Below are 115,343 nucleotides of genomic sequence, written 5' to 3' on the forward strand. Positions count from 1 at the left end.
CGATTCATCAGTCATGCTTCATTTAGAAAATATCAAAGTGCAGATCTGGGAGCAAGAGCATTAAAAGGAATATTTTGTCCTATCTTATCTGGTGCGTCAGGACAAATGGGGATTCGATGCTTGATGTGGGAGGGTTAAATAAGGTGAATGTTGCTGCGTCACTGCTGGGATTTTGCAGTGAAGCAGAACAAAAAATCATTTTAGCTTATAATTTAAACCGTAGACTACACTATGGATAAAACGCTATGAGTTCTACAACTTAAGCCAAAATTTATATCAAAGAGAAAGAATGAAAAAATAATAATTATGGAGTGTTTTTCTTAGTGATGGTTTGGTACTAGTATGTTAATTATTGATGAGGTTAGAGAGTATTGTAAATAAAGTAATCTGTAGTGCTGTCCGATTGTTCTGTTCAAAAAAATTACCAAAGCTTTATTTTTCTATTAAACAGCGCCTCTTTCTGCAAGCGTTAACATAATCCATTCTATATGTTTAATTGATTAAAAAAAGACCTTCTGATAATATTTTGACTGGTTGTTTAATTAATCTATATTTTGGATAGGAAGAAATTAAAAAATGGGTAAAAGTTAATGAGCGAGATGAATCAGACTGGTACCCTTGAGGCAAATGAAGACCGCGCGAAATTGATCGCTGATCGTATTAATACATTACGGCCAAAATTACTTGATTTAACAAGAAGAAACCCTCTAATTTCTACGAAATTTTCTGAACGTTCAAACTCATTGATAAGAATAGTAGATGAAGTTCCCGAGTTATTACTTAAATCTATTATATCTTGTGAAATGCGAATTGTGCCATTACCTGATTTAGGCACTGATCCTAGTGATGAACAGACTTCAATATTTCAGAGTTCTCTAGCAGATGCTAGGCTCAATGATGAAATTTACTTAAGTAAATTAGATGAAATAGATTCTGAAAGTGATGAGGCGCCAAATCTTTTAGCTCAAGCAGAACGTCAATTAAAAGATAGAATTAGAGAGCAATTAAACTTACCAACGAGACAAACAAAAAATAATCTATCTTTACAACAGCATGCAAAAAATCATGGAATTTCTCCTAATTACGAATTGTTTTTAGAGGGGCACCAAGCTGAGGATGGACGGCACGGTGATCAAGATATTCAGACTCTTCTGTTACCTGAGATATTAGAAAGACGGTTAAATGCACTGTGTTCAAAAGAAAAAACTTGGAAAGAAGAGACAGGAATTAGTGTATTACATGTTGCATTTGGGTTTCTTGAATGGGAGGACGGAAATAATAGCTCTACGCAGTTTTCTCCATTAGTGTTAATTCCTGTTTATATCGATAAAAAACGAACTAGGAATGGCCAAGAGTTTTGGGTTATCGGTGATGAGACAGAGGTGCATGAGAATAAAATTCTTGCAGAGAAATTGCGCCTAGAGTTCAATATTATACTACCAGAATATACAAATCAGGGTTTAGAAAAATACTTTCAAGAGGTTGCCGAGCAACGTCCAAAAAATATGACATGGCGAATTAGGCGATGGGCTACGATAGGTGTTTTCCCTTCAGCTAGATTAGCGATGTATCACGATCTTGATCCTGAGGGGTGGGATTTCGCGTCTAATGAAGTTGTTTCTCTTTTATTTGGCGGTACAGACACGGGACATGATGCGTTGCCTTTTGGAGAGGAGTATCATGTAGATGAGCCTGAAATTGAAAGCAAAGTGCCTTTCATTATTGCTGATGTAGATTCTTCGCAATTTAGTACTATAGTTGATATAGCTAGTGGAAAAAATTTAGCAGTTGAGGGACCACCAGGAACAGGAAAATCGCAAACAATTGTAAATACTATTGCAGCTTCGCTTTCCTTGGGATTGAAAGTTCTTTTTGTAGCTGAAAAGTCAGCGGCACTCGAAGTTGTTGGATCAAGATTAGAAGCATATGGAATTGGTAAATTTTTATTACCATTACAAGCAAACCGTTCCGGAAAAGAACAAGTAATATCCTCAATTAGGAATAGGCTTGAAATGAAGACATGTGCCAATCCTTCAGAGTTAGAACATGCAGTTAGACAATTTAAAGATACAAGACAAAAATTAAAATTATATGTAGATATTTTATCCTCCACCTATGGAAAAACAGATCTTACTATTTATGAAGTTCTAGGGAGAAGTATTAAATTTTCAGATTTAATTAACAATCTACCCGAAAAAATAAAAAAACTAACCATTCCTGAAACAAAAATTATCACATCAGATAAATTAAATGATATTTTATCTCGTTGTAAGCAGGTTGAAGAAGCATGGGAAGCTACATTACTGTATCCAGATTCTTGGAATATTATTCAAATAGCTAACATTGATCCTTTTCTTGCTGATGAGTTAGTTGATTTGGCTTTTGATATCTCTGCTTTTTTTGTTGAGGCAGATAAACAACGACAATCATTAATAGAATTTCGACTTTCACCTCTAATTGAGAGTGAAAGGCTCAGCAAAATTAGTACCACTATTAAAAATACTCCAGAGATCTCAAATCAAGATCTTGATATAGTCACTAAGCTAACTTCTAACGAAATTATAGGGATTATAAAAAATTATCTAAATGAAGCGCGTTTGTGGAGAGATAAAAGAGACAGCATTATTGATCTATTCAAGACTGATCTAGATTCGGTTGTCATAGAAGAATTATATCTTCTCAAAGAACTATGTTTAAAATACCGAATAGAGTCATTCAAAGAACTGGTCTTAGATTCGATTATCCCAAAATATAAAAAATCTCTTGAATACAACATACAATCAGTGGAAATTTGTAATAAGGTAATTAATATCTCAGAAAGTCTTGGCAAGATAACAGTTCATGATTTTATTAAAATGCTTGAGATTATCTCTGGCATATCAAAGCAGGTATTATCAGTTAGAAAGAGCGACTTTGATGATCCGATAACTCATGTATTGATAGAGAAACAGGCATCACATGCTCAGGCTTTAAAGAAAACTCGATCTTTACTTGATGAAGAGTTTATTTTATCGATGCTTCAGGAAGGTGATATTACAAATCATCATGCTGAAACATTACGTCACTCAGGCTTTTTTTCTTTTCTCTCAAAGAAATATAGGCAAGCAAAGAAATATTATAAGTTAGTGTCTAAAAATAAAAAATTTAATAAATTATATGCTACTCAAAAACTTAGCCAATTAGGGCAATGGCAAATAGACGTAAAAGTTTTTTGTGAAAATGTAGTCATGAAAAGTATTCTTGGCTCGCATTTTTTTGGTATAGAGACAGATTTTTCTCCTTTTGAGGAAGTAATATCATTATTTAATAATATTGATCATGAATTTTCAGGATCTGATTATGTTGACTTGAGGACTTTTCTAAAATTTGCGGATAGTGAAAAAATTCAATCAATTCCCATAATCGAAAAAAATCATCCTCTCTATGAAATAGAAGATACTACTTTGGCGAATGTAGCCGAACGAATTACCGTTTTGCAAGATCAAGTTAAGGATTGTGAGAGTGATCTCATACAGCTTAAAAAAATTATCAAGGTATTTAAAGAACCTGAAAAAATATCAAAAGAGCAAATTATTGAGCTTCCATTAATATTTGAGCAATTATTAAAAACAAGGGAACACTTAAGACATAATGATGATATCAAAGGTATTCTTGGAGTAGCTTATAAAGCTGAACTCACTGATGAACATGAGTTAGAGAGATGCTTTATATTGGCTATGAATCTCATAGAGTTAAATGAGAATGAGCGACAGGCACTTTTGTATAGTGCAAAGCAAGGTTTTATAAAAAAATTGGAAACACAAGTATCGTGTGTTATGGATTGTGATGCTCAGGCCTTAACTAGTTTAGAAAAAATTGCTGCCATGACAAATACATTGCCAGAAAGATGGTTAGATAATATGACCTATTTGGCTTTTTCAAAATGGATGGAACAGGCATCTAAAAATAAAGATGGTTTGGTTGCATATTCGCGATTTATTTCAGCTAAAAATAATGTAAAGCAAGATGGATACATGGAGCATATTGAAATTATCTTGTCTGAAAAATATGGTAATTTATGCGAAATAATTGAGGCATTAATAATACGTGAAATGGCTCGTGAGATCTATAAATCTCATGGTGAAATATTAGCATCATATAATGGTAGTAATTTGAATACATTAAGAAAGCGTTTGCAGGAAGCTGATAGAGCAGTAATAAAGCTTTCTCGCAAACATTTGCAAGCTGAACTTTTTAATAAGGCTTGTCCACCACTTGGAATAGGTTTTGGGCGAAAAAGTGAATTTACAGAACTTGCATTACTTAAAAATGAAATATCTAAAAAACAACGCCATATCCCAATTCGCAATCTTACAAAAAGAGCAGCGAGAGCACTGTTAGAGATTAAACCTTGCTGGATGATGTCTCCTTTAGCTGTAGCTCAATATTTACCTCGAGGAGGAGTTGAATTTGATCTTGTAATTATTGATGAAGCATCCCAAATGACTCCAGAGGATTCAGTTGGTGCATTGATACGAGCCAAACAGGCGATGATCGTTGGTGATACTAATCAATTACCTCCTACGGGATTTTTCCGCAAGATGCTAGAAGATGAAAGTGCAGATGAAGATGAAAAAGTAACTGAGGAATCTATTTTAGAAATGGCCAATGCTTCTTTTACACCTGCAAGACGGCTTCGTTGGCATTATAGGTCTAGACATTCGGGATTAATATCATTTTCTAATAAACATGTTTATAACAATGATCTAGTGGTGTTCCCTTCTGCGCAGGAAGATCATCCACATATGGGAATATCTTATATCAAAGTTAATGGAACATATTCCTCGGGTACTAATCCTAAAGAAGCTATGATCATGATAGACGCGATTATCGATTTTATGAGAGTACATACCGATAAATCTTTAGGTGTAGTTCTTATGAATCAGAAGCAGCGAGATCTATTACTCGATGAAATGAACTATGCTTTGGAGCAACATCCGCAAGCAAGAGAGTATATAGAGAGGTGGGATGTAGCTAATGATGGATTGGAATCATTTTTCATAAAAAACCTAGAGAATGTCCAGGGCGATGAGCGGGATGTTATTTTCATTGGTACTGTTTATGGAGCAGAAAAAGAAGGAGCTCCCGTAATGCAACGTTTTGGACCGATAAATGGAATAGCTGGAAAACGAAGGTTAAATGTTCTTTTTTCTAGAGCTAAAGAGCGAATCGTTACGTTTTCCTCTATGACTTCGGCAGATATTCGTGCGGAAGAGGAGTCCAACCCTGGTGTGTATATGCTTAAATGTTGGTTGGAATACTCTAGCTCTGGGATTCTGGAGACTGGACAATACACTGAAAAAGAACCTGATTCTGATTTTGAAGAGCATGTTATTAAGCAAATAATATCAATTGGTTGTGTAGCAATCCCGCAAGTTGGCGTTAAAGGATACTCTATTGATATAGGTATTAAGCATCCAGATTGGCCTCATGGCTTTATTATGGGAGTAGAGTGCGATGGCGCATCTTATCACTCTTCTCGCTCCGCCCGAGATCGTGATCGTTTAAGACAAGAGGTTTTGGAGGGGCTCGGGTGGAATCTTTATCGTATCTGGTCAACAGATTGGTTTGAGGATCCGCGACGTGAAACAGAAAAACTAAGAAGAGCAATTCATGCGAGATTGTCACAGTTGTTGAACTATCCGGAATTTCCAGATGATTGAGTTTTGTATAAAATCGTTTTCAAGAAGGATATTTTGAAAGTCCCTCGTGTTCCCCATCTTCAGTTGAATGCCTGGGTCAAGTCTTGCTTTTTGCCTAGAGCCTAGAAATTAGCAAAAAGCAAGACTTGACCTAAATTATTTTGGGAGTTTTACTACAGCAAATATTAGTTGTAAAAAATTAGACTATTATTTTAGATAAAGATAATGGAATAATCTAAATGAAATTATCTAAATCTAAATGGATTTTGTTTTTTTTATTTTCTTGGATAAGTATTTGTCATGCAGAAGTGTATAAATGGACTGATCCGAATGGAGTGATACATTTTAGCGATCAACCAAATGACTCTTCCAACACAGAAAAGATTAAAATTATTAATAATCATTCAAGTTATGATAGTAACTCTGTACCTATAACTGATGACACCATAGTTGGATATATGGACGATTTGATGGAAAAAGCGAAGGAAATAAAAAATGAAGCTGATGAATGTTATTATATTGCGGACAATAAAAAAGAACTAGATATTAGTTGCAAAAACTACAGCACTTTGCTTAATAGAGATTTTAATCCTTTAATAAAAAAGATAAAAGATTATCTCAGTGATAATCCTAAAATAAAAATTTCTCAAAAAGAATTAGATGAAATACACGATATAGTTAAAGATGCCAACGAGAAATATCTCCAAGCTATTAATTACATGTTGTATGTACTACAAGAAAAGGCAAATGAAACGAAACGCCAGGCATACTCTTGCTATTCCTATGCAATTGAAAATAATGCGTTAGACACAAGTTGTCAAATTTATCAACGCATCTTAAATCAAGAGTTCAATCCATTGTTAGAAAAAGTAAAAGATTATGTTCTAGAAAACCCAGAAATAGATATTTCGAAGAAAGAAAAAGCACTTGATGAATTGAACAATATAATTTTTGAAGCTGATGATTATTACAAGCGGGCAATGACTTATATAGCTGCACACCAAGGAAAGATCTGACCCTATTGGTTCTATCTTTGTTAATAACAGTATCTTGAACTTTGAATTATTTTCTTTTGATTAACATAATCATATTTTATTAATCATTAATATGCTATATTTTGATTAATAAAATGCGAGGTTATTAATCATGAAATGGAATTGGCAGCTTGAAAATTGGCCTAATTTTACTTGGGACTCCGATAAATTAGTTGTGTTTGAACAGTCTTTTACTGAGGGTGCGGGTATTATTATTGGTTCTTCGCAACACATTTCTCAAGAAGGTAAGCAAAATTTATTTATTGATTTAATGTGTACGGATGCTTTGGATAGCTCTGAAATTGAAGGGGAGCATTTAAACAGGGATAGTGTTCAATCATCTATTCAAAAAGAGTTAGGTTTGTCTACTGTAGCTCCAAGAGCTAGTATGGCAGAGCGTGGGATCGCTAAAATGATGGTTAATTTATATCAAACGATTTCTAGTCCGCTAACACATCAGGTTTTATTTGAATGGCATCAATTTTTAATGGGTAATAGCCATCATTTAGAACATATTGGTCAATATCGTAAGCATGAAGAAGCAATGCAGATTGTTTCTGGGCCTGATTATGATCGAAAAATCCATTTTGAAGCGCCTCCTTCAAAATGTGTTCGGGCTGAAATGGATCAATTTATTAATTGGTTTGAACGGAGTTCTCTCACCGGTTCAGCTCCTTTACCCACATTAACCCGAGCGGGAATAGCCCATTTATGGTTTGAGAGTATCCATCCTTTTGAAGATGGGAATGGAAGAATAGGGCGGGCTATCGCAGAAAAAGCTTTATCGCAAGGATTTTCAAAACCAGTAATGACAGTATTGGCAAAAATATTATTAAAAAAGAGAAAGGAATATTATCAACAGTTAGGTTTAGCAAGCAAAACCTTGGATCTCACCTCTTGGTTGATATGGTTCGCTAACATCGCTCTAGAAGCGCAACAAAGCACTTATTTGTATATAGATTTTATTATTAAGAAATCTGTTATTTTAAGGGAAGCGGAAGGGAAAATTAATCCAAGGCAAGAAAAGGTTTTATTAAAATTATTTCATGCTGGACCAGATGGATTTGTAGGTGGTTTGAGCGCTAAAAATTATATGAGCATAACAGGCGCACCGATCGCTACAACAACTAGAGATTTGAATGACTTGGTGAAAAAAAATATTCTCAAACGAACTGGCGAACTTAAAGCGACTCGTTATTTTTTAAATCTTGATAAGGCTTAAATGTAATTTTTTAGATTTGGTACGCAGTGAGTACCAAATTAAAGTGTCTAGCAGTGAGTTCCAAAATGGAACTTACTGAAGTGTATCATTTGGCCGACATTGTCCGCCAAATTGAACATAAGGAATACAAATTTATTTTCTATGTCTAATTTGGATCTCAATGCGATCCAAATTGAAGAGGTTGGATACCAATAATATCAGCAGATCTAATAACGCCCATACACTTTAAAAAATAATCGGTAATCAATTGCATTGGTTTTCTCAACCGCTCCACATCTGTAATAATATACCCAGCGGTCACATCATTACTCATTTTATGATTCATTAGCCGTTTAAGCGCATAAACAGAAATATCCAAGCTTTCAGCAATAGTGATAAAGGTACGTCTTAAATCATGAACGGTAAAGTGGACACCAGATGCTTTGGTTACATTAGCCATTTGTTTACGTGGCTCAATAATATGACCAGCAGCACCAGTTCCTGGGAATACATAATCGTTTATCTTCTTCTCATGACGAGCTACCAATAAATCATAGAGAAAATCAGAAAGGGGTAGGGTGTGGGATTCATTGTTTTTCGTTTTAACCACTATAAAGGTTTTTGCTGCCAGATCGACATTTTCCCATTTTAAGGTTGCAGCTTCTTCTCTACGTAAGCCTGTTAGTAAAACGAATAATAAGTAATCGCGTAGGGTTTCATTTTCAATATTTTTAAGAGCAGTATACCAAAATGTTTATCATCAAGTGAGTATTGAGTAAAACAAGCGTAGATTGAGTCTTTCTACGCTTGTTTGCAAATCACACTGAGGGTGGTGCAGCAATCCCTATAAATACCACCATCCCATCACCACCAGGATTAAAGTAATTATCACTAAAAGGAAGTGGTTTCCAATTATTTGCAGCCCAAACATTTCCTGCTCGATCTGAAATAGCATGAGTTAGACGCATTAAAGGACTAAAACTGGGAGGTCCGCCTGCACCATTAAGCGGTGTACCATCAGCAAGCAACACTTGGCTTCCGGCACTGGGTAAAGTATATCCAGTCGAAGGAGATATTGCATCACCTGTAGATAGCCCTGTCGGACACTTAGCTGTGTTAATGCCACAGAGTTTAGAAATTGAAAATTGAGGTGGTAAGCCATTGCCCTCAAAATTAGCTACCCAGATATTATCATCACCATCAACAGTAACCCCCCAGGGTCCAGATACTCCGCCTTGGCCGCTATATGCAACAAAAGTTCCATTGGGAGCAATTTTATAGATTGTGGAGTCATTTACCGATGCTACCCAAGCATTACCTTGCGAATCTAAAGAAACCTCTCTTGTTGAACTACCGGCTGGTAATTGAACGTCTAAAGTTTTGATGAGTTGGGTTCCGGAAATCACATATTTATTAATTACCGAACCTGGGTTGCCAGCAGAAGTTTTGCTATTACTCACCCATGCAGAACCATCTTGAGCAATAGCTATATCAAAAGGCCCACTATTTGTAGGCTCTTGATAATAAATTGCAGAATTAGGATCTCCATTTAAATAAACAACAACCCTGTCGTTACCATAACTGGCCATCCAAATATTGTTATTTTTATCTGAAACGGTACCTTGAACCCGATATAAAGCGGATATATAGCCTAGAGGACCTGAAATTGGAATACCCGTTGCAGAAAACTGAGAAACGCTCCCCTCTCCTCCCGGAGGCAAACAGGTATCGCAACTACCCCATCCAAAATTGCCGGTCCATATAGATCCTTGCGTATCAATAGTTATTCCAAAAGCATTCCCTAAAAGACCACCACCAAATAAGGGCGATGTAGGGGTACCATTCACTCCATCCGCAGGCTGGCCGTTTGGCTTTAAAACAATAAGCCAGTTCGATGAATTGGGAGTGCCTTGAATCACATTATTCGTTATCCAAGCATAACCATTCTTATCAAAAACTGTTTTGGCGGGTCCACCAAATGGAGCTGACAAACTGCCTGAGTTATTAAATTTTACCGCTAAAGTCCACGCATCGGGTTTAATTTGTAAAGAAGGTTGATAAGCAGAAAATTGATTCGATAGGACATAAATACCTAATACATTATTCGCTGGATTATGCGCTATATTTAACAACGCATCTAAGGTATTAGTCGGTGCAAAACCATTGATTGTTGTTAATCCAAAAAGAGAAGTACAAGCACCTGGCGAATTCCGTACGCAAGTTGCAATTAAATTAGATAAATTATTGAGGGATCGCATCGTATTCGTTTGATCCGCATTCGGTGATGTTGTAATCACTTGCGATAAAGTACCTTGGACAGGAGAAACTAAATTATCATTCATCCCTGCTGCAATTTTTAATCCTAGTGACGCACCATTAATTTGTCCATTATTAAAAAATTGCGCCATTGCAAAAGCTGCACCTACCGTCGTCAATTCGTTAATCGTAATCACCGGAAGAAGACTTTCGCCTATTATTGTCACCAGTTTGGTGTTATTTCCCTGACGCGCGACAGCATAAAATGAGGATGTTTTGGGTATTTGTTCAGGCGGAATGTAAATAAAAAATTGTCCCGAACTATTGGTTGTCGCATTACCAATCGGTATTGCTGAGGTTGAACCGGCGCTGTAAATTGTAACATTTGCATTCGCAAGTGGGATTGCAGAAGCATTCCCAGATTGCACCACGCCTTTTACTGTAGGTTCGAATGCTCTCACATTCAAGGGATCATTCGTTCCTGCACATGCTGGAACATTAGGACTACAAACAAAAAGATGATTATGGGGATTAGGATCATGTGGATTAACAGCCCCCGAAACGGTAAGTTCCAATGTGCAACTGGCACCAGGCGATAAGGTAAAATTTGCACCACATAAATCAGGATAATTTGGATCAGCGAGTACCTGGATTACGTTGGGTGGTAAATATTTAACAAATCCGCCGGGTAGAGTACGACGAGTAGCATTAGTTACGGTGTAGAATGCTGTTGCAGTGTTTCCTAAAACAAGTTGACTGGGTAACACTGTACCTGCTTTGGGGACGACATTGTAGGCAACCCCATAGCTCATCGTGCTTAATGAGGTTGCGCCAATAAACAGAAATAAAGAGGACATCCTTTTATTCTTTTTCATTTTTCTATTCCTAAATTAAATAGCTTATTTGTACTATACCTTCCTGCATATAAAGATGTGGCAGTGTCAAAGTACTTGTGAAAGGTATCACATCAAGCATTCCTTCATCCAAATTCGCTTCACCTAAGCCTACATAACGATACCCTACCCCTAAGCGCCAGTTTTTACATAGATCCATATCGATGCCTACACCAAGACTGTAAGCAAAGTTCGTTGTTTTATGATCCTCAAATTCTGGAGTAAAGGTTAGAAAAGGTGGAACACTCGTTTGATAATTTGAAGCCTTATTGAACGCTGCTCCAAGACCTAAAGATACATAGGGATGAAAAATATTTTTAAAAGAATGTAATAACTTGCCTTCAAAAAAAAGTTGGCTGCTTTTTATTTTATAGTTGTAGGTGAACTCGTCAGCTGATTGCTCATCAACCCCTTGGATTAAAATACCACTGCTAGAAAAATTATTAGGCCTATAATAGCTAATACCAAGCTGCAAAGCCCATTGTGAATTGACAGGGACTTCAGTTCCAATAGTCCCTCCCCATAACATCCGATTTGAATGGGTATGCTGGGGCGTATATTGGTACGTTGTGAAATCACCGTCCATATTTAAAGTTTGTGCATGTCCTGTTTTGGCGACAGCTACACCACCTGAGAAGGTAAAAAAGGGATGGAACCAACTTAAGTTTCTTGGATTGGATTGGGGAGTTATTGCAGCAGGATCAGCATACCCTACGTTTGCAGTCATCATCACTGAACTACAAATTATAAAAAAAGAACGTATGGAAAAAGATGGTAAAAAACAATCCGTTTTTGTTCGTTTATGCATAAAATATTCTTCCTTTTCTCCCCTCAATAAAAGGGTATTTAAAATCCTTTCTGACTAAGTCGATTAAGTAATCATTTTAGTTTGCCACAAGATAGCTGATTTCGTTCTTTTTCTCAATGACAAAGAACCTGAATCAAGCTATTCTGGCTCAGGATCTGCTTTGACGATCAAAATAAGATAGAGAGAGTAGAGAGAGCATTTATTATTTTTCGTAGAAAAAAATAGCTATCGTTCAAACATTAAGTATCATGACCTAGATCCCTGCTTTAAGAAAAAGAGGACTCTGTTAACTTTAGTAAATCACGCATTGATCTCATTATGGGATCTTTTGATGTGAATTTTTCCACGTCGCCTTGAGTAACTTTATGTACATAAAAACCATAATTGTAAAAACTAACACAATGACTAAAATCGATGGGGAGGATACTATTTGAGTTTTTTTGACTAAAATCAATGACAGTTCCATGTCCATAACTATCCGTTTCTTTTTCAATGCGTTTTGAGATGATTTAATAGATTCTAGTTTCTTTTGAAGCAACCTATGAGTGAGTAATTTTTACACCTTTTACTATACTGTAAATTATACATAGAGCATATAGTATAGTAGGTAATTATGAGACAACGTACAGAGCCTCAAGAAAAAGAAAAGAAGCGTCAAAAGGTAATAATTGAATCTCACAAAGAAATGACTCATGTTTTAGGGCTACAAAAAAATCCTTTCTTGAGCAACATTGAAAATACAGGTTGGTACATCGAGGACACAGCGCCTAGTACAAAAAAAAGATACGATCATTTTAAAGAAAATCCAAATTCTAATTTAAATTTCGATCTATTGCCCGCTTCATTTTCTGCAGACGCTCTCCAAAAAATTACGAATCTTCCACCTAATGGTTATGTTGGATTTTCTTGTCGATGGCCACGTCATGCCTTTACCCTTAATGCAGTCAAAGAAGGAAATCAAACTCATTTTATTTATGTAAATCGAGGAAAACGCCATTTTGATTTAGAAACAGGACAGGATAAAAATGATGCGCCAACAGTGATGGTTTTTTCTGTTGAAAATCAACACGCGAGGAGCTTTGCTAAGCTCATGTTGGGCGCTGCTATGACTCCAGATCCTCGCAAAGGAATGTCTCAATTTTTAGAAAGGCATAAAAAGCAATTCAACCAAGAGCTGTCCGAACTCATGGAAAAGAAGAATCAAAAAACAGGAAATTGTAGCATTGCAAATTCGAACATCGCCTGGCATTTTCAATTAGCAGCCGAAGAAATGCAAAAGAGCAATAAAAGTTTTGCGCAGGCTTATGAAGATACAGAGCAAAAATATAGAGAAATGAGGATTAAAGATAGAGTTCAAGCGTTCAAATACCTTTTAAATGATCGAGGCTGTTATATTTCTGACAATGCATTTCTTTATAATTATTTTCAAGCAATTGAAAAGTTTGCAAGAAAAGACATTAAAGTGCAAGGACAGCACACAATAGAGCATATTAAAACGTTACTTGAGGAACTTGATCCTAAGGGACTATCCAAATTAGTAGAACCATTAATTAATGATAATTTTACCATCAAAGTAGATGAATATATCGATGCTAGGATACAACAACTCAAAGAGGAGCATCCAAATTTATCAGAGCAGTACTGTAAAGATTTTGCAGCCATGACACGAGATGGCTTACAGTCAGCAAAAACTAGAGTGTTAATGCATGCTTTCAATAGATTATCCCCAGGCGAACAAATGAAATTAATAGCTAAAGATATTTCATTATTATGTTATGCGGATCAGCAATTGCAATTGAACTTACTTAAACAAGATTACAACAAGTATGCTTTGTATGCAGATAAAGAATTAAACAAAAGATTCCCTGAGCATCCTTTAAATCGATTTCGTAAGGAGCATGCAAAAGAACTTGATTCAGTAGGTGATAGTATGAAAGAAATGATTGAGACAGTCATGGAGGGTAAAGAGGAGGAATATCTTAGAAAAAGTAAAATAATTACTACAGAAAGAAAAACCAAAGATGCTGGTTTCTTCTCACAAGATGCAGCACAAAAAGAAGTGGTGATTAATAATACATTGAAGACTTTATATTCATCTCTCTGGACCGAAGACAAGAAGCATACCGCTAAAACATTTGAAGAGCTTTGTCGAGTTTGCTGTGAACGTAGATTTTATCTAGGCGGAGATAAATATTCAGTACATACTGAATCTGCAAAATGGTTAATTAATCGAATCTGTGCAAATGATGAAATAGGAGAAGACTTTAGGAAATTTTTAAAAGTCCAAGATGTTAAGGCCGAGAAGCTAACCTCAACAGTAACCAATATGATTCAAAATACGCTCTCTGGAAAAAACATAACGTTCAACAGCTATAAAGAACGGTATACTCAGCAAATCGAAACACCAACACCACTTGAACCCACTCAAAAATCCCTATCGTGCCAGTAGTTTAAGCCTTTCATGTTGAGTTTAAGCCCTCCTACCAAAGTGGGACACTATTTTCTCCCCAAAGACCTAGATACTTTAAATTGAATTTTTGTTATGGTTAATCGGACAATTACAGTAAATTCCTTTTCAAATAGGAGCATAAAAATACTTGGAATAGTTAAAATCCTATTTAGCATTTCTGAGTTGATTACTCATCCAATTTGAACTTCATCTTGCTGCACATTTTGCGTATGCTCCTTAAGACGTACTTCAGAAAATACTTTTAAAATAATCCATTGAGAATTCAAATAAATTATTCATTATTGGTTTAAATTAAATCAACAAGGAAAATTACTGGACTTATTAATGAAAAGAAAATTAGAAATTCCTTTTGAAGAACCACCTTCGAAACGTTTTGAAGAAGCTACGAATTCCTTAGTCAAAAAGGGTGAACAGCTTTATAAAAAAAATCAACTTAATGAAGCGTTACCTTTTTTAAATCAGGCCATTGCGCAGCAACCTAATGAGCCTTTGGCTTTGGCAATTCGTGGAGATATTCACAGTCAGTTGGATAATATGCAACTTGCCTTTGCGGATTTCAATACCTTGTTAACACTCCAACCCAATCATGTGTTTGCCTTATCACGACGTGGCGCATTATGGCATAGATTCGGTAGCATCAATGAAGCCTTCAACGATTTAAATGCTGCACTTGCTATTGAACCTACCCATTCGCATGCCTTAGCAAATCGAGGCGCAGTTTATTGTACACAAAGTCAATATAATCTCGCGTTAAAAGATTTCAATGCAGCTCTAGAAAGCGATAACAAGAATATTTTTGCTTTAAAAGAACGAAGCTGGGTTTATAGTATATTAAATTTTCCTGAAGCAGCTGAGCATGATCTTAATTCTGTACGCTCTATTCCCGCTGTCACTATGATTGACTTAGTGTACCAAGCAGATATTTATATACAAAAAAAGCTATATGAGAGCGCTTTAGATATTATAAATCCTTTACTTGCCAACGCGCCAAATTGTTCACGCCTTTTAGCAATTCGTGGAGATATCTATCATAAAATGGGCAAGACTGACGAAGCGTTAAATGATTTTAATAACATTTTGCTGATACAGCCTTACTCATTGGCTGTTCGAGGCCTTCGCTTCAATATTTATTATCAACAACAAAAGTTCGATCTTGCATTAAATGAATTAAATCAGATGCTTGCCATTAACCCCAATTATGACTATGTTTTGATGGTTCGTAGCATCATTTATAGTCAACAAGGAAATCATGTTCAGTCTTTAAATGACGTTAATGCTGCGCTTGCTATAAATCCCCATAATCTACAAGCTTTAGCGATGCGTGGTGCGGCATATTATCAGCAAGGCAATTTCGCACAAGCCTTAAGTGATTTTAATGGTATCCTTGCTATTACCCCTACTAACGTAAATGCGTTGCTATCTCGTGGAGACATTTATCGACAGCAAGGAAACCTTACCCAAGCCTTAAGCGATTACAATGCCGTTCTTGCTCTAGACCCCACTCATGCGTTTGCGTTAGGGGGGCGTGGAAAGGTTTATCAGTTACAAGGGAATTATGAAAAGGCTTTATGCGATTTTAATGCAGCACTAGCTATAAACCCTAGTTACTGGTTTGGTTTAATGTCACGCGGTGAAATTAATTGGAAACTAGGTAATTTCGACTTGGCTTTAAATGACTTGAACCAAGCTCTTACTTTGAATACCAATAATTCGAATATCTGGTATTTATTAAGAGTACGCGGAGATATTTATCGTCAGCAAGGTGAGCTTAGTCTTGCATTAAACGACTTGAATCAAGCAATTAAAGAACAACCAAATGATCTTTTAATATTGGCCATGCGTGGCGATGTGTATTGCAAACAAAAGAAATTTAAGCGCGCTTTGGCTGATTTAAATCAAGTATTAAACACCCTACCACGACACCACATGGCCTTAGAAGCGCGAGGAGATCTTTACCGCAAACAAGAAAAATTTGCTGAAGCACTCACTGACTATGAAAAAATTAAAGATCCTAGTCCTTCAGTCTTATTCAAAAAGGCTAAAATTTATCGTATGCAAGAACATTTTGATGAAGCTATTCTACTCGAATATCAAGCCCATCAATTGCAATTAAAGAAAGGAAAACGGAGCGACGTTCCTTCCTTACGTGCATTCTGCAAATGGGCCTTTTTTGCAAATGAAGCAACTCTATATGCTAATAAAAAAGTATTGAAACGAGATGATCCCCATCAAGTTGATCATGTTTTACAAGCAAATCATATTAACCGTCAGACCTTAACTACGATGCGTCGCACACTACATACTGCACCACCAGAGTTCCCAACGGTTTTCGACCAATTAGATTTGCTTACAAATCAATTAAAACCCTAAGAACAAGTCATTGCTTCAGTATGTTCAAAATGAATTTGAGGCCTATCTGAAATGCGGGCGACTAGAGCATGGAATTTACGTGTTCAATGCGAATCTTGTCATAATGAGCGGCTGGTTAATCAAAATTAATTTGAGTGAATGAATTATTCGTTTTTAATTGGTGAAGTCTATAAAGGTTAATACTGCTCGTCTTTTTTATAGTATGATGGAACAGCAATTGAATGGTATGATTTTTATCTTTTTGGTGCCGCCTCACCAGCATTAGTAGAGGGAACTCACAAAGTCATTGCTAGAGGGGGTTGTAAATCATTTAAGCGGTTTATCACGTTACTAATCGAGTTTTCATCAGTAGGGACAATATCTGCTAAGATATCGTATAGTTCATTTGTAAAATCATCCCTTCCTCTCAGTTTGGAAATAAAAACATCGAAATTGGAATGGGCATGTGTCGCACTACATATTTTTTGTATGCGCTCTAATTTTTGACAGGATGTCATCTCTGCATTAAGAACTTCTTCAATTTCTATGATGCTTTTGGGCTTACTTCCTAATAGTGTAAGGGAACCCCAATCTTTATTTTGAATAATTCTATCAATCACAATCAACAATTCATCCGCTTTTGATGCTGAATCAATCTCTCTGAGCTCCACTAATGTACTTTTAAAGTGTTTCGTTTTATGAGAATGATCGTGTTCCATTTTATTTTGTAATACGGGATCATTTAAACATTTTAAATAATCTTGAAAAGCATAAAAAACTTTTTTATTTATGGGACTTGAAGCTTTTCCATTAAAAAAATCCATATTATTTTCTTTTTCACAAACAGATTTAAAATTTTGATGTGCTTTTATTAATGCATTGGGAATTTGATATTCTCCTGATGAGGAAAGTTTCATCGCTTTTTTAAAAAGGTTATGCGCTTCATTGACCAGCTCTGGAAATACATCTTTATATATTTGCATTTGTCGTTTCATTTGCTCGTCAGGGACATCACCATAACCATCTGCACGGTAAATATCTGCGCCTGCAGAAATGAGAGTTTTTACAATTTCTATTTTCCTATCATTTAACGCTGCGGATAACGGGGTTTCCTTAGTAGAACTTTTCCCAAAAGAATTAGCATCTAAATAATTTAATAGAACTCTAACAACCTCAATGGAGTCGCTATTTCTTTGGGTGATCGCCTGAAATAGTAAATTTTCGGGAGCGTTAATATGATTAGCTAATAAAAAATTTAATACCTTAGCATCATTCAGAGAAACATAATTGACAAATGAGCTATTCTGATACTTTTCTAACACCTGTGTTGTCATTGTAAAATCGAATAACTTTGCTTTTGTTGAAGTGCCTAATTGTTGGAGGTAGGTAGAAAAATTAGAATAGAAACTCCGTAGTTCTTTTACGAAAGAAGGTGCTTTTCCTCCTAAAACCAATTGATTGATAAAATCATGAAACAAATTATGTTGGTATTCACAAAGCTTTCTGGCGTCACGATATAATAATCTATCTGTTCTGCGTATCGTATGTGTTTCTACTGGGCTAGGGCGACCATTATCCTGATCTTCAGGTTGGTGGGCAAACACCATTGTGAGAGGAGCTGTTGTGATTGCATCTTTTACTACATCAACCAGAGGCACATTTCTATCGGATTTTATTTTTTTAACATAGATATCAATAATATTTAGACTATCTTCAATCATGGTAGGTTCATCATTATCTGAAGATACAAAAAAGCTGGTGCCTTCTAAAAGCTCACGTTGTGTGCTTTCTCGTAGTTGATCTACTACTTTTCCACCAAAACAAGAAGTCAAAACTATATTTTTTGCTCCAGTCTGTTTTTGAACTTTTTTAATTACATCGAGTGAATCTTTATCTGGATGACCTCCAAGAGCAATTTCATGCCTATTGGCTGATGGATTTATATGGCCATGCCCTGCGATTGCAACATGTTTTGCTTTAGGAAGTTGTTGTATATCATCTAAATTAATTGGTGATTTTCCATCACCCAAAATGGCATATTTTAGATTGTTTCTGTCACAATAGTCTTTAAATTGCTTGAAAAATTGGTGGGATTTCTCCTCGGGGCCTAAAACAAGGACAATATCTACTTCTTCATTTGCTCTTATATTTTTACTAAAGGACATTTTATTCGTCTCTTGTCTTCTGCATTCTTAGATAAACATTAGAAAGATTGATTAGTGATCGATTTGAATAATATTATAGCGCTTTGGTTGTGAATGATTGAGTTTTTGCCTACTACTTGCCGCTACAACCAACGTTATTGATTCGTCATGTTGTTTTCTAATTGAGAGGTATAGTCGGTGTTTTTATCAGAGAAGTGGATTTAAAGATTTGCTACATCTCAGCTGCAGTCCCATATATTGAATTGTATGGCATCAATTTTTAATGGTAATAGCCATATCATTTAGAGCATATTGGTCAATATCGTAAGCATGAAGAAGCAATGCAAATTGGTTCCGGGCCTGATTACGATCGAAAAATCTATTTTGAAGCACCTCCCTCATTATCTGTTTCGGCAGACGGTCTTGGCAAAAATATTATTAAAAAAGAGAAAGGAATATTATCAACAATTGGGTTTAGCAAGTAAAAGCTTAATCAGTAGCAAGTATGTTCAAGGAAAAATTATTAGAAAAAGACACAATGTTGGCTACCATAGACACCTTTATGAAACCCTGCGATTACTTGTTTATCTACCAAAATTTCGTAGATAGAATCCATAAGCCATTCAAGAAAATGAGCATTAAAGGTGATATTCATTGTAGATAAGTGACTTTTTAAAATATCAGGTAATAATTTTTCATTCTGGTCATATTCAGATCTTTTGCTGAATGGAACAAAATCTCTTCCAAAAATACTTTTTCTTATATTTAGTAATGATTTTGTTTTTAAATTATTTTCTTTCGCAAGAGCATATTGACATCTTTTTTTATTAAAAGCTAAAGACTCTTTAACTGCAATAGGAAAAAATTTGAATTTTAATAGCTCGACATTTTGAACACTATTATTCGCGACAAATTCATGGTCATCATCAGTTGTCTTTGGTGAAAAGGTATCGGTTGAATCGTTATATTTATTTTTCAAAAGATTAATAATTTCTTCTTCTAGAACAGGATTTGTATCGATTAACACATTAGCATTATTTGCGGTGATGTTATGGTAGTGTAGAAATCGTGCATGGGCTCCATAAATTTTATCAAAAAAAACAAGCATTTTTTCTTGGATATTTTCCAGCTCTTTTCTTTTTTTAAAATATTCTTATCAAATCTCTCTATTTGCGCAATGATTTGGTTTAAATGATAAGGGAAAAATATCACGGCTCGTTTCCATCGTTCAAAAATCTGTTCATTGTTTTCGCAACTCAGCTCACTCTCAGAGTTGATGTAAAGAGATTTGACATCAATGAGACCAATTTTTCCGTAACCATGATCCAAATAAAGAAGTGCATTATCATATCGTGGAATTGCTGTAGAAGATAAACTACTCCAATACCCCCCTAATAGATCAGTAAAAGAGACAATTAATAGGAGCCGAGTGAATTCTTCGGCAGCTGCAGTAAAATTATCAATATGTTTAGTGTAAAGTTCAATTTGTTCCCGGATATCAAAAGCATTAACGGGCAATTTATCTTCAATTAGGTAATCTTCTTCTACCTTTGTTTGGGGAACAACTATATACTTAAATTTTTCTCTTTTTATAAATTGTTTAATCTGTTGTTGATGATTATGTCGGAACAGAGGTGACCATCGAGCGCACACGCCAGGATGTTTAATTAGGATTTTTGGCATATCAGGATTTACAAATATTAAAGACTTACCATCTGTTTCTTTTATAAAAAACCCTTTTGTAATAAATTTTTCTTCTAATTTTTTTAATTCGGGTGATTTGTTATTACTAATATCATTAGTGTAATAATTTGTGTTTAACTGTCTTAAATAACGATTAATTACATAGTCAACTAAAACAACTAATCCTATGGCTCCAATTGCAATAGCAATAAATGATGGAAAAGAATCCGCATCTTTAGGCTCAGACTCTTTTCGTAAAAAATTAGATATAAAATCAAACAATGATGCGATATTAATGAACACTTGGGAATATAAATTTACAAATTTTTCTGAAAATTACCCTTTATTTTCAATAATGTCAAAGAATAATTTAAAGATACAAGAGCGAGCTTCTGTTGTCATTGTAAAATCGAATTACTGTATCGTTTGCATTTCAATTAAAAAAGCACAATTAAATCATCTCCAAATGCACTCGCGCTAGGTATAGAAAAAGCATACCCGGGGTTACGCTTCGCTGCACCCCGGCTACGTCAGCCTCTTTACGTTAAGCATCTTTATTAATGCTGTTCAAAATAATCGGGTGTTACACCATAAATAGAACAGGCCAGAGCCTTATTCGATTTTTTTTCCCAGTCAGGTTTTTTAAGAACTTCCATTGCATTTTTATAACCTGTTTTCATCCGATAATTAATTGCTGAACGAACAAAATTGTAATCTTTAAACGAATGGGAAAAAGGCGTGCCGCGATAAATGATATGTACCACACTGAAATGTTTGCTATGTCCCAGCTCCAGTATTTGCTGAACAATAGGATCTTTTTTGGCTTCCGGACTTAATTTTTCACCTAAAAACTGTATCGCGCCCTGCAGGTTTTGACGACTGGTGTAAATATTAGTGAGCCGGCGTGAATGGCTGGCATAACGAATGTCTTTTTGCCGTTCGTCAAGTTCCTCCATGGTTTGTGGTAATCGTCCTTGTAGGCTGAAACAATCCACCACAAAACATAAAGTATCTTGTTCAGGCAATGCATCTAGCACGGTCACCAGAGGCGTATTGGCATAGATGCCACCATCCCAATAATAATCATCACCAATTTTAACTGCTGGAAAGCCTGGAGGAAGCGCTCCACTTGCCATCACATGCTCTGGCGTAATGGTAATTTTTTGATTATTAAAAAATTCCATTTCGCCAGACGACAAATTGACCGCACCCAGACATAGGGTGGTTTTTTTGTCATTGATACGGTCAAAATCAATCAAACTTTCCAATGTTGTTTTGAGATGGGAGGTATCATAATAACTTAGTTTATCCGGTGTATCATAAGTCATGGGCGTGGGAGGAATTAGGCGGGGTTTAAAAAAACCGTCCAGACCGTAAAAGACTGCATGCATAGCGCCCATTTGATTATGTAAATGATGTAAAAAATTTGAAACGTCGCTATCAAAAAGTGTATCGTTCCATATTTTTGGTACGATGGTATCCCAAAAAGAGGTTAATTTTTCAATTTGTTTGTCTCTTGAATTACCAGCAATAATCGCACAGTTAATGGAGCCGATAGAGACTCCCGCTAGGAAATTGGGATTGTATCCTTTTTCATGAATTGCACGAAATGCGCCTACTTGGTATGCCCCCAATGCACCACCGCCCTGAAATACACATGCAATTCGTTCATAAGTTTGTTTGCCATGGGAATGATCTGCAGGTTTGTTAATACGGCATAAAGGATTTTTATGACAAGTTGATGATTTGCTAATTTTCTTACCCATTTGATGACTCCTACAGTCCTTTTTAATAATTATAATCTATAGCCGCAGAGTTTATGTAAGTAACTCGTTTGCTTGCAAACAGACACTTATAGACTCATTATTATTGATGTTAGATCACCTATGCAAGCAAATGGGGTATTTGCATACTAAGGGGCTAATTTTGGAAGACTATAAAAAATAATAACTGCTGTGATGTAGATTAAAGGAATAACATGCTTACAAAAATTGAGCGAATCAAACAGAACGAAGATGCAATAATAAGTGCAATTAAAGGCTTAGAAAATATAACTTACCATACAGTTTCAACCAGTTTACCAAGAAGGCTCGCAGAGGGCTCATTAAAACTAGATCATAGTGTTTATAATCCTGCTGATTTCAATACGGTGATGCCAAATGGTATTGGCCGGTATCTTATTTATGATCATACTGATACATCTAATCCTTTCTCAATATGGGTATTTGCATTTGCACCAGGACAAAAAACAACAATTCATGATCATAAATATAAGGGTACAGTTACAGTCTTAGAGGGACCAATATCTGAGAAATACTATCAACCAACAGGTGAGCATACTGCTCGGTTAGTAGAGCGTGTTAACCGTTATCGGTTTCATAGCAATCATGATGATTTAAATGGAGTTTTTGTTCATCAGCTCAAGCGAAGAAAAGTTTTAGGGGCAGGGGTTAGTGTGACTTTGCATATATACAATATGGAAGCTTATTTAGTAAATTTTCAAGGTGAAAAAACAGATCAAAGAAATTTAAATATCATCTATTCCAAGGATAAAACAATAGATAAGGAGAATATCCCACCTTATTCAGATGCTTATCCTGAGCGAACTTGTGGTATGTAGCCATTTTTACTGTAGTTTAACTTTTGAATCTAAGGGCTTTACTAATGACAACAATGATAATTGCCTATTTAATGTCTGGTATTGTAGCCGGTGTGTTAGCAACCATGTTTGGTTTCGGCGGCGGTTTTGTTGTTGTTCCATTATTATTCTGGTTACTTCCTCTCCATGGGGAGCATATTTGGTGCAAAAATTGGTATGTATTTCACAAACAAAGTACCTGACCAGTTATACGGTAAAATTTATGCGTTATTATTAGTCGTTGTGATTGTCAGTATGGCAGCAAATTAGACCGTTGCAAGCAAACAGCGCTACGCTAAATTAATTGCATTTTCATAGTTTATAGAATGGTACAATTTCGACTTTTTTTCTGGGGGATTCCTATTTCCATATCGTCATCACCACGATTTTTCTTCACTTCAAAAAATCGAAGAACTCCGCCAGTTGAAAATGTATCTTCTATCAGGGAAAAACGCTCTGTTGCATCTTCAAACTCATAGGGATGAATGACTTCTTCTTGGTTCGTGCACGCACTTAAGTTATGCGCTAGTCCATTAATGTATTTAATACTGTCGCCGACTAATATAATTGGTTTATTTTTAAGGGACTTATAACAAACGACTACACCATAAGAAGCGATATGATCTTGAATTTGAATATTTATAGCTGGTTGTGGCAGCTTGTTATTTTGGAAGTATTTTATAACGTTTTCAGTGAAGGCTTTCACCTTTTTGGAGTTCAACTGATGCCCTTTTTCAAATAATTCGATTTCTACAAGATCATCTCTGTTGAGCAAACTTTCAACTTTTGATATGTCTGCAGAGTTCCCATGCAACAATCCTATGTCACCATTTCTAAATTTAAAAATAACTGGAAAACAAGATTGCAAATCCGCAGTCCAAAGGCAACTTGTATCCGCAGCCCTTAAAATTTCCACCGCACCTATTCCAACTCGGATGGAATCGTTGCGTGCTTTTTTACTAAGAGCGATAGCCGAAGAATAATAAGTTCCTGGTTTTTTCACACTTGATGTAGGAGCTCCAGCGGCAGATAATTTGATATGTGGCATAAACACCTCAACAACATAAGTTTCATTTCCCGGGGTAATTTAAAAAATAACCACCCCGTGTAATTATAATACATATAAGTTAAGCCAATATTAGATGTAGCTAGATAAAAGTTAATGCCGATATCAATTAATTTATATTGATTGAGTCAGAGGAAATCATTTAGCAAACGTGAGTCTGGTTTTGGTCTGACCATTTATTGAGAGTTACTTAGCTCGTATTAGACAAAGCCGTAATATGGGATTTAACTTCAATCAGCAAATGCTATGAGACTGTTCAAGTTCTTGTTTGCAAGCAAACAGGCTATACAGAACATCCTCTTGCTACGTTTCATCTCTTTGCCTGTATATTAGGTGTTTCCCAAGCTATTTTGAGTTTGTTCAGTTTCGGTTTTGTCGATTTTTATTCTTTTATTAGATGTATTAGTGGCCTCTGCTTTTCTTTTTGAAAATAAAGTATTTGCATTTTCAGAGGGATGTACAAAAACATTTTCATCTATTTCCAAAGGTTGTTCAGTAACGTTTATATTCATTTCTTCTTCAGCAGGCGGGGGTACTAATTCAGTTTGCTCTGGCATATTGATTTGTGCGCAGTATTCTTTATAGTCCTTTAACGTATTGGCACATTGAGAAAAAAGTGCGATCTTATTTCTTAATCCGTTTAGAAGGATTTCTATTTTATCATTGTATTTTTTATCAATGCAGCTTCTCAAAATTAATTCATATTCTTCTAGCGGGGTATTAATAATTTTATAAATTATTGCGAACTTTTCTAGATTGGCTGCTTCGGTGCTCATAAAACCGTTTACTACATCCCAATTGCATTCATCAATTTCCTCTATGCAAAAATTATCTGTAAAATTATCTAAAAAATCACGTGAATGATTACGAGCTATATCATTAAATGCCATAACTATACTTGTTGCATCTTGAGAAAAGAACCAATGATTAAAGCAGCATTCTGGATCAAGCTTAATCATATAATAATCATTTCCATATTTGACCAAACCAAAGTTTCCTGGGTTTGTGTCAATATCATTCAAAAAGAAACTGACAATAGCTGTACTAACGATTCTCTTTATTTCGCCTTTTTGTCCTCCTAATTCAAAGGTATTTGTACCTGTAACTAATTTGTTGCCTAGTACAGTATACTGCTTTGTTGTGTCTTCGCTGTCATCTCCATCTGAATCTTCAATTTCGTGGGTTGCATTTATGGCTTCGCTTTCTTTAATACAATTACCCCAAGTGGTGAACTCAGAAACTTTTTTTGATAGGCGATAATAAACTCCGTTTTCATCAATCCCACTATAAAATTTCGGTTGAGGCTCACCTAATAACATATGGTAAATATTGCCGGAAGCTACTGCCAGCTCAATATTAAATTGCTGATCTTTAGGGAGGTCTGCATAACTAATATCCATCAGGCCTAAAACGCCTCCTCCAATTAAATTACACACTGAATCGCTGCAATACCATATATCACCACCAGTAGTAGCGGTTAATGGTGGAGGGCTTGTCTCTAATATTAATTCCTCTCCATTTTTATCATTAGGTTTCTCAATTTTAATACGCATAGTTAAACCAAAAACAATTGATTTGTGTATATATATTATACAAAATTTATTGCTGTGGTTCAAAAAAGGAGCGGTCATTATGGTGCATTGTTTGGGTTTCGGTAGCCGTTTACAACTCTATTATGTAGTCCAAATTGAATATCATTGCATTACCTGAGCGAATCAAGTTATAAAATATAAAAACACAAGGAGCGTGTTATGCCTAAAAAAATTTCTGAAACCGAATTTGCAGTCTTTAGTGCTGCATTATCGTTATTGGAGCATCTTGATAATCAAGACTCAGAGCATTTTCATTCTGCACAAAAGAAATTAGTACAATTGTGTTGTCCAGGAAAACTGGAAGGCAATGAACAAGAAGCGAATAATAAGGTCAATCAATTGATTGAAAAGTTTCGTCGAAAAAGCTCAAAACGTTATGGCGAAGAAGGTTTTGACTTGCGTGTAATATCTGAATCATTGAGAGGTGAGACAGCGCGACGGAGCTACTTATTACATAGCCGAAAATTTACGTACTTGAATCAGCGCCAATTAATTAATATCGTTACCAAAGTGATTAATCATTTTCAATTAGAAGAGCTTGCTGCACTTTTTCGAGAAAAATATTTTTCTGAAGTTGATTGCATTGCGGTGACGCAGTTTCTTGATCCTGAATACAAAAAGGGCGAACCCCATTTTCCTGCAACACGTTATCCCTCTTTATTAACTACAATGCACGATATAAAAATAGAGCAGGATAGTCCTCAGCCAAGCGAAAAATTGTTTCATACGAAAAAGGGATTTCGTTTAGTGCCAAAAAACAAAATGAATCCAAGATTACCTTTACTTCTTTCCGAAATAAGCGAAGAAACGCCGGCAGAGCTGAAGTATCACATTGGGGAAGAGGAGCGATTAATTACCGAAGGCGAAATCATTGGAACAGAACTAACACTGAAAAAGAATAAAAGTAAACACGCAAGCCTAGTACCAGGACCTTTATATTTAAGCTCATTTCCTGTAGTTAGCTCCATTAATAAAAATGCTGATAAGACAGAGACGGTCGACGATTTAGTCTTTAAAGGTGTTTGCTCTGTTCTTACTATTGAGGCAAGCAATGTGCCACAAAGAATTTATAATGAAGAAAAAAAAGCGCTTCCTAGTGATTGGATTCAGCGTGGCGTGAGTGTTGCTCTGATTCAATGTCCTGATTTACACGCTATGAGAACATTTCATACATTATTAGCGGCACAATATTTATTTAGTGAAGTGTTAGGCTGTCTACCAGGACGCAAAAATTCCGAATGTAAGAATCTAATCGATAAATTGATGGGTAAAAAATTTGAAAAAACGGATGTTACCCTTGCGATAAATGAAAAATCGAAGCTTAAAGTAGTATACGATAACGTTATTTCCTTTTTTGCTTCTAGCAAAGAACATGATGAGGCAAAATATTGCCGCAGTTTTATCAGTCAATGTCAATCTGATAAGCAAACAGATAGTTCAGGCAGTGCATCGGAACAGAATCAAGGTCGGGTACTCGTCCATTGCAAAGCAGGAATGAGTCGAAGTGCTACGGCATTACTTTCAATGTATATTGTTTTTATTGACGTTATTTTACGTTGGTATGCTAAAGATTTTATTCAATCGGAGCAGGATGAAACATTTTTTGGGGCGATCATTAAAGCCATATATCATCCTAGTAAAGACCCCATAGAGGATGTAAACAATATTGCGCATATTTTTTCTAAAAATTATAGACACATTACTCCTCTTAATGAGCAAATTTTGGTATTAGCACAGCTCATTGAATATAAGCGTCAAATGCTAAAAACTTCAGACTTTCACTATGATGGTGTGCTATTAAAAGATGAAGCACAGGAAACAAGAATTTTGTCACCTGTTCTTAGTTGATCAGATAATTTATAGGTCGAGCTAAAGCCCGATCTATAAATTATCTGTCTTCTCTTAAAAACGCACTTAAACTTTTTTTATGTTCTTTTTCCAGTAAGATTTTAAGCGTTTCGTCTGAGCCATAATTTGGAGCGAAGTTCTTGCCATATAGATTGCGCAATGTTTTGATTTTTGTATCACTACGCTTTTTTCTGATGACTCCGCTCTTATCTCGACTTCGATTATCTAATCCTTTGTCCATGATTTTTTGCCCATTTTTAAATAAAAATAGTTCTTTATATTATAGTACTTTGAATTGTACTTGATTAATTAATGATCAATTCTGTTTGCAAGTCTTTAGTTGCTTCAAAAATAAACTTAGAAAAATTCCTCACCCAAAAGGGATAGGGGGGGATCGAGTTGGTAGGTCGGGCCTTCAGGGAGGGGGCTTGGTGCGACAATTTCTTAAGTGTTAACTTAAAAGCAAATGTTTATGGAAATAAAAGATAGGTATTATGCTAGTCTTTACAATAATCAATAGAAAAAAATGAGTGAGCTATTACTCAAAATAGGTTTGTAGGAGGTAAGCATTATGGAATATAAAAGGTCAAATTTAGGTGATTTCGAGCAAGTAATTGCTCTGCAAAATAAAAATTTAGTTACTGCTTTAACCCCCTCAGAAAAAGCGGATGGCTTTCTTTCTGAAGGTTTATCCATCGAACAATTCAAATCGATGGATAAAGATATTTGTGTCTTTATTTGTAAAGATGAACAGGGCGTTTGTGGATATATTTGTGTCGGTTCCGTTGAATACAATAAAAATATACCCTTAGTCTCAGCCATGCTGGATTGTTTCCCAGATATTTCTTATCGAGGCAAGCAATTATCTAGGTATAATATTGCAATTTCTGGTCCAGTTTGTATTGATAGGAACCATAGAGGACAAGGATTATTTTTTAAACTTTATGAAAAACTCTCTGCGTTTTTATTGAATGAACGTCCAGAGTTAGATTTATATGTGGTCTTGGTTTCTACTCAAAATGAACGCTCTATAAATGCCCATAAAAAAGTTGGTATGGAAATTGTCGGAACATTTTCTTTTAATAATAATGATTTTTTAATCATGGTAGTTCCCATCAATAAACGTAAAGATGATAATTTATAATGTAGGTCGGGCCTTGGCCCGATGTCGATTGGCTATTCCTAAAATAATATTTTATCGCCAAGGCTTAATAATTAATCTGGCCGAAACATAAATAACCCGCTGTTAGCATCAATAACAGTCCCATAATGAAATTAAACTGTCGTAGACGCGCGTGATCTTTTAATAAATAAGATACCTTATCACCCAAAACTGCCCAAATACCCAGCGAAAGATAACATACGATAAAATAAATAAGGGTAAACGTTAAAAACGGATCATGATTGTTTGCACTGGAAAAAATTGAGGCTCCAGATACGCAGGCAATCCATGCTTTAGGATTTATCCATTGTAGTAAAAAACCTTCATAAAATTTAGGGGTATCCTTTTTAGTTACTTCCAACTCTGGTTTAGAAAAAGCTATTTTATATCCCATATAAATAATATATGACGAGCCTGCAATTGCTAAATAGGTTAGAAAAAATGGGTATGCATTAATAAATTGCGCGAATCCAAAGCCAATGAATATCAATAAGAAGGTAAACCCTATAGTCGCTCCTGATACATAAGGAATCGTTCTCTTGACTCCATAATTAATGCCAGAGGAAAGTATAATCATATTCACAGGTCCTGGTGTAATGGACATGACCAAAGAAAATGAAAACATTGCTAATAAAAGTGTCATCGTTATTCTCCTCTGAGAAAATTATCCTAATAATTCTATGTTGCCAGTCAATTTTATTACTTGTTTAATAGCTTACCATCTGTGTGATGATTTTATTAGATGATATAATTGGAATTTACTGTTTGATTTGATGGTACAATGATTGATGAATTAAGAGCCTTGGCAATCTTCGCAAAAGTGGTTGAGGCGGGCTCATTTCGTTCCGCAGCGAAGACGTTAAAACTTTCACCTTCGGTTGTTAGTCACCATGTGGCACAGCTGGAGGAGCGACTGGGAGTGGCTTTGCTTTATCGTTCCACACGACGACTTTCTCTTACTTATGAAGGTGAAAAATTATTTATAAGTGCGAAAGCAATGTTATCGGCAGCAGAAAAAGGGCTTAATGGTATTGCATATCACGCTCCTGAACCAACTGGCAAATTAAATCTGACCCTCCCTGCAATGCTCACAAAAAGTCCGCTTGTTGATGATATTGCTGCATTTGCCAAGGCTTTTCCAAAAGTAGCGCTTTCAATCAGTTTTAGCGACATACAACTGGATTTAATTCGAGAAAGCATCGATTTGGCGATTCGAATCGGTAATTTGCAAGACAGCACTTTAAAATCTAAACGGCTTTTTACGATGAAACGTAAAATTGTTATTGCTCCATCGGTAATGAATCGTCATAAGTCTCCACGCAAGCTTAAGGACTTACTCAAATGGGATTGGATTGGGCTCAAAATGCGTCCCAATACTAAGACGTTAATCAATCAAAAAGGACAAACTTATATAATTGATTTCGAGCCAAGAATTATCGTCGATAGCATGGATGCTGCTTGTCAATTGGCAATTGCTGGGCTAGGACTAGTGACCCCTCCTGTGTTTTTTGTGGCAGAGGATATCAATCAGGGGCGTCTTGTTGAACCTCTACCTGAATGGCAAGCAGAATCTCTTCCTATTTATGCTGTATGGCCACCTAATGCATCTAAAGAATCTCTGACGTATCGATTAATCACATTCCTAGAGATGAGAAAAAAGGCATACTTTGAATGAGCTTGATGCGATTAAAATGATGGCAATGACATCAATATTGTCCTACGTAGATCACATGTTGGGCCTTGGCCGCTCTCTTCCTAACCCTCTCCCCTTAGGGGTGAGGAGAACAAAAAAGTGAGAATATCTGCCCATTCATTCTCGTAAAAAAATAGTAAAACTTTTCACCATGTAGGCAGGAAAATTAAATTTTCACATATAATTGTTCCATTATTTATAAATTTTAAATTGGTTATTTCTCATGAAAAAAGACAATCATCAGCCAGATTCTGAACCAACAGGTGAACCGATAACCTCTTCTATGAGATTGGTTTTACAACAATTAAATAAAGAAGCAGAAAAAAAAGAAGCTGCTGCTGAATCAGCAAAAATACGTTGTCGAATTTGTTTTAAAGAAACTGCTCCAACTCCTCGTTGTTTTGGACATGGAGGTGGTGGCGGTGGCGGTGACGGAAGTGGTTCTGATAACTCATCAGAGGACAACGCTGGCCATGGCGATGATAAATCTCTGATTAAGACAGATCATTTAGTCGATGATTCTGAAGAGTTGATAGGGGAGTTCAGTTTCATGGAAGATAGTGAAGAACTCATGGAAGATGGTGAAGAGCTTGACCCAGAGTCTCAGTCTGAGGAAAGAAGCTTTGATCCAGACGTAATTGCTGAGCTAGTTGCTGAAGAACTATTGGTTATTAATAATGACCGCAAATCCATGACTCTGACGATTGATTTACAGTGTGAGCCTGATTCATTATCCGAAAAACAAAGAGAAGAGTTAGAAAAATTCATGCAGGCTATTCTCCAAGAGTTCAATGCGCTTAAAGAAAAGCATCATTTATCCGATGATTGCCTCAGCATGACTCGAGATGAAAAAGGCAATATAGTGTCACTTCGCGTTAGCCTACCCACATTAAAGCTATATGATGAATTTATCCAGAGGTTAGCAAATAATTTACAGCCCACACCAACTCCGAAATTACAAACAGAGGATAAGGACACTAAAAATTTAGCCCCAACCCCTTTGTCAATGAAGCCAAAGCCGACTGCCAAAAACAAGCCTATTGAGCAAGATGTAACTACTCAAGACGAAGAACTTTCTAAGGAAACTGCAGCTGAAGATGAGCAAGGAATCTTTAAGCTATCTCCTTTTTCAATCAAAATGGACCCGTGGTAAGAATGGATGTAAATAAGTCATGTAACTCTTTTATTCATACACATTAAAAACACCCTTATAGGTCGGGCTTTGGCCCGAAAATTCCCTCGAGAAGCTAACTTAAAAATGTACCCTGTACCATTCATTTTTTTGATTTAACGCCTCTCTTTAATCAAATTACTTACTATTTGAAGCATAAAAATCAAGAAAAGCGCTTATCTTTGGTAATTCACAACCATAGGGCTGGTAAAAGGTAAAAATTTCATATCGCTTAAATTTTATTTCTGGAAGAACGTGTATTAGTGTTTCGTCCTTAAGTGCCTGTTCAACCAATCTATCACCAGTTAAAAAGAGACCTATTCCATTTTTACATGCTTGATTTAGGGCATTAAAATCATTCATAAAAAGTATTGGTTTGGGACATGGTAGAAATGTTCCATTTTCTAGTGGTAGTTCTGTAGCCGGTTTTCTTAGACTATGAGAAATAAAAGGAAATGACATGAGATCGGATGCTTGAGTAGGCATGCCGTATTGATTCATTAAGCTTGGTGCCCCACAAAGAATATTGGCCACAGAGGGCATCTTTCTATATTTTAATTGATCGGTAAAAGGTGGAACTTCAGGAAAGCCGACCATTACATCGATGTCTTTACGTGCCAAATCGTTATCATGTTCTGAGAATAAAAACTCACATTCAATCAATGGATATTGAGCAACAAAGTCAACAAGTCTATTTAAAATAAGTTCTCGAGCAAGAATGTTTGAAACCAAAATAGTGATTTGACCTTGAGGATGAATTTGTCTTGATTCAATAAATTGCTCGATTTGTTGTGTCTCATGGAATAAGTTTCGGCATTTTTCGAGCAACATGAAACCAAAAGCAGTCAGCTGAACTTTGCGTGTATCCCGAATAAAGAGTTGTTCACCAAATTGTTGTTCCAGATTTTTAATTTGTTTGCTTACTGCAGTTGCAGTAACACTCAATTCTTCTGCCGCACGATTGTAATTGAGAAGTTCAGCAACTTTTATAAAACATCTTAATTGAGAAAAATTCAACATAATAAAGTTATATTCATCAGATATTCCATTAATTATAAACTAAAAGTTGATAATCAAGGAAATAATGTTGATTAATATCAGAGCAACCAGTAGGTACAATGTAAATAAATAAAAACATTTTTAAGGTCTATTATGAACTATCAATATCATCATGTTGGCATCCCGATAACAGAACCTCGCCCGGGCGAGCGTTATAGTCCTGTTATGGATATGTATACTTCAGAAGGGGAGCTACCTGGACGCATTCAATATCATCGATTTGGTCCTAATTGTCCGCTACATCCGCTGATTCAAACTCAACCGCATGTAGCCTATAAAGTGACCTGTATTGATGAAGCCATACAAGGAAAACATGTTCTTCTCGAACCTTATTTTCCTTTAAAAAACTTTAGAGTTGCTATCATTGAGGAATACGGTGCTGTAATCGAGTTTATAGAAACGAGTTTATCTGAAGATGAAATATGGAATGAATCAAAACATCAAGACTCAATGCTATATCCTCAAAGATAACTCTCTTCTCACAAGAGCTATGTTGAAAAAAATCGTATGTCATTCCCGCGCGGGCGAGAATCTATTCACAAACTTATCATTGTTCCTAATTTATAGATGGATTCCGCCTGCGCGGGAATGACATGAATATATAAATGTATTCTTACTAGTTTAATGTAAAGCTAAGGGATAAAGCCTCCGTTACCTGCTTGGGTATGCTGTAGGCTAGAAGGATTTGGGTTTGTTTCACTAGTTTGCTGTTCGAAAAAACCATTTTCTCTGCGTTGTTCTATGGATGTTAACATTAAACTGTCTTGTTCTTTACTTGCTTGAGCATGCTGTGGGCTAAAAGGGGCTGTTTTCCCAATTTTTTGCTCGAAAAAACCACTTTCTTTGCCTTGTTTTATTGAGGTTAAAGTTAAGCTTTCTTGCTTTTTTTGTTCCAGTAACAGATGCACCACTTGTTCGAGGCGCGCAACCATTTTATGTATATCAGTAAATTGAGTATATCCATAATGTGCAGTAACACGAATATTATTAGGAGGACGGACGTCTATTTCAAACGCTCCTAATTCATTTGCTGTTTTTAGTAAAGTTTCTATTTGTCTGACATCACTAATACCCTTAACGCGAAAAACCAACATAGCTCCGCATTTTTTAGGGGCGTCAGGGGTAATCCATTCAATTTTATCGCCTAAATGTTGTTGGATTAGAGCATGCATATAGCGAGTAAGACATTCTGATTTGGCATTTAATTTATCCCAGCCTATCTGACTCATTGTTTTGATATAAGTTTTTACTGGTGCAAGCGCAACAGGGGAGGGGTTGCTGCATCTAAAAGCCCATGCTCCTTTTTGCATCATAATCTCAGAAGCGTACCCATCAATTAAGTCAAAAACTTTGTCAGAAGCAGCTGCTTTCCATCCTTGAATGGGTGGATATTTTTCCAAATCTGTATTTTTGTTAACATAAATACCAAAGCCGCTGCCTGCAGAACCACAAATGTGTTTATAGCCACAACCCACCGCGTAGGTGACGGGTAATTCACATAGATTTAAAGTTCTATTTCCTACGGTATGCGCTAAATCCAAGCCAACAATAATATGATGTTGCTCTATCGTATCCTTTAATTCAGTTAAGATTCGCGTGATGTCAAGACGTTGTCCGGTACTAAATACAATGTCAGATAAGTGCAGGATTTGCATTTGCGCGGCATGCTCTTTGACAAAATGAATAATGACCTCTTCACTATAGAGTCCTTTTTCATCAGGTAGGATCTTTAGGGCAAGGGAGGAGGGGCTAGGAGCTGGCATCGACGCACTGAAAACACCAAAACCCTTGGCTGTTTGTATCCCTCTTTTTAATACAGATTCTATGACTGCTTGATCGGAAAAAAACTCTTTTCCTAAATGACAAAAACCAGTTTTTCCTGATTGCCAATCCATGAGTGTTGGTCGATAAAAGGTATCCACCAAACGACCTAAATTTGAAGATAAGCCTTCTTGAGTATAGAGAAATTCACAAGGATCAGAAAAGCCTAGCATTGCTTGCATGGCTTTGATGGCTTCTTCTTCAATATCACAATCAAACCAATTACCGCCATGTTCACGAGTTTCGGGGAAATGTCCTTCATGTAACTGTGATGCTTGTAACTCATTAATTCGCTCTATTTCTTTCACAGCAGGTTTGAATACAGGTCCTAAGGAATGGCCGGCAAAAGGAGTCAAACCCTTAAGTTCAAATAGCTCATGTAAGTCTTTTAACGGATCAATAGAATCTAAAAAGGCGGCATATTCTTGGGAAAAACCATCAGATTTTTCTGAAATTAAGTGGATAAATTCATCTGGATTAGATGTCATTGCGTCAATCAGTTCTTTCATCGTTCCCTCTAAAGTCAATACGGTTAGGCGGCTATAGTAAGCCTTTCTCTGAGATGATTCTATGGCTGTTATTAAAGAATTTTTTGGGAAAAAAATCCGCATTTTATTCAAATAATTGTCGGGCCTAGACCCGACCTACCAATGCCATTAAATTCCCTTTTTTGGGGAGAGGGGATTATTTGTGTTGTTTGAGTCAGGCATAGGTCTTGTAAGTAATTAAATTGTCAGTAATCTCAAATAGTTTACAAAAAGGTAGAATAATTGTATTTTCCGTTGGGATTCTTACGATACTTAAATTGAATCGAATTGTCCTATACGTTTCATGGAAAAGTTGACCGCAGAGCGTATCCTTTTATTTTACATTTCAAGAGGTTTTTAATATGAAATTGTTTCGAATGACGTTGCTTGGATTTTTATTTTCTACCACGCTGAGCGCCCAAGCTTTGGCTGCACCAGGAGCGGATACCGCTGCGGTTGTCCCAGTAGATGATTATGAGTTCCAACAAGAGCGAATGAAGCTTACTCCTGATTCTGTGATGGTTCTTTCAACATTTGATAGCGAAGATCATGTTACCGCGTACACATATGCTGGAGTACGTTTATGGAATGCGCCGTTCCATGCGAAAATATTATCATGGCAATTTGCAGGTGATTTTGTTTTTGTTTTTTCTAAAGACCGTAAAGGGACAAAAACTTATATTACCTGTCTTAACAGACATACAGGGTCTCTGGTTTGGCAAAAACCTTAAGTGCTTTCATCGAACAATCGTAGGTTGGACCTTGGGCCGACCTACGTCAAAATGTGTATCATCGTTCGCTATAGCTCACCCTGCCAAGAGTATTTCTTTAAATCAACATAACCCTTAATAATGGCAATGCCTTCTTTTTCTAATAGTTCTTTTTGTACTAAATACTGAGGGGTATCGGCAGGAAAAGAAAGTTTTCCTCCAGATTTTAACACCCGTTGCCAGGGAAGATTATGACTTCCAGTACACGAGTGCAGAAGCCATCCGACACCACGTGCTCCTTGTGGGTGACCTGCTAGTCTGGCAATATCCCCATAGGTTGCAACCTTACCTCGTGGTATTGATTTAATTAACTTTAGCACTTCCTTTGAAAACTCAGTTTGTGTGTTCATTTTGCGAAAAGTCAGTTCGGTTATTTTTCTATTATAGGCCTTTTACTTAATGTCTCAATTTTCTTAAGATAAGCATTAAATTGATTAGTATTTTTAGCGAAATATAATTTTATGCAAAACTCTCGAACATTTATCCTAATTCACGGAGCTTGGCATGCCTCTTGGTGTTGGAAACGTATTGCAAAAGCGCTTTCCTTGAAAGGACATAAAGTGTATACGCCAGATTTGCCAGGCCATGGGAGCTTAAATAATCAAATCAGCGGGTCAATAGGTCTTGCTGATTATGTACATCGTGTTGTGACATTAATTCAACAGCAACAAGAACAAGTGACACTGGTTGGCCATAGTATGGCAGGGTTAGTTATTTCAGGGGTTGCTGAAATAGTTCCTGATGCTATTCGCGAACTCATTTTTGTCGCGGGTTATGTGCCACAAGATCAGACGTCGTTGTTTTCATTAGCGCAAGAATCCGAATCACATAAACTCACACCTTTTTTAATTATTGATGAGCCTTTACAAGAAATTCGCCTGCAATGTTCACCTCTGTTAGTCGATATTCTTTTTAACTGCTGCAGTAGCGAGGATGTTGAAAAAGCGCTGACTCAATTGCAAGCGCAACCTTTGCGGCCATTTACTGAGTCAGTTCATCTTGGCGAACAATTTACTCGTATTGCTAAACGCTCTTTGGTTTGCCGATATGATCACGCGCTATTCCTAAGTGATCAATTACGTATGAGTAGAGAAGTTACTGACAATATTATATATTTAGATGCCGACCATGCCGCCTATTATTCAGGTGCAGGGCAGATTGTAGATGAATTATTAAAATAAGAGAATCGTGTTTATGCAAGAAAAAATTTTAAAAGAGCATAATGTTGCTACTACTTCCTTATTAGCAAACTATTGGAAAAATCAGGCTAAATCTAAAGAGAATTGGCCCACATTAACACAAAAACAAGGCACAAGAGAAAAAGATTTATTTAAAGATCCCCTGATGCAAAATTTTGTTAGTGAACAGGTAAAAGAAGAAGCAGAACAAAGATTAGATAAAAGAATGTGGCTGCCTTTAGCGACGAGAACACGCTTTTTTAGACGAACCGTATCCGATGCGGTGAAAAACAAAGAAGTAAAGCAAGTCATCATTTTAGGCAGTGGCTTTGATACCTTACCTGCTCGCAAAATGAAATATACACAGCAATTGGGTGTGCGCTTTTTTGAAATTGACCAGCCGCAAATTTTAAAATGTAAAGAACAAATTTATGCGGAGCAACAGGTTAACAAAAATGCTACTTATATCGGGCTGGATTATGTTAAAGGCGATTTAATTGCAGAATTAACAAAAAATGATATTGATTTCACAAAACCAACGTTAATTTTATGGGAAGGCAATACATTCTATCTTGAAAAAGAAGAGGTCATTAGAATCTTACGTGATTTATCTAGTAAATTTAGCCACTTAATTATTACCTTCGACTATATGCATGCTTTGATGCAAACAGGAAAACAACAATTGGACTCATCTGCTAAAGAAAAAAGTCTAGAAACCACATTAGATGAGTTTGCCAGTAAAAAATCGCCCTTCAAAACATTTTTTGAACCCAATGAAATTGTTTCTCTTTGCAAAGAGCTGGGAATACAATGCGTGGATCATAAACCAGCCGCAGAGTTAGCTAAAGAATATCAAGTGGATCAAGCTCCATACTATACAGCTGAAACTTATTCGATGGTAACGTTTCAGGGCAAGTAGAAAAATGTAGCCTGGTTGCTTGCAACCAGGAGCTGCTAAATTCCATAAATTGATAAAGTCCAAATGAAGTCCTGGTCCCAGCTGCAAGCAGCCAGGCCAGGTTACTTATTTAATTCAACAAACATGCCTCTCATGAGACTATACTAATAATAAATCAGCGATGTTTTTAAAATGGAATATGCTATGAAAGTTTTTAATAATATGAAGATGTATACTTCTTATCTAGAAAGCCTCTACAAGCATATTTTTGCAAATACGCCTATCTATAGCTGGGGATATTTCTATTATGATTTAAACGGACGTTGTCTGCAGTTGATGTCAGATAATTCGCTTCTCGATGTGTTCCTTAAAAAGGAGTTATTTACTGATCAGATTATCAATTCGCTTCAAAGAGAGAGTGACTTTTATGCGTCAGATGTTATGAATGACGGGATGTTAGCAGATTCACTCAAAGAAACATTGGTTGAGCAACGATATGTTTATTTTTTTGATATGGTTCATGAGCATGCGGACTATACAGAAATTTATACTTTTGCATCAACTTCCAGTGCGCAAAAGTCGAATAATTTTATTCTTAATAACATCGATATTTTAAAGGTAATCAGTCAGGATCTTGCTACTCGTGGTAGGCGGTTATTAACTAAGGACAATACCCTAATTTTACCGAATGATTTTAATATTGAAATGAATGCCCTCGCAGAGTCATATGAACCCGACCATTCCCTAAATTTAAAAAAAATCATTTTGGGGCAAAAAGAGAATTCCCCAAAACTGCATGAAATGGTCAATGATACAGTGTTCGATTTTAATACTCTGCCGTTTAACTTTATGTCTGCAAGACAACTGACCTTAAAAGAAAAAGAGATTATTTACCTTTATTACTATGGTTTTAATGTGCAACGTATTGCAAATATTTTAGAAGTATCCAAACGCACTGTGGATAAGCACCTCGAAAATATCAAGAAAAAACTTGATTGTGACAGTACAGGTCAGATAATTCCTACCTTATTACGATCGAATATTTCTATCAATCAATTTATCCAAAAAGCCTAAGTTATTAGAGGAAGTGAGGTATCTCTTAGGTCTGAGGTGACTTAGGTGGTTTCGATGGATCAGGAGCGGCTTGGTTATCTTGGGGATCTGCTGGTTTACTAAAAAAACTATTCGCTGCATGAGACTTAGCGTGTCGTTCTATCCTTGGTTCCTCAAGAGGTGTGTTAGGAGGCGTCGCGTTGATGGGAGAATCAGAAAAACTATGTGAGTCTGGAGATATTGATCGTCTTATTACGGGAGATCTTGCTGCAATTCTGCGTAATCCTATATGCATAGCATCTTGGATAGAATATAACTCTTCAAGCAATTTTATATCATGGCGCAGGGCACTAAAGTCTCTTATCCACGCTGATGCATCTTTCGCTATCTGAGCACTACTTATTCTTATTTCTTTAAGATCAGCAATAATTTGATCAAGCTCAGCTGATGTTATTGATGCAGGAGTATCTCTTAACTTTTCAACAAGGTGAATGCTTTTAAAATCTTTTTTCTTTGGAAGCGCTTCGTTAAATGCATTGACTTCTATGAGTATCCACGTCGCTGTTTGTTTGCAATTTTCTATATGTGCTTCTATAGATGCTTTGGCACATTGACAGGTAATATAATGTTTTGCCTGCTTCTTAAGTTCGACGATTCGTTCAGCACTGACTTCCGGTACGGTTGATTCGAGGAGTTTAATTAATTCATCCAATGTTGCGTTTAACCTTTTGCTGTCTGCCTTTTGATCTTTAATATTGGGGTCGGTCAGACATTTTAAAATAAAATTATCTTCTGTCATGAGTTTGGCCAAAAGACGTTTAAGAGAAGGCCTTTGTGTGATTAAATCCATAAAATGGGGGTCGTGATTAAAGACACATAAAGGCGTAACAAGAGGCACTCCCTTATTCTCTGGATGAGTTGCAAAGAATGCATTAGCTTCCATAAGTGTCTTTAGAATAGACAGAATTTCGGTATCTTCTTTAAAAACAGGAATGGAGGATTGAGGTGTCCCATGATGTGCTGCCCCTTCCATTAACGTTGCGATTATTGAGTATGAACGCAGCATATCTTCTATAGTACCTTTTTGATTTTTTGCAATCTCTCCGGCATCACTACGTTTTACTGTTTTCTTAAAACCATAGATGTTTTCATGTCCTTTGATTCCGCTAATTTTGGTAGCCAAAAATCGACGCAATTTATCTCCACCTTTATGCATTGCTTGATCAAAATGCCCCGTTCCAGTCAAAACTACGGGTTCAAATAACATTAATAATTTGGGCTCATGTTTTAAAAACTCTGGGAAATTTTTGATTTGTCCCTTTCTTTGCATTGGTTCGTAGCCATCATATTTGCTGCTTACATCTACAGGTTGATAGCCAAGCCTTAATGCGGAAGGTTTGCGATATTCTCGACTTAAAACGGAGCATATAAAATGTATTTGAAAATATTCATTAATAGGGCTCATTTTTTTATCAAATCTTTTTTCATAATCAGGCCCTTCTTCCAATGCAGCGAATTCAATGACTTTTTTGATAGGTTGCGATAATTGACTGTATTCCAATACAGCTATTTTTTCCCTTGCTTGCAAAGTTTTTAACTGCATTTCATGTCTTACTTCGCTTACAATAGAATCTAAATTATTGGGATTCATACTTAATAGCTTCGCTTGATTTGCAGCATCAAGTGCGCTCCGCCATTCTTCCGGCGTTAGTGTGGCAGTCCCAACTTTTTCTACTGCTTTAGTTATAGTTCCACAAGATCTGTTCTTTAGAATAGATAAATATTGTGTCATCTGATCTTGGAATTTTGAACTAATGCGGCTACTCGTGCTCTGTACCACTTTGTTCATATGGATCAACATTTCGTCGGTAATGGTGTCAAGTGTTTCTTGAGCAAACTCTTTAGCTAACTCCCTACGTATTTCTGCTAATGATATTTCTCCAGCAGCACCTGTTATCACCTCGACACTTTCAGGGTTTATATTTCGTAAAACTTGTCCAATGACATCGCCGACAGCCCCAGCCCCAACAACTCCCAGAGCAACTTTGAACAGGGCGGCGACTAATTCTGTTCTCGCCTCTTTGCTTTTACTGTCTTTTTCAAATTCTTCATTGATCGTGCTTACAGTAGAAGCTATAGAATGTTGAATCGAATCAAGTCCACTTACTAAGTTAATATGAGCGTTCGATAATTTAGATATGGCAACTGGGACGCCAGCAGCTGCCTCAGCATCTTTTTTTATATTTCTTTCTGTCTCTATTAGAGTAAGCTCGGTTAATAAATATTTTTTATATTCATCTAACATGTCAATTTGAGCTTTCAAAAACTCTCTTGCTGCAAGCTCTTTTTCACCAGCTCCAGTTTTGATTTGAGGATCTTCTCTAAGCAATTTCAAGAATTGTTCTAATTGACCAATATTGCGAAACTGACCATCCTCTACACCAAATAATCTGCCCATTTGTTTATGATTTTTTATACCAAGTTCAGAAATTATTTTGCGGAAATCATCTACTTTCCCTAAATTAGATGGGACTACTTCTTGATGTTCAGCAGCCATAATTCTACCTTCACCAACGTGATAGTTAGCTTCAAGTGTTGTTGTCTATATTATAGACAACTTATAAAAAAATAATTCAATTAAAAGGTCTATGTAGCGCGAGTTGTCGGCGGTATCCAGTTGTTTAGGGATATGAATGAGCACCTTATGGATGACGCGGACAAGCACTGTCGAGTTTAAGGCTAACTGGAAGTTCCCGTTTGCGTAGGAATGACATATGTACCTACCAGCTTAGAGGTGATTTACGGAAATAATTAAAGGGCAGTATATACTTAATTTATCGATCTAAATTATTAGGCTAAATATATGCCATTGCCACCAAGAAAAGCTGTAATGAATCGGTTTGCATTGTTGGACAGGATATATAATGTGGGAGCACTTGATGCTCATTTTCAGTCATTAATTGCCCCTCCTACTCCTCCAGTTTTGCATGATTACTTCACATTACTTAGGGAAGGAAATAAAGATAAATTTAAGGGGTTTTTGGATAAATATGGAAAGGAAGAACCTTTAATGGCCAAAGTGTGTCAGGCCCATTTTCTGATCAATACTGAAGCGGATAGCCCCTTGATCTTGTCGTTAATTGACGAATTAAAACAGGCACATCTTGGCATAGGCTATAGGTTTGAAGCTGAAGTTTCCAAAGATGAGAATAAGAAACTTCAAGATTTACAAGCGGCACATGAACTAGGTGATGAATGGGCAGCTGGACTCATAGGCAACAAATATCTTAATTATTTGCACGAAAACTTAGTCAATAACAAATACTATAATTTTCCTAGGTTAGGTATTAATCCAGCGCGGGAACTGAAGTTAGCAGGAGAGAGGGGAGACCCACAGGCGATACAGCAATCATTATCATTTCTTGAAAATGTACCGCAAATGATTAAGGACTTAAATCCTGTTAATGCAGCTAAAACATCAGGCTATGAATTGAGTTTGTTGCCTGATGATGCAGCCAGAGAAAAAAATAAAATCTATCTAAAAATTACTGATGATGACTTGACTTATGAGTTACTTGATCAACAAGGTCAATTACAGACAGCGAAGATTCCATGGACAGATTTAAATTTCAGGATGAGGAACAATCTGTTCCAAGCTCAAAAAGATATTCTTTTACCCTTAGTATTAAAGGTTGTTGCAGATAAAGGCCATGTGTCTTTTGACCAATCATTTTTTGATGATAAATTAAACTCTGTATTGAAAGGTGCAAAAGAATTAGCGACAGATGATGAGGAATTATCTATGCATCTTGAACAGGCTCGCGATGCACTTGGTAGAAAAGATTATGTAGAGTTAACCAAACTTGGCGAACAAATGCATGGATATATCAATGCAACTTATAAAGAAAAACAAAATAATAAAATGAATGAGGCTTTAGTTCAAGCAAGGTCCTGGAGTCTACCTGTAGGTGTTTATCTTAGAAAGGATTTAAACATCCTTTTCGATCATTATCAGGAAGAAACGAGTAGAATACGTAATGGAAATGCTGGCAAGGTATCAAAAATTGACGAAATAAATATAGAGTCATTACAGCGAGCGCAAAAGGACTTATTGCGAATTAATGAAGAACCTGATGATGAAAAAATGCATGAGCTTTTAAATAGCCATATCCAATCTACAGATACAGAAATCTCCAAGCTTCCTCATCCTAATGCATTTGTACGAGGATTGGAGGCTCTAATTAATAAAATAAGATCAAATTCTTCAGAAGAAGGACGTTTTAGTTTTAATCATAAACAAAAATTTGACTTCATGAACCGCTTTGCGACGATTAAACAAAAACTGGAAGTTTTAAAACAAGCAGATCAACCAGAACCGAAAAATGACCCTTCGGACAGAAAAGGCTTAGGCTTAAATTAGTACCCTTAAAAGTGAAGAACTATCCCTGGCCATGTGTTTTGCATAAGTATCATGATGGTATATATTTAATTAAAGTGCTTTTTTAGAAGTCAATAATGTCTCAGCTCAAAATAGATGGCTATAATTTTTCAACAGAAGGTGATACCAAAAAACGCAATGGTCCTTCTATCGGGCTTGCAAAAATGCAAGGAGCATTTGGTGAACCTCCCAATATGATACTCATGCAACATCAAGAAGATGATGTGTCTGGAGAGATGATGCCTGGGTTTAATCTCTTATCCGAGGTGGAACAAGAGTTTGCGTTAAAAGAAACGGCTAGGCTCATGCAAGAAAAGTATGGAGACAAACAAGCCGTTGGTTCGACTCTAACTTCATTGGTTGCATGGAAGGATCCGCAGACCAATCAACTGCATGGGGTGACCAGTAATGTTGGCGATAGTCTTGCGATTTTTGTCATTGTTGGCGCCGATGGACAAGTGCGTGTCGCCAAGCAACTCAATGAATTGCATGAGAATAACGATAGAAATGCTACAGGAATAGATATAGGGGTTACTCGCTCCATAGGGGACAGGGCGCAAGAAAAAAATAAACTAAGGCATGATCCTGATATCACCCGTGATGTCATTCCGCTACAAGAAGGGGATAGGATATTTGCAATCGCAGCAACGGATGGGATTTCCTCATACAATAAGTTTTTCAAAACAGACGCGTTAACAACCGCTGAAATTGCGGAGACTGTAAGTCAATTTATCGCGCAACATCCTGGTTCAGGTCCAGACGATATTGCAGAAGCTTTAATATCCAGAGCTTATGCGGGAGGAAAGGGCTCAACAGATAATATTTCTTTAGTTGTCGCCGAAGTGGGTACCGAGCCTGTTTCACTTGTGGCCGCAGATGGGCATCAAGTTAAAATGGATGCTGTTAACCTTGGGGAAAAAGGAGACGATGTTTCCAAAGCTATTGCAGAAAACTTTCATTCCCAATTACAAAGCCAAATAAAATTCAAGCCACAAGATTATATTGATGCCTTAAGAGAGGGAAATTATCCATTGGCAGCAGGTTTGGGACGGTTTCTATATACGAAGTATATGCCATTAAATGATGGAGAGGTCTTAGGCGCTGACGAGGTTACTCCTTTAATGGCAAGTTTACTTGCGGAAACAGACATTACTTCTGCCGACATAGCAAATATTCAACATGGAGTCTTAAGCCTGCCTTTTGGGCTCGAGTCGCAGTATTATATGACTCAAATAATGTCTGGAGCTATAACGTTATTAAGCAATGAAGCAGCGTTAATGAAGCAAGAAGGGAATCAAGGCAAATCAGCAAAAGATATTCGCCAAATGGTCCGGGATGAAATTAATGTTGCAATTACAGGACCTACATATAAGGAAAAAAATAGAGCCCAAGAAGTAATAGCAAATATAACTAATGCAAAAAGCAGTAAAGAGCTGGAAGCTTTGCTGGCTAAAGAAATGACTATCCAGAAAGTATTTGCTTTTGTTGTTGACCATTTAATAAAAGAAAATGTTGGGCAAATACGAGCAAAGGGAACGCGACTTATTCATCATCTCAATAATATAGAAAATCATGTAGCAGAATTAAATAGGGAGGCAGATAAATTAGAAGCTGAGATAGAGGTCCTAAAAAAAGACTTGGAAAATCTGTATAATAAAATTGGCAAGCTTCCTAAAGATGACTTCATGGCGCAAAAAAAGGCATTAGATGACAATATTGCATTAAAGAAAGTCCATCTAAGAGAAACGATAAAATTAATAAGTATAGCCAACGGGCATAAGCATATGGCCGAGGATCAGCTTTTGATATTGTGTAATAAACCAGAAGAGTTTAATAACGACCATATTTTGCACCATTTAAAAGGAATCACGAACAAGCGTGGAGAGGTTTCAGCAAAAAAAGCTTTGGAAGGACTACCCGTTGAAGCGTTTTTGCAAGAAGTACAGCAACAAATCGAATCCTATTTAGACTTTTTAGATAAAAAACCTGTCGAAAATCCTGATAAAAATCCAAGGTTATTAGATGCTTATCATGCCCGTAAAAATGCTGCTGAAAATATGCTTATCTTTATTAAAACGGCTAGTTTAAGAACACCTCAAGAGACAATCATCAATTTACAACATCAGGCTAAAACTATTGAAAGTAACCGTCCTGGTATACGAGAATTAGGCTTTCTTGGCTGGTTGAAAGATTTTTTTATATTTTGGAAAAAATCGGAGATGACAAAAATAACCGATGACACGTTAAAAAATGTCAATTCAGTTTTAGCATCTAAAAAAACTGAATTCAAAGAGCAGCCAGAGAAGCAAGTCCCAGAGGAACCAGCGCCTGTGGAGCAAACGAGTTCCGGTCCTGAGCCTGACGAAGAGGATATCGAGCTAACTACGTTTAAAACCCATCATAATATGTAGCTGTTTGACGTTATCAACTATTTGCGACAAAAGTAAATAATTCATGATCTTCATTAGCCCTCATGTTTTGTAACTCTTCTTTGAGATGCGCTTGCTGATCGAATCGATGTAGCTCTTTAAGCTCAGCGTCGTTATACATACGAAATCCAATAAAGGGGGCGCGCAGCAGTCGTAGTATTACATTCATGATATTTTGAGGGGGATTTACTTTTAATACATTTTTATTCACGTTTTCCACAAAATAACCAACGGCTAACTGATATTCTGTAAGCAGGGTGTTTTTTTTAGTTGTTTCAGAAACCTGACTCAATTGTATTGCAAGGTCCTTTGTTCTTTGTAATTGCGCTATTAATTCTTTTACCGCATCAAATGGTTCTTGTAGCTGAGGAGGAAGCTTCGCATAAAGTTTGTGTTGCCTTTTAAGATATTTATTATTTTGTTGCTTTAATTCATTTAAACCAGCTTGAGCTAATTGGTAAAAATCTTCTATGTTCGCTAGGACATCTTTTAAAGTGAGTGTTGTTTCAAATTCTGCCTTTTCACCACGAAGTTTTTTTTGTAGCGCGAGAGCAAGGGTACGCAATTCTTTAATGCCCTTTTCACCTTGAGTCGCACTGATGCCAATGGTGTCGCCTGTAATTCCATGGTACTGCTTAAGCCACTGAATTTCTGCGTCAGATACCTGCCATGGCAGTTCTTTATCCAATTGTGTCAAGGCAATAATAATGGGTGCTTTGGTATCCGTTTTGCGGATCTCTTTCGCATAGTACCAAGCCTCTTTATATGAGTCCCTCACAGATGGATCAATGCATATGATGTTGGTATCTGAGCCTTTTACAGTGCTAGGTATCATATTCTGTATAAATCCCATAAATTGATACCTTTTTTCTCCTGGAAGAGTGCACATTTCAAAATCAAGTCCAGACTGAAATTTTGAAACCTCCATGCCCATCGAAGGGAACGAATCTGGATGGTATTTTTTGCCTGCTAATACGGTACAGAGTTGCGTCTTACCAGAACCTGAGCTACCTAAAAGAGAAATTTTAATAGGTCGATTATTACTTTTCTCAATATTTTGTCGGGGCATAGTAAGTAAATTGATTCTTTATGATTTATTATTAGTATAATAATTTGCTTAAAAAAAAATCACAATGATTTTTGTTGTCCAATAAAACTTGAATGTGATTGTTGTGTTTTTTTGAAAAACATTGTTGCAATGGAGCAAATGAAACCAAACAGTTAAATTGATGAGGATTAGTACCTTCAAGGAGGAGCAAATGCCAACATTTACTGTCAAGCTATTAGACCGAGAAGAGGTCGCTGAAAATACAATGGCATTTACCTTTGAAAAACCGGAGGGTTTTATATTCAAAGCAGGGCAATGTGGCGACTTTACATTAAATAATCCTGCGGAGACTGATGCGGAAGGAAATACCCGCGCATTTTCGCTAACAAGCCCCCCTTATGGAAAAGAGTTAACGATAACGACCCGAGTGCGTGATACGGCATTCAAGCGTGTTTTGAAAACGCTTCCTTTAGGCTCTGTCCTGCAACTTGTTGGTCCTAGTGGCTCTTTTACCTTACATCATAACAAGTTGATTCCTGCAGTGTTTGTTACGGGCGGTATAGGGATTACTCCGGTTAGGAGCATTGTGATGCAGGCGGCTCAAGATCAGTTGCCTCAGCAAATTTTTCTGTTTTATTCAAATCGCAAGCCTGAAGAGGCTGCTTTTCTGGATGAATTGAAGTCTTTGGAGCACGACAATCCTAATTATTACTTTATTCCTACTATGACAAAAATGGCTGAATCAAGTAAAGAATGGGATGGTGAGCAAGGATATATCGATAAAAAAATGCTGCAAAAATACATCGATGATTTATCTAAGCCTATTTATTATCTATCAGGGCCTGCAGCCATGGTTACGGCAACGCGAAGTATGCTTAATGACGCAGGTGTTGATGACGACAATATTCGTGCAGAAGAGTTTCCTGGTTATTAATTGGAGCTCATTCTAGCCAGTGCTTAATAATTTATCTTTTGTCTCATCTTGTGGTATGATTGCCACTTTTTGTAGCGAGAGAACAACATGCCTTCGAGTCAATTGTCTTCTTTATGTGATCTGATTGAAAAGCAAAATACCGATCATTTCGCCAAATTTTATATGTATGCCAGTTTATTGAATACTCTGACAGCAAAAAATAAAACCTTTGCTGGTGGTTTACCTCAATATACTGGATTTTGGGGCGGAACTACGGAGTTGAATCTTGGAGGGCCTTTACCTGTTCAATTTACTAAACAGTTAGCCTTTTATGCTCGAGAGTTTGAAAATACACAACCACACTGGTCGAAAACCCTACATAATGTTGTTATGACCTATCTTCGTAAAGGAAAAATCTCCGATCTAGCCCATATTATTGATATGATGTTATTCCATCTTGCCGCGATACATGGGCGTCAAAGTCATAATAATGATATCTATAAGGACATTTCTTTTGATAAAAATAAGGAAGGGCTAACTCAATTTATTGAAAAGATTTCAGCATTGAATCACCAATTACTATCTACAGCTGATAGTGGCTGTAATACTGCACTTTCTTTATTGGCAGTTACCGCGGGATTCGTGTTGGTTTTAGCTTCTATTGCTTCTGTTTGGCCACTTGTTGTGGGTTTACCTCTCTTATTGGGTGGTGCCTATGCGACGTATCATTATGCAACTAAAGCGAAGGACCAATTCGAGCAATTGATAGCACAAGGCGATCAGATAGAAAAAATGGTGAAGGGACTAGCAGACGATGGAAAACTCAGCGTTGGTGATAAAAATCAGCTTACTTTTTTTGCTGCAGCGGTCAAACCATTACCTTACGCACTAGTGACTGCTGGTGATCAATTAGTGATGGATCAGTCTCAAAAGCAAAAAGTAACTGAGTATCGTGAAAAATTGGATAGAGCGTTTAGTATTCTCCCTAGCTAACTGCTCTCCATTTTAACGATCCTGTAGGTTGCTTGGATTACACACACTCATTCAAAATGAGTTTGTGTAATCCAAGCAAAGTACTTTTATATTGTTCTGTTTGCCTATATTTCATTGTATGAATTAGGTATGATTGGTTTACTAATAAAAAAAATACCTGGGGCAATGATGAAAAAATTAGTTCTTATTATGGCATTATTTTCATTAAACGCATTTGCTGCTGATGAAGTAAATCCTAACTCTTATGCAAACAATAATTGTGAGCGCATAAAAGATCCTGCAGAGAGAAAAGATTGTTTGGATATTGAAAAGAACAATCAAGCACAAGAAAACTTTAGAAATTTCGAAGAAAACAGTCCAGAGTCTTACCAAGGAACGTTCTAAATTGAACGGGTAGTATTTCTCCTCTCCCGCGAAGAGTCTTCATCATATTTGTAAACTCCTTTTGCGGAAGAGGCTTGCTCTCAATTCAAATCCCTAAGTTTCCCAACTATCTAAAGAAATATTTCTTCAAATCCCTAACAAATGGTTAATTTATGAACTATATATACATATAGCAATCATTGTGTTCAGCTTCAAGGAGAGAAATATGAAACGAATAATAACATATTCAGCTTTGCTTATGTCTGTAAGCTTAGTTGGATGTAATACAATGAATAACGTCAGCCAGTACAGCAATCAAACCGTAGGAGCAGGTGTAAATTATGGTGCTCACGTAGTAGGTACTGGGGTTGGTTATGTAGCCAATACAGGGGCATTTATAGGTAATGGAGTTGGTAAGGTAGTTGATACTGGCGTTGGTGTTGTAACTGGTCATCGAGCTACTTATCACCAAGTAGGCTATACTAATAAGCATGTTGTTTATCATAATGGCCATCGCTATGTACTTAAAAATGGTCGCTATGTTCTCGTACGTTAACCCTCAATGGCTCTTTCTTAATTGATTTAAGGAGAGCCACCATTAAACCTTATAGTTTATTGAGGTTTAGACATCTAATTTCAGTTATTGTAAGGTAGTACCCTGTTCTTAGGGACACTGCGTTAAGTTAAGCTTCTAATCTTTAACTGAATAGCAGTGGCTCTTAGGCAGGTCACTTCTTTTAAGTGATAAGTAAAGATTTCTCCCTTGTAATAAATTGGAAGAACATATGTCAGAGTTGAATCAGTGTTCAGTTAAGACATTATCACAATTAATTCGTGGCCGTGAATTGACGGTTTCTGAGTTACTTGATTCTTTTATTTGCGAAATAGAAAGGGTAAATCCTAAAATAAATGCTTTGATTCACACTGATTTTAGGGCTGCGCGTCAAGCTGCATTTGCTGCGGATCAGAAGCTTAAAGATTCTAATTTCGTACCTGGTGAATTATTTGGTATCCCATTTACGGCGAAAGATTTATATGCTGTTCCAAACCATATTGTTACTTTTGGTACAAAAGGATTAATGAATACTTTGTGCCATCAGGAAACGACGGTTATTTCTCGTTTAATTCAGCAAGGAAGTATTTTTTTAGGTTTGACGAATACGCCGGAATTAGGACTCTCATTAGAAACCGATAATTTGGTTTATGGGCGTACCAATCATCCTATGAAACCTAATTATTCAAGTGGTGGCAGCAGTGGGGGAGAGGCTGCATTAATCGCAAGCCATGCTTCGCCAATGGGGTTGGCTGGAGATCATGGTGGTGGCGCCAGATATCCGGCTCATTGTTGTGGTGTATATACTTTACGTCCTTCATTAGGACGTTTACCTCAAACAGGCTGTGTGGTGCCGAAACGTGGTTGGGTGGCTTTAACCAGTCGCATTGCTCCCATGACCAATTGCATTGACGATTTAGACATTTTATTCCATGCGATTCAAGGAGGGGATGGTCTTGATCCTTATGCAGAACGACATGTGTCATCTAAAAAAATGAACTTTGCAAAGAATATGCGTATTGTGTATTTAGTCGACCAAAATTGTTCTGATCTGGATCCGGCAATGCCTATTGCATTCGCAGCAATATGCAAGCAATTTGCCGCGGATGGAATGCAGATTGATACGATAGAAACAAAACTTTTTGAAGAGGGGATTGGTATTGCAACTCAATTGTTTCAGGCAGATGCAGGCGAAGGTTTAAATAATCTTCTGCAGACATTGGGAACAAAAGAAGTGTCTCATCAAGTACAAGCATGGTTGAATCAGCTGCCAGAAAGTCCAATGACGCTTGATCAATATTTAAAGCTTTGGGCAAAATGGGATGAATATAAGATCAAATTTTTGCAGCTGTTTCAAACGTACGATGTATTACTATGCCCCGTTTCACCCCAATGTGCGCTGCCGCATGGAGAAACACTTAAACCCAATGCGATTTGGCCGCTTATCCGTTATACAGCCAGTATTACTTTAACTGAGTGTCCAGTAGTTGTTATTCCTTGCGGCACGAATCAGCAACAGTTTCCTATAGGTATGCAAGTTGTAACCAGGCCGTGGGAAGATGAATTGGCGTTGGCAGTGGCCAAATATTGCTCATCATGGAAATAAGCTATAATAACCATTAACAATCATAGAGTGAGGAGTCTGTCATGGCTAATTATTCCCATGAGGTTATTGCTCGTATCGATACCATTTGTACTATGCCTGAGTTTTCACAAGCCGATCCCTTTATACAAGTTATTGCCACTGGAATACGCGAAAGCATTCATAATCATAAAGATATAGATACCAACACTACGATTCAAGAGTTACAACCCGGTTTAAAGCAACAGCATAAGCCATCAACAGTGATGATTGGCTCTCTTGTTGCACTGCTACAAAAAGTTAAGGATGAACGATTCCAACATGCTTTGTCTCAGCATAGTGTTTTTCATCACGAAGAGGAACAACCAAAGGAAAGACTCAGTAATGAGTCATTAAAAGTAATTACGGACAATCTAAGGACCCTGTTGGGAGATAAAGCTGAAATTACACTCATGCCCGGATATATGCATCAAATGGCTCGAAAACCACTATATTTTCTCAGTATTAATTCAAATGATGTGGATACCGTCAAAGGGCTTTTAGAACTTTATATTCCCCACTTTGATCAATCGAAAAATTTTGATGCTCAGAGCAATACTTTTTCTGTGGCATTTAAAGATAATGAGTTACTAGAATTTAATGCTGAGATGCAAAAGTTAGTCAATACAGCGACACAAGGACCTAGATGACAAAGCATCCCACGGTATTGCAGCATCATCCGACAATTATTTCAAAGATTACGTTTTTAATGATGTGGCGGAGGTTAATGTTGCTCCCGAGCTCTCCTTTGTTTCAAAAAAGTCTTTAGACTGTTCTAAAGCAGCGAGCTGTTCTTTTAAGGAAGGCGTTAAATTATCTTCACTAATGATTGCAGGTAATTTGATGTCATATTCGCTTCCAGGACGATCCTTGGATAATGCATTATACAACTCCTGTGCTTCTTGAAATGATAAAACGTACGGATTTTTCGAACCGTCTTTTTTTTGCACAATAATCAAATATTCAGTGTCCCAATTTTGTTCATTAAAAGCACTTTCACATAACTGGCGCACCATAGAGCCTTTGACACCCATGCCTAAATATTGGATTAGTTTACGTTCTTTTTCATATTTGTCGTCCTGTGTTATTTTGTTGAATAGTTCCTGGAATTCTTTAAATAACTGTTCTGGAATTTGATTTAGTTTACTTAGGTGTTTGCTGGCTTTATAGGCTTCAATTTCTTTATATTTTTGCATTAATTCCTTGGGAATATCTCCATTAAATAAGGTATCAATAATTGCAACTTTCAATGAAAAACCAATAAATTGGTTGCAAGATACCCCTTTATTTTTACTTAAAGGAACATGCTCCTGGTTGCGCATAAAAGAACGAAATGCACGATAGAGTTCATGTTGTTCTGATAGTTTTTCAACTGCTGCCAATTCATCATCATCCAATAGATGTTGTTTGTCAGTTTCTTCTTCCATGAAAAACATCATTGCAGCGGTACTGTCAGTCTTTATCGAAGGCTCTTCCGCTTTTGCCAATTCCTCTTTAGCAGTTTCCTTTTGTTTTTTAATACGTGCATAATCTGATTGGCGTCGCTCATCAGCTAAAGTGGCATAAGGTGTTGGAAGTTTAACCTTATGTGTTTCAAACTGCTCTAAGAAGGGTGGTAATTCGATTTTAGGTAATTCAGTTTTACCTTGAGCCACCGCATCAAGTAACTGCATTATTTGCTTTTCTTGAGCAAGTAGTGCACGTAGCGCATTATTAATGGGATCGAATGTGGTTTTGTCTAAATTGGCTCTTTTTAGAATGTCTTCATATTGTTCCTTTATCATTTTGATGCTTTTGGAAATTGCTTGACTAGCCAATTGCTTATTCTCAGTGGTTTTGATATCCATTAAAAAATCGCGAGTATTATTAAACACAGAAATCAAGTGATTTAGCTCCATTTGTGCCCGGTACTCTACTGTTTTTTGTTTCAATTGAGCATATACAGTCGGATCTGCGGTTGGATCCCATTGTTGCAGCGCTTTGGCTAAATTCCTTGAGACTTTAGGGTGAGAACAATGAAACACTGCGGTTGTGCCTAAAACACCACGAGTACTCATATCCTTAATTAATTCGTGACTCCTCACTCCCTCTTGATTTTCGCCGGAGCTTGAATGATAAATTCTATTGTTATTGTAGGCCATTACATGCGAACCACTGCTATCTATGTGCTGCATGACAACTGCTCTTTGAGCTGTGTTAGTAATTTTTAAAGGATCGCTATTTTTCTTTAAACTTCCTTTATCAAGTTCTACTAATACATCACCATTTGATAAGGGCCGCATCATAAAATCCTAATGAAGAATGCTTCTAATAAGTATAGCATCTGCATGATTGATTAGGCTTTTGCGGCCGCTTAATTCCTTTTACCTGATGTTAGAATAACTTATAAAGAATATGTGCTTCTGTGCACAATTTCCTCTAGTTTTTGAGTGCTTCTAATTTCAGCGACAATGTATTCAATTAGCGATCCTTTGCATCCCAAAGGAATGTCTTTATGTACTTTTAAAACTCGATGAGTCTCATTGGTACGGTGACGTGCGTTTAATACCTCTAACTCTTCAGAATTGACTACACTACGTGCATCAGCAAGTGTTAGTAAGCGTTCATCATTTCCTATTAATCCTAATTTTCGAGCTCTGTCATTCATTTTGTCATAGTGTTTCGGAGCAGTTCCTTCCGAGAAGACCACTTCAAGGGACCAGACTCTTTTTTTGAATTCAGGATTTGTCCAGTCTTGGACATGCACGATTTCCTTTGAGGACATAAATTTACCCAGTAAGCGGCCTGGCCCCCTTACTTGAATTATTTTCGCGACATCCTCAGAAACTCTAAGTGCCCAATTATCTTCGTTGCTCGCGCCAACAATGACGGTTATTTCATTATTATTTGCCGCAGTTGCCTTAATCGGATGATATTTTTCTCCTTCCTCTAACTGCTGGATCTGTCTTCTTGTATAGCTATCAAACATTTCTTCATTTAAGAATAAATGTTTTTGCGGGACTGTATACACTTTAGGTAATCCTGTTACCCAAATGTACCCTTTACATGGAATAATCGATATTCCTGCAGCATAAGGTCTTACTGTGAACTTACAGGGAGAAGTAGAAAAAAAGAATCTACTGTTATTGCTCACGAGGTAATCCACCAAATCATGGCTTGATGCTTTTTTTCTTTGTACAGAAGACATTCCCAGAAAGTCGGTAGTCATTGCCTCATGTACTTCTTTAGTTCCTTCTGTTCCTCTAAAAATAAAGTCTGTTCCTGATGGGAGGCTTTCGTGTAATTGAGAAATACCCTCATTTATTTCTATTGCTGTTAACTTAGGATAAGTTGTATCTAACTTATCAGGATAAAAAAGCGAAGTATTCATTTTGTTCAAAGATGCTAAAACACTTCTATTAAAAGTTTTTAGCGGATTTAAGTGTGATAATCGTGCCAACATTGCTAGGTACCCCGATGTAATTCTATATTTTTAATTAAGCAGACTTATTGATGGTCTTAGTGTTTTAAAAAGGATCATACCAAATAAAGTTTGTTTTGTTGACTTAAAAATGGGATTTTTAAAGGCATTTTGTAGCTTTAATGCGATCCATGTTTCTTTTGAATGCATTTTTATTTTATAAATGAGCTTTTTGCGCAAGTTGTATGCGCTCATTGAAGCAGGGAAAATACACCCTTTAGTTAAAGGGTGTTGTTGTTAAATTGAAGGAGTCTGAGATAGCCCTTCGTTAGTTGTGGGTTTTGTGTCTCGTGGTGCATACAGGCCATAAGGAGATAATGCGGATTTACTGGCTCCAAGCTTTAGACCATCTAAATGCTTTTTGAATATTTCGAAGTTTGCTTCATGTTCTGTATCGATTATAGGAAAGACAATATGTTGAAAATTTCCTGCTCGCTTTTCAATTTCTTCACGATAGACCTGAGCAACAATATCAGGATAATTTTTAAAACTTCCACATCCCCATGCACCCAAAATAGCGTCAGTTTTTCCTTTAAGTATCAAGGTATCCAGTTGAGCGCCTACTCTACGACTCAAATCTTCAGCATATAGCTTATCACTGGGTTCGATTGTTTTTCCTATGAGCTCAGGAGCAGCTGATCTGAGTTCATAAAAAGGGAATATTCTGTTTTTGGGAAGGAATTGGTAGCTCAAATCAGCATCAGCAACAAATGCGTGTTTTGATGAGAATCCTTCTTCAGCTCCTGTTGGCACAAACACTTCTGCACCACGAAAACAAATCTGAGGTTGATCCCCCATAAAGACTTTATAGGCTTCCGGAACTTTTACTCCTCGTCGTATACCCAAAGCCTGCAGTTCTTCAGGCGTCATTTTTTCTTGTGCGCTTAAGAGTTTTCTGGTGTTCTCATCATAGAGGAAGCATTTTCGTGCTGCATCATAATAAACTCCCTTAGACAGTAATGTTTGGGCACAAGTTGAACGATGCCATATATTTTCTTCCTGAGCATCCCCTCCTTCTAGAACAGCACCACCAGGAAAGAAAGAACTAGCCATGTTCAGTACAGGATATATTTTTCCATGTTTCATGGTGGCATCTAGGGCAGCATCTCCGAAGTCTTGGTGAACCACCTCAACTTTTTGAGGAGGGGTTTCTTTACTTTTTTCCCATAGTTTTAAATTATCTGATGCATGGAGTTGCAGTTCAGCCAGTTTCTCTTGATCGATAATATGGTCCAATGTTAAGCCCATACTTTGATGACGCCAGCGAGATCCAGAAAGCGTGCCCACAATAAAACCCGGTTTGTTGTCGTAATGTGCTTCTTTTATTCTCATGAGTGGAAGGGGCTGGGGCTTGCCTGTATGACGTAATTCTCGTAATGCTCTCATAGATAGCTTCCTTTGTTTTTTGTCGCTTCCAGGTGTTTGGGAGACAGATAATCCTAAAATTGTGGATAAAAATTAAACAATATGAGCTATATTTTACGGTATTTCTTTTTTTGTGTCATCATTTTTGTTTCAAATGTGATGTTATTGATTAAAATGCCTTTAGAAAAAAAGCAAGTAGAAGATGTAGAGCCCATTGGCATACTGTTGCTATGACACTCAAGTTTGTGTCATAGCAACATGATCGAATTTTAAAAACGCCTGTGTTTTTTCCTCTGTTTAATGCTGATTTAGCCTGTTTATTATCGATGATGCCGATAATAGCGATGATGCCTGTAATGATATTTTGCTGGGCGTACTTTATGATAATGCCGATAGTGATGACCGTAGTGTCTATAGTGGTGCCCATAATGATGACCATAATGATAGCCGTAGTGATATCCATTATTGGCTAGGGCAATGGTACTGGCACTCATTAATAATCCGCCTAAGAGGATTGTTCTTATTTTCGTCATGTAAAACCCCTTTTTAATAATCCATGTATTTATTTTAGCTTAATTTAAACTTTGTGCTTAAATATTGATCTCTTGAGGCGCTATTCATGAATTAAAAAAAATGCATTGAATAAAACAACCAGCCATGTGAAAGGATTAAATGATGCAATTTGAGGGGTAAAAATCTGTTCAAAGGGAAAATTGAATTAATTTATAAAACAACGATTATATGGTACTTTGGGACATCTCCAATTTTGAGATTTAATGGCGAGAGCCTCGTGACATTAAGATATCTCATTTAAAAAGGAATCTGATTTGGAAAAAATCCTTAGATGTGTTCCGCTTCTTTTATTACTGCTACCACTTATTTTTTGTGAGAGAGGATGGACTACTCAAAGAGCGCCGCTTTTGAGTGATTTTATGCGAATTAAGACAGTCAACGAACCTGATTTATCGCAAGATGGGAAATGGGTGGTCTACACAGTAGAGGAAAATGTTAGTAAAAAGGAGTCAATACGAAACATCTGGTTGGTGTCGTACGATGGGAATGTTTCAAAACAACTTACGAACAGCAAAAAAGAAAGTAATTATTTGCCTAAGTGGAGCCCTAATGGTCAATGGATTGCTTTTGTATCCGAGCAAGGTGATACAAAGAGCCTTAAATTATTCAATAGAAAAAGTGGCCAAATTATCCAATTAACAAATAACCAGTATGAGGTAAGTGATTTCACTTGGGCTCCCGACTCCCAAAATATTGCGTTTATTGGACATAAAATACAAGGTGAAAAAGAATCTAAAACCAATCCTATAGTGATTACGCGATTTCTCTTTAAAAAAGATAGGGAAGGGTATCTTGGTGAAAAGCGAACACATCTTTATCGTATCGCAATCCAAAGTAAACACATTGAATTGTTGACTCCAGGTTCTTATGATGAATGGGCTCCAACTTGGTCTCCAGATGGGAATTATATTGCTTTTGCGTCGCAAAGAGCAGCGGAATCGGATAGAAGTTTTAGTTCGGATGTGTATGTGATCAATACAAAATCCAGAAGTAGCGCGGTGCAACTAACGCATTCCCCTGGGGCTGAAATGGATCCGGAGTGGGAATCTGTGCCTTCATGGAGTCCTGATAGCGGTCAAATTGTTTATTTAAGTAATAGTAATCATTCCCACATTTATGCTCCGACACAATTAGCTGTTGTTGATTTAACGAATCATCGAGAGAAGATTGTTGCTCCTGAGGATCGTTGGTTTACCAAACCCAAATGGTCTGCAGATGGTAAAAAAATATATGCATTAGTTGAAATAAGTAGAAATACACATCTCAGTGAAATTGATGTGCGTACTGGTACTGTTAACGCATTAACTCATGGAGCGGGTGTGGATAGTAATTTTTCAGTGGCAAATCAACGCATCGTAGTCATTTCTTCGAATGATCAACATCCACCAGAACTTTTTGCTGTAGAAAATATCCTAAGGCCGCTTACTCACCATAATCAAAAACTTTTAGAGCAAGTAAAATTTTTGCCGGTAGATGATATTGAGTTTAAGAGTACTGATGGAACTGTGATTGAAGGGTTATTACTAAAGCCAGCGCATTACAGAGCAGGCAATCAATATCCTGCAATTTTAAATTTACACGGAGGGCCAGTATATCAGTTCAGCCATGATTTTAATTTTGATTGGCAATGGCTCGCCGCTCAGGGATATGCAATTATAGCTCCTAATCCGCGAGGAAGTTCTGGAAGGGGATATGATTTTTCTAGAGCGATAAATGCAGATTGGGGTGACTTAGATGTCAAAGATGTTTTAGCTGCGGTTGATTATGTAATTAACAAAGGTATTGTGGACCCTAATAAATTGGCCGTAGGTGGTTGGAGTTATGGTGGTATGCTTACTGATTATGTTATTGCCAGTACATCACGTTTTAAGGCAGCAGTCAGTGGGGCAGGTACCGGCAATATCTTGGGAAATTATGGTGTAGATCAATATACGCTAGAATATGAAACGGAGCTGGGGAAACCTTGGCTAAATGCCCAAGCTTATTTAAAAGTAAGCTACCCATTGATGAAAGCAGATAAAATCAAAACACCTACTTTATTCATGTGTGCCAGTTTGGATTTTAATATGCCATGCATTGGTTCCGAACAATTGTATCAAGCCTTAAAATCACAAAATATACCAACCCAACTCATCATTTATCCCGATCAATATCACACCCTTGATAGGCCCGACTTTCAAATGGATCGTTTAAAACGATTTAAGGAGTGGATAGATACCTATCTTAAGAATGTAGAAAGATTCAAAACACACAGCAAATAAATTTTATAATGATGATTGTGATTGGCTTGAGTTTAATTAGTGCCAAAATTTTGAAGTTTATAAATGAGCACTATTAATCAATTCAAAGGAAAGAGCCTCACGCACCCTTATCTTTTAGTGCATTCGTGGCCTGTATGACTCCTCCTCTTGAAGATTGTCTAATATTTGTTCAGCCTGTTCTGCATTAATCAGTCCTTTCTTCTGTATTTCCTTAATAAATTCCATGGCTTGCTCAGTAGTATCAAATACAAAAATAACTAGATTTTTTCCCTTATATTGTTTTAGATGCTCTTTTTCTTCTTCAGACATGTCTTGATAATGTTGGCTTTTTTTAAACTCATCTAAACTATCATAAGCTTGAGGCTGAGCGTTTTGTTGCTCCATAAATTGGTTATAGAACTCGGCAAGCTTCTGTCTTTTTTCATCATCGTCAAGGCTAAGAACTATAGGTTTAGTCATAATAAAATCTCCAAGTTTAAATAGTATAAATATTAACTTCATTATGTATTAATAATGCCCATAAAGAGTCAAATTTACTTGTTTTTTACGAAAATAATTCAAATACAAAAGAATATTTAAACCTCTTTATATCAACATCAAAACTGGTCAAAGTGATTCTCTATAGGCTATAAATATCTATAGGGCGTTTAATTTGTCTCTGAAAAAGAGAAAGAGTTCTTATGGGCAAAGAAAAACGGAATATTCTTTACGTTGATGATGAAGTGAATAATCTTACGGCCTTTGTCGCTACATTTCGCCGCAATTTCAACGTATACACTGCTACTTCTGGACGCGAAGGTATGGAGATTATGCGTCGCAATAACATTCAAATTGTTATTACTGACCAAAGAATGCCAGAAATGACGGGAGTGCAGTTTTTAGAGTCGATTATTCCTGAATATCCCAATACGATTCGGATGATTTTAACCGGTTTTACTGATATTGAGGCAATTATTAAGGCCATTAATACCGGTCGGGTATTTCGTTATATTACCAAGCCATGGGATCCGGTGGAATTAAAGATTAATATTGATACCGGTTTGAAAATGCTAAATCTGGAAGAAGAGCGCTTGTCTTTAATTGAACAATTGAATCAGGAAGTGTTATATCAAAAACGAATTATGGACTTATTTCAAAAATATGTGCCTAAAGATATAGTCAATGAAATTTTAAATGGTCAGGGGGAAGACTCCCTAACTCGTGGCGAATACCGTATTATTTCCGTCATGTTTGCCGACATTCGTCAATTTACCTCATTATCAGATAAATTGGGTTCAGTTAAAACCGTTGAACTTCTTAACGCTTATTTTGAATTAATGACGGAAAAAGTTCGAGCGCATCATGGATGTGTTAATAAATTAATTGGCGATGGAATCTTAGCTTTATTCGGTGCACCGGTGTCTCATATTGATAATCAGCTCAATGCGGTCTTCGCAGGATTAGCAATGATTGATGCCTTAAAAGAGTTCAACGATACCTATCGTAGTGAAATAGGTCATGATATTACTATGGGAATCGGTATTAATACGGGCGAAGTAATCACTGGAAATATAGGCACTAGTGAGCATATGGAGTATACCGCTATTGGCGATACGGTGAATACTGCATCACGAATAGAGGCGCTGACTAAAGATAAACCCAATACTTTGTTGATTAGTGAAACGACGTATAAGCCCATTTCTAATGAAATTCTGGTTGAAGAGTTAGAGCTACAAGTGATACGAGGCAAGGATGAAAAAATCAAACTCTATAGAGTACTTGGAAAGAAAACATGAGCCTCAATACCATAAAAACTTGGCGGTTCTGGTACCAGAATATAATCACCGCTTTTCTTTATACATTAGGGGGGCTTGCAAGTAATATTTGGACTGTTCCAAACACCATGGTGACACCACTTTGGCTCCCTTCGGGTATCGCTCTAGCGATGGTGCTTTGGTATGGAAATCATGTTGTTCTTGGTATTGTGATCTCCGAGACCATCGTGACCGCCGTGTTAGGCAATATAGTGTCCTGGCAAAATTGGTCTGCATCGATCATCATCGGGTTTGGGGCAGGACTTCAGGCCATTTGGGCTGGCAAGTTCATTCAATACTATACCCATACCAAAACCCCATTCTATACCGTTCACGATATCCTGTTATTTATATTCAGGGCTAACTTTTTGATATCTCTTACGAGCAGTACTATAGGCTTAGCGGCGCTCTTTGTATTTGAGCTTATTAAACCAGATTTCGATTTAATTTTAGACAATTGGTTTGTTTGGTGGATTGGTGATGTTGTTGGTATTATTGTGATGACGCCACTTATCATGACGTGGTACCAAAAAAAATTCACATTTCATTTAAAACGCTTTATTGAATATATCATTTTAGTTATTTTGCTAGGTTGTACTATCAGCATGATTTATATGTTGCATTATCCTTTAGCCTATATCTTAATTCCTTTTAGCGTATGGTCTGCAGTACGGTTTAGTACACGGTATGCAACAATCATTGCTTTTTTAATATCAATTTCGATCATTTGGCTTGAAATACATGGTTATAAGGAGTTTCATACAGCGGACATTTCAACCAGCTTGTTATTTTTGCAAGCGTTTGTTGCGGTGATATTTTTTACTACTTTAGTTTTATCTGCGCTAATTACCGAACGTAGAAAAGCACAAAACGATCTCCTGCTGGCAAATATGGAGTTGGAATCACGTGTAGAACAACGCACCCAAGATTTAAATGAAAAAAACCTGCAGCTCAATCATGCGTTAGATACATTAAAGCAGGCAGAGTCTCAATTAATTCAAGCAGAAAAAATGTCTTCCTTAGGGGTGTTAACTGCAGGAATTGCACATGAAATTAACAACCCAGTTAATTTTATTTCCGCTAATATCGGTCCCTTAAAAAATGATATTGCAGAAATTATGCAACTATTAAATAAATATGCAGAAATTACCTCTGACACCTCAATAAAAGAGAAATTACGCGGGATTAATCAATATAAACAGGAAATCGATCTACCATTTACCTTGCAAGAGACGCATGATTTACTTGATGGTATTGAGGAAGGTGCACGACGCACAGCAAATATCGTGAAAGATCTGCGTACTTTTTCTCGGCTTGATGAAGGTGCATTGAAGCGAGTTAATATTCACGAAAATATCGATTCCACTTTAACCTTGTTGCACAATCAATTTCGTGACCGAATCATTATCAAGAAAAACTATGGCGATATTCCTGAAATCGAATGTTTTTCTGGAAAAATTAATCAAGTATTTATGAATATTCTTATCAATGCGGCACATGCAATTTCTGATCAAGGTGAAATTACAATTACCACGAGCCAAGAAAATGAGCATATTTTGATTCGAATTCGCGACACAGGTACTGGTATGAGTAAAGAAACAATAGCTAAGATTTTTGAACCTTTTTTTACGACTAAGCCTGTTGGAAAAGGGACTGGTTTAGGTTTATCCATTTCATATAGCATTATTCACGAACATCATGGAACTATTTCAATTAATAGTACTCTTGGAGAGGGAAGTGAATTTATTATCACTTTGCCTATCAAGCATACCCCTGGAGGTTAGTTAGGTAGTTTTTCCTGAAGGGAACGACCGAAATATTTTTGATAAAGAGTTAAATATGTTCCATCAGTTTCTATTGCTAATAGCGCCTTATTAATTTTATCAATTATGGCGGCATTTTTTTTAAGGGCAATGATTCCATATCCGTTTCCCAAAGTAATAGGTTTCCCCACTAGTTGAAAGCCTTTAAGCGTGTTGTTGAGTAGGTATTTGGCAACATTTTCATTTAACAAGGCTGCATCAATATCACGATTATTGAGTGCTAATATTAGTGTTGTAATTTTAGGATACACCTTAATATTTTTTTGGGAAGTATATTGTGGCAGAACATTATATTGCAGTAAGGTTGCTTGCATTACGCCAATTTTCTTGTTTTTAATATCATCGATTGAATTGATATTTGAGTTCTTTAGTGACACAAATTGTCCATTGCTTGTTATATAAGGCATACTGAACTGATATTGTTCTGAGACATCAGGAGGTATTGGGCTTGCCAAAAAAGTAACGTCAATAGTACCTGTCTGCAAATCATTTAATTGTGTTTCAAAATCAGTTGCTTTGTAGACACATGGTTCATTAATGCGTTTGCATATCTCATTCATCAGGTCAACAGCAAAACCAAAATAATGATTATTAGTATCGACTGATGAAAAAGGTGGGGCAAATTTTAAAATACCTATGGTGAATGGATTGGCGTAAGTAAAGAGGCTCGTCACTAAGAGGGTTATAAAAACAAGATACTTAATAAGCTTCATGTTGTGTGCCCATCCCTTTATTTATTTAAACTCTAGATGGTTAGAATCGGGTTGTCAATCAAGTAGTTAATGGATTCCCATTTATTCACAAGAACATTTTATGTGCAATAATTGTACTATAATCAAATCATCAAGAGCATTATCAGATAAAGATTGTTTATCTGAACTTCTCATGCGTCTTGTAGAACGGTGCTGGCTGATTGAGAAGCACGTATAAATTTTTCAATTGAACGATATCGGAATATTAATCCAACGGGCATTATGGCCGTTTTTATTTCGTTGTAACTCAGTTACTCTATGAGAATTTTTCCTGATGATTGATTTATCAGAAAAATCTTGATTTTTGCCTTCACACTCATCATAGTGCCTACGTCCTGTACTTGAGACTTGAATATGAGGTTGGGTCCTTGGCCCAACAGAGCCAGTATCATGTGACTCAGTGGTGTTGGCCAAAGTCTAAGTTACCTGCAGACAACTCTAATCCAATAGATAACTAATACATTCTGACAAGGAGTATCATAAATGGGTTACAAATTTCGCCTAAGTTGTGTGTTGTTATTGAGTGTGCCATCACTCTTATTTGCAGATGATACACTTGTTTTTGCGGTTGATATCATTCGCCATGGTGATAGAACACCAATTATTCCACTTCCAGCATCAAATTATCACTGGCGGGAAGGTTTAGGCCAGCTAACTGCTGAAGGCATGCAGCAAGAATATAAGATGGGGATGGAGTTCCGTAAAAAATACGTGGAACAAGCCCATTTGTTACCTGAGCATTATGAACAAGGAAGTATGTATGTTCGCTCTACGGATTATGAACGGACGTTGATGAGCGCCGAGTCTTTATTAATGGGATTATATCCACTGGGGACAGGACCGAATACTACGGGATCTTCCTCTCCCGCTTTACCTAATGCATTTCAACCTATTCCAATTTTTAGTGCACCATCCAAATATGATGAGGTGATTATCCAGCAAGTAAACCCTGCAGAGCGCGCAAGACTAATGGAACAATATGTGTACTCAACGAAAGAGTGGCAGCAAAAAAATGCAGAACTCCAAGATAAGTATCCAGTTTGGAGCGCACTTTTAGGCGCACACATTAGGAGCTTGAATGATCTCCAATTACTTGGTGATACTTTGTATATTCATCAAATACATAATGCACCAATGCCGGTTGGCTTGAGTGCTCAAGACGTTGAAACAATTATCAATGCCAGTAACTGGGCTTTTATGGCACAAGAAAAACCACAACAAGTAGCAACGGCTTATAGCACGAAGCTCATGACTAATATTGCTAATTATCTCAATAGCGGTAGTCAGAAAAAAACGAAGCTTAAGTATGTTTTATTATCTGCTCATGATACAACCATTGCTGGTGCATTGAGCTTTATGGGGGCTCCTTTGGAAATCGCTCCGCCGTATGCTTCAAATCTTAATTTCTCGCTTTATGAACGCGATGCCAATTATTACCTTGTAAAAATTACGTATAATGGACAGCCTGTTTCTATTCCTGCTTGTGGGGGAGATACGTGTGAACTACAACAATTTATAAATTTGGTGAACAGTCCTAGAAATACTTCCATTTAATTTCAGGCTAGCTTGGGTTGCGCTTCGCGAAAGATCTCCTCTCGTAAACATGGTGCACAAATGGGGATCCTGCGCTTTACTCGGGATGACGGTAGGCTGGGCTGTTAAGCCCAGCGTTTGTTGAGTTCAATGTCCATCATGAAAACCATCACTGTACTCTCAATTAACAAGTAACAACTTTCATGCATTAGCATTGTTACATGCTGGGCTTATGCAGCCCAGCCTACGTTATTGAGTTATTTTTTGTCGGCGAATTACCTAGAACATACAGGGATGACGGTATCGGCGCGTTTAATCTCATCATTTTACAAATATCGTTCTTTAATATGTGTAAAATAATAATCTGGATTTAATGCTTCACCTGTTGCTTGACGTAATAATTCCTGATAAGGCAATAGTTTCCCATTTTGATGAACATGTTCCCTTAGCCAACGCAGCAACGATTTGAAATCACCTTGCTGTAATTGCTCTTTAATATCAGGAGTTGATTTTTTTACGGCAGAGAATAATTGGGCGGCAATTAATGCGCCAAATGTATAGGCTGGAAAGTATCCAAAAATTCCTGAAGGCCAATGAACATCTTGCATTACTCCATTTTTATTATCGCCTTTTGTGGATAAGCCTAAATATTTTTGCATGGATGAATCCCATACTTCTGGCAAGTCAGCAATAGTAATTTCAGAGGCAAACAGTTGTTGTTCTATTTCATAACGAAGGATCACATGTAAGGGATAAGTGACTTCATCCGCATCAACACGAATCAAACCCGGCTGTACTTTTGTAGCATGATAAAAGATATTTTCTGCAGTGATATTCTCTACACCCTGGAAATATTTTTGCGCCATAGGCACTAAATAATGAATGTACTCCAAACTTCTGCAAATTTGCATTTCAATAAATAAGGATTGACTCTCATGAACCGCCATTCCTAAGGAGTGTCCAACAGGTTGTATATTCCATTCTTTGGGCAAACCTTGCTCATAGAGGGCGTGTCCTGTTTCGTGGGTAATTGCCATTAAGGAGGATAAAAACTCATGCTCTTTATAGCGTGTTGTAATGCGAACATCACTTGCAATACCACCACAAAACGGATGATGACTTACATCCAGTCGACCATGATTAAAATCAAATCCTAGACGGCTCATGATTTCCATGCCCAGTTGCTTTTGCTTTTCTATTGGAAAATCGCCAGTGATTGTTTTTATCTGTCGAGTTTTTTGCTTTTCGATAATATTGGGAATCAGTTTGGGCAGCTCGGTTTTCAAGGAATTAAAAATAGGGGTGATTGTTTTACAGTCTAAATCTGGGGAATATTCATCAATTAACACATCCAGAGTCGATTTATTAAATGTTTGTGATTTAATCTCTGCTATTGTCTTTACTTTTTGAAATAATTGCTCCAGATGCGGTTTAAATGATTTCCAATCATTTTTCGCGCGTAATTCTCGCCATGCTTGGCCGCACGTTAACGATTCATTAGTGAACTCTTCAACTAAGTTTACCGGGATACATGTTGCCTGGAGATACTCTTTTTCCATCCAATAAAGGTTTCTTTGCTGCCAGGATGATAAATTGTCAATATCCTTTGCTTGTTTTATTAAGTCGCCTACTTTTTTATGAGTTAGCCAATCATGTTGGACAGCACTTAATGTGGCTAATGCTTCTGCTCGCGCTTTACCCCCGCCAGCAGGCATCATAGATGCCTCATCCCAGGAAACAATGGCTGCTAGATTTTCAAAGTCATAATATTTTTTAAAATGCTGTTCTAATTGTTGGTATGCATTCATGGGGGCTCTCAGTAAAATTGTCAACAGATCCTAATTTAGGTATTTATTATCATTCATAAGCTATAGCCTAAATTGGTTGTTGGGTCAAAATAGTTTTGCTTATTTTAGGAGCAATTTTTTATTAAAATCAATTATATCCGTTGCAATTAGTGATTCAAAAAAATAATGCAAAAAATAAATAAAATTGTACATTTGACCTACCAAAATTTGTAAATTAACTGTAAACTTGCTCCCAGAAAAGACATGGTTGGAACAAAACGAACTTCTTTTCTAGAGGTACTTTTTATCGGAATTTTAATTATTTTAATTTTTAAGGAGCAATGACATGCCTCATACCCCCCCAAGCTCACCTAAAGTTGAAAAAAAGACTGAAGACGAAAAAAGTTTGCACAGCTCACAAGAAAGTGAAGAGCTAGGAAGCGAACAGGACAGCTTAGAGCAAGAAACCGTAGAAGACAGTTTAGAAGAAAGTGTAGAAAACGGTTTAGAAGAAAGTGCAGAACAAAGTTCACAAACTGAATCTGTTTCTGACGAAGCAAAGAATCAAGCTCCCCAAGAAAATCCCCAACCAAGAGGTCCCTCTTTATTTGGTTTTAATCCTAGAGTCCAACGCGTACCAGGATTTATTTGTCCAGAAGGCCATCTTCATGTTCTGTGCCCAGAAGGTCATATGCATGTACTGCCAGTATCTGAAGAGTTAAGAATGGCACTTACACTAGCGAGCCTGTTAAATGCTCTAGAAGCAGCGAATTTAGACGATGAGAATGAACTGGATACAAATGCTACTCCAGATGCTCAACCTCAACAAGGTGTGACTCATGATGCAACATCCGACGCATCTGAGGATGAAGAGGAAGACGAGAACGAAAATAGCAGAGAACGTTGCGTTACTATGTAATTTCGAATTCCGCAGCTTCGCGCTGCGGATCTATCTTAGAAGTAGTCCCCATTTTGTAAATACATCATTCTAATACGCTAAACGATTATCGCGATTGATAAGTGACATCAACATCTTATATCATCGCACTAAAAAGCATCTCTAAAATTTAAATCAAACTAAGTGCTCATGATATTATTAATAAAAGCGATTAAAAAACTTTTTCTTTTCTTTCCGCTGATGGCTGTGATGTTTTTTTTCAAAACCATCGCTGTCAATGGAGCCCCTGAATCGAAAAAAATTCAGGAAGAGATCAATAAGCTGGCTGCAATAAATAAAATAGGTATCAAAGTGAGTTCCGCGCAATTGCCTAGCCCTTACAATGAGCTATTAACTCAACCGTTAATGACACAAGGCATTGAAAAACATTATGGGCGTCGAGCAATTATAAAAACAATTTTTGCAAACCAGAACTCGGAGAATAATACGTATCGTCGCTCAATAGTCATGCTTGTTGATAGCAATAAAGAACGCAATGAGCCCAATTTTGCACAAACAAAAAAAGAAGCCATGGTCGTCGAGCTTGCTTTCATTACGATGAACTTTAATGAATTACCCAAAAATATGAAGGAAGAGGTGCTACAGACGAATATTCCATTTGGAAAACTGTTGATCAAACATCATATCCAAGCGCTGTCACAGAATCGAAACTACTATAAACTCCAGTGCGGCAGAGCGTTGGCATCATTAATTAATTGCAATTTAAATGCTTCAATCTATGGACGCACAAACACTCTTATTCGGGCAGATAATAAAAAATGGTTAGCCCATGTTGTGGAAATTTTACCTAATCCTGTCGAAACCATTCCCACCATTAATAATAAGGCTGATTTGGACTAAGTAGCCACTTGTTTTAGTGTGTATTAAATGTTTATTGTGATATTATCCGCTCCAATATAAAACAAGGGCTGTTTCTATGCCATCCCTGTATGTGTTAGATAATTCGTTGATAAAAATAGCTTAATAAACGTAGGCTAGGCTGCTAAGCCCAGCCTACACTTGCTTTTTTCGTCAATGAATTGCCTAACACATATAATCCTGAGCATAACAAGGGATTACCGGAAGCAGGTCTATTAAAATTAAGCAAAAGGAACTTGGTGATTATGTGGAATGAAAAAGCAACAAAACCTTTCCTAATTATTTATATAAGCTTTTTGTTTCTCGCAACTTTTTTCATAGTTCCTACCATTACTAGCTTTTATTATTACGCTTGGGGAAAACACCTGGCTTGGTCCTATTTTGATGGACCACCCATGATTGCTTATTTTTTCCATATTTCTCAAGCAATTTTTGGAAATACATATTTTTCTATAAATAGTGTGGGTTTTTTATGCTTGATTGTGGGCGCCTATTATATATACAAGTTAGGTTGCCTCTTGGGCGATCAGCGAACTGGATTAATTAGTGCATTAATATGGGTTGCTTTGCCCACGACTACGGAAAGCATTTTTGTTCGTGTTCTATACGATGCCCCCTTAAATTTATTTACAATTCTGTCCTTCTACTATTTTGCTTGTTATATTTCATCCAAACGTATTCTTAATCTCTATCTTTGCGCTTTATTTATTGGCGCTATGATTTTATCTAAATATACTGCAGTTGTTAGTGTACTAGGACTGTTGCTGTATGTTCTGTTTTCAAAACAGAGACAGCTTTTTAAAAGCGTGCATTTTTACCTGGCGAGTTTTATCATTATTTTAATGGTTTCTCCGGTTATTTATTGGAATATCAATCATAATTGGATATCCATTACTTATTTATTAAACTTTCATAGTCAAACCCAAAGTAATACGACGATCGCTCATTGTCTCTTTGAATTGCTAGGGGCATTGGTGCTTAATTACTCTGTTTTTCTACTATTGGCTGTTTTTGGGTGGTTTAAGTATCAACAGGCTAAAAATACATCCAAAAATTTAGTTTTGGAGTTGACTTATGCTGTGTTGCTTGCTGGTCTGGCATTTTGGATTACAGCAACTTTATTAGGGGGCGATGCCCGGGTGGTTTATTTGACCCCGCTTGGAATGAACCTTGCCTTGATAACTGGGTACCTCATTACACAATATCATTATGATCGATTGTTTCGGATCATTTATCCAATTTTTCTGTCGTTTAGCATCATTATGATTGTTGCTAATTCATGGCCTATAGCATCCTATTTGAAAAAGGGCAGGGCCTATACGGTACTTAATAAAGCACTCCACACACCCGGAATTATAAAAAAGGGACAGCCTTTGGTGACTGGTTATTATACTAATTCTGCGGCATTGAGTTTCTTTATGCCCAATGAGCCGGTATATGCAATTCCTTGTGGCGATATTAATCAATACAACTATTGGGGCGCGGATTTTTTAAATTCATTATCAAAAGGGAAAATTGATAAAATCACATACGTAGATTTTAGAGACACAAAACAATGTGCTGAGCGATTTTTTAATCAGTGTCAATCGTTGGCTACATTATCGCACCATAAAATAATTCCTGTGCTTCACAAACAAACTAAGCCCATACATTTATTTGTATATGAATGTTCATCACCTCGTATTCAAGTTTCTCCTGCATAGTAAGGGCATGGGTTAGAACTTACCAAGCGTGCGCATAACCATCTCTGAGGCCTATTCAATTGGCGTGGGATTTATTTTTTCATTCTGCTTTTTTTCGATTGCACTTGTAATTCTATAACGTAATAATAAGCTCCGAATTTAACCAGTCACAAACATGTTGTGTTTGTATTAGGCTATTTATTCTTTAAGGAAGAAAAATGAAACAAAAATTGCTCATTGGATTTACAGCGGTTGCACTGTCTTTGGCCCACATGGCGCATGCTGACTTTACTTTTTATTCTGGTGCAAATAATTGCGATGAGATTCCTGGAAATTGGGCAGGATCAGGTAAAGCGACCAATTGGTTAATCGGTGAATGTGCTTATAATGGCTCAGGAACTCTTGGTGAGCTAGATACAAATGGTAGTTTTGATATAGAAGTCAGTGCGGACAAAAGTTCAGGAAGTTTTGTATGCCCAGACCATAATACGACGAAACTGAAGGGAGTTTGTGTTAATGGTAAGGTTACTATCAAGACGGAATACGGCAATTTGAGTGGTATTTTTTCAAAAACTTCAGGTAGTGCTAAAGGCACTCTAAGCGTTTCGCCTGGTATGGACGTCGATGTATCCATTCAATTTAAACGAGTGGGCTAAAAATAATTTATTGCCTGGGTCTTTGGTCTGCACCCAGGCTACATTGCATCAACTTTAGTTTAACGATTTTTTTAAAGCCAATATATGCTGATAGGCTTCATTGATTCGCTCTTGGCGGATTTCGCCTGATTGTACTTTCGCTTCAATTATATCAATGACTTGTGCTGGATTTTGTTCTGGAACAGATAAATTGTTTCCAAACATCAGCATGTCGGCACCAGCATTGATGGCTAATACTAATGCTTGTTCAAGTCCATAATTGTCGCTAATGGCTTTCATTTGCATATCATCAGTAATAATGACGCCCTGAAAATGGAGTTGATTACGCAGAAGCTCAGTTAATATTTTGTGCGATAGAGTTGCTGGTAATCCCGATGGATCGAGTTGAAGATTCACAATATGAGCGGTCATGACTACGCCACAAGCTTCATTGGAATGTAACATGTCTTTAAAAGGATCTAATTCATAAGTGTGCCAGGTGTCAGTGACGTCTACAAAACCTAAGTGTGAGTCTTTGGTGGCGCTACCATGACCTGGAAAGTGCTTATAAGCACATTGAATTTTTTGATTTAGGAAATAGTGTGTGTAAATACGGGCATAGAGCGTAACCTGTTTGGGATCGTAAGAGAAGCTGCGCTCTTTTTTCCCAATAACTGGATTGTCTGGATTGACGTTTACATCCAGTTCAGGAGCAAAATCTAAATTAAATTCCGCTTTTTTTAAAGTTTGCGACATAATCTGCGCTGTGTATTCGGCTTCCTTTAAGCCTCTTTTGCCAACTTCTGCGGCAGATAATGTTGAAGGAAATCCATATTGCGCACCTAAGCGACTTACCTGACCGCCCTCATAATCTACGGAAATTAATAGTGGTAATTGTATTCGATGATGTTGCAAATTACTTTGCTTAGCAAAATATTGCAGATCATGGTTCAGTTGTTTTACTTGATCCGGGTTTGCAATATTTTTATCGAATGTTTTTGTATGATAGTTGTAGTCGAATAAAATGACACCACCGATGTTATTTTTTTCAATTGTTTTTACTATTGGAGATTGGTCATTAATTTTTTTTCCGTCAAAACCAATGAGAAGCATTTGACCAATTTTATCGCGCAAACTCACTTCGGATACAGTCGTCGCAAGACAACTTGTAGAAAAGAAGAAAGCGAACAGCAGTGAAAAAAAATAGTTCATAAGTGGCCTATGTATTTACCAAATGGAACAAATTTTATCATTTAGTGTGATTTTGCGCAATCTGTGCCTTGTTATACCTATAATAGCTGAAAGTATACCTCAGAGATAAGAGTTGCTATTATTTCTTTACTCTAAGACTGGATATTGAAGGAAGGTATAAACTATGACTACTGCGAGTGAGTACTTTAATAAAAATTGGCAACGTTACCAAAGCGCGCTCAAAAACAATACATTATATCATCGTGAAATGCTGCAGGCATTGCAACAGTTTCTTGCGGGTCAAATAGGAAGTCGTCCTTTTTCCTTTGTGGATGTGGGCTGTGGGGATAGCAGCATGGTTGCTCCCGTACTTGCTGCAACCTCAATAAAAAAATATATTGGTATTGATGCCGCACAAGATGTTTTAAAAATAGCAGAAAATACATTGGCAGCATTTACTTGCGAAAAAGAGCTGATTGCCGACAATATGATTTCTGCGCTTCCACGTTTATCTGGTCCATTTGATGTTATCTATACCAGCTATGCAGTTCACCATTTAGCTCGACAAGAAAAAGAAAATTTTATTGCTACGTGCAAAGAGAAACTAAGCCCTAATGGTTTTTTATTAATGGTGGATGGTGTGCTGAAGCAGAATCAAACACGCAATGAATGGCTGGATGCGTTGAAATCACGAATGTTGGAAAGTAATCCTGAGATCGATGGGGATGAGATTAATGCACGTATGGAGCATCCGCATGCGGATGATTATCCTGAAGAAATTGAGACCTTCGCACAAATTGCTCGCTATCAATCGTGGAATAACTTTCAAGTTCTTGTAGACAAGGGAATATTTGCCTTCATGGCATTTACGAAATAGTTTTATTTTCATGTAACTAGGCTTAAGGAGCATTAGGCTAAACTCTCATTACCCTAACCCTTTCCGAAAAATGGGGAGAGGGGAATAAAAAATAAATACAGTCAACAAAAATCCCCTTTTTTGTTTTGCGGAGGAGGGCTAGGGAGAGGGTGATAAATAGTCCTCCACAGTAGAAGCTTGGCACTTCATTTCACCCAAGATACAAGGTGTCTACAAATCTATGTAAACAGCTGTGCCTTCGCTGCATTAATATAGATTTGATCGATGATTCCAATAATCAGTGATGCTGGGCCGGAAGCTGCTGATGATATTGGACCAACGCATCCAGCATAAAAATGTACTGCGTTATTAGCAGCGGAAAATGAGTCTTCGGTGACTGAATTAAAAACACTAATAATTGCTGACAGTAAATTGCCTATCCCTGCTACTTTTTGTACCAGGGCTGAATCAAAATTAAACTGAGTGCTTTGCTCTGAATTGACAACCAGATGTCTTTTCCCACTCACAACTACAGTAAGCTTATGCTTTTTGGCCAATGATTTAGCGTTTTCTATGATTGTTTTTTCCTCGATAAGATGATTATTATCTTGGATTACTAATTCTTCGGTCAGTAAACTCGCAATTTCATTGGGGTAGCCGCGAATAATGGAAATTTGGTGCTTTTTTATTATGTTTGTTGCAACGTCTGTTCTGTAGCGACTAGCTCCTGTTCCTACTGGATCTAAAATAATGGGAATATTCATTTGGTTTGCTATCGTGCAAATGTGATTGCTCAATTTAACAAATGCCTTATCTAATTTGCCTAAATTGATTACAACTGCTTTGGCAAGGTTTAGTAATTCCGCAACCTCTTCTTCTGCACCACACATTATGGGGAATCCACCGATACTGCGAACGCCGCCACCTATATAACCCATAGGAAAATAATTAGTAATAACTAATATCAAAGGTTTTTGGTTTCTTATTTTCCTTAAGGTTTCATTTACTTCCGGTGTCATTAAAAGTCCATTTTTAGAGTAATTTAAATTTAAAATTACTTTAACGTACTTTTTGAGTTACAACCACTGAATTGATGAATTAGATAAGTGGCAATTATGATAAAGAGTGGTTTGCTTTTTTAAACAAGTCGGACTAAGTTTAAATTCTATGGAAGAAATTTTAACCTCAAGGAGAGTCTAAATGTCAAAGCACAATAAATTTAAAAATGAGTCACAAGATGCACGCCGTCATGATCAACAGCATTCTTCTCATCCCGATAAAATGAAACACACTCATGAAAAATCTAAATTAGAATCTCATCCTAATAAAAAGAAATGAAATAAATTATAAATGATGAGAGATGGCCTTAGCTTTTGGAAAAGCTAAGGCCAGTTTACTAATTATCTGTAGCAACGTAATTGACCCCAAGCATTTCTCCAGCAACCTCGATGATATGGAGCGGGTCGAGCATTGGGTCCTGGGGCATTTAATACACATCCACCATACGCATTTCTATGATATCCATGACCACATCCTTGAGCTGCAGTTGCAATGGATGTATAGCCTACTGCGAAGAATAAAGAACCTAATATAATCCCTGTACGTAACACTTTTGAAATGCATGAACTTGTATTCATTACATCCTCCTTCGGTTTACTTTTTTTTTTCACTCAGCTTAAGTATAGAATTGATTTTTTAATTTGCATAAATTTAGATCTAAAAAAATAATTTTAAATCCAAGTGATTGTAAAATAATCAAAACCATTTTAAATAAGATGATGGTTTTGGCTATGAAGACTATTTATCTTCCCATAAGCTCAGTTGTTTGAAGGATAGATTTTCTTTTTTACAAAATGTTTCTGTTTCTAAAGAAGGGTTGGGTTCAGTATTTAACTTAAATCGTTTACACGCGATCTGAAATCGAGTTTTTAAAAGGTTGGCATATTTTCCTTCACCTCGCATGCGAGTACCGAACTGCGCATCGTATTCTTTACCTCCACGCATTTGACGAATAAGGCTCATCACATGTTCCGCGCGCTCAGGAAAATGGTTTGTGAGCCATTCTTTAAATAGCTCTTTTACTTCATGAGGCAATCGGATTAACACATAATTGGCATGCTCAGGTAATAAAAAAGTCTCTAGAGGAGGTAGCGCTTCTTCTTCAATATCCTAGCCATCAGCAAAATGCTCACGAGTTTGGGACTCGAATCGACCGTCTGGATTGCTAAGCGCACCACGATTTTTAAGCGTCTGATTAGGTTTCATAACAGCGGAGGAAAAATTAAAAAGCTGCTTATCTTGCACAATCTCCTAAGAAACAGGTCCATATTCACAATGGGCTTACCCTTTGGGGTGATTGATTACGGAAGCAGTCATTCTGGAAATGCAGGTTAGTTTTTGCTCCTCATTAAAAATCTTAACTTCCCAAACATGTGTAGAGCGCCCTATATGGATAGGTGAGGTGATGGCAGTAACAATGCCTTGTTTTACGGAATGGATGTGATTGGCATTAATTTCCAAACCGACACAAAAAAATTGGCTTATATCGATTACTGCGTTTGCTGCAGTGCTGGCGACCGTTTCTGATAGGGCGACATTCGCACCACCATGAAGAATGCCTATAGGTTGTTTGGTGCGTTCATTTACGGGCATGGTTGCTTTTAAAAAATTGTCACCAATCTCAATGAACTGAATACCAAGAAATTCAGACATGGTATTTTTTCCAAATTGATTTAGCCCTTCGAGAGAAATTTTTTTAAACCATATAGCCATTTTTATCTCCTTGTTCTTAAAATAAGATAAACTTTATTTCTCCAAAAACCAATAAGAAATTTTTATGTCGAATCAAGCATGCATGAGATGTTATGTCTCTGGAAAAGTTCAAGGCGTATGGTATCGCGCTTCAGCACAAAGAGAGGCGCGGAAATTAGATATTACAGGCTGGGCACGAAATCTGGATGATGGGCGTGTCGAAGTCTTAGCCTGTGGGGTAGTTGACAATCTGGAGCGATTTTATGAATGGTTAAAGGAAGGTCCACAGCTCGCTGTTGTCGAAGAATGCACTCACGAACTGCTTGTTTGGCAAAAATATGAAGGGTTTGATACTTTTTAAGTGGATTAGGTGCTTTGTAGCCTGGGTGAAGCGAAGCGTAACCCGGGTTTTGGGATATGAATAAAATTCCTAATCCCGCTTCGCTTCACCCAGGCTCCATCATTGATTATTTATTTGTATGAGACTTGATAAAATGTTTTATGGATTCAATTAATCGAAAAACCTCATTGGGTACAAATACTTCAAGTTGCGCAAAAACATGGATCATTCCCTGAAATTCTTCTAATGTTACGGAAACTCCCAAGTGTTCTATTTTTTTTGCAAACGCCAGCGCTTCATCGTGTAAGGGATCATACTCAGCAGCAGCGATATAACAAGGAGGTAATAATTCTAAATGCTGGAAATTCATGGGTGATGCTTGTACGCGATCGCCACCATGTTGAAAATAATTGTCAAAATACCATTTAATTTTTTCTCGCGTGAGTAAAAAACCTTCTCCATTGCGCTGGTACGAATCATAGTTCATAGAGAAATCAACAGATGGATAGATTAACACTAATCCCTTAATCGAGTTATCGCCTAGTTCGTTTATGTGATGACAGACAGAAAGTGCTAAATTTCCCCCGGCACTATCACCTGCTAAAAAGATGTGGTCTGTATCGACCTGGTACTCTTTAAGCAACTCAGCTTGATGTTCAAAAACCGCGATACAATCTTGTAATCCAGCTGGATAGGGAAATTCTGGAGCCAAACGATAACCAACAGAAAGAACGATAGATTGACTGCTCACAGCAATCCGCCGGCAAAGCGCGTCATGGGTATCTATACTTCCTGATAGATGTCCGCCACCATGGAAATAAATAATTAAGGGTAATTTTTTTTGCGGCGCGGGATGATAAATTCGTGTTGGTATGACACGATCTGCCAGTTGTAGTGCCAGGTTGTGTATCAGGGGGACAAATAACTTAGGGAGGATGAAAGCCTCTGCTGTTTTTTCCGCAAACTCACGTACCTCTATGGGTATAAAAACAGCCGGTTTTGTATTGGTAAAATTCAAAAAATTTTGCAGCGATTGCGGGATATGGCTATGGCTCCGTGACATTGATTGCCTCCTATTCCTCACTATAGAGCGAGGATATTTTTAATCGGGATCACCAGATAAAACCAACGTATTTTTTATTTTTATAACCTTTACTATTAATAGCCCAACAGCAAGTAACCAAACAATACTTGAGATAATAATAAAACTTAATAAAGGATTAACCCTTAAATAGCCCATCAATATCACACTAAGTGTTGCAAAACACATGTTCACAAAACTCATCATGGCTGCAGCACTGGCTTTGTCCTGAATGGCGTTAGAGGCAACAAAGGATCCACCTGAAAATAGAAAACTCCCAAATAAATACAAGCTGGCTGTAATTAGGAAAAACCATAATGTTGATGTAATTGCAAAATGCCATATCAGCAATAAATTGAGTATGCCTACGGCAAGACCAAGAAAACCAACGAAAATCAGCTGATTCGCTGAAAAACGAGTCAGTAATTGTTTGCCAAATAATCCACCCAAAAGCATGCCAATAATGTTGAGTATATTCCAATAGCCGTATTCAGCTGCTGATAGTTTCAATAGCTCTTCTGCAATTTGTGGCCCTGCAGCAGAAAAGCAATAAGATATTGCAGAACAACATCCTACAACTAATGAAAAAATCACCAATTTTGAAGAAGCAAGTGCAGCATAATAATCTCGTACAATGGTTAAGACATGAATTGGCTTAGGATGAACTAATGTTTCGCTAAACACACAAGTTCCGCCGAGCATCACCAAACCATGCACCAGTAAAATCCAAAAACATACTTGCCAGTGAAGATATTCAGTAATCAGACCACCAACTACGACAGCGATCCCAATTCCAAGTGCAAAGGATAATACGGAATAGGCCATAGCAGCTTTACGTTGTGATTCAGGTAACCACTCATTAATTAACATGAAAGTACAGGCAAGACCACTGGCGGAGCCGAGGGCTGTAATTAACCGTCCGCTGACAAGCAACTCATAGCTTCCCTGTAGGGCAGCAATCAAACAAATAACAATCCCGAACAGATTAATCACAAGCCCAGTGCGTAGTGCTTTTAAACGGCCAAATCGGTTAGCCAGCGGGCCATAAATCAATTGGCCAACCACATAACCAATCAAAAAAGCAGAGACTATCCATTCAATAGTCCCTGGGCCTAAAGCATATTCTGACTGAATTTTGGGTAAAGCAGGGGTGATAATCGCTGCTGAAACCGATGCAATAGAAATGTAGTTGAGCAACCAAAACAGGTTAAATGAGGAAGCTTTTTCACTAACGCTCATGACTGTCCTTAAAGTAAAAAGATTCATTGTAAGTGCTTCTTTATCTTAGTCAACATTCTTTTTGCCGTCATCCCAAGTGTAACGCGGGATCTCCACGCGTTAGCACAGTGTTTCGATGAGAGCCCTTGTTGAACTCGGGATTACCTAATACATTCAGGGATGACGGGACAAAGTGGATAAAGTGTTCAATAAAAGTTGGTATTATTCTATAGGTGCTTTGCAAAATGTGCGGATGGTTTCATTGGTTTGATTATCAATAATTTCACCATGAATCTCATCAAAATAGCCGTTGACTTGAATTAACATCCAAGCGTAAAGCCTATCGATATCATTGCCAGTTTGGGTCGCGATTCTTTCTTCTTTACAGTAAACATTTGCGGTAAATTGCGTATTCATTGAAGAATCCTTTGATCCAAACATATATATATAAGTTTAGCTTTTTTTCCCTAATTCACCACGTTATCGAAGGGTATATTGAACTATAATTTATATAGGGGAATTCTTTTGAGGAGATTGTTATGGGTACCAATTTCTTAGCTGCAGTCCTGGGCTGGTATTTGGTCATTGTAAGCCTACTTTTACTACTAAGACGTGACATTGTAGTCACCGCAATGAAAGAATTAATGGGGCAGCGCGCTGTAATGTTGGTTGTCGGCATAATCACATTAATTGTTGGTTTATTAATGGTTATTAGCCATAACGTATGGGTAATAGGCTGGCCTGTCATAGTTACTATTTTTGCCTGGTTGATACTCATTGGCGGTTTATTTAGACTCTATTGTCCAGATACTGTGTATAAAATTTGGAATAAAATGATCGGTAAAACGGAGCTGTTTCTTACTACGGGAGTAATCACATTAGTTATTGGTCTGTTTTTGTTGTATAAAGTTTATTTTCATTGAAAGGACTTATTCGGTGGGTCAACGTCAATGTAGCCTGAGTGAAACAAAGTGATATCCGGGTACGGTCTGTCAGATTTTCACCTAGGCTACAATTTATTATTCTTTCATTAGCTCTTTGAACGTAACCGATAGACTGGTATAAAAAATGGTAGTCGTACTTTCAAATCCAGAATCAGTACCGAGTACTAGCCATGCTTCACCTTTATCATTGGCAGTTACGGTATAATTAGCGAGCTTGGCTTGCATTTCTTCATTGGGTAAATAGGGTAGCGTTTTCAATCGATATGTAACGTTTTGCGTGTCAACACCAATAGTGCCAATCAGGATCATGTCTTTTCCATCAAGTGCCTGATTCCCTTTATCCAAATCAATCATGTAATAGCCATCATCAGCCACATAGCGTTGAGGTTCGTTGGAGACAGCCCCAATTTTTACATAAACAGAATCACCTGCTGAGCCCCCTGTACCCACAGAGCCCTCAGGAGCATTAGAGGCAAATTCCAAAGTAAAACCGGTGTGGTAGGTTGTATTAGGCTTTAATCCCTTTACTTTTGTATAAGCATACATGAACAAATCATCACTGTGATTATTGCCTGATATTTTTAATCCTTGTAGTGGCGTATTAATTTCATGAGGTAGTTTAACGCCATTTTTAAATTCAAGCTCAAAGAACTCTTCTTGGCCTTTAGGATAATCAGCAAATGAAACCTTAAAATGTTCTTTTTTAGAAAAAGTATATTTATACGATTTTAGATCAGGATTATTTAAAGCAAATGCTGAAATCGAGGAAATTAATAAAGAGCAGAACAAGGCGGTGCGTTTCAAGGCGTCATCCGATTGGTTGATAATCGCGCATTTTAAAATTAAACCGCCAATAGAGCAAGAGAACACTAATAAAAGCAGCCAAGGACATGCCCCACCAGAGACCAACACCACCCCATTGGAGAGGAATTGCCAATAAATAACCTATGGGTAATGCGATTCCCCAAAAACTGATTATGGAAATAATTAGGGTATACCGTGTATCTTTGAGAGCGCGTAACGCGCCAAATAGGGAGATTCGAGCTGATTCGAATATTTGAAAAATTGCGCTGACCGCTAGAAGTTGAATAGCAAAATGCACCACGCTCTGATTGTCGGGGTTATGTATGTCAAAATCGATGCCAATAAGTAGCTTAGGGAAAAACCAATAAATAAGGGCCGCAACAAACATAAAAATAACTGAAGTCATCGTACCAATATAACCCGCATGTTTTGCGGTGAGTATATCACCCTTTCCCAATAAATAGCCTATGCGTACCGTGATTGCTTGGGCTATAGAAAAAATAACGGAGGTTAAAATGCACAGATATTGTAAGGTGATTTGATTGGCAGCCAATAATTGATTTCCTAGTGACCCCATAATTAAAATTAATACAAAGAAAAAGCCAATTTCGATGCAGTACATTATTCCTAAAGGAGCACCAATTTTAAGTAGTTCAATTAAGTAGAATGGTTTGATGTAGGTAAAAAGATGTCGCGTATAGGGTTTATAGTTTTTATTTGTAAAAATATACCCGGTGAAAAATAAGGCGGTTATCCAAAAACCTATTGTTGTACCCCAACCTGCACCAGCAACACCTAAAGCAGGCAAGCCAAACTTTCCAAAAATCAGTACGAAACTAAATAAGATATTCAAGGAAACATTCAGCGCACTAAAGAGCAATGCCAATTGTGTCTTGCCAAGCCCTATAACAAATTCTAATAACACGACAGTAATAAAATTTGCAAATAATCCCCATGTTAGTGCGTGTAAATAGGATTCAGTCAGCTTAACTAAAGCTTGGTCTTGTCCAAGATATAAGAGTAACGGCGCAATATGCCAAAAGAAATAACACGTAGGAAGGGTCAAAATACAGGCCAGCCAAACCCCATCTCGAAAAACCAAGGAAATCCCGTGCTCATCTTGAGCCCCATGTCGATGAGCTACCAAAACATTAATTGAATTTAAAATACCAATAATGATGACGTTAAATGTTCCAAATAACCAAGCAACCAGCGAACCTGCTGCCAATGCATCTTGACTTACATGTGCTAAAAAGATAGTCACAAAAAAGTAGACTGAAGATTGTAATAATCCAGTGAGAATTAGTGGAATAGCTAATCTTAGTAACGCTTGAAAATTATTTTTAGTTGTTCGCACAAAAATTCTCTATCAATGCTGTTTAACTTTTTTCGAAATGACAAGAGGGCAGGGTTTACTTACAATTCTCTTGGCCAATGTTGTCCCCATCATCCCTCGCCACGCTCGGGATGATGAGTGAGCATATGCTGTGCGGCGCTCTAAAACCACAGCATTTTGCCCACACTAGCGAATTGTAACCAGTCTCTGAATCACTCATTATAGTTTAAATCAAATTATTTGTGATTCATTAATTTGGTACAAATCGATTTTATCGTTCGATTAAGAAACGAATGGTTTCGATACCGGCGCAGAACGGTTCTCCTGATAGAAGTATTTTATGTCACCATGAAGCTCTTTTAGTTCCTCTATATCATAAATTCCCTCTCTAGCTTGTTTGTTTAGCTGATCGTATGTGTCAACGAACACTTCGAACTCATCTTTTATTTGGGTGTTATTCATAATTCCATCGCGTTGAATTTCTATAATTAAATCATCTAATTCAGTTTTTATTTTCTCATATTCATTCTTATCGCCTGGAATTTTCGCTTTAACCTCTGGTTTATTCATTGCTTGATATAAAAAATAAATCGCAAGTATTCCGATAGGGAGCAAAATAGCTAACCCAATGTAAAGATTTGCAGCAGATGTCTCTTGTTCCTGCACACGGCATACAGGCATATCACGACATGCAGGCAAATCTTGATCAGCACATGCTGTGATGGCAGGAGGTTGTTCAGCTGGGCGAGGACATGTTGATGTTTCATAGGTCCAGTTGGGGCGGCGACACTCATCAACTAGGGAAGTTTTTTTAGGTAGTTCGAAGAAGGTTGAACTGGATTGATGAACAGATTTCTGGGGTTTTGGCGGGGGGAGTAATTCCAGTTGATCTGGCTTTTGAGGTGGCTCTAGACCTTTGAGTTCGTATTGGACTTTGATCCACCCATGCATCGAAATCATCAATGTATTTAATTCTTGAGCTTGTTCTGCAAGCATTGCAAAATTAGATCCTGCTATTTTAGGACCGTTCAATTGCCCAATAACATGGTTTACTTGTTGTTTGAGCGCTTGATTCGTTTTTGTAAGCTCTGACGTTGTAGAGGGAAAATGGGCTAAAGTGTCTTGATTATCTATGAACGTATTTAATTTTTGTCGTTCTGACGTGAGCCATTTTTTTATATTAGATAAACTGATATACGATAAATTTTGTTCCTCTTGAATTACTTTATGATATTCCTGTGTATTCGCCTGGATTATTTTTTCGATGTGAACAGCGGATTCATCAATAAAGGGTTCAACTTGTTTTAATAGTAAAGATAATTGTTCCTTAAATTGCGCTACTGTAAACACCTCACCAGCTTGCTCTAATAATCCCATGGTTTGAGTAACGACTTTTTGAAAACGCTCGAGTTCATTTAAATCCGTTATTGCCTTAGCATAATGATCGAGTACTTCTTCCTGCATTGTGATTAATTGGAAATCAGGGCAATCTTTAAGCTGCTCTCCTGTTAATTGCAGTCCAGGCGTAGAATGCTTTACGACAGCCGTTGAACTTTTACCACACCCTTTTGCTGCAAGCGTAGGATAGGCTTTAAGATTGGTTTGACCAATTGCGGGAGTAGCGGTGTGGGGATTCACTTGGTTTGTACTCAGGGCAAAATGCAATACTCTATTGCGCTCACTTGATAATTGTTCAAGAGTTTTTGATAACTCACTCAGTCGATCTCTTAATAATTGTGATTCCATTCGATGCGTTAATTGAGGTTGAATTGTATCATCAATGGTACTGCGCAAATTAGCTAAAAATAATTTATCAGAACCTACAAAAGGAGAAATGTCTTTTTCTATAGTACGTACATAACGAGTGACATGCTCCAGTTGTTCTCTTGTTTGTTTGAGATTGGGATTTTGACTGATTTCTTTCAGAATACGATTCAGATCTAGTAGGAAGAAATTCATGGGCTGATTTAAATGATCTTTGGGTAGCTCCTGATTTCTAAGTAATAAATAATCTCCGGTTTTTTGCATTAACTCATACAAAGCAGGCCATTGTAGGCGTTGGCTATCAATGGGGTGGACGTAAAAATCATCTCGGGTTAAGACGTGACGCGTCTTAAATGCATTGGAGTAAAACCATGAGCGTTCATAAACATTCACCAAGGCTTGTGAGTCCTCTGCGAACCAAGAACTTGGATTGGCCAAATAATCAGGATGAATTCCTGAGTTGGCGCGAGTTTTAATTATCCATTCTCTTTGGGCTAATTCTTCTTCGGTATAGCAGGACTCTGAATACAGCGAGTAGAATGCAAAACGAGAGCTACGTGGTTGGGGATTATATGAGGTAAAATACTCTTTCTTTGCTTTTGTCATACTTCTCACTCCTTGAGATAGAACAACTAGAAAGTTATTGTGCGGTTGCTAACTAAATAGAATATTTTTGAACCAATTTAATTTGATAACATGCTTTACCCGAATATGCAACTGTATGCTATCGATCAATGGAGTTGTGGTTTAACCTTCTCTTTTTTGTTAAATTATATTTTTTAACCTGAATGAGTCGCTTATGCCTTCTTTTGATATTGTCTCCGAAACCAATATGGTTGAATTACGTCATGCAGTTGATAATGCAGTGCGTGAAATGGGTACCCGCTTTGATTTTCGTGGCGTTGAGTCTAGCATAGAACTTAAAGAACTTACGGTGACGTTGCGAGCCGAATCAGATTTTCAAGTCAGACAATTAGAGGATTTGTTCCGCAATCATTGCAGTAAACGTAATCTTGATGCCTCTGGGGTGGATATAGAAGATAAACCGGTGCACAGCGGAAAGTTTTTTTCCTTGAATATGACGTTTAAACAAGGAATAGATCAGCCAACAGCCAAAGACATTGTGAAATACATTAAAGACTCTAAGGCTAAGGTACAAGCATCCATTCAAGGAGACAAAGTCCGTGTTACCGGTAAAAAGCGCGATGATTTACAAGAAACAATTGCGCTTTTAAAAAACTCAGATATTAAATTGCCATTACAATATGAGAATTTTCGTGATTAGTTCTCTTTGAGCTTCATCACTTAGTTTTCCCTCTTCCGCCCGGGCGGAAGAGCGTGATTTTTTTAATTCACAATTTCATCAATTTTGGCAGAAATTCTTGCTGATAAGTAAGGATCTTTCTTCGCTAGGCTACGAGCAACTTTAAGCTGAGCGACTGCAGCTCTTTTTTGTCCTTCAAGAAGTAAACATTGAGCTTGAGTAAAATAGGCGTAGCCTTTTTGATGCGATTTCGCTTGTGCTCGCGCTAACTCACGGCATAAAGGAAGATCTTGTCGGTACTTTCTGCTTCCTTTAAGTAAGATGCTTGTTGCTTTTGCGTTTTGATTTGCAGCCAATAAGCCCTGAGCATAGGCCATCAGTGCTGCATAATTATCTGGATAATTTTTTTGCATTTCTTCCAGCCGAGCGAGCGCTGCTTTATGTTGGGACAATCCTGTTTCAGTTTGTGCCATCGCAATTTGAAAATAAAGATTATTATTTTCTACTAATAAAGGGCTCAAAATTGCCGCTGCCTTTGTAAAATTATTGGTATTGATTAAAGTAAGCGCATGACCATATTGGCAGGCATAGGCGGGGGCTTTTTTGTTGCATTGATGCTCATAATAATCGAGTAAAGTTTTAGGTTCTCGGGTAACTGAAGTACGGATCAACTCTTTAACTAATGAATAATCAGGAGAATCTGCATATTGTTTGCGTGAAAATTGTGTCGTTCGGTTTTCTGCTTCGGAAATCCTATCCCCGTCTAAAGGATGGGTGCGCAGAATGGCAGGGACGTTTGCAGTGTAGTAATAACGAGAGTTTTCCTGCATTTTTTTAAAAAATGCAGCCATGCTGTGGGGATTATATCCCGCTTTAATTAGCATATCGATGCCGATTCTATCTGCCTCTTTTTCTTTGGAACGAGTAAAATTGATATTGTCTTGAGAGAATCCAGACAAAGAGCCCATCATGCCTGCCATTCCAACTGTAGGATTGATGATACCTAAAGCTGCAGATGCCAGTAAGGATGCGAGCATGGGAATACGCATTTGTTTTTGATGTTCGATAGCTCTGTACAGGTGATGTAAACGTACGTGTGCAATCTCGTGGGCCATTACTCCGGCTAGTTCACTTTCACTATCAGTGGTTAAAATAAGTTGCGAATTAATACCTATATGCCCACCAGGACCTGCAAAGGCATTGATTTCATTTGATTTAACGATAAAGAAATCAGGAGGTTTGATACGGCCAGCACGCGCAAGATTTTTTCCAATACGATTAATGTATTGGCTTGCTAACGGATTTCGCTCTACGCTCTCCGATTGATTGATCTGCTGCACAAACTCTTTTTCTAATTGTTCCAGCTCGCTTGTAGAGTACGGAGACAATCCTTCAGCGAAAGATGGCTGGACAAAAATACTTGCTAACAGTATCCAACAGAAGTTTCTCTTAATTTTCAATTTAATCATTAGGCTACTCAAAAATTGAATAATTTGTTATCATTCACGCATCGTAACTACTTATACTCTCTCGTTATCCCGCGGTTTGTCCGTGCCGTAACGTTCTATATAGTGCATGAGTGGTTACATGCATCTTTAGAAAGGTACTAAAACAATGCACAAAAAGTTTTTGCTCGCAGCTCTTGAACAGGCCCGTCTTGGACAAGGCCATTGCGCCCCTAATCCTTGTGTTGGCGCTGTTGCTGTGCAAAATGGAACTATTATAGCACAAGCTTGTCATAGAGGTGCAGGAACTCCGCATGCAGAACAATTATTGTTAACACAGATTCCTCCTAAAATGCCAGGGGTCAGCCTATATATTTCTCTTGAACCTTGTAATCATTGGGGGAGAACGCCGCCTTGTGTCGATGCGATTATCCAACATGGAGTAGAAGAAGTTGTTTTTGCTTATGTGGATCCTAATCCAGTTGTAGCTAAGAATAATTCCACAGAAAAATTACGTGCCCATGGAATAAAGGTGACGCATTATCCGGTAGACGAGGTTACAGAATTTTATAAAAGTTATTCTCATTGGACTTTGACTAAAAAGCCTAGAGTAACGGTGAAAATGGCACAAACACTCAATGGTAAGATTGGTCGCACAGTAGGAGAGCGTGTTATTTTGTCTAATACCTTATGTGGTGAGTTTACGCAGCAAATGCGTGCTGCGACTGATGTAATTCTGACAACAGCTAGAACAGTGCAACTGGATAATCCCAAGATGAATGCGCGTTTAGGTCAGGAAGAGCAGGCAAAACCTGTAGCAATTATCGATAGACAGCTGAGCCTTGATAAAGAGTCTAAAGTTTTTTCAACGGCCGCTCATTGCCATATATATCATTGTAGTGATCGAGAGACTTCCTATCCTAATAGTACGTTGCATTTTATGCCTATGAACGATCAGGCAATGAATTTAAGTGCTATAATCAGCCACTTGGGAGAATTGGGATTTCACGATGTTTGGGTAGAGGCAGGGGGTGCTCTTTTTAGTGCACTACATCAAGAGGGGTTAGTTCATCGGACTTATTTATATATTGCACCAAGTATTTTGGAGCACAATGCAGTTTCAGCATACCAGCAGAGTGGGATATTTAACCGAGCGCATACAGTTTCTTGGCATCCTATGGGCAACAATGTGATAGCATGTCTGGATTGGCAGGAAGATTAAATGAACACTGGATCAAATGAGGTCGCGTTATGAAGTATTCATTAGCTACAATAGAACACGCAGTGGAAACACTCAAAGCCGGTAAAATGGTTATTTTAATGGATGATGAAGATAGGGAAAATGAAGGAGATCTGGTTGTGGCGGCAGAGTACGCAACTCCGGAGGTAATTAATTTCATGTCTCGTCATGGTTGTGGATTGATCTGCTTGTCTATGGCTGATGAACTGATTGATAAATTACAATTGCCCATGATGGCGCAAAATAATAAATCACCTTATGGTACGGCATTTACTGTATCCATAGAAGCAGCACAAGGCGTGTCGACAGGTATTTCAGCTCAAGATAGAGCTCAGACTATTCAAGTTGCCATTAATCCTGAAAGTGGGCCAGCAGATGTGATTTCTCCTGGACATGTTTTTCCTTTACGCGCTAGGAAAAAGGGTGTGTTAGAACGACCAGGACAAACAGAAGGTAGTGTCGATTTGGCAAAGCTTGCCGGCTTAGCTCCTGCGGCAGTGATTTGTGAAATTATCAATGAAGATGGAACCATGAGCAGACGTGATGAGTTGGTTTTATTTTCTCAAAAACATAATATCCCTCTGGTTACTATCAAAGATTTGATAGAATACCGAATTCGTCATGAAGTGCTAGTCAATGCTGATGCGTCAACACGCATTCCTTTGCAAAACAAAGGTGATTTTAATATGACCGTGTTTGCAAATGAACTTGATTGTGCGGAGCATTTTGCTTTAGTGAAGCCACCGGCATTTGCCAATCGAGTACCTTTAGTGCGTATTCATTCAGAATGCATTACTGGCGATGTTTTCGGTTCTTGTAAGTGTGATTGTGGCAAACAATTGGAGCAGTCTCTATCGCTGATTGCAGCTGAAGGGGGCATTTTAATCTATTTACGCCAAGAAGGGCGAGGAATTGGTTTAGCGAATAAACTAAAAGCTTATGCCTTGCAGGAGCAAGGTTTGGATACGGTTGATGCCAATCATCAACTGGGTCTTCCTGTTGACGGCAGGGATTATGCGATTGCCTATCAAATATTAAAATATTTTGGTATTGATGCAATAAGGTTATTAACGAATAACCCATCAAAAATTGCTGCTGTTGATCGTTATGGAATAAAGGTTATGGAGAGAGTGCCTTTAGAAATAGAGCCTACTAAGGAAAGTCACAGATATTTAAAAACTAAAAAAGAGAAAATGGGGCATTTGCTGGCAATAGATTAGTTGGTTTTCTGATTTATTGTTGCCTAGATGTATTGTAGCCTGGGTGAAGCGAAGCGGAACCATAGTAAGAATCCTGGGTTCCGCTTCGCTTCACCCAGGCTACAATAGAACCTGAATTTTCTTTTTTCTTTGAACCAGTACTAAATTAGCAGGATATAGGTCAATTATGACAAATTTTATTTTTATTACAGGTGGTGTGGTCTCCTCCTTAGGAAAGGGCATCGCAGCTGCGTCTCTCGCGGCTGTTCTTGAGGCACGTGGTCTTAAAGTAACAATGATTAAGCTTGATCCTTATATTAACGTTGATCCTGGAACCATGAGTCCATTCCAACATGGTGAGGTTTTTGTCACCAATGATGGTGCAGAAACCGATCTGGATTTGGGACACTATGAACGTTTCGTAAATACAACCATGACCAAACGCAACAATTTTACCTCTGGGAAAATTTATGAAAACGTCATTAAAAAAGAAAGAAAAGGTGATTATTTAGGGGGGACTGTTCAGGTTATTCCTCATATCACTAATGAGATCAAGCGATGCATCAAATTAGGCGCTGATGGTTTTGATGTGGCAATGGTTGAAATTGGTGGAACCGTTGGCGATATTGAATCATTACCGTTTCTTGAAGCAATTCGTCAAATGCGTATGGAATTAGGTTCGCAAAGAACCTTATTTATACATCTGACTTTAGTGCCCTATATTGCTACTTCAGGTGAAACGAAAACAAAACCAACTCAGCATTCAGTGAAGGAGTTGCGTTCTATAGGTATCCAACCGGATATTTTGATTTGCCGTTCAGAAAAAGCGTTACCTATGTCAGACCGCGCTAAAATTGCATTGTTTACTAATGTGGAGAAAGATGGGGTTATTTCTCTTGAAGATGCGCCAAGCATTTATCAAATTCCAAGAATATTACATGAGCATGGGCTTGATGACATTGTTGTGAAGAAGCTTGGACTTGATGCCAAACCCGCTGATTTAAGTGAGTGGGATCGTGTTGTGGCGATGCAAACAACACAAACCGCAACTGTAAAAATTGCTATGGTCGGTAAGTATATTGAGTTGAACGATGCATATAAATCAATTAATGAAGCATTGTTGCATGCCGGACTTCATACTCAAACTAAAGTCGAAATTGTCTATTTAGATGCGGAATTGATCGAAAAACATGGTGCCGCAATTTTGGAAGGTATAGACGCTATTCTTGTTCCAGGTGGTTTTGGGGAACGTGGCGTAGAAGGTAAAATTAAAGCAATCCAATATGCGAGAGAGTACAAAGTGCCTTTCTTGGGAATTTGTTTGGGGATGCAAACCGCTGTGATTGAGTTTGCTAGAAACGTTGTTGGCTTAAAAGACGCGAATTCTACCGAGTTTAATAAGCATACTGCCTATCCTGTACTGGGATTAATCAGTGAGTGGATGGATGTGGATGGTTCAAAACAACTTCGTGATGAACATGGTGATTTAGGCGGCACGATGCGTTTGGGTGCCCAGTTGTGTCAATTGGCAGAAGGTACGCTAGCACGTAAGGTTTATGGAGCACCACAAGTAATTGAACGCCATCGTCATCGTTATGAAGTAAATAATAAATATGTTGAAAGTCTGGTTGAGCATGGATTAATTATCTCTGGGCGCTCAGCAGATAATTCTTTGGTTGAAATGGTGGAGCTAGCAGACCATCCTTGGTTTTTAGCCTGTCAATTTCATCCAGAATTTACATCAACTCCTAGAGCAAGCCATCCGCTGTTTAAACAGTTTGTGCTTGCTGCTCGCGAAAAACATCAAGGGAAAAATTAAGAATGAAATTATGTGGATTTGAAGTAGGCTTAGATAAACCTTTATTTTTAATTGCTGGGCCTTGTGTCATTGAAAGTGAAGAGTTAGCAATGGAAACGGCTGGATATTTAAAAGAACTATGTAGCCAATTACAAATTCCTTTTATCTATAAATCTTCATTCGATAAAGCAAACCGCTCTTCTCTATCTAGTTATAGAGGCCCTGGTTTTGAAAAGGGATTGTCGATTTTGGAAAAAGTAAAAAAAGAGGTAGGCGTTCCTGTTTTAACAGATGTACATGAAGACACACCATTACTGGAAGTATCTAGTGTTGTTGATGTATTACAAACCCCAGCATTTTTATGCAGACAAACCAATTTTATTCAAAAAGTAGCATCAATGAATAAACCCGTTAATATCAAAAAAGGGCAGTTTCTTGCTCCTTGGGAAATGAAACATGTGATTACCAAAGCGAAAGCATGTGGTAATGAACAAATTATGGCATGTGAACGTGGTGTGAGTTTTGGATATAATAATCTAGTTTCAGACATGCGTTCATTAGCGATTATGCGCGAAACAGGATGTCCAATTGTTTATGATGCAACACATTCTGTGCAATTGCCTGGAGGCAATAACGGTGTTTCTGGAGGGCAACGCGAGTTTGTTCCTGTGCTTGCTCGTGCTGCAGTCGCAGCAGGTATTTCAGGATTGTTTATGGAAACTCATCCTGATCCTGATAAAGCTTTAAGTGACGGTCCTAACAGTTGGCCTTTAACTAAAATGAAATCTTTACTTGAATCATTAAAAGCACTGGATGCGGTATATAAAAGTACGGGAGAAATTGAGTGATCAATTTCTTCCTCATAAAGTCTATGAATTAATCATCTATACTAAACATAGATACTTAAATAGATTCTCGAGAACATTATGAGTCACTCTAAATGGCATAGAATTAAAGCGGAAGCCGCAAAAGAAACGGATGCAGAGAAGGAATTAAAGAATCAGACTGATGCAGTCGATAAGCCCGCCGAATTGGCAGCGCTTCTGAACACGCGCATTGGCGCAACAGATTTACCTGAAGAAATAGATGCTCAAAAACATAATTTAGGCCCAAAAGATACGTCTTTGGAGGTTGAAGAGCTTGAGCCCAATTCCCCCAAAATTTAGTTAAAAATAATTTGAGCATTTTAATTCTTAGTCGGTTTTAATTTTTCGCTATTCTTTAAGTTCTTTAGCCATTTTTGTCTGTTTTTATCTCCCATATCTGCTTTTTTAATCACATAGTGCAACAGATATATACCTTTATCGTCTTCGGTCAACATAACCAGCTCATCTTGAACTTGACTTTTAGGTTGCTCAATTCTCATTTCAAGAATCACCCGGTTTTCCGTATCTTCATAAAATGTAATAATAGGTTGGTAGCCCAATGATTTGATATTCTCTATCAGAGAGTTCGCAAACTGTTTCAAAGTGTATTTTTTTTGCAATTCTGGAAAAGACTGGCTTGTGACTAATTCTTGCCAATGATTAATATCGTCGCCTGCAGGAATATATTCAATTGTTGTTCCAATGGAGTTTTTATTTCCCCAAGCCATTTGCCAAGGACGTTCATCAAATGCAATTTTAAAATGTTCATAGTTCTTTATCTGAGGGTCTATAGCTTGAGACTCAGTCTTCGTTGAATCACAATAAAGAGTGCCCTTATAAAGGTAGTATTGTACACATTGAGTGTCATTTTTTGGGTTTACTTTAACTAAATTATCCAAAGAAAATGGATCTGCAATTACGTCTGAACTCATCATGACGAAAGTCCATGTAAATAAAATCGCTCTGATAATCTGATACATGATGTTTTTTTTAGGATACGTATATTAAAGAATAGCTTAGAAATATGAGTTAGTTCATCTTTCGATGTAAATTGGGGATTGGGGTAATGATTGACCTCTCCTAACGAATAGGAGAGGTTAAAAAAGATTAACTCAGATCACTCATCGATGATACTGCATGATAACCTGCATCAACGTGAACTACTTCACCTGTAATTCCCGAGGCTAAGTTAGAGCACAAAAACGCAGCAGTATTTCCAACTTCTTCAACAGTCACGTTTCTATGAAGTGGTGTGATGTTGGCATAAGCAGTTTGGATTTTACGGAAGTCTTTAATTCCAGCAGCAGCGAGCGTTTTGATTGGTCCCGCTGATATGGCATTAATGCGGATACCTTTTTGTCCCAAACTTGCAGCTAAATAACGTACAGAAGCTTCAAGACTTGCCTTGGCAACACCCATGACATTGTAGTTAGGAACTGCTTTTTCTGCGCCATAATAAGATAAGGTTAACAAAGAACCTTCGGTACCTTCCATCATAGGTAAAGCAGCTTGTGCTAGACCTATTAGACTGTATGCACTGATATCATGAGCAATTCTAAAACCTTCACGTGTACAAGATGTGACAAAATCACCACTAATCTGATCCGCTGGGGCATAAGCAACTGAATGAATTAAGACATCTAAGTGATCCCAATGTTTGTGGAGATTAGAAAAAAGTGCTTTAATTTCTTCATCGTGAGCGACATCGCAAGGAAAAGTCAAGGTGGAATTGAATTCAGCTGCCATTGATTCCACACGCTCTTTTAAACGTTCATTTTGATAAGTAAACGCTAATTCAGCTCCTTGCTCATGAAATGCTTTGGCAATACCATAAGCAATAGATCTATTGCTAGCCAGACCAATAATGAGTGCCTTTTTACCTGCTAAAAATCCCACTATTCTCTCCTAAATTAAGTAGTGTGTGATGCTAACAATTCACGCATCTTCGCTTGAATCATTTCAATAGCAATCCTATTTTCTCCTCCACGAGGAACAATGATGTCAGCATAGCGACTGGATGGTTCAATAAACTGCAGGTACATGGGACGTACCGTTGTTTCATATTGATGTACTACCGACTCAAAAGTTCGATGTCGTTCAACTACATCTCTTTTTAAACGTCGAGTCAAACATACATCTAAAGGGGTAGACATAAAAATTCGTATATCCATTATTTCTCGTAACTCTTTATCACTGAAGAGTAAAATGCCTTCAAGAATAACAATAGCATGTTGACCAATAGTTCTGGTTTCGGGCAAGCGCATGTGCTTGGAATGAGAATAAATTGGAATTTCAACTGGCCTACCGTCTCTTAATTGCCTTAAATGTTCGCAAAGTAATGCATGATCAAAAGAATCGGGGTGATCGTAGTTTATTTTTTCTCTTTCACTGAAAGGCAAATGGCCATTATCTTTGTAGTAGGCATCTTCAGAAATAACTACTACCTGTTCTGAGCCAAGCTCATTAACAATAGTATTTGCTAAAAGACTTTTACCTGATGCAGAAGGGCCTGAAATCCCAATAATTATCGCTTGTTTATTCATGATGATATCGTAAGAAATTTCGTGCGAATACTAAAGGTTTTTTGTGTTAAATTCAATCTTTAATTAAGGATTACTTGTTAATCTGCCTGGTTTTTCACGTCATAAAAACACATAGAACGTAGCCCGGGTGAAGATGCAGTCTTAACCTGGACTTCCGGTCATAAATAAACCTTTAATCCCGGGTTACGGCTGCGCCTTCACCCAGGCTACGTTTTAATTAAAAGCAGATACGACTTCTGGCAAAGGCTGCCCAACAGCGGCAGAGGGATTTTTCATGACGAGCACAGCTGATAAGGTGGGGGCAATGTCGGTTGTATACGTTGGTCGAAAAATACGTTGGGCTTTAAAATCTGGGTGGACAAAGAGTAAAGGAACGTAGCTATCATATTGCCAAGGACTACCATGTGCGACTCGGTCTGGGCTTTTTTTCCCATACGATTGGTTGGGTGGTGGAATGAGGTAAATATCACCAGATCGCTCTGGATAATACATTGTGTTAACTTTGCTGCTTAGCCAATCTTTTTCAATGTCAGTAATAGGTAATGCATATGCTTTGAATATCCCTGGCCTCAAAGTTAAAGCTTGTGCAAGGGCATGTTTCACTTCACTCAGTTTCAATTTATGCTGATTTATTAGTTTATGATCAAGATAGATATAAGGTGGGGTAATGGACATCAATGTTTGTTCTGGAAGTTTATATTGTTTTTTCAGTACAGTGCGGATGTATTGCTCCATTTTAGGGATATCAATAGGATTAATTTCAATTATATGATGCGCTTTGAGATAGGTTGGCCCATCGTTTACACCATGATCAGCAGTAAGCACAATAAGGGTGTTGTTTAGACCCACTTGTTTGTCAATGGTTGCCAAAAGATGTGCAAGGGTTTTATCTAATTCCAATAAATTATCTTCTGACTCAAGACTATTGGGGCCGAATTGATGACCGATTGCATCAACACCAGAAAAACTAATACCTAAGTAATCTGTTTTTCCAACAAATTGACCTAATCGTTCTTCAGTTAAAAGTTGCTCTGCAAACTCTGCAGTTAACTGATCAGCCTTAGGGCTTCGCGACAGTGCTTTAAAGTATTCAGGATTTGGGGATTGCGTTATATGGTGTGGGAATGTTTGACCAAAAAGTTCATCTTCATGGTGGAAAACTGGTGAGTTGGCGTTTTGATACTCAATCTTGAAACGACTAAGATTCCAATCGTAGTCTTGAGGATGGTAGTTTTTGTTCCAATTTTTAACCCATTGAGGATATTGGGAATAGTAATAAGTACTGGTGATAAAACCGCCATTGGTTGTATCAAACCAAAACGCTTTGCCAGCATGCCCCGCAAGGGTTATCGCTGAACGATCTTTTAATGATACAGCAAATGATCGTCCTTTTTGAGAGAGTATTATTTCGTCGCTTAAAGTAGAGGCATATAAATTTTTAGGAGAACGTCCTGGAGCTGGGATGCGTGTATGTGGCGTATTTAATATATAGGTTTTCAAATCTTCCATGCAGTAAACCATTTGCTGTGATTTTCGGTCATACCATTCATTATTAATGACACCATGCAAAGCAGGGAAGCTACCTGTGGCAACAGTTGCGTGTCCAGCACAGGTTGTTGTGTTGGCATGTGGATGGTGGGTATTGTGGTAATCAATGGCATGACTTAATAAATAATTAAATCCGCCATTAGCAAATTGTTGTTGATGTTGATAAATTAAATCACCGCGTAATTGATCGATTACCAGTTGAACAACTAATTTAGGTTGATTGATTTGTGCATAGGCATTCAGATAACCTAGAAAAAGAAAAATGGAACAGATGTATTTTTTCATAACTATCCTGGTGGTGACGAAAGCGCTAAATTAATCAACAGCACATAAAAAAGCAATCTAAAAAGGGGCTGGAGCTTATTTTCTTCAACTCATTTGGCCTTATTTACTCAATGAAAATTGGGTCTTAAACTCGTTCTACTTCTCCTAACTTAGGCTGGTTTCTTTTGTTATCTTATTGACTTTAAAAGATAAAAATTAATTAAGTAGTAAAAAGAAAATGCATGACTGGCATTATGAATTAGTTTAAACTGCGATTGGAGTAAATATTACTAATCCCGATTCATGGAGTTAAGGAGAGCAGAAATGGGTTTTAAGTATGTTGAATATGATACATTATCAAAATACATCAGGGAGAGTATTGCAACTGAAGTAAAAAGCCATAAATTGGATGCAAACAATTTACCGCAGGCACTAAAATCTCTTTCTATTAGCCATCCTGAGCGAGCAATTCAATGTAAATACCTACTTGCAGTTCTAGCTTGTCTTGATAAACCTGATAGCACAGATAAAACATGTGTGCTCTATGCTGCAGCGTTCTATATTCGTAATCAAATTTTCACGAGTTATCAAGGAACGATAACTGCATTTTTTTTATCTCCTGAGAACAGCACTTTATATAATGCATTAACAACCTCTCTTAATCTTGATAAAGAAAATTACCCAGAATCCAAAGACTTGCTTGAAATGTATAAGGCTTTAAGCCGTTTTATGAACGGACATGTATATGTAGAAGGGGAGCCGAGTAAAGGGTATCTACACCCAAGTAAACAAGTGTTTTCAGGTCGAAAAATTAAGAATTATAAGGTAGAAAAGATGCTGCAAGATTTGGTTGAAAAAAAAGCGAAGCTTGAGTTGGAGCAGATTGATAAGGCCGCAGAAGAACAAGCGAAAGACTCTGAAAAAACTAACAAAAAACGAATGGGATTATTTGCCTCTAGTGAGATAAGTCCATCTGCATCCGGAGTTGTTGATACTGTTGATGAGATTATTAAAGAGTCTACAGATGATGAGATTATTAAAGAGTCTACAGAGCAGAGGCAATGTCACTAGAGTTTGTAGCCTGGGTTCTGCTGCACTGCACCCAGGCTAGGAGTAAGAGCTTAGAATTATAATTGTGGTTCTGAGATTTTTTGCTCAATAGGATAGCCTGATACAGCCCAGTCAATAATACCACCATCTACTGAATAAACTTCTTGATATCCCAAATCCATTAAAACCTGAGCTGCGAATAAAGATCTTACGCCTCCTTTGCAGTGCAAATAGATTGAATGATTTTTATTTGGAATTTGAGCTGCAATAGATGCAATATTATCTTTAGGTATATGCAATGCTCCAGCGATATGAAACTCTTGCCACTCATCTAATTCACGAACATCAATTAAACAAAGGTTGGAATTATTTGCCATCATTTCTTTTAGCTGATGTACATCAATAGTTTTAATGCTAGGGTTGGTCATAACGAACCTCTCTTATCGTTGGTCGTGTAAATGTAGAATGGTGTAGCAACCAATAAATTGTTGCTGTGAAAACACCACCTATTAAAGTGGCAAATGCCCAGGTCGCTGCAGAAACTAAAACAGTTTTTTGTCCTGTTCGATTCATATTCCCAGCATCGTGGGCTACTGCACCAGCAAAAATCAAATGCAAAATGCCATTAATAAGCGTCATGATAAATAAAAAAGTTTGTATCTGAGTAGAAAATTGTTGTACTAGCTCGCTGACCATGAATTAGTTCCTTTTTGTATGCAAGAATTCTAACGTTTGTTGGCTTTTAAGTCTAACAAATCCATTTTCTAGCAGTATCATCTGCAATTAAAGGATTACGTCGGACATAAAAATCTAACGTACAATATAATAACAGAAAATGAATAAGATCTTTTATTTCTGTGTTAACCCCGGTAACATCGTCGAAAATATAAAAAAGAGAAGAAAATCATGAATGTACATGAAATCCCTGTTCCTCATTTGACCACAGCACATTCCGGACCATTGTTTCATGTGGAAAAAATTGTTTTAAATCAAATAGCTGCTATTGAGGCGTGGTTTCGGCATCAATGGAAAGAAACACCGCCACCATTAACCTCCTCTGTTGATTTGCGGCATGCAGGCTTTAAACTGGCGCCTGTAGATACTAATTTGTTTCCCGCAGGGTTTAATAATTTAAATCCAGATTTTTTTCCGCTTTGTGTCCAAGCTGCGCAGTCGGTATTAATCGATTACGTTCCTGATTGTACTCGAATTTTACTGATTCCAGAAAGTCACACGCGAAATAAGTTCTATCTGCAAAGCCTCAATGTATTACGAACCATTTTTGTAAAAGCTGGATTTGTTGTGCGTATTGGTAGTTTGGATCCTGAGATTAAAGAACCGACTGAAGTTTTTCTTGAAAGTGGAGAAAGCCTATTATTAGAGCCTATTGATCGTCAGGGAGATCGCGTAGGGCTAACTAATTTTAATCCATGTTTTCTCATGCTCAATAATGATTTGTCGCAAGGAATTCCTGAGATTTTGCAAGGAATAAAGCAAAAAATAAGACCTACAGCACAATTAGGTTGGTTCTCGCGCTTAAAATCCAGTCATTTTAATTTTTATGATGAGGTAGCTACAGAGTTTGCTGAATTTGCAGGTATGGACTCTTGGCTAATTAATCCTTATTTTAGTGCTCTGGAAGGTGTGGATTTTATGGCACAGGAAGGTATCGATAGATTAGCAATCGAAGTAGATAAAATTCTCACTTTAATGAATGATAAATATGCAACTTATGGGATAAAAGAGAAACCGTTTGTTGTGATTAAAGCGGATAATGGCACTTACGGCATGAGTGTCATGATGGTGCATGAAGCAGAAGAGGTACGCCAATTAAATAGAAAACAACGTACGCGCATGTCGACTAGCAAAGGCGGTCGTAAAGTAGATAGGGTAATTATTCAAGAAGGTGTATATACTTTTGAAACTATGCCGAACGGCTCTGTTGCTGAGCCTGTTGTTTATATGATTGGCCAGTTTGTAGTGGGTGGGTTTTACCGAGTTCATAAAGAACGAGGGATCGATGAAAATCTAAACGCACCTGGAATGCATTTTGAACCTTTAGCTTTTGCACAAGCGTGTAACATGCCTTGTGATGATTTAACTGAAGTGGATGAGTCAAATCGTTTCTATGTTTATGGGGTTATTGCTCGCTTGGCTGCACTTGCAGCAGCAAGGGAAATAGCAGCTATTGGAGGTGAGTAATGAAACTTGGTGTGTTGTTGGATCCTTTAGAACACCTCAAACCCTATAAAGACACGACAGTTGCCATGATCAAAAGAGCACAAGAGATGGGCTGGTCTTGTGTTGTGTTTACCCAAGAAGATATGTTTTCTAAGGAAGGGCAAGTTTATGCCCAAGTTTATGATTTAAGCATTGGCGATGTACACAGTAAGGATTGGGCTACAGTTAAAGAATTAGATGAGCAGCCTTTGAGTGAACTGGATATCATTCTGATGCGCAAAGACCCGCCTTTTAACATAGAATACGTTTACACTACCTATTTCTTGGAGCTTGCAGAACGCGAGGGGGTTCTGGTCGCGAACAAACCACAAAGTTTGCGCGATGCCAATGAGAAATTTTTCACCTTAAACTTTCCTCAGTGCTGCCCAACTACACTTGTCTCACGACATATTAAAAGATTGAAATCTTTTTGGGAGGAGCACAAACAGGTTATTTTCAAACCCTTGGAAGGGATGGGCGGGAACTCTGTATTTCATGTTGAAGAACACGGAAACAATTTGTCAGTTATTTTAGAGGTCTTAACTAAAAATCAAACACAAACAATTATTGCCCAACGTTATATTCCTGAGATAAAAAATTTGGGTGATAAACGCATTTTATTAATTAACGGAGAACCGGTTCCTTATGCCTTAGCTCGTATCCCTGCAGAAGGTGATTTGCGAGGTAATTTGGCTGCTGGTGCCCGTGGTGAAGTAGTTCCCATTACGGCACGGGATAGATGGCTTTGTGAGCAAATAGGGCCTACGCTTAAGGCCAAAGGTTTATATTTTGTTGGTATTGATGTCATTGGTGATTATTTAACGGAAATCAATGTCACTAGCCCAACGTGTTTGCGGGAAATCGAAGCAGAAACTCAGCTCGATATTGCGGGTGATTTTTTGCGTTGCCTTGAGAAGATCTGTCGTGCATGAGCATGAAGAGCCTCTCACAAAGGGCTATATTGGCACATCTTGTGAGAAAAGCTCTCTAAAACTGTAAATAAACCCCTCACCCCAAAAGGACGAGGGAATAAAAAACAAATCCTCTTTCTTTAAACCGAAATTATGCGATTGCCGCAGTTAAATTCGTTGATTCTACTGGGGTAGGAGTAGATTTTCTATTAAAGAAACCAAAGAGAGGACTTCTTTTCAATGTTTGAATGGTGCTGCTTGAAAATACGTCTTTAGGCTCTTCAGGATGACTTACTACAGGCGGTACAGGTGACGCGGGTGCTGTTACCGCTACCGTAGGGGTAGTAGGTCGCGTCAAAACCTGGCACGTTGGATTCAGCGGAATATACCCAAAATGATTTCGCATAAACGTCTCCATTTGTTCTGGAGACAAGCCAAAATCGGTTTTAGATCGTTCTGCAATTAAATCTTTTACTGCTTTATTGACAAAATTTGCGGGGGCACTGGGGTAAGAAGCTGTAAAGTAAACTGCTAACTGTGTTGCATTCATAACTTGCAGGTTTAGACTGCACGCAACTGTATAACCAGTTTTTGGATCTTGTTTAAATGGCATATAGTTAGTCAAGGCACAGACTGAAGAGACTACACCACCAATAGTAATTGGTACTTGGCCACTGAAAGGTATATATTCTGAAACCGCTTTTGGACGCTTAAGCTTATTATTATCATCATAATAAGTCCCTTGAGCTGCCCCAATAATAATGAAATCACCACACTTGCTGCTCCAACCCAGCATGCAACGTTCTTCAGTTCCCGTTACAATGTTTTTATCCATATGCGGCATTAATTCACTCTTAATGGTTGGGCATATTATTCCGGGAAGACCACCAGGCTCATAAGGTTCTTGGCCAATGCAATTGAATAGATAGTCAACAAGATATTCTTTTTTTCCATCAGGACCTGTGATTTTAATTAGAAGTTTGCCTTCTTCGGAATCACTACCTGGTACATAAGTAATCGATTCGATAGTGCCAGCTACTTGTACTTCACGACTTTTCATGATGATTTCATTGACCCTGGGGCCAGCACTTACCGCGAGCTGAAAACCACTGCGTCCAACCCAGGCCAATGGCTGCGCACTTTTTGCTGCAACTTCCATTGCCCAGGCTGCTGTGGCACCTCCACCATAGATTAGTACCTTTTTACCACTACATTTTTCAACATTGGGCATGAGTATATCGGTATAGGTTAAAATTCTTTCATTTACTTCTGCAGAAGTTTTTATACCTCCCAATGATGATCTAAGGCATTCTTGCAAATGAGGCTCAAGTCTTCTTTCTGGTCCTGCTCCTGTTGCAACGACAACTTTATTTGCAATAATTGGCTTATTGCATTCAGTATTTAGTGTAAAAGTTGAGGAAGTTGAGCGTTCAATCGTTTTTACGCGTTCTCTCATAACAAATACATGTTTCCCTTTTTTTTGCAGAGCGCTTATAGTAGCCTCTTCTAATTCAAGAACCCTGTCTTGATAATCGTGTGAATGCACATAGGCTGAATGAGAATCCAAGGGGGTAATTCCCCGTTCTTTATCACGTTTTGCTGGATCAACAAACTCGTCAGATGGAGCATGTGGAAGCGCGAAAATATGGTGAGGCTGTGCTAATCGATGAGCGGCCATTCCCCAATAACCACGATCTCCTACTATGAGGACATGAGTGTATTGCTCTTCTATTTCTGCAGTATAGAGATAGGTCAGCGCTGCGGTTCCACCACCTACAACGACTAATACTTTTCCTGAGGGTGGAATAGATTCATAAAACTTTTGTAAATCAGCCTGTTTTGTTTTATCAGCGGCAATATGGTCAGAGATAGATTTAGATGAGAGCAATTTATGTTCCTATTTCAAGCATCATGGTCAAAATAGATTATAAATGGTTAATATTAAGGAACTATTAAGACAGGCGGATGGTTTATGGGAAAAGTGCTCTCTGTAGTTGCCAGGTAAATTGATGGGTTAATTCAATTAATGCCAGAAAAATGATTTAGGACAGGTAGTTACAATAAGTGGCGTTTTAAGCCTATAAAAAATAGCTTAATAAAGTGATGAAGTTTTTTGGAGATGGGATGAAATCCGTTTGGTGAGTAACGCGTGAATGTAGCCTGGGAGCAGCGCAGTGGAACCCGGGTTCATAGATATAATCCCCAGGTTCTGCTGCGCTGCAGGCTATACATCTAATATTTATTCATCTACGTAGTCACTACCAATTTCAGCAACAACTTTTTGATCGGCTTTTTTATCATCAACATAAAGAGTGCCAGTATCTGCCTGGTTGTCTGCAATGAGATTATTACGATATTGAAGGTATGCATCCCTCATGAAGGAATATTTATCTAAAGCCTCATCCATGATGCGATCTGTATCTAACAGTTGTGAGCGCAAATCGACATAACGCAGGGCCAGCAAACTATAAACTACGGTATCGTTATGAATGTAAACATAAGGGCTGTATAGCGCAAATTGGAATAGCCATCCTGCTCCATCTCTAAGGGTACTTGGTCCGAGTAGGGGAATAACTAGATAGGGCGAATTTTTATCTCCCCATTTAGCGAGTGTAAGACCTAAATCATTTGAATGTGGTGGTAAACCGAAGGTTTTAGCCACATCAAATAAACCACCCACACCTAAAGAAGAGTTGATAATAAAGCGCCATGAGTCTCTAATTGCCCATTTTCCTTTTGCCTGTAAAAGATCATTACCTACGGTTGGAATAAGATCTAGGTTGTTGTAAAAATTATTAACACTTTTACGGACAGGTGCGGGCACTACCGCTCGATACACTTTTGCTGGAGGTTTTAAAAATACATTGTCAAAGGCCGTATTAAACTTATATACCTTTCGGTTAAAGGGTTCAAAAGGATCGACAGGGTTGGTTCCCTTGCAGGCACAACCAGCTAAAACGAGACTACTGGTAAAACTGATAACTATTGAAATTAATCGCATGATTTTTTTAATTATTTTAAATGCATGAAACGATGTTACACGAGTTTAGTGTTCTTGAAAATAACCATAGATTGCAGTTGATCTTTTTTTAAAAATATATTGTAGTCTGGGGGAAGGCGAAGCCGTAACCCGGGTTTCGCTGTGCTGCACCCAGGCTACAAAAAAGTAATTTACTTTGTAATTTTTAATGTGGTGGAGGTATCAGAACTTTAACAAGAATGTTACCGGGCCGTCATTGCATAAATGAACCTGCATGTCAGCACCAAAACATCCATTTTGTGTGTTTGGGTATAGTTGAGCTGCTTGCGTCAATAGCTTATCAAACAGTTGTCGACCAAGCTCTGGTGGTGCTGCATTTGAAAAACTAGGACGCAGCCCTTTTTGAGTTTCGGCCATTAAAGTAAATTGTGGCACTAATAATAAACCACCTTGAACCTCTTTAAGGCTTAAATTCATTTTACCTTGGCTGTCACTGAAAATGCGATAGTTGATGCATTTATCTAACATTTTACTGATGTTTTGCTCGGTATCACCAGGTTCAAAACCACAAAGAATCATCAGACCCTGATCGATTTTACCAACAGTTTCACCATCAATATCGACTCGGGCGTGTGTCACCCTTTGAATTACAATCAACATGCATCAAGCCCTTGTTTGGAAATTTCTTTACTTGCATAAATTAGGGCGTCGATTATACCTGATTCTCTATCTGAATGTCCTGCATCACGAACTATTCTTAAATTGGATGCCGGTATGGCCTGATGCAGTTCGAAAGCGCCAGCCAATGGAGAGATTAAATCAAAACGACCATGTACGATATAAGTTGGGATGTGTCTTATTTTATTTACATTAGCCAGCACCTGATTTTCCTCAATGAAAAAATGATTGTTGATATAATGGGATTCCAATGTTGCAAGAGCCAGAGCGAAATGTGGGTCGCTGAATTGATCAATCACATATAAATGAGGGTGCAAACTGCTGCAACGTGCTTCCCATAAGGCCCAAGATTTTGCCGCACTCATACGTGCCAGTTCGTTTGGTCCTTGTAAACAGTTGGCATAATATTTTGGAATTTGATCCAACATATCTTCAGGAACACTACCAATAAATTCATTCCAATAATCAGGGTAAACTAGGTTTGCTCCATGTTTATAAAACCAATCAAAATCCTGTTGTCTTCCTAAAAAAATTTGATGAAGTTGCAGCGCTTTAATTTGTTGTGGGAATTTTTGTGCGTAAAGTAAAGCCAATAAAGAACCCCAACCGCCGCCAGACAATACAAATTCGGATAGCCCTAAGAAATCTCGGATGGCATCAATGTCATCTAGCAATAAACTGGTTGTATTGTCACGCACTTCCAAATGCGGTGTAGAACGCCCACAGCCGCGTTGATCAAAAATGATGATCCTATAGTGTTGTGGATCAAAAAAGCGTCTAAGATAACCATCCCCGGATGAAGCACCAGGGCCTGGATGCAACACTACAACAGGCAGCCCCTCAGGATTTCCTGTTTCTTCAATATAAAGTGTATGCAGGGCACTAACTTTTAATTCATGTTGCGCATAGGGTTTGATTGATGGATAGAGCGAGTGCATTTTAGTCCTTTAGGAAGTTTGGTTTTACCTCATTGCATTATTTTGCGCTGTGACGCGCTTGAAAGCAATAAGTATTCACTTTAACCTGGCAAAAACAAGTTTATACTTTAGTTAGTATAGCTTCTATTTTCTTTTGCTTGCGAGAGACTAGGATCTATTAATAGAATACACCATCTTTTTTTCCTGGAATTTTATTTATGACTCTTGCTGCAATTCTTAAAGGACTGAATGAGCGACAACGCGAAGCAGTTACCTCGCCGCTTGGTAATACGCTGGTTCTGGCTGGAGCAGGGAGCGGCAAAACGAAAGTTTTAGTCAGCCGTATTGCTTGGCTCATTGAAGAAGAGCATCTCTCGCCTCATGGTATTTTAGCCGTAACCTTTACCAACAAAGCTGCTGGTGAAATGAAAGCACGGTTAAATGGTATGTTAAGTACTCCAGTGCTGGGATTATGGGTAGGAACTTTCCATGGGTTGTGCCATCGTTTATTACGTCGACACTATAAAGAGGCTAATTTACCTGAATTATTTCATATTCTGGACTCTGATGATCAGGCTCGTATGATTAAGCGAGTTATTGCTTTATTAAATCTTGATCCAGAGCAATGGCCAGTGAAACAAGCTCAGTCTTTTATTAACGGGCGAAAAGATGAAGGAATACGACCTCAACACGTACACACCTTGCCTTATGGGCCTGGTAAAACGTTGCTCAACATTTATAGTGCGTATGAACAAGCATGTCAGACCGCAGGGGTAATTGATTTTGCGGAGTTGTTGTTGCGAACTCATGAGTTATTGCGCGATAGCCCCGAGATTCTTAATCATTACCGCCAACGATTTCAAGCTATATTAGTCGATGAGTTTCAAGATACTAATACGATTCAGTACGCATGGATACGTCTTCTTGCTGGTGAGCATGCGGCCGTTTTGGCAGTTGGTGATGATGATCAGTCCATTTATGGATGGCGTGGCGCCAAAGTTGAAAACATTCAGCAATTTTCTCAAGATTTTAAAAACACGCAGATTATTCGTTTAGAACAAAACTATCGTTCCACAGCAACCATACTCAATGCTGCAAACGCACTTATTACTCATAATAATTCACGAATGGGAAAAGATTTGTGGACAGATGGGGCAACTGGAGAAAAAATTCTGGTTTACGGTGCGTTTAATGAGTTGGAAGAGGCGCGCTTTGTCTGTGAACGGATTATGATGGAAATTAATCAGGGTGGCAGTGCTGATGAAATTGCTATTTTATATCGCTCCAATGCGCAATCTAGGGTCTTAGAGGAGGCGTTATTGCGCGCAGGAATTGCCTATCGTATTTACGGTGGAGTACGTTTCTTTGATCGGGCGGAAGTAAAAGATGTTTTAGCTTATTTGCGTTTATTGGTTAACCACAACGATGATACAGCTTTTGAGCGGGTAGTGAATTTCCCCACCCGAGGTATTGGTGAAAAGACACTCGACGATTTGCGTCATTATGCAAAATCAGAACAGTGCTCCTTGTGGCATGCTGCTAAAACCTTATTACAATCGGGTGAGATGGCACAAAGGGCTGGTTCTGCGTTATCGAAATTCATTGAATTAATTGAACAGCTTTATCAAAACACCCAATCAATGGAATTAGACGAGCAGTTATCTGTAGTGATTCAGCTGAGTGGATTGCATGCACATTTTAGCAAAATCAAAGGAGATAAATCAGAATCTCGCCTTGATAACATACAAGAATTAATCAATGCCGCAAAACAATTTCGTTATGAACAAGAAGAAGATGAAGAAATTCCTTTAATCAACGCATTTTTAGCACATGCTTCTTTGGAGGCCGGAGAAATGCAGGCGGGAGAACATGAGCGCTACGTCCATTTAATGACCTTACATGCGGCTAAAGGCCTTGAATTCCCCATAGTATTTTTAGTCGGGATGGAAGAAGGGGTGTTTCCAGGAAAGCAGTCTTTGGAAGAGCCTGGGCGTTTAGAAGAAGAGCGTCGTTTATGTTATGTGGGTATGACGCGTGCAATGCGTAAACTGGTTTTATCTTATGCCGAAATAAGACGGCAATATGGGCGAGAAGAATATCATCGGTCTTCGCGCTTTTTAAGAGAGTTGCCTCATGAGTTACTAGATGAAGTCCGTGTCAAAGCAAAATTTCAAGCACCTGTTATCTCTCGAAATAAGCCAGCTGCCATCCCAGAAACTTCCGGATTGTCTTTAGGGCAAAGTGTATCCCACGCGAAGTTTGGTCAGGGTGTGGTATTGGCTGTTGAGGGAAGCGGGGCACATACTCGTGTGCAAGTAAAATTCCGCGAGCACGGTGTTAAATGGCTGGTTTTAGCCTACGCGAATTTAGCTGTTGAGCTGTAATGAACTAGCTTGCAACAAAGTCCTCGTCATCCCTCACGGCATTCGGGATGACGATTTAAGAGCGACTTAGTAGGTGTAGGCTGGGCTGTTAATCCCAGCATCTGCTGAGTTAATTCGACCCTCCAAAATTCTATTATGAAGTCCGATTAACACGTATCTTATCCATGCGGTTTCTATGAAAGAAATACTTCAGCGCATTGTTACATGCTGGGCTTAGCAGCCCAGCCTACGGTTATTTAGCTGTTTTTGTCAACGAATTACCTAACAGGCATGACGTTTTAAAAACGACTTAGTATGGTACTGATGTGGGACTAATAATCAACGCACCCGTAATGTCTCCTGCCAGGAAGCGAAAGGCATTGAGATCGGATGAGACACCGCCAAAGGAAACAGTGAATGGATAATTAACCGTTTCTGTTGTTTGCGTTAATCGCCAAACCGAATTTACTTGCGCATAACTGCGAATGCGGAACGAACTGTCTGGACTTAAAGGAATGATTTTTGCCGCAGTATTACTGCTACCAATACCACTTTGGAACCCAACGACTTGAAATTGATTTTGTTGATTTAGTAGGACATTGAGATAGCCATCTGTAGTACTGCCTTCCTGAATTTGTGTGACCGGAATTAGGAAGTTGGTTTCACCTGGATTACTTGGCGTTGCATCATCTGGGATAAACAACACAGGTAGCCCATTAAGTAATGGCCAGCTATTCAAGTAAGGCGCTTTAGGAAAGCTAATATTCCAATCTGTTCCAGCCTGTGTTGCCGCAATTCCTTGGTATTGAATACTGGAATAACAAGGATTGGCAGGCAGTGGATTATTGTTCGCATCGAGCAAATTGGTACAATTTTCATTACCTACCGCAGCATAGAGCTCATTATAATCATTACTCAACGTCGCCGTATAATTTGTTCCATCAAATGCCAGGTTTGAAAGTATAGCGACTAATGAGCTGATATTATTTTGGTAGAAGGTGTGATAATTACCTACTAAATTAACATACAACTGTGAGAAGAAATTAACCCCATTGATTGCTGTTACTTGAGGATATTGAGTTTCATATTGCGCTAAAATTGATGGGAAATAAACAGTTAATCCAAAAGAATCTGCGCGATCGAAACTATTTTTATAATACAGAACGGCTTGATTTACTGCAGAAACTACAGCTTGTGACGCGGCACTTAAGTTGATATCGGCAGGGAATTGGTTACTGATTCGTTGCGCAAACTCAACAAGATCCACTAAATCAGTGCTACGATTATCCCAAACTGAAGTGGAATAATCCGCCGCTTTAAAACGACTTTTTGCAATTAACTTCCAGTTCGTAGTAGTTGTTGTATAAGGACTAAGAGCAGTAGCAAAATTCGTCATTGCCATGTTCAGATTGGACAATTGACTCGCATCTATTAATGACAAAGTAGTTGCCTCTCCCTCATTTTGCTGAGTATATCCATCAATAATAACTCGCCCAATTTCATTTCCACCCGCATTAGGATATGTATTTAGATAAGATAGAAAAGTATCGTATTGCCAGCCTTTTCCTGGCTCCAAGTCTTCTGAACCAATAAAATAATGCATATTGGAGGCAAAACCAGCCGCTGTTTCGGCACTACCCATCAGACACGCATCAAACCCAATGATTTCAAAAAGATTCCCTGTTGTTGCCCTTACATTATTAATGACAGAGGCTAAATTATTGATGGCTATTGCCTGTGGTGGATTATTTTCATCGCCACCAAATCCGCCGTTAGGTCCACCACCATGGTTCCAAAAAATAGTGATGTATCGTTCTGCCGGGTAATTTGCTATGCCCCATTCTAAAAAATCTTGGATTGTATTCGGCGCTGCCATTGGTACACTGCCTAGGTCTGCTAATTCAAACAGAGAACCAGGGTAAACTATTTGTCGTTTTACAGTTAAATAACCAGGAGAGTTTGCTCCTCCCGTTTGCAATACAACATTAATATTTTCAGTTGAGCCCACTTTTTTCATTTGATCTATGTTGAACGTAGCCAACTGATGCTTACTTTGTAAGTCTGCGCCAATAATGTAAACAAAAACGCTATATTTGGCCTTACTTACTTTTAATTTTATTGGGCTAGTTAAAGGACTACGACCACCATAATTGATACTTAAACGACGATTTATATTGCCAGTAGCGTTTTGGATCGTGACGCTAATTTCACAACTACCATTGGGAGGTAAACTATTGCCACATGTTGTAGTTGATTGAGTGACGGATGAGGATTGCGTGTCTCCATCATTAATTATTTGAATACTGCGAATAGGTAAACTACGTCGAACTACATTATTATGAATCACATAGTTTAATGTCTGTTGCTGACCAATCGCAATATTATTAATTGTTGGGACGGAAGTAAATGAAACAGGAAGTTCAGCCCAACTCGCAGTAGAATAAAGTAATAGTAAACTTATAGGACTATAAATTCGCATCATGCACCTTTATATGAAATTAAGTTAAATTAAATAATGGATTCCCATCAACAAGGCATGGGATTCAATAGAGAAAGTCGGTGCACTAAGCGTAACTGCCTCACCGTTTAAAATACCCTCATTACTGGCGGTTATATGTCCGTAATCGGTATAAAGGTAACCTAATGAAAAAGACAGATGCTCCGTATAATGATAGTTAATACCAGTCCCCACATTAGCAACAAAATGCGAGGTATTTTTTTTGGGTAAAGATAAGCCACCGCCCAAATCTTCTTCATTAGGAAAATCGTGATAGCGTAAGCGTGACCACCCTTCGCCAATTCCTCCTATGAGGTACAATGAAACTTGCTTATAAGTTAGAACATCCAACGACAACTGGGCCAAAAGCCGTGTATTTTCAAAATAAACTTGATATTGGTAATTATCTAGGTTGGTTTGTTCAAATTGATCAACATTCCCATCTGTAATGTTGTCTAGAAATCCACTGTAACGAACTGCCAGTCCAACTGCTAAGGTATTAAACCAAACGGCATCATTAACCAACAAGGGTCGCTTATAATAAACCCCAAAGCCTAGCTCACCAGTAGTATTCGCATGTCCACGACTTAAATTATCTGTTTCAATATCTGTAGGTGAGATAGTTGTCTGAGGAACATGAAACCAGCTAGGCCCACCTTCCAATACTACTTCAATGCCTGCTTGTGTATTACTGATACCTGTGCATGCTAAAAGACATGCTAAAATCGTTTTCTTATGAAATCTATACTGCCTATCCATGTTCGTCCCTGGAGCTCCGTAAATAAAAAAACAACACTTTATTCCATTTCTTTGAAAATTAATACTTTTTTATAGCTTCAAGATGCTACATGTCGTTCGGGATGTGCGAATGGCGGATTTTTTACTGAGTCATTTCTATATGAAATGCTGGATGAAACTCAAGTTAAACTAGAGTATAATTCCTGAGCTCAACTACTACATCCTGGTTGTAGTAAATCCATTATGAATCAGGCAGTTTCTTTTGATATGAAAATTAATGTGATAATACCCTAACTATTGAATTTTCTTGATGTGGATGCTAGGGTGCCGGTTGGAAAGTTGTTGGTATATGATAACTATTAAATAAGGGGAATTGTGTGAAATTTACAAATTTATTAACAGTAGGAGCGCTGGCAGCATCTTTAGTATCACCTGCACTTATGGCAGCAGATACCAATACAACTCCTATGTCTGATGCACAAAAAAAAGAAATTGAAAAAGTGGTGCATGACTATTTAGTAGCTAATCCAGAGGTACTTTTGGAAGCGTCACAAGCACTGCAACAAAAACAACAACAAAATATGCAACAGCAAGCACAATCTGCAATTAAAGAAAATACAGATCAATTGTTCCTAGGGAAAACTACCATTGCAGGGAATCCAAAAGGTAATGTGACTATCGTAGAATTCTTTGATTATCAATGTATCCATTGCAAAAAAATGTCACCAATTATTGACAGTTTGATTAAGAAAGACAGTGACTTACGCGTTGTTTATAAAGAGTTCCCAATTTTTGGTAAGAGTTCTGAGTTAGCATCAAGAGCTGCTTTGGCTGCTGGTATGCAAGGTAAATACAAAGAAATGCATAATGCATTGATTTCTATTGATAAACGCTTAAACGATCAAATCGTTATGGCTACTGCCAAGTCTTTAGGTTTAGATATGAAAAAACTAAAGACTGATATGCAAAGCAAAGAAGTTACTGCTATTTTAGATGCAAACCGTGAATTAGCAGAAAAACTACACTTGATGGGTACACCTGCGTTTATTGTTGCTTCAACGCCAAATGGACAATTTAAAGCAGGCACTGAGCCATCATTTATACCTGGTGCTGCGAGTGAAGAGTCACTGCAAGAGTTAATTAAGAAAGCAGCAGGTAATTCGTAAGTCATCATAGTATGTAAAAAAGAACCTGGGTGAAGCGAAGCGGAGCCCAGGTTATGCGTGGTACAAATTTCCCGGGTTCCACTTCGCTTCACCCTGGCTACATTGAGATTTTCATGACAAAACCATCTACTTTTCAGGACATTATTCTCACTTTGCAGCAATATTGGGCTGCTCAAGGATGTGTAATTTTACAACCTTTTGATATGGAAGTTGGTGCGGGTACTTTTCATCCGGCTACTTTCTTAAGGGCAATAGGACCTGAGCCATGGTCGGCTGCTTATGTACAGCCATCTCGAAGACCGACTGATGGTCGTTATGGAGACAACCCTAATCGGGTACAACATTATTATCAATTTCAAGTGGTACTTAAGCCATCTCCTTTAGACATACAAGATAAATATCTGGATTCGTTACGTGCTCTAGGTGTTGATCCTTTGGCTGATGACATTCGTTTTGTTGAGGACAACTGGGAATCACCAACTTTAGGTGCTTGGGGTCTCGGTTGGGAAGTCTGGCAAAACGGTATGGAGGTATCTCAGTTTACTTATTTCCAGCAAGCAGGTGGTTTGGCATGTAAGCCAGTAACTGGTGAGTTGACTTACGGTTTAGAGCGTTTGGCTATGTATATATTGGGAGTCGATAATTTATTCGATCTTCCCTGGAGTAATACAGCAAATGGTGTAATCACTTATGGGAATGTGTTTCATCAAAATGAAGTAGAGATGTCTGCTTATAATTTCGAACATGCTAATGTCGAGGAATTATTTAAGCAGTTTGATTATTATGAGGCTGAGGCACAAAAATTAATTGCGTTACAATTACCATTACCAGCTTATGAAATGGTAATCAAAGCATCGCATTCATTTAATTTACTTGATGCACGTAAAGCGATCTCCGTGACTGAAAGACAGCGATATATTTTACGCGTACGACATTTATCAAGAGCAGTAGCGCAAGCATATTATCAAGTGCGCGAAGCTTTAGGCTTCCCTATGCTTAACCAAAAGGTGTGTGATGGTCAATGATTTTATTTTTGAATTAGGTTGTGAAGAGTTACCTTCTGGTTCGGTTTGGCCTCTAGCTGATGAGTTTGCGAATCAATTATTAGCTGCATTAGATAAAGCACAATTAGGGTATGGAGCTGTAAAGCGTTTTGCATCACCGAGACGTATCGCGGTCGCTATTTTTGATTTGCAAGCAGAACAAAAAAGCCAAAGCGTGACACGCCGAGGTCCTGCATTCGCTGCAGCATATGACAAGGAAGGCAAGCCTACTCCGGCGTTACTTGGCTTTGCGAAATCATGTGGTGTGGACGTAGAGAAACTTTCACGAATCGAAACAGACAAAGGCGATTGGATTGTCTATGAAACACTAAGCCAGGGTAATAAAACAAAAGATTTATTACCTGCATTAATTAGCCAATCTCTAGCTGCGTTGCCGATTGCTAAGCCCATGCGTTGGGGAGCAGGGGACGAGGAGTTTGCTCGACCTGTTCATTGGGCGGTGATGCTTTACGGTGATATCGTAATTGAGCATTCTATTTTGGGAATCAACAGTGCTCGCAACAGTAGAGGGCACCGTTTTCACCATCCACAATCTATTGTAATTAATTCGGCACAAAGCTATGAGTCACAAATGAGAGAAGCCTTTGTTATTGCTGATTTTGCCATCAGAAAACAAATGATTAAACAACAGGTAGAAGACTTGGCTGCGTCCATTCAAGCGACAGCAATTATGCCTGTAGATTTGCTTGACGAAGTTACTTCAATTGTTGAATGGCCTCAGGCTTTAATGGCGAATTTTGAAAAAGAGTTCCTTGAGGTTCCAGCCGAATCATTAATTGCTTCGATGCAATCACATCAAAAATGCTTTGCACTGAAGGATAAGCAAGGGAAGTTACTGCCCCATTTTATCACCGTTTCTAATATTGCCAGTTCTAATCCCAAGCAAGTTATTTTAGGAAATGAAAAAGTGATGCGTGCTCGTTTAAGTGATGCTGCATTCTTTTTTAGACAGGATAAAAAGCTGCCTTTAAGTCAGCATATTGCAGGCACAGAACAAGTAGTTTTCCAAGCAAAATTGGGAAGCTTACAGGATAAAGCATTACGAGTTGAAGCGTTGATGACGTATTTAAGTCCAGCGCTGCATTTAAATATAAACCAGGCTCAACGTGCCGCACAGTTAAGCAAGTGCGATTTGTTGACAGGAATGGTTGGTGAGTTTCCTGAGTTGCAGGGGTTAATGGGATATTATTACGCACTGAACGATGGGGAAGAACCAACTGTTGCACATGCTTTAAATGAGCAATACATGCCACGTTTTGCTGCAGATGATCTGCCTGAATCTGATTTAGGGCTGGCCTTATCTTTAGCCGACAGAATTGATACTTTGGTTGGTATTTTTGCCATAGGCCAAAAACCTTCTGGGGTAAAAGATCCATTTAAATTGCGTCGTCATGCTTTGGCTGTAGTGCGTCTATTGATTGCAACGCCAGCTCAGCTCAATTTAAGTACATTGATTGAGCAAGCAATTGTTCACTATGGAGCACGAATATCTGTTGAACCCCATTTACTGGATGAATTGAAAACTTTTATTCTGGAGCGTTTACAATCTTATTATCAAGGCCAAGGCTTAAGTGTCGATTTGGTTCATGCCGTACGAGCACGTCAAGATGACTGGTTGTATGATTTAGACAAGCGTTTGGCTGCCTTACAGTTATTTGTTAAACTGCCGGAAGCCTCTTCGCTTTCTGCTGCGTGCAAACGGGTGAACAATTTGCTTTCTCAAGCAGGAAGACACTCTTTGTCGTCGGTCAATGAACAACTTCTTGAAGAAGGCCCGGAGAAGTTTTTATATGTCCACATCAATCAAATTGCGCAAGCAGTAGAACCTCTATACCGTTCTGCTGACTATGGAGCGCTGCTGAAATTACTTGCTAGTCTTAAGGAACCAGTAGATCTTTTCTTTGATAAAGTCATGGTAATGGTTGAGGATCAAACAATAAAAGCCAACCGCTTAGCTCTTCTGGCGTCTTTACAGGATTTATTGCAAGGAGTTGCTGATATTTCATTGTTACAGATTGGATAATGGATTTTTTGTAGCCTGGGTGTAGCGTAGCGGAACCCGTTTCTGGATTAAAAATAAAATTTCCTAATCCTGGGTTCCGCTTCGCTGCACCCAGGCTACAAAACTAATTTAGGCTGTAACTTACTGTCATTCCTGTACAGGCGGGAATCCATTATAAATCTTGTTGGCTATCAATATGATCACTATTTCAGCTGTAGGCTACGAACATGAAGCCTTGCACGATAAGGCAAAAGCTTTAGCAGAAGAATTGAATTTTGCTTTAGATAAAGATGCTGGTCTTTGCCTTTTTGTCGCTGAAGAAAGACTGTCCTTGAAAATACCTGGTTTTTCTCCCATCTTTGCTGAATTCGGTGCCGCTTTTTGGAGTAAAAGAAAATCTGAAGGAAAAAAGCAAGGGTTAGTACGTGCCTGTAAACCGTCTGCTGGGCTTAAGATTATTGATGCAACTGCTGGTTGGGGGCGTGATTCTGCTGTTTTGGCCAGCTTTGGCGCTGAGGTATTGATGCTTGAACGCCATCCAGTGATGGCATCCCTATTATTAGATGCTTTATTACATAGAAGTGAGTTAGACCAACAACAATTGAATTTGCAGTTTCATGCGGAAGATGCCTATTCTTATTTAAATTCATTAGATGCAGCGAACTATCCCGACGTTATTTATATTGATCCTATGCATCCTGAGCGCAATAAATCGGCATTAGTAAAAAAGGAAATGCAAGCGTTACAACAAATAATTGGCCCAGATGACGATGCACTAAGGTTAATTCAATTGGCGATAAATCGTACGAAACAAAAAGTGGTTGTAAAATGGCCGCAAAAAACAAAACCTTTATTGCCTGCAAACGCCACTGTAGAAGGTAAAACGGTTCGCTTTGATATTTATGTTCCAAATATCTAGGATAGATTAACTAACGTAGCCTGGGTGCAGCGCAGCGGAACCCGGGATTAAGGGATTCATTCATATTTAGAAAACCCGGGTTTTGCTGCGCCGCACCCAGGCTACGACTGGCCAAAGCCTACAATTTTAAGCGTAGTCCTCAAGCTCTTCTCGTAGACGTTTTTCTTCAAACAAATCTTCTATTTTTCGTCTTCTTTCTAATTTGGTCGAAGGATTTGTTTCTGGAGCCAAGACTGTATCGACGCCAAACTCTTCCATTTCGTTTACATCTTCATCAAATTCGCGAGTATTCATAGCTATCTCCTTAGCCTAACCCGTGGCGAATTTAATAAAATAACAGAAATTAGGTTGAAGGAGTAGTGGAATTTTTTGAGCACTGCATAGAGGGGCTATAAAAAAAAGCAAATATCTGGTTTGAATTTTAAGAAAAATAAAAACCAGACTGGTATTTTAATTAAGTCTAAGAGAGACGATTTTTTACTTGAGTATCATAGGTGTCTTCTTGGGCTCTATCAACTGCCGCTTGTCCTGCTTTAGTCCTTATTGCATCCCT

Annotated in this window: 99 protein-coding genes and 1 pseudogene (1 of these 100 only partly in view); 51 read left to right on the forward strand and 49 right to left on the reverse strand. The window is 37.8% G+C overall.

The annotated features are described in order from the left end of the window. Positions 1-590 precede the first annotated feature (590 nt). The 3 genes from Lste_RS17135 to Lste_RS17145 all read left to right on the forward strand — a co-directional run bounded on the left by Lste_RS17135 (position 591) and on the right by Lste_RS17145 (position 7,937). Entirely contained in the window at positions 591-5,702 is a 5,112-nt protein-coding gene (locus Lste_RS17135) for a DUF4011 domain-containing protein (protein ID WP_083504007.1), read from the forward strand. Positions 5,703-5,920: 218 nt separating this feature from the next. Beyond that, on the forward strand, positions 5,921-6,697 hold the full coding sequence (locus Lste_RS17140; RefSeq protein WP_058512193.1) for a DUF4124 domain-containing protein: 777 nt from the start codon (positions 5,921-5,923) through the stop codon (positions 6,695-6,697). Positions 6,698-6,827: 130 nt separating this feature from the next. Beyond that, positions 6,828-7,937 carry a Fic family protein gene (locus tag Lste_RS17145; RefSeq protein WP_058512194.1) on the forward strand — a complete coding sequence of 370 codons (1,110 nt, stop codon included), beginning with the start codon at positions 6,828-6,830 and terminating at the stop codon, positions 7,935-7,937. Positions 7,938-8,094: 157 nt separating this feature from the next. Here Lste_RS17145 and Lste_RS17150 read toward each other — a convergent pair. From Lste_RS17150 to Lste_RS17160, 3 genes and pseudogenes are all read right to left on the reverse strand, one after another. Continuing rightward, a pseudogene (locus Lste_RS17150) lies at positions 8,095-8,646 on the reverse strand (tyrosine-type recombinase/integrase); the annotation flags it as partial. 88 nt (positions 8,647-8,734) lie between these two features. Next, complete coding sequence (locus Lste_RS17155; protein WP_058512195.1) at positions 8,735-11,047, reverse strand: NHL repeat-containing protein; 2,313 nt, start codon at positions 11,045-11,047, stop codon at positions 8,735-8,737. 10 nt (positions 11,048-11,057) lie between these two features. After that, positions 11,058-11,873 carry an outer membrane protein gene (locus tag Lste_RS17160; RefSeq protein WP_058512196.1) on the reverse strand — a complete coding sequence of 272 codons (816 nt, stop codon included), beginning with the start codon at positions 11,871-11,873 and terminating at the stop codon, positions 11,058-11,060. 613 nt (positions 11,874-12,486) lie between these two features. Between Lste_RS17160 and Lste_RS17165 the strand changes: the two genes are divergently transcribed. After that, positions 12,487-14,322 carry a hypothetical protein gene (locus Lste_RS17165; protein WP_058512197.1) on the forward strand — a complete coding sequence of 612 codons (1,836 nt, stop codon included), beginning with the start codon at positions 12,487-12,489 and terminating at the stop codon, positions 14,320-14,322. 345 nt (positions 14,323-14,667) lie between these two features. Next, complete coding sequence (locus tag Lste_RS17170) at positions 14,668-16,713, forward strand: tetratricopeptide repeat protein (RefSeq protein ID WP_058512198.1); 2,046 nt, start codon at positions 14,668-14,670, stop codon at positions 16,711-16,713. Between the two features lie 275 nt (positions 16,714-16,988). Here the strand turns inward: Lste_RS17170 and Lste_RS17175 are convergent, their stop codons facing one another. Next, a complete protein-coding gene (locus Lste_RS17175) occupies positions 16,989-18,722 on the reverse strand; it encodes an ankyrin repeat domain-containing protein (RefSeq protein ID WP_162264162.1) in 1,734 nt (577 codons plus the stop codon). 455 nt (positions 18,723-19,177) lie between these two features. Here Lste_RS17175 and Lste_RS19325 point away from each other — a divergent pair, with 455 nt between their 5' ends. Next, positions 19,178-19,321 carry a hypothetical protein gene (locus Lste_RS19325; protein WP_162264151.1) on the forward strand — a complete coding sequence of 48 codons (144 nt, stop codon included), beginning with the start codon at positions 19,178-19,180 and terminating at the stop codon, positions 19,319-19,321. A gap of 38 nt (positions 19,322-19,359) precedes the next feature. Here Lste_RS19325 and Lste_RS19330 read toward each other — a convergent pair whose 3' ends face one another. From Lste_RS19330 to Lste_RS17195, 3 genes are all read right to left on the reverse strand, one after another. Next, the gene (locus Lste_RS19330; RefSeq protein WP_058512200.1) at positions 19,360-19,863 is read right to left on the reverse strand and encodes a hypothetical protein; all 504 of its coding nucleotides are present in this window, start codon (positions 19,861-19,863) and stop codon (positions 19,360-19,362) included. Next, positions 19,857-20,801 (reverse strand): hypothetical protein, encoded by a 945-nt coding sequence (locus Lste_RS17185; protein ID WP_157070784.1) that lies wholly within the window; start codon positions 20,799-20,801, stop codon positions 19,857-19,859. The genes Lste_RS19330 and Lste_RS17185 overlap by 7 nt, the downstream gene beginning before the upstream one ends. A gap of 275 nt (positions 20,802-21,076) precedes the next feature. Further along, positions 21,077-22,285, reverse strand: a complete 1,209-nt coding sequence (locus tag Lste_RS17195) for a patatin-like phospholipase family protein (protein ID WP_058512203.1) — start codon at positions 22,283-22,285, stop codon at positions 21,077-21,079. 212 nt (positions 22,286-22,497) lie between these two features. Here Lste_RS17195 and Lste_RS17200 point away from each other — a divergent pair, with 212 nt between their 5' ends. Together Lste_RS17200 and Lste_RS19685 are read left to right on the forward strand one after the other, a co-directional pair. Further along, positions 22,498-23,139: a cupin domain-containing protein gene (locus Lste_RS17200; RefSeq protein WP_058512204.1), complete on the forward strand. Its 642-nt coding sequence runs from the start codon at positions 22,498-22,500 to the stop codon at positions 23,137-23,139. Positions 23,140-23,183: 44 nt separating this feature from the next. Beyond that, on the forward strand, positions 23,184-23,360 hold the full coding sequence (locus Lste_RS19685; RefSeq protein WP_237760521.1) for a hypothetical protein: 177 nt from the start codon (positions 23,184-23,186) through the stop codon (positions 23,358-23,360). A 116-nt stretch (positions 23,361-23,476) separates the two neighbouring features. Here Lste_RS19685 and Lste_RS17205 read toward each other — a convergent pair whose 3' ends face one another. Both Lste_RS17205 and Lste_RS17210 read right to left on the reverse strand, forming a co-directional pair. Further along, entirely contained in the window at positions 23,477-24,205 is a 729-nt protein-coding gene (locus Lste_RS17205) for a hypothetical protein (protein ID WP_058512205.1), read from the reverse strand. A 347-nt stretch (positions 24,206-24,552) separates the two neighbouring features. Beyond that, positions 24,553-25,776, reverse strand: coding sequence for a hypothetical protein (locus tag Lste_RS17210; protein WP_157070785.1), 1,224 nt, complete (start codon positions 25,774-25,776; stop codon positions 24,553-24,555). 198 nt (positions 25,777-25,974) lie between these two features. Here Lste_RS17210 and Lste_RS17215 point away from each other — a divergent pair, with 198 nt between their 5' ends. Then, positions 25,975-27,663: a dual specificity protein phosphatase family protein gene (locus Lste_RS17215; RefSeq protein WP_058512207.1), complete on the forward strand. Its 1,689-nt coding sequence runs from the start codon at positions 25,975-25,977 to the stop codon at positions 27,661-27,663. Between the two features lie 40 nt (positions 27,664-27,703). On the opposite strand, the gene Lste_RS17220 is transcribed toward Lste_RS17215, so the two are convergent. Then, on the reverse strand, positions 27,704-27,904 hold the full coding sequence (locus tag Lste_RS17220) for a hypothetical protein (protein WP_058512208.1): 201 nt from the start codon (positions 27,902-27,904) through the stop codon (positions 27,704-27,706). Between the two features lie 330 nt (positions 27,905-28,234). Between Lste_RS17220 and Lste_RS17225 the strand changes: the two genes are divergently transcribed. Further along, positions 28,235-28,807 (forward strand): GNAT family N-acetyltransferase, encoded by a 573-nt coding sequence (locus tag Lste_RS17225; protein WP_058512209.1) that lies wholly within the window; start codon positions 28,235-28,237, stop codon positions 28,805-28,807. 64 nt (positions 28,808-28,871) lie between these two features. On the opposite strand, the gene Lste_RS17230 is transcribed toward Lste_RS17225, so the two are convergent. After that, a complete protein-coding gene (locus tag Lste_RS17230; protein ID WP_058512210.1) occupies positions 28,872-29,468 on the reverse strand; it encodes a LysE family translocator in 597 nt (198 codons plus the stop codon). A gap of 138 nt (positions 29,469-29,606) precedes the next feature. On the opposite strand from Lste_RS17230, the gene Lste_RS17235 reads away from it, so the two are divergent. Together Lste_RS17235 and Lste_RS17240 are read left to right on the forward strand one after the other, a co-directional pair. Then, positions 29,607-30,500 (forward strand): LysR family transcriptional regulator, encoded by an 894-nt coding sequence (locus tag Lste_RS17235; protein ID WP_058512211.1) that lies wholly within the window; start codon positions 29,607-29,609, stop codon positions 30,498-30,500. Between the two features lie 241 nt (positions 30,501-30,741). After that, on the forward strand, positions 30,742-31,671 hold the full coding sequence (locus Lste_RS17240) for a hypothetical protein (protein ID WP_058512212.1): 930 nt from the start codon (positions 30,742-30,744) through the stop codon (positions 31,669-31,671). Positions 31,672-31,827: 156 nt separating this feature from the next. On the opposite strand, the gene Lste_RS17245 is transcribed toward Lste_RS17240, so the two are convergent. Further along, positions 31,828-32,709 carry a LysR family transcriptional regulator gene (locus tag Lste_RS17245; protein WP_058512213.1) on the reverse strand — a complete coding sequence of 294 codons (882 nt, stop codon included), beginning with the start codon at positions 32,707-32,709 and terminating at the stop codon, positions 31,828-31,830. A gap of 132 nt (positions 32,710-32,841) precedes the next feature. Between Lste_RS17245 and Lste_RS17250 the strand changes: the two genes are divergently transcribed. Then, complete coding sequence (locus Lste_RS17250) at positions 32,842-33,219, forward strand: hypothetical protein (protein ID WP_058512214.1); 378 nt, start codon at positions 32,842-32,844, stop codon at positions 33,217-33,219. A gap of 161 nt (positions 33,220-33,380) precedes the next feature. On the opposite strand, the gene Lste_RS17255 is transcribed toward Lste_RS17250, so the two are convergent. Next, the gene (locus Lste_RS17255) at positions 33,381-35,078 is read right to left on the reverse strand and encodes an aminotransferase class V-fold PLP-dependent enzyme (RefSeq protein WP_058512215.1); all 1,698 of its coding nucleotides are present in this window, start codon (positions 35,076-35,078) and stop codon (positions 33,381-33,383) included. Positions 35,079-35,458: 380 nt separating this feature from the next. Between Lste_RS17255 and Lste_RS17260 the strand changes: the two genes are divergently transcribed. Further along, entirely contained in the window at positions 35,459-35,827 is a 369-nt protein-coding gene (locus Lste_RS17260) for a hypothetical protein (RefSeq protein ID WP_058512216.1), read from the forward strand. 68 nt (positions 35,828-35,895) lie between these two features. On the opposite strand, the gene Lste_RS17265 is transcribed toward Lste_RS17260, so the two are convergent. After that, entirely contained in the window at positions 35,896-36,216 is a 321-nt protein-coding gene (locus Lste_RS17265) for an MGMT family protein (RefSeq protein WP_058512217.1), read from the reverse strand. A gap of 111 nt (positions 36,217-36,327) precedes the next feature. On the opposite strand from Lste_RS17265, the gene Lste_RS17270 reads away from it, so the two are divergent. The 3 genes from Lste_RS17270 to Lste_RS17280 all read left to right on the forward strand — a co-directional run bounded on the left by Lste_RS17270 (position 36,328) and on the right by Lste_RS17280 (position 39,016). Next, the gene (locus tag Lste_RS17270) at positions 36,328-37,047 is read left to right on the forward strand and encodes an alpha/beta hydrolase (RefSeq protein WP_058512218.1); all 720 of its coding nucleotides are present in this window, start codon (positions 36,328-36,330) and stop codon (positions 37,045-37,047) included. A gap of 13 nt (positions 37,048-37,060) precedes the next feature. Further along, positions 37,061-37,963, forward strand: coding sequence for a class I SAM-dependent methyltransferase (locus Lste_RS17275; protein ID WP_058512219.1), 903 nt, complete (start codon positions 37,061-37,063; stop codon positions 37,961-37,963). A gap of 183 nt (positions 37,964-38,146) precedes the next feature. Then, positions 38,147-39,016, forward strand: a complete 870-nt coding sequence (locus Lste_RS17280) for a helix-turn-helix transcriptional regulator (RefSeq protein WP_058512220.1) — start codon at positions 38,147-38,149, stop codon at positions 39,014-39,016. A 25-nt stretch (positions 39,017-39,041) separates the two neighbouring features. Here Lste_RS17280 and Lste_RS17285 read toward each other — a convergent pair whose 3' ends face one another. After that, a complete protein-coding gene (locus Lste_RS17285; protein WP_058512221.1) occupies positions 39,042-41,552 on the reverse strand; it encodes a hypothetical protein in 2,511 nt (836 codons plus the stop codon). Between the two features lie 333 nt (positions 41,553-41,885). On the opposite strand from Lste_RS17285, the gene Lste_RS17290 reads away from it, so the two are divergent. Both Lste_RS17290 and Lste_RS17295 read left to right on the forward strand, forming a co-directional pair. Next, on the forward strand, positions 41,886-43,415 hold the full coding sequence (locus Lste_RS17290; RefSeq protein ID WP_157070787.1) for a hypothetical protein: 1,530 nt from the start codon (positions 41,886-41,888) through the stop codon (positions 43,413-43,415). Between the two features lie 95 nt (positions 43,416-43,510). Further along, on the forward strand, positions 43,511-45,844 hold the full coding sequence (locus Lste_RS17295; RefSeq protein ID WP_058512223.1) for a PP2C family serine/threonine-protein phosphatase: 2,334 nt from the start codon (positions 43,511-43,513) through the stop codon (positions 45,842-45,844). A 13-nt stretch (positions 45,845-45,857) separates the two neighbouring features. Here Lste_RS17295 and Lste_RS17300 read toward each other — a convergent pair whose 3' ends face one another. Then, a complete protein-coding gene (locus Lste_RS17300) occupies positions 45,858-46,931 on the reverse strand; it encodes a P-loop NTPase family protein (protein ID WP_058512224.1) in 1,074 nt (357 codons plus the stop codon). A gap of 190 nt (positions 46,932-47,121) precedes the next feature. Here Lste_RS17300 and Lste_RS17305 point away from each other — a divergent pair, with 190 nt between their 5' ends. The 6 genes from Lste_RS17305 to Lste_RS17330 all read left to right on the forward strand — a co-directional run bounded on the left by Lste_RS17305 (position 47,122) and on the right by Lste_RS17330 (position 52,003). After that, positions 47,122-47,844 carry a ferredoxin--NADP reductase gene (locus tag Lste_RS17305; protein WP_058512225.1) on the forward strand — a complete coding sequence of 241 codons (723 nt, stop codon included), beginning with the start codon at positions 47,122-47,124 and terminating at the stop codon, positions 47,842-47,844. Between the two features lie 87 nt (positions 47,845-47,931). Further along, positions 47,932-48,816, forward strand: a complete 885-nt coding sequence (locus tag Lste_RS17310) for a hypothetical protein (protein WP_058512226.1) — start codon at positions 47,932-47,934, stop codon at positions 48,814-48,816. Positions 48,817-48,945: 129 nt separating this feature from the next. After that, a complete protein-coding gene (locus Lste_RS17315) occupies positions 48,946-49,200 on the forward strand; it encodes a hypothetical protein (protein WP_237760522.1) in 255 nt (84 codons plus the stop codon). A 205-nt stretch (positions 49,201-49,405) separates the two neighbouring features. Further along, on the forward strand, positions 49,406-49,735 hold the full coding sequence (locus tag Lste_RS17320) for a hypothetical protein (RefSeq protein ID WP_058512227.1): 330 nt from the start codon (positions 49,406-49,408) through the stop codon (positions 49,733-49,735). 229 nt (positions 49,736-49,964) lie between these two features. Continuing rightward, positions 49,965-51,338 (forward strand): amidase, encoded by a 1,374-nt coding sequence (locus tag Lste_RS17325; protein WP_058512228.1) that lies wholly within the window; start codon positions 49,965-49,967, stop codon positions 51,336-51,338. A gap of 41 nt (positions 51,339-51,379) precedes the next feature. After that, the gene (locus Lste_RS17330) at positions 51,380-52,003 is read left to right on the forward strand and encodes a hypothetical protein (protein WP_058512229.1); all 624 of its coding nucleotides are present in this window, start codon (positions 51,380-51,382) and stop codon (positions 52,001-52,003) included. Between the two features lie 48 nt (positions 52,004-52,051). Here Lste_RS17330 and Lste_RS17335 read toward each other — a convergent pair whose 3' ends face one another. From Lste_RS17335 to Lste_RS19220, 4 genes are all read right to left on the reverse strand, one after another. After that, positions 52,052-53,638, reverse strand: coding sequence for a hypothetical protein (locus Lste_RS17335; RefSeq protein WP_157070788.1), 1,587 nt, complete (start codon positions 53,636-53,638; stop codon positions 52,052-52,054). A 98-nt stretch (positions 53,639-53,736) separates the two neighbouring features. Continuing rightward, entirely contained in the window at positions 53,737-54,723 is a 987-nt protein-coding gene (locus Lste_RS17340) for a hypothetical protein (RefSeq protein ID WP_157070789.1), read from the reverse strand. A gap of 327 nt (positions 54,724-55,050) precedes the next feature. Beyond that, the gene (locus Lste_RS17350; protein WP_058512233.1) at positions 55,051-56,199 is read right to left on the reverse strand and encodes a poly(ADP-ribose) glycohydrolase domain-containing protein; all 1,149 of its coding nucleotides are present in this window, start codon (positions 56,197-56,199) and stop codon (positions 55,051-55,053) included. Positions 56,200-56,498: 299 nt separating this feature from the next. Next, positions 56,499-56,711: a hypothetical protein gene (locus Lste_RS19220; RefSeq protein ID WP_157070790.1), complete on the reverse strand. Its 213-nt coding sequence runs from the start codon at positions 56,709-56,711 to the stop codon at positions 56,499-56,501. Between the two features lie 399 nt (positions 56,712-57,110). Here Lste_RS19220 and Lste_RS17360 point away from each other — a divergent pair, with 399 nt between their 5' ends. Beyond that, positions 57,111-59,012, forward strand: coding sequence for a S9 family peptidase (locus Lste_RS17360; RefSeq protein ID WP_193393440.1), 1,902 nt, complete (start codon positions 57,111-57,113; stop codon positions 59,010-59,012). Positions 59,013-59,126: 114 nt separating this feature from the next. On the opposite strand, the gene Lste_RS17365 is transcribed toward Lste_RS17360, so the two are convergent. Continuing rightward, positions 59,127-59,471: a hypothetical protein gene (locus Lste_RS17365; RefSeq protein WP_058512235.1), complete on the reverse strand. Its 345-nt coding sequence runs from the start codon at positions 59,469-59,471 to the stop codon at positions 59,127-59,129. A 221-nt stretch (positions 59,472-59,692) separates the two neighbouring features. On the opposite strand from Lste_RS17365, the gene Lste_RS17370 reads away from it, so the two are divergent. Both Lste_RS17370 and Lste_RS17375 read left to right on the forward strand, forming a co-directional pair. Further along, a complete protein-coding gene (locus Lste_RS17370) occupies positions 59,693-60,787 on the forward strand; it encodes an adenylate/guanylate cyclase domain-containing protein (protein WP_058512236.1) in 1,095 nt (364 codons plus the stop codon). Further along, positions 60,784-62,589 carry an MASE1 domain-containing protein gene (locus tag Lste_RS17375; RefSeq protein WP_058512237.1) on the forward strand — a complete coding sequence of 602 codons (1,806 nt, stop codon included), beginning with the start codon at positions 60,784-60,786 and terminating at the stop codon, positions 62,587-62,589. The genes Lste_RS17370 and Lste_RS17375 overlap by 4 nt, the downstream gene beginning before the upstream one ends. Here the strand turns inward: Lste_RS17375 and Lste_RS17380 are convergent. Then, positions 62,586-63,341: a transporter substrate-binding domain-containing protein gene (locus Lste_RS17380; protein ID WP_058512238.1), complete on the reverse strand. Its 756-nt coding sequence runs from the start codon at positions 63,339-63,341 to the stop codon at positions 62,586-62,588. The two genes, Lste_RS17375 and Lste_RS17380, sit on opposite strands and share 4 nt — an antisense overlap. 522 nt (positions 63,342-63,863) lie before the next feature. On the opposite strand from Lste_RS17380, the gene Lste_RS17385 reads away from it, so the two are divergent. Then, complete coding sequence (locus Lste_RS17385; RefSeq protein WP_058512239.1) at positions 63,864-64,934, forward strand: histidine phosphatase family protein; 1,071 nt, start codon at positions 63,864-63,866, stop codon at positions 64,932-64,934. Positions 64,935-65,239: 305 nt separating this feature from the next. Here Lste_RS17385 and Lste_RS17390 read toward each other — a convergent pair whose 3' ends face one another. Then, positions 65,240-66,721: a carboxypeptidase M32 gene (locus tag Lste_RS17390; RefSeq protein ID WP_058512240.1), complete on the reverse strand. Its 1,482-nt coding sequence runs from the start codon at positions 66,719-66,721 to the stop codon at positions 65,240-65,242. A 325-nt stretch (positions 66,722-67,046) separates the two neighbouring features. Between Lste_RS17390 and Lste_RS17395 the strand changes: the two genes are divergently transcribed. The 4 genes from Lste_RS17395 to Lste_RS17410 all read left to right on the forward strand — a co-directional run bounded on the left by Lste_RS17395 (position 67,047) and on the right by Lste_RS17410 (position 70,854). Then, a complete protein-coding gene (locus tag Lste_RS17395; RefSeq protein WP_058512241.1) occupies positions 67,047-67,619 on the forward strand; it encodes a hypothetical protein in 573 nt (190 codons plus the stop codon). A gap of 168 nt (positions 67,620-67,787) precedes the next feature. After that, positions 67,788-68,498 carry a hypothetical protein gene (locus Lste_RS17400; RefSeq protein ID WP_058512242.1) on the forward strand — a complete coding sequence of 237 codons (711 nt, stop codon included), beginning with the start codon at positions 67,788-67,790 and terminating at the stop codon, positions 68,496-68,498. Between the two features lie 263 nt (positions 68,499-68,761). Next, on the forward strand, positions 68,762-70,219 hold the full coding sequence (locus Lste_RS17405; protein WP_058512243.1) for a glycosyltransferase family 39 protein: 1,458 nt from the start codon (positions 68,762-68,764) through the stop codon (positions 70,217-70,219). 197 nt (positions 70,220-70,416) lie between these two features. Next, the gene (locus Lste_RS17410) at positions 70,417-70,854 is read left to right on the forward strand and encodes a hypothetical protein (protein ID WP_058512244.1); all 438 of its coding nucleotides are present in this window, start codon (positions 70,417-70,419) and stop codon (positions 70,852-70,854) included. A 54-nt stretch (positions 70,855-70,908) separates the two neighbouring features. Here Lste_RS17410 and Lste_RS17415 read toward each other — a convergent pair whose 3' ends face one another. Then, positions 70,909-72,045 (reverse strand): glycoside hydrolase family 3 protein, encoded by a 1,137-nt coding sequence (locus Lste_RS17415; protein ID WP_058512245.1) that lies wholly within the window; start codon positions 72,043-72,045, stop codon positions 70,909-70,911. Between the two features lie 163 nt (positions 72,046-72,208). Here Lste_RS17415 and Lste_RS17420 point away from each other — a divergent pair, with 163 nt between their 5' ends. Further along, positions 72,209-72,901, forward strand: a complete 693-nt coding sequence (locus Lste_RS17420) for a class I SAM-dependent methyltransferase (protein ID WP_058512246.1) — start codon at positions 72,209-72,211, stop codon at positions 72,899-72,901. Positions 72,902-73,119: 218 nt separating this feature from the next. Here the strand turns inward: Lste_RS17420 and thiM are convergent, their stop codons facing one another. Then, positions 73,120-73,899 (reverse strand): hydroxyethylthiazole kinase, encoded by a 780-nt coding sequence (gene thiM, locus Lste_RS17425; protein WP_058512247.1) that lies wholly within the window; start codon positions 73,897-73,899, stop codon positions 73,120-73,122. Between the two features lie 181 nt (positions 73,900-74,080). Here thiM and Lste_RS19445 point away from each other — a divergent pair, with 181 nt between their 5' ends. Next, positions 74,081-74,218 (forward strand): hypothetical protein, encoded by a 138-nt coding sequence (locus Lste_RS19445; protein WP_193393441.1) that lies wholly within the window; start codon positions 74,081-74,083, stop codon positions 74,216-74,218. Between the two features lie 62 nt (positions 74,219-74,280). Here Lste_RS19445 and Lste_RS17430 read toward each other — a convergent pair whose 3' ends face one another. From Lste_RS17430 to Lste_RS17440, 3 genes are all read right to left on the reverse strand, one after another. Further along, positions 74,281-74,517 carry a GCG_CRPN prefix-to-repeats domain-containing protein gene (locus tag Lste_RS17430; RefSeq protein ID WP_058512248.1) on the reverse strand — a complete coding sequence of 79 codons (237 nt, stop codon included), beginning with the start codon at positions 74,515-74,517 and terminating at the stop codon, positions 74,281-74,283. A gap of 160 nt (positions 74,518-74,677) precedes the next feature. Next, positions 74,678-74,986, reverse strand: a complete 309-nt coding sequence (locus Lste_RS17435; RefSeq protein ID WP_058512249.1) for a radical SAM family protein — start codon at positions 74,984-74,986, stop codon at positions 74,678-74,680. Between the two features lie 234 nt (positions 74,987-75,220). After that, the gene (locus Lste_RS17440; RefSeq protein WP_058512250.1) at positions 75,221-75,652 is read right to left on the reverse strand and encodes a hotdog fold thioesterase; all 432 of its coding nucleotides are present in this window, start codon (positions 75,650-75,652) and stop codon (positions 75,221-75,223) included. A 64-nt stretch (positions 75,653-75,716) separates the two neighbouring features. Here Lste_RS17440 and Lste_RS17445 point away from each other — a divergent pair, with 64 nt between their 5' ends. Beyond that, entirely contained in the window at positions 75,717-75,992 is a 276-nt protein-coding gene (locus Lste_RS17445; protein ID WP_058512251.1) for an acylphosphatase, read from the forward strand. Positions 75,993-76,098: 106 nt separating this feature from the next. Here Lste_RS17445 and Lste_RS17450 read toward each other — a convergent pair whose 3' ends face one another. From Lste_RS17450 to Lste_RS17460, 3 genes are all read right to left on the reverse strand, one after another. Beyond that, entirely contained in the window at positions 76,099-77,034 is a 936-nt protein-coding gene (locus tag Lste_RS17450; RefSeq protein WP_058512252.1) for an alpha/beta hydrolase, read from the reverse strand. 39 nt (positions 77,035-77,073) lie between these two features. Continuing rightward, a complete protein-coding gene (locus tag Lste_RS17455; RefSeq protein WP_058512253.1) occupies positions 77,074-78,291 on the reverse strand; it encodes an MFS transporter in 1,218 nt (405 codons plus the stop codon). Positions 78,292-78,492: 201 nt separating this feature from the next. Then, a complete protein-coding gene (locus Lste_RS17460; protein ID WP_058512254.1) occupies positions 78,493-78,687 on the reverse strand; it encodes a hypothetical protein in 195 nt (64 codons plus the stop codon). 122 nt (positions 78,688-78,809) lie between these two features. On the opposite strand from Lste_RS17460, the gene Lste_RS17465 reads away from it, so the two are divergent. Further along, positions 78,810-79,193: a hypothetical protein gene (locus Lste_RS17465; protein WP_058512255.1), complete on the forward strand. Its 384-nt coding sequence runs from the start codon at positions 78,810-78,812 to the stop codon at positions 79,191-79,193. A 96-nt stretch (positions 79,194-79,289) separates the two neighbouring features. Here the strand turns inward: Lste_RS17465 and Lste_RS17470 are convergent, their stop codons facing one another. The 3 genes from Lste_RS17470 to Lste_RS17480 form a co-directional block, all read right to left on the reverse strand. After that, entirely contained in the window at positions 79,290-80,018 is a 729-nt protein-coding gene (locus Lste_RS17470) for a hypothetical protein (protein ID WP_068311008.1), read from the reverse strand. A 4-nt stretch (positions 80,019-80,022) separates the two neighbouring features. Then, positions 80,023-81,375 carry an MATE family efflux transporter gene (locus Lste_RS17475; RefSeq protein WP_058512256.1) on the reverse strand — a complete coding sequence of 451 codons (1,353 nt, stop codon included), beginning with the start codon at positions 81,373-81,375 and terminating at the stop codon, positions 80,023-80,025. A 261-nt stretch (positions 81,376-81,636) separates the two neighbouring features. After that, on the reverse strand, positions 81,637-83,724 hold the full coding sequence (locus tag Lste_RS17480; protein WP_058512257.1) for a hypothetical protein: 2,088 nt from the start codon (positions 83,722-83,724) through the stop codon (positions 81,637-81,639). 193 nt (positions 83,725-83,917) lie between these two features. Between Lste_RS17480 and Lste_RS17485 the strand changes: the two genes are divergently transcribed. After that, positions 83,918-84,403 (forward strand): YajQ family cyclic di-GMP-binding protein, encoded by a 486-nt coding sequence (locus Lste_RS17485; RefSeq protein WP_058512258.1) that lies wholly within the window; start codon positions 83,918-83,920, stop codon positions 84,401-84,403. Positions 84,404-84,465: 62 nt separating this feature from the next. Here Lste_RS17485 and Lste_RS17490 read toward each other — a convergent pair whose 3' ends face one another. After that, complete coding sequence (locus Lste_RS17490; RefSeq protein WP_058512259.1) at positions 84,466-85,851, reverse strand: M48 family metalloprotease; 1,386 nt, start codon at positions 85,849-85,851, stop codon at positions 84,466-84,468. Between the two features lie 145 nt (positions 85,852-85,996). Here Lste_RS17490 and ribD point away from each other — a divergent pair, with 145 nt between their 5' ends. The 5 genes from ribD (at position 85,997) to Lste_RS17515 (ending at position 91,230) form a co-directional block, all read left to right on the forward strand. Then, on the forward strand, positions 85,997-87,049 hold the full coding sequence (gene ribD / locus Lste_RS17495; RefSeq protein WP_058512260.1) for a bifunctional diaminohydroxyphosphoribosylaminopyrimidine deaminase/5-amino-6-(5-phosphoribosylamino)uracil reductase RibD: 1,053 nt from the start codon (positions 85,997-85,999) through the stop codon (positions 87,047-87,049). 29 nt (positions 87,050-87,078) lie between these two features. Then, on the forward strand, positions 87,079-88,287 hold the full coding sequence (locus tag Lste_RS17500) for a bifunctional 3,4-dihydroxy-2-butanone-4-phosphate synthase/GTP cyclohydrolase II (RefSeq protein WP_058512261.1): 1,209 nt from the start codon (positions 87,079-87,081) through the stop codon (positions 88,285-88,287). Between the two features lie 166 nt (positions 88,288-88,453). Then, on the forward strand, positions 88,454-90,085 hold the full coding sequence (locus Lste_RS17505; RefSeq protein WP_058512262.1) for a CTP synthase: 1,632 nt from the start codon (positions 88,454-88,456) through the stop codon (positions 90,083-90,085). Positions 90,086-90,087: 2 nt separating this feature from the next. Next, complete coding sequence (gene kdsA / locus Lste_RS17510) at positions 90,088-90,912, forward strand: 3-deoxy-8-phosphooctulonate synthase (protein ID WP_058512263.1); 825 nt, start codon at positions 90,088-90,090, stop codon at positions 90,910-90,912. A 78-nt stretch (positions 90,913-90,990) separates the two neighbouring features. Continuing rightward, positions 90,991-91,230 (forward strand): hypothetical protein, encoded by a 240-nt coding sequence (locus Lste_RS17515; RefSeq protein WP_058512264.1) that lies wholly within the window; start codon positions 90,991-90,993, stop codon positions 91,228-91,230. Between the two features lie 20 nt (positions 91,231-91,250). Here Lste_RS17515 and Lste_RS17520 read toward each other — a convergent pair whose 3' ends face one another. From Lste_RS17520 to Lste_RS17535, 4 genes are all read right to left on the reverse strand, one after another. Further along, on the reverse strand, positions 91,251-91,865 hold the full coding sequence (locus Lste_RS17520) for a hypothetical protein (protein WP_058512265.1): 615 nt from the start codon (positions 91,863-91,865) through the stop codon (positions 91,251-91,253). Between the two features lie 172 nt (positions 91,866-92,037). Then, positions 92,038-92,826 carry an enoyl-ACP reductase FabI gene (locus Lste_RS17525; protein WP_058512266.1) on the reverse strand — a complete coding sequence of 263 codons (789 nt, stop codon included), beginning with the start codon at positions 92,824-92,826 and terminating at the stop codon, positions 92,038-92,040. 14 nt (positions 92,827-92,840) lie between these two features. Next, complete coding sequence (gene udk, locus Lste_RS17530; protein ID WP_058512267.1) at positions 92,841-93,473, reverse strand: uridine kinase; 633 nt, start codon at positions 93,471-93,473, stop codon at positions 92,841-92,843. 213 nt (positions 93,474-93,686) lie between these two features. After that, positions 93,687-95,306 (reverse strand): alkaline phosphatase family protein, encoded by a 1,620-nt coding sequence (locus Lste_RS17535; RefSeq protein WP_058512268.1) that lies wholly within the window; start codon positions 95,304-95,306, stop codon positions 93,687-93,689. 303 nt (positions 95,307-95,609) lie between these two features. Here Lste_RS17535 and Lste_RS17540 point away from each other — a divergent pair, with 303 nt between their 5' ends. Further along, entirely contained in the window at positions 95,610-96,356 is a 747-nt protein-coding gene (locus Lste_RS17540) for a hypothetical protein (RefSeq protein WP_083504010.1), read from the forward strand. Between the two features lie 56 nt (positions 96,357-96,412). Here the strand turns inward: Lste_RS17540 and Lste_RS17545 are convergent, their stop codons facing one another. Beyond that, entirely contained in the window at positions 96,413-96,763 is a 351-nt protein-coding gene (locus Lste_RS17545; protein WP_058512269.1) for a rhodanese-like domain-containing protein, read from the reverse strand. Beyond that, the gene (locus Lste_RS17550; protein ID WP_058512270.1) at positions 96,750-97,031 is read right to left on the reverse strand and encodes a hypothetical protein; all 282 of its coding nucleotides are present in this window, start codon (positions 97,029-97,031) and stop codon (positions 96,750-96,752) included. Before Lste_RS17550 ends, Lste_RS17545 begins: the two co-directional genes overlap by 14 nt. Positions 97,032-97,241: 210 nt before the next feature. On the opposite strand from Lste_RS17550, the gene gshA reads away from it, so the two are divergent. Both gshA and gshB read left to right on the forward strand, forming a co-directional pair. Then, on the forward strand, positions 97,242-98,537 hold the full coding sequence (gene gshA / locus Lste_RS17555) for a glutamate--cysteine ligase (RefSeq protein WP_058512271.1): 1,296 nt from the start codon (positions 97,242-97,244) through the stop codon (positions 98,535-98,537). Continuing rightward, a complete protein-coding gene (gshB, locus tag Lste_RS17560; protein WP_058512272.1) occupies positions 98,537-99,487 on the forward strand; it encodes a glutathione synthase in 951 nt (316 codons plus the stop codon). Before gshA ends, gshB begins: the two co-directional genes overlap by 1 nt. Before the next feature lie 130 nt (positions 99,488-99,617). Here the strand turns inward: gshB and Lste_RS17565 are convergent, their stop codons facing one another. The 4 genes from Lste_RS17565 to pip form a co-directional block, all read right to left on the reverse strand. After that, on the reverse strand, positions 99,618-101,354 hold the full coding sequence (locus Lste_RS17565) for an FAD-dependent oxidoreductase (protein WP_058512273.1): 1,737 nt from the start codon (positions 101,352-101,354) through the stop codon (positions 99,618-99,620). 351 nt (positions 101,355-101,705) lie between these two features. Next, positions 101,706-102,467: an MlaA family lipoprotein gene (locus tag Lste_RS17570; RefSeq protein ID WP_058512274.1), complete on the reverse strand. Its 762-nt coding sequence runs from the start codon at positions 102,465-102,467 to the stop codon at positions 101,706-101,708. A gap of 201 nt (positions 102,468-102,668) precedes the next feature. Then, complete coding sequence (dtd, locus tag Lste_RS17575; RefSeq protein WP_058512275.1) at positions 102,669-103,106, reverse strand: D-aminoacyl-tRNA deacylase; 438 nt, start codon at positions 103,104-103,106, stop codon at positions 102,669-102,671. Continuing rightward, positions 103,100-104,062, reverse strand: coding sequence for a prolyl aminopeptidase (gene pip / locus Lste_RS17580; protein WP_058512276.1), 963 nt, complete (start codon positions 104,060-104,062; stop codon positions 103,100-103,102). The genes dtd and pip overlap by 7 nt, the downstream gene beginning before the upstream one ends. A gap of 197 nt (positions 104,063-104,259) precedes the next feature. On the opposite strand from pip, the gene uvrD reads away from it, so the two are divergent. After that, positions 104,260-106,425 (forward strand): DNA helicase II, encoded by a 2,166-nt coding sequence (uvrD, locus tag Lste_RS17585; protein WP_058512277.1) that lies wholly within the window; start codon positions 104,260-104,262, stop codon positions 106,423-106,425. 289 nt (positions 106,426-106,714) lie between these two features. Here uvrD and Lste_RS17590 read toward each other — a convergent pair whose 3' ends face one another. Both Lste_RS17590 and Lste_RS17595 read right to left on the reverse strand, forming a co-directional pair. Then, a complete protein-coding gene (locus Lste_RS17590) occupies positions 106,715-108,886 on the reverse strand; it encodes a clostripain-related cysteine peptidase (protein ID WP_083504011.1) in 2,172 nt (723 codons plus the stop codon). 21 nt (positions 108,887-108,907) lie between these two features. Next, the gene (locus tag Lste_RS17595; RefSeq protein WP_058512279.1) at positions 108,908-109,660 is read right to left on the reverse strand and encodes an outer membrane protein; all 753 of its coding nucleotides are present in this window, start codon (positions 109,658-109,660) and stop codon (positions 108,908-108,910) included. A gap of 356 nt (positions 109,661-110,016) precedes the next feature. Between Lste_RS17595 and Lste_RS17600 the strand changes: the two genes are divergently transcribed. From Lste_RS17600 to Lste_RS17615, 4 genes are all read left to right on the forward strand, one after another. Then, positions 110,017-110,805 (forward strand): DsbA family protein, encoded by a 789-nt coding sequence (locus Lste_RS17600; protein ID WP_058512280.1) that lies wholly within the window; start codon positions 110,017-110,019, stop codon positions 110,803-110,805. Between the two features lie 113 nt (positions 110,806-110,918). Then, on the forward strand, positions 110,919-111,830 hold the full coding sequence (glyQ, locus tag Lste_RS17605) for a glycine--tRNA ligase subunit alpha (protein ID WP_058512281.1): 912 nt from the start codon (positions 110,919-110,921) through the stop codon (positions 111,828-111,830). Further along, on the forward strand, positions 111,820-113,892 hold the full coding sequence (gene glyS, locus Lste_RS17610) for a glycine--tRNA ligase subunit beta (RefSeq protein ID WP_058512282.1): 2,073 nt from the start codon (positions 111,820-111,822) through the stop codon (positions 113,890-113,892). Before glyQ ends, glyS begins: the two co-directional genes overlap by 11 nt. Positions 113,893-114,067: 175 nt before the next feature. Further along, on the forward strand, positions 114,068-114,790 hold the full coding sequence (locus Lste_RS17615) for a class I SAM-dependent methyltransferase (protein WP_058512283.1): 723 nt from the start codon (positions 114,068-114,070) through the stop codon (positions 114,788-114,790). Between the two features lie 126 nt (positions 114,791-114,916). On the opposite strand, the gene Lste_RS19450 is transcribed toward Lste_RS17615, so the two are convergent. Both Lste_RS19450 and Lste_RS17620 read right to left on the reverse strand, forming a co-directional pair. After that, positions 114,917-115,084 (reverse strand): PA3496 family putative envelope integrity protein, encoded by a 168-nt coding sequence (locus Lste_RS19450; protein WP_193393442.1) that lies wholly within the window; start codon positions 115,082-115,084, stop codon positions 114,917-114,919. 166 nt (positions 115,085-115,250) lie between these two features. Beyond that, positions 115,251-115,343 carry the 3' end of a hypothetical protein gene (locus tag Lste_RS17620; protein ID WP_058512284.1) on the reverse strand. 1,380 nt of this gene lie beyond the right edge of the window, so 93 of the gene's 1,473 nt are visible here — the last part of the coding sequence; the start codon falls outside the window, past its right edge; it ends in the stop codon at positions 115,251-115,253.

The sequence above is a fragment of the Legionella steelei genome (assembly GCF_001468005.1).
GTDB lineage: Bacteria > Pseudomonadota > Gammaproteobacteria > Legionellales > Legionellaceae > Legionella > Legionella steelei.

Bases quoted from the DNA above. Each gene is read 5' to 3' on its own strand.
- Lste_RS17135 (WP_083504007.1), top strand. From the start codon at position 591: ATGAGCGAGATGAATCAGACTGGTACCCTTGAGGCAAATGAAGACCGC.
- Lste_RS17140 (WP_058512193.1), top strand. From the start codon at position 5,921: ATGAAATTATCTAAATCTAAATGGATTTTGTTTTTTTTATTTTCTTGG.
- Lste_RS17145 (WP_058512194.1), top strand. From the start codon at position 6,828: ATGAAATGGAATTGGCAGCTTGAAAATTGGCCTAATTTTACTTGGGAC.
- Lste_RS17155 (WP_058512195.1), bottom strand. From the start codon at position 11,047: ATGAAAAAGAATAAAAGGATGTCCTCTTTATTTCTGTTTATTGGCGCA.
- Lste_RS17160 (WP_058512196.1), bottom strand. From the start codon at position 11,873: ATGCATAAACGAACAAAAACGGATTGTTTTTTACCATCTTTTTCCATA.
- Lste_RS17165 (WP_058512197.1), top strand. From the start codon at position 12,487: ATGAGACAACGTACAGAGCCTCAAGAAAAAGAAAAGAAGCGTCAAAAG.
- Lste_RS17170 (WP_058512198.1), top strand. From the start codon at position 14,668: ATGAAAAGAAAATTAGAAATTCCTTTTGAAGAACCACCTTCGAAACGT.
- Lste_RS19325 (WP_162264151.1), top strand. From the start codon at position 19,178: ATGCAAATTGGTTCCGGGCCTGATTACGATCGAAAAATCTATTTTGAA.
- Lste_RS17195 (WP_058512203.1), bottom strand. From the start codon at position 22,285: ATGGGTAAGAAAATTAGCAAATCATCAACTTGTCATAAAAATCCTTTA.
- Lste_RS17200 (WP_058512204.1), top strand. From the start codon at position 22,498: ATGCTTACAAAAATTGAGCGAATCAAACAGAACGAAGATGCAATAATA.
- Lste_RS19685 (WP_237760521.1), top strand. From the start codon at position 23,184: ATGACAACAATGATAATTGCCTATTTAATGTCTGGTATTGTAGCCGGT.
- Lste_RS17205 (WP_058512205.1), bottom strand. From the start codon at position 24,205: ATGCCACATATCAAATTATCTGCCGCTGGAGCTCCTACATCAAGTGTG.
- Lste_RS17210 (WP_157070785.1), bottom strand. From the start codon at position 25,776: ATGCGTATTAAAATTGAGAAACCTAATGATAAAAATGGAGAGGAATTA.
- Lste_RS17215 (WP_058512207.1), top strand. From the start codon at position 25,975: ATGCCTAAAAAAATTTCTGAAACCGAATTTGCAGTCTTTAGTGCTGCA.
- Lste_RS17220 (WP_058512208.1), bottom strand. From the start codon at position 27,904: ATGGACAAAGGATTAGATAATCGAAGTCGAGATAAGAGCGGAGTCATC.
- Lste_RS17225 (WP_058512209.1), top strand. From the start codon at position 28,235: ATGGAATATAAAAGGTCAAATTTAGGTGATTTCGAGCAAGTAATTGCT.
- Lste_RS17230 (WP_058512210.1), bottom strand. From the start codon at position 29,468: ATGACACTTTTATTAGCAATGTTTTCATTTTCTTTGGTCATGTCCATT.
- Lste_RS17235 (WP_058512211.1), top strand. From the start codon at position 29,607: ATGATTGATGAATTAAGAGCCTTGGCAATCTTCGCAAAAGTGGTTGAG.
- Lste_RS17240 (WP_058512212.1), top strand. From the start codon at position 30,742: ATGAAAAAAGACAATCATCAGCCAGATTCTGAACCAACAGGTGAACCG.
- Lste_RS17245 (WP_058512213.1), bottom strand. From the start codon at position 32,709: ATGTTGAATTTTTCTCAATTAAGATGTTTTATAAAAGTTGCTGAACTT.
- Lste_RS17250 (WP_058512214.1), top strand. From the start codon at position 32,842: ATGAACTATCAATATCATCATGTTGGCATCCCGATAACAGAACCTCGC.
- Lste_RS17255 (WP_058512215.1), bottom strand. From the start codon at position 35,078: ATGAAAGAACTGATTGACGCAATGACATCTAATCCAGATGAATTTATC.
- Lste_RS17260 (WP_058512216.1), top strand. From the start codon at position 35,459: ATGAAATTGTTTCGAATGACGTTGCTTGGATTTTTATTTTCTACCACG.
- Lste_RS17265 (WP_058512217.1), bottom strand. From the start codon at position 36,216: ATGAACACACAAACTGAGTTTTCAAAGGAAGTGCTAAAGTTAATTAAA.
- Lste_RS17270 (WP_058512218.1), top strand. From the start codon at position 36,328: ATGCAAAACTCTCGAACATTTATCCTAATTCACGGAGCTTGGCATGCC.
- Lste_RS17275 (WP_058512219.1), top strand. From the start codon at position 37,061: ATGCAAGAAAAAATTTTAAAAGAGCATAATGTTGCTACTACTTCCTTA.
- Lste_RS17280 (WP_058512220.1), top strand. From the start codon at position 38,147: ATGAAAGTTTTTAATAATATGAAGATGTATACTTCTTATCTAGAAAGC.
- Lste_RS17285 (WP_058512221.1), bottom strand. From the start codon at position 41,552: ATGGCTGCTGAACATCAAGAAGTAGTCCCATCTAATTTAGGGAAAGTA.
- Lste_RS17290 (WP_157070787.1), top strand. From the start codon at position 41,886: ATGAATCGGTTTGCATTGTTGGACAGGATATATAATGTGGGAGCACTT.
- Lste_RS17295 (WP_058512223.1), top strand. From the start codon at position 43,511: ATGTCTCAGCTCAAAATAGATGGCTATAATTTTTCAACAGAAGGTGAT.
- Lste_RS17300 (WP_058512224.1), bottom strand. From the start codon at position 46,931: ATGCCCCGACAAAATATTGAGAAAAGTAATAATCGACCTATTAAAATT.
- Lste_RS17305 (WP_058512225.1), top strand. From the start codon at position 47,122: ATGCCAACATTTACTGTCAAGCTATTAGACCGAGAAGAGGTCGCTGAA.
- Lste_RS17310 (WP_058512226.1), top strand. From the start codon at position 47,932: ATGCCTTCGAGTCAATTGTCTTCTTTATGTGATCTGATTGAAAAGCAA.
- Lste_RS17315 (WP_237760522.1), top strand. From the start codon at position 48,946: ATGATTGGTTTACTAATAAAAAAAATACCTGGGGCAATGATGAAAAAA.
- Lste_RS17320 (WP_058512227.1), top strand. From the start codon at position 49,406: ATGAAACGAATAATAACATATTCAGCTTTGCTTATGTCTGTAAGCTTA.
- Lste_RS17325 (WP_058512228.1), top strand. From the start codon at position 49,965: ATGTCAGAGTTGAATCAGTGTTCAGTTAAGACATTATCACAATTAATT.
- Lste_RS17330 (WP_058512229.1), top strand. From the start codon at position 51,380: ATGGCTAATTATTCCCATGAGGTTATTGCTCGTATCGATACCATTTGT.
- Lste_RS17335 (WP_157070788.1), bottom strand. From the start codon at position 53,638: ATGATGCGGCCCTTATCAAATGGTGATGTATTAGTAGAACTTGATAAA.
- Lste_RS17340 (WP_157070789.1), bottom strand. From the start codon at position 54,723: ATGAATACTTCGCTTTTTTATCCTGATAAGTTAGATACAACTTATCCT.
- Lste_RS17350 (WP_058512233.1), bottom strand. From the start codon at position 56,199: ATGAGAGCATTACGAGAATTACGTCATACAGGCAAGCCCCAGCCCCTT.
- Lste_RS19220 (WP_157070790.1), bottom strand. From the start codon at position 56,711: ATGACGAAAATAAGAACAATCCTCTTAGGCGGATTATTAATGAGTGCC.
- Lste_RS17360 (WP_193393440.1), top strand. From the start codon at position 57,111: ATGCGAATTAAGACAGTCAACGAACCTGATTTATCGCAAGATGGGAAA.
- Lste_RS17365 (WP_058512235.1), bottom strand. From the start codon at position 59,471: ATGACTAAACCTATAGTTCTTAGCCTTGACGATGATGAAAAAAGACAG.
- Lste_RS17370 (WP_058512236.1), top strand. From the start codon at position 59,693: ATGGGCAAAGAAAAACGGAATATTCTTTACGTTGATGATGAAGTGAAT.
- Lste_RS17375 (WP_058512237.1), top strand. From the start codon at position 60,784: ATGAGCCTCAATACCATAAAAACTTGGCGGTTCTGGTACCAGAATATA.
- Lste_RS17380 (WP_058512238.1), bottom strand. From the start codon at position 63,341: ATGAAGCTTATTAAGTATCTTGTTTTTATAACCCTCTTAGTGACGAGC.
- Lste_RS17385 (WP_058512239.1), top strand. From the start codon at position 63,864: ATGGGTTACAAATTTCGCCTAAGTTGTGTGTTGTTATTGAGTGTGCCA.
- Lste_RS17390 (WP_058512240.1), bottom strand. From the start codon at position 66,721: ATGAATGCATACCAACAATTAGAACAGCATTTTAAAAAATATTATGAC.
- Lste_RS17395 (WP_058512241.1), top strand. From the start codon at position 67,047: ATGCCTCATACCCCCCCAAGCTCACCTAAAGTTGAAAAAAAGACTGAA.
- Lste_RS17400 (WP_058512242.1), top strand. From the start codon at position 67,788: ATGATATTATTAATAAAAGCGATTAAAAAACTTTTTCTTTTCTTTCCG.
- Lste_RS17405 (WP_058512243.1), top strand. From the start codon at position 68,762: ATGTGGAATGAAAAAGCAACAAAACCTTTCCTAATTATTTATATAAGC.
- Lste_RS17410 (WP_058512244.1), top strand. From the start codon at position 70,417: ATGAAACAAAAATTGCTCATTGGATTTACAGCGGTTGCACTGTCTTTG.
- Lste_RS17415 (WP_058512245.1), bottom strand. From the start codon at position 72,045: ATGAACTATTTTTTTTCACTGCTGTTCGCTTTCTTCTTTTCTACAAGT.
- Lste_RS17420 (WP_058512246.1), top strand. From the start codon at position 72,209: ATGACTACTGCGAGTGAGTACTTTAATAAAAATTGGCAACGTTACCAA.
- thiM (WP_058512247.1), bottom strand. From the start codon at position 73,899: ATGACACCGGAAGTAAATGAAACCTTAAGGAAAATAAGAAACCAAAAA.
- Lste_RS19445 (WP_193393441.1), top strand. From the start codon at position 74,081: ATGTCAAAGCACAATAAATTTAAAAATGAGTCACAAGATGCACGCCGT.
- Lste_RS17430 (WP_058512248.1), bottom strand. From the start codon at position 74,517: ATGAATACAAGTTCATGCATTTCAAAAGTGTTACGTACAGGGATTATA.
- Lste_RS17440 (WP_058512250.1), bottom strand. From the start codon at position 75,652: ATGGCTATATGGTTTAAAAAAATTTCTCTCGAAGGGCTAAATCAATTT.
- Lste_RS17445 (WP_058512251.1), top strand. From the start codon at position 75,717: ATGTCGAATCAAGCATGCATGAGATGTTATGTCTCTGGAAAAGTTCAA.
- Lste_RS17450 (WP_058512252.1), bottom strand. From the start codon at position 77,034: ATGTCACGGAGCCATAGCCATATCCCGCAATCGCTGCAAAATTTTTTG.
- Lste_RS17455 (WP_058512253.1), bottom strand. From the start codon at position 78,291: ATGAGCGTTAGTGAAAAAGCTTCCTCATTTAACCTGTTTTGGTTGCTC.
- Lste_RS17460 (WP_058512254.1), bottom strand. From the start codon at position 78,687: ATGAATACGCAATTTACCGCAAATGTTTACTGTAAAGAAGAAAGAATC.
- Lste_RS17465 (WP_058512255.1), top strand. From the start codon at position 78,810: ATGGGTACCAATTTCTTAGCTGCAGTCCTGGGCTGGTATTTGGTCATT.
- Lste_RS17480 (WP_058512257.1), bottom strand. From the start codon at position 83,724: ATGACAAAAGCAAAGAAAGAGTATTTTACCTCATATAATCCCCAACCA.
- Lste_RS17485 (WP_058512258.1), top strand. From the start codon at position 83,918: ATGCCTTCTTTTGATATTGTCTCCGAAACCAATATGGTTGAATTACGT.
- Lste_RS17490 (WP_058512259.1), bottom strand. From the start codon at position 85,851: ATGATTAAATTGAAAATTAAGAGAAACTTCTGTTGGATACTGTTAGCA.
- ribD (WP_058512260.1), top strand. From the start codon at position 85,997: ATGCACAAAAAGTTTTTGCTCGCAGCTCTTGAACAGGCCCGTCTTGGA.
- Lste_RS17500 (WP_058512261.1), top strand. From the start codon at position 87,079: ATGAAGTATTCATTAGCTACAATAGAACACGCAGTGGAAACACTCAAA.
- Lste_RS17505 (WP_058512262.1), top strand. From the start codon at position 88,454: ATGACAAATTTTATTTTTATTACAGGTGGTGTGGTCTCCTCCTTAGGA.
- kdsA (WP_058512263.1), top strand. From the start codon at position 90,088: ATGAAATTATGTGGATTTGAAGTAGGCTTAGATAAACCTTTATTTTTA.
- Lste_RS17515 (WP_058512264.1), top strand. From the start codon at position 90,991: ATGAGTCACTCTAAATGGCATAGAATTAAAGCGGAAGCCGCAAAAGAA.
- Lste_RS17520 (WP_058512265.1), bottom strand. From the start codon at position 91,865: ATGATGAGTTCAGACGTAATTGCAGATCCATTTTCTTTGGATAATTTA.
- udk (WP_058512267.1), bottom strand. From the start codon at position 93,473: ATGAATAAACAAGCGATAATTATTGGGATTTCAGGCCCTTCTGCATCA.
- Lste_RS17535 (WP_058512268.1), bottom strand. From the start codon at position 95,306: ATGAAAAAATACATCTGTTCCATTTTTCTTTTTCTAGGTTATCTGAAT.
- Lste_RS17540 (WP_083504010.1), top strand. From the start codon at position 95,610: ATGGGTTTTAAGTATGTTGAATATGATACATTATCAAAATACATCAGG.
- Lste_RS17545 (WP_058512269.1), bottom strand. From the start codon at position 96,763: ATGACCAACCCTAGCATTAAAACTATTGATGTACATCAGCTAAAAGAA.
- Lste_RS17550 (WP_058512270.1), bottom strand. From the start codon at position 97,031: ATGGTCAGCGAGCTAGTACAACAATTTTCTACTCAGATACAAACTTTT.
- gshA (WP_058512271.1), top strand. From the start codon at position 97,242: ATGAATGTACATGAAATCCCTGTTCCTCATTTGACCACAGCACATTCC.
- gshB (WP_058512272.1), top strand. From the start codon at position 98,537: ATGAAACTTGGTGTGTTGTTGGATCCTTTAGAACACCTCAAACCCTAT.
- Lste_RS17570 (WP_058512274.1), bottom strand. From the start codon at position 102,467: ATGCGATTAATTTCAATAGTTATCAGTTTTACCAGTAGTCTCGTTTTA.
- dtd (WP_058512275.1), bottom strand. From the start codon at position 103,106: ATGTTGATTGTAATTCAAAGGGTGACACACGCCCGAGTCGATATTGAT.
- pip (WP_058512276.1), bottom strand. From the start codon at position 104,062: ATGCACTCGCTCTATCCATCAATCAAACCCTATGCGCAACATGAATTA.
- uvrD (WP_058512277.1), top strand. From the start codon at position 104,260: ATGACTCTTGCTGCAATTCTTAAAGGACTGAATGAGCGACAACGCGAA.
- Lste_RS17590 (WP_083504011.1), bottom strand. From the start codon at position 108,886: ATGATGCGAATTTATAGTCCTATAAGTTTACTATTACTTTATTCTACT.
- Lste_RS17595 (WP_058512279.1), bottom strand. From the start codon at position 109,660: ATGGATAGGCAGTATAGATTTCATAAGAAAACGATTTTAGCATGTCTT.
- glyQ (WP_058512281.1), top strand. From the start codon at position 110,919: ATGACAAAACCATCTACTTTTCAGGACATTATTCTCACTTTGCAGCAA.
- glyS (WP_058512282.1), top strand. From the start codon at position 111,820: ATGGTCAATGATTTTATTTTTGAATTAGGTTGTGAAGAGTTACCTTCT.
- Lste_RS17615 (WP_058512283.1), top strand. From the start codon at position 114,068: ATGATCACTATTTCAGCTGTAGGCTACGAACATGAAGCCTTGCACGAT.
- Lste_RS19450 (WP_193393442.1), bottom strand. From the start codon at position 115,084: ATGAATACTCGCGAATTTGATGAAGATGTAAACGAAATGGAAGAGTTT.